Origin of the sequence: Paraburkholderia sp. J11-2 (genome assembly GCF_905220185.1) — a bacterium.
Classification (GTDB): domain Bacteria; phylum Pseudomonadota; class Gammaproteobacteria; order Burkholderiales; family Burkholderiaceae; genus Paraburkholderia.
This window is the reverse complement of record NZ_CAJMYY010000012.1, coordinates 1-115,343: the sequence shown is the minus strand read 5'-3', so window position 1 is coordinate 115,343 and position 115,343 is coordinate 1. Positions and strand designations below refer to the sequence as shown.

Genomic DNA, 115,343 nt, shown 5'->3' with positions numbered 1-115,343 from the left:
GCCGACGCGCTGATGGCCCCCACGCGCATCTACGTGAAGCCGCTGCTCAAGCTGATGGAAACCATCACCGTGAAGGGCATGGCGCACATCACGGGCGGCGGCCTCGTCGAGAACATTCCGCGCGTGCTGCGCGAAGGCCTCACGGCTGAGCTGGATCACGCGGCATGGCCGCTGCCGCCGCTCTTCACGTGGCTGCAACAGCACGGCGGCGTGGCCGATGCAGAAATGCACCGCGTATTCAACTGCGGTATCGGCATGGCCGTGATCGTGGCGGCGGATCAAGCCGATGCGGCGCTCGCGCTCCTGGCCGCTGCGGGCGAGCAAGTGTGGAAGATCGGCGTGGTGCGCGAAAGCAAGGAAGGCGAAGCGCAGACCGTGGTGATCTAAGCTTCACGCGTTGCCGCGCAAAAAAATGTCCGCCATCGATGGCGGGCATTTTTCGTTTGGGCGTAGCGATATGCGTTACAGCACCGTGCGCACGTGCCAAAGCTCGGGGAACAGCACGACGTCGAGCATCTTGCGCAGATACGGCGCGCCGTTCGTGCCGCCCGTGCCTTGCTTGAAGCCGATGATGCGCTCGACCGTCGTCACGTGGCGAAAGCGCCATTGACGGAACGCGTCTTCGAGATCGACGAGTTCTTCGGCCATCTCGTACAAATCCCAGTACTCCGAAGGATTGCGATACACCTCGAGCCACGCCGCCTCGACCGTGGGGTCGTGTTCGGTCGGCCGCGACCAGTCACGGTTCAGGCGCTCGGGTGCGATGGCAAAGCCGCGCCGCGCGAGCAGGCGAATCACTTCGTCGTAGAACGAGGGCGCTTCGAGCGTCGCTTTGACCTGCTCGAAAATCTCGCCCCGATGCTCGTGCGGCTTGAGCATCTGCGCGTTCTTGTTGCCGAGCAGGAATTCGATCTGCCGGTACTGGTACGACTGGAAGCCCGACGACGCGCCCAGGTACGGCCGCATGGCCGTGTACTCGGAGGGCGTGAGCGTCGAGAGGACGTTCCACGCCTGCACGAGCTGCTCCATGATGCGCGAGACGCGCGCAAGCTGCTTGAACGCGGGCGGCAGCGCGTCGCGATGCACGTTGGCGAGTGCCGCGCGCAGCTCGTAGAGCGCGAGCTTCATCCACAGCTCGCTCGTTTGATGCTGCACGATGAACAGCATCTCGTTGTGGTCGGGCGAAAGCGGGTGCTGCGCATTGAGCACGGCGTCGAGCGCGAGGTAGTCGCCGTAGCTCATCGACTTCGAGAAGTCGAGTTGCGCGTCGTGCCAGCCTTCGCCTTGCGCCGCTTGTTCGGGCGCTTGCGCCGTCGGCGCGACGGCGCCGTGTCCGAACGGGCATCCGCCGCGTGCGGCGGCTGTGGTTGCACCCGCGGTTTCACCGGCGTCGGGCATGCCTGGGACTTGCATGTGATCGTTCATCTGCCGCTCCTCAGGTCACCGCGCCGCGCTCGGCGAATTCGGGCTTGCGCCAGGCTTCGGTGGCGAGCACATCGCGCAGCGTTTCCACGGCGTCCCACACATCGACGTAACGCAGATACAGCGGCGTGAAGCCGAAGCGCAGCACGCGCGGCTCGCGATAATCGCCGATCACGCCGCGCGCGATCAACGCCTGCATCACCTCATAGCCGTGCGGATGCTCGAAGCTCACGTGCGAGCCGCGCTGCGCATGAGCGCGCGGCGTGACGAGCGTGAGGCCGTATTCCTTGCAGCGCGTCTCGACCAGTTCGATGAAGCGGTCGGTGAGCGCGAGCGACTTGCGGCGGATGGCCTGCATGTCGGTTTGCAGGAACACGTCGAGACCGCATTCGACGAGCGCCATCGAAATGATCGGCTGCGTGCCGCAGAGGTAGCGGGCAATGCCGTCGTCGGGGCGGTACACGGGGTTCATCTCGAACGGCGACTTATGCCCCCACCAGCCCGAAAGCGGCTGCGAGAACGCGCTCTGGTGGCGCTTGGGCACCCACACGAAGCCGGGCGAGCCGGGGCCGCCGTTCAGGTACTTGTACGTGCAGCCCACGGCGTAGTCGGCGTTCGCGCCGTTCAGGTCGACGGGCACGGCGCCCGCCGAATGCGCGAGATCCCACAGTGCGAGCGCGCCTTGTGCGTGAATATGCTCGGTGAGCGCGCGCATGTCGTGCATCTCGCCCGTGCGGTAGTTCACGTGCGTGATCATCGCGACCGCCACGTCTTCGCGGATGGCGGCGCGCAGCTCGGAAGGATCGTCGACGAGGCGCAGTTCATAGCCGCGGTCAAGCTGCTCGATGAGCCCTTGCGCGATGTACAGGTCGCTCGGAAAGTTCGAGCGCTCCGACACGATCACACGGCGCTTCGGGTCGCGCGCGTTCTGCACGCGCAGCGCGGCGGAAAGCGCCTTGAAGAGATTGATCGAGATGGTGTCGGTGACGACGACTTCGTCATCGGCCGCGCCGATCAGCTTCGCGAGCTTGTTGCCGAGGCGCTTGGGCATGGCGAACCAGCCCGCCGTGTTCCAGCTGCGGATGAGGCCTTCGCCCCATTCGCCGCCGATCACGGCCTGCGCGCGCGCGGCCGAGGCCGAGGGCGGCACGCCGAGCGAGTTGCCGTCGAGATAGATGGTGCCGGCCGCGAGCGTGAATTGCTCGCGCAGGGCGGCGAGCGGATCGGCGCGATCGGCTGCCAGGGCTTCGTTGCGGTCGTTCATGTCTGCGTTTCGTGATGTGGCGGGTTTAGCGGGGATTGGGTCGGCGGCGGCTCAAGGCAACGCGCGCAGCACGGCGCGCACGGGGCTTGCGTCGAGCGTCGCAAACTTCAGCGGCAGTGCGATCAGTTCGTAGTCGCCGGGCGTGACGTCGTCGAGCACGATGCCTTCGAGGATCGCCATGCCATGCGCGCGGATGCGGTGATGCGCGTCCATCGTCTTCGATTCCTGCGGGTCGAGCGAAGGCGTGTCGATGCCGATGAGACGCACGCCGTGCGCGGCCAGCAGATCGATCGTTTCCGGCGCGACGGCGCAAAACTTGCTGTCCCAGTGGTCCTGCGGCGCGCGCGCATAGGTGCGCAGCAGCACGCGCGGCGGGATGCCGGGCAGCGCGGCTTCCACGTGTTCGGGCAGCACGAGGGGCGCTGCGCCCACGCAATGAATCACGCGGCACGCGCCGATATACGTGTCGAGCGGCACTTCGCCGATCGGCGCGCCTTTGGCGTCGTAGTGCAGCGGGGCGTCGGTGTGCGCGCCGGTGTGCGGCGACAGCGTCACGCGCGCGACGTTGACCGGCGAGCCCGCCTCCATGCGCCAGACGCGCTCGACGCTCACAGGCGTGTCGCCGGGCCAGACGGGCGTTTCGGGGTGAATCGGCGGGGAAATGTCTTTGATCTGCGTCATGTCGGTGACGATGTCTCTCCTGATGCTTCGAATGATAGGCAACCCTGCGCGAAATGTGCTTGCGAAAAAAACGCCGCAAACTCCCGTTGTTGGCACATAATTTGTCTTAAGACGGGAATGGAGACCAAATATGAACGCAATCTCGCTTGATGCTACCGATTGCCGTATTCTCGCCGTGCTGCAGAACGAGGGGCGGATCAGCAATCTCGACCTTGCGGAGCGCATTTCGCTCTCGCCATCGGCATGCCTGCGCCGTTTGCGGCTGCTCGAGGAGCAGGGCGTGGTGGAGCGTTACCGCGCGAGTCTGAACCGGGAGATTCTCGGCTTCGAGATGGAGGCTTTCGTGCAGGTGTCGATGCGCAACGACCAGGAGAGCTGGCACGAGCGTTTCGTCACGGCGCTGCGCGACTGGCCGGAGGTGGTGGGGGCGTATGTGGTGACGGGCGAGACGCACTACCTGCTGCGCGTGCTCGCGCACAACCTCAAGCACTACTCGGACTTCGTGCTCAACAAGCTGTACAAGGCGCCGGGGGTGATGGACATACGCTCGAACATCGTGCTCACGACGCTCAAGGTGGAAGTGGGCGTGCCGGTGGACCTGATCGCGCAGCGCGAGCCCAAGAGCGCGCCGGCGTAACTGGCAGGGTGCCAATAAGGCGCACTCGGCGCCTTATCGGATATTTCAGAGCGACTGGAGCCGGTGGAACGCGCCGCCGTGGAACACGAGCGGCGAAGCGTCGGTGCCGTCTTCGCGCACGCCGCAGCGTTCCACTTCTCCGACGAAAATCACGTGGTCGCCTTCGTCGTAGCGGCTGCGGTTGTGGCACTCGAACCACGCGATCGCGCCGTCCAGCACGGGCATGCCGGTGTCGCTGGCCGCGTGCGAGACACCCTCGAAGCGGTCGCCCTTCACGGTCGCAAAACGCTTGCACAGGTCGAGCTGCGACGCGGCGAGCACATTGATCACATAATGGCTGTTCGAGCGGAACACGGGCATGGAAGCCGAGCGCGTGGCGAGACTCCACAGCACGAGCGGCGGATTGAGCGAGACCGAGTTGAACGAGCTGGCCGTAATGCCGATGAGCGTGCCGTCGGGCGCGCGCGTCGTGATTACGGTCACGCCGGTGGCGAACTGGCCAAGCGCGCGGCGAAATGCGCCGTCGTCGAAGTTGGGCGGGCTGGCGCGGCGGGTCATCGGGGCAGGCCTTCACGGGCCGCGCGCGCGGCGGCGGGAGCAGAAATCGGGATCAACGTCATGTGGAAATTCGGCGAATTGTCACAATTTTAGCGGAAGCGGCGGATGGCGGGTCGCGCGGGGCACCGCGCGGTGGTGTCCGAGGTGAGGCCCGTAACCGCGTCCGCAATCACGATCAAAGGAGCGAACAGCATGAGTCAGACAGTCGAAACGGCCACCCTGGGCGGCGGATGCTTCTGGTGCCTGGAGGCGGTGTATCTGCGCGTGGAGGGCGTCAATGCCGTGGAGTCGGGCTACGCGGGCGGCCACGCGGCGAACCCGAGCTACGAACAGGTCTGCGACGGCGAGACCGGTCACGCCGAGGTCGTGAAGGTGGACTTCGATCCCGCGAAGATCAGCTATCGTGAGATTCTCGACATCTTTTTCGCGATTCACGATCCCACGCAGCTGAACCGCCAAGGCAACGACGTGGGCACGCAATACCGCTCGGTGATCTTCACGCACTCCGAGGCGCAGCGCGAAACGGCCGAGCAGGCGATTCGCGAACTGGCCGCCGAGGGCGTGTACGACGGCAAGATCGTGACCCAGGTGCTGCCGCTCGACGGCAACTATTTCCCCGCCGAGGCGTACCACCAGAACTACTTCGCGCAACACCCGAACCAGGGCTATTGCTCGTTCGTGGTCGCGCCGAAGGTCGCGAAATTCCGCCAGAAGTTCGCACACCGGCTCAAGCCGGAATAAGCGCGAGCTGGCGCGCGAGGTTTCGATACCGAGGTTTCGATGCCGCGCGCGTCAGTCTTCGTTTTGTTCTTCTTCCTGCGCGCCGGGCGATGCGTCGTCCGGCGTCGCGTCGTGCGCGGCTTCCGGCGCCATTTCCCCGCGTAAGCGTTCCATTTCTTCCGCAATCGCCCGCGCGAGCTTCGCGCACGTGAGCGGTGCCGATCCTTCCGCCTTGTTGTTCGTCGTGATCAGCACGGGCTGGCCCGCCATTGCGTAGCGTGCGGCGAGTTCCGCGAGCGTAACGCGCGTGTGCGGGTCTTCGTCCACCAGCTTGTCGAACGGCTCGTAGCGCGCCTTCGCCTGTTCGTACTTGAAGCCGCTGTGCAGGCTCCAGCGCACGATCAGCGGGCCGGCCGGCGCTTCACCGTCCATCAGCGCGAGCGCGGCGGCCTGGCGCAGCGGGTCCGGCATGCGGGCGTGCAGGCCCACGCAGTAGCGCACGCCCGCGGCGCGCAGCGTGCGCACGAAGCGCGGCGTGAGCAGGATCGCGTCGCGAATCTCGACGGCGTAGCAGGGACCGTCGCCGGCTGCGCAGGGCTCGGGTGGTTTGGGCAGGGGCGGCAGCGCGGCGAGGAAGGCGGTCAGCCGTTCGACGAACGCCGCCGGGTCGGCCAGCAGCTGATCGGGCAGCGGCGGGAACTGGAACACGAGCGCGCCTGCCTTGTTGCCAAGCCCTGCGAGGCACGGCTCGACGAATTCGCGCGCAGCCATCTCCGCATTGAGAAAGCACGGGTTCGCCGAGACGGGCTCGCCACGTTCGCCGCGCACACTGGCGTCGGTGACGAGCGCCGGCGCCTTGACGATGAAGCGGAAGTGGTCCGGCACCTGCTGTGCGTAGCGCAGGTAATCGGTGACGGTGAGCGGCGCGTAAAACGAGCGGTCGATGCTGACCGAGCGCAGCAGCGGATGCGCGCCGTATGCCGAGAGGCCGTCGCGGGCGAGCTTGGACTGGCTGTAGTCCTCGCCGTAGACAATGCCGCGCCAGCCGGGAAACGACCACGACGAGGTGCCGAGCCGCACGCTCGCAGGCAGCGCGGCGGCGACGTCGAGCGTGTCTTGCGTGGCCACGGCGGGCAGCACGCCGCGGCCGCGGCGCTTGGGGGCGTCGCTGCTGGGCGCAGGCTTCTTCGGTGATTTAGGGCGCGGCTCGCCTTCATCGCGCGCTTCGACTGCGGCGTCGTCGTCGCCCGTGGCGCGGGCGGGGCGCTGGCTCGCGGATTTCGCGGCGGGCTTTGGCGCAGGCACCGGCGCCGAAAAGCCGAACAAGTCGGGTTGCGGCTCGGCGCGGGCTTCGGCTTTCGGCGTGTTGTGGCGTGCGACCGGGCGCGCAGCCGGGCGTGCGGCGTCGAGTCCGGGTTCGTTGGCCGACCCAATCTTCATGTCGCCAAACAGGTCGTGGCCGTCGTCGCGATCGTTCATGCAGTGGCGTCTTGATGGCGGTCGTGGGGCGAAGCCGCCTGAGTCGGGCGCAACTGCGGGGACAGTCGATGCGCCGGCGGCGCGGCGAACCGCGCCGCCGCCCGCGTCAGAGCGGCTTCTCGTACATATACCGGCGCGACCACGGCAGCGTTGTCGCGCTGCGGCCGGCCTTGCGGCAGACGATCTGGAAGATCGACACGTCGTCGTGCTCGAACGCGTACGCGCAACCCGCCAGATAAACGCGCCAGATGCGGAACTTCTCGTCGTCGACGAGCTGTTTCGCTTCCTCGGCGCGCGCCTCGAAATTCTCCGCCCACAAATCGAGCGTGTGCGCATAGTGACGGCGCAAGCTCTCCACGTCAACCGCTTCGAGGCCGCCGCGCTGCGCCGCTTCGAGCGCGAGGCCGATGTGCGGCAGCTCGCCGTCGGGGAACACGTAGCGGTCGATGAACTCGCCGCCGCCGAGCGCCGTTTCGCCCGAGTCGGCGTCCGACGAAGTAATGCCGTGATTCATGGCGACGCCGTCGTCAGCGAGCAGGTCGTGGACCTTGCGGAAATAGCCCGGCAGATTCTTGCGCCCGACGTGCTCGAACATCCCCACGCTCGTGATGCGGTCGAACTGGCCCTGCACATCGCGATAGTCCTGCAGCCGGATCTCGATGCGCTTTTCCAGACCCGCGGCCTTCACGCGCGCGGTGGCGAGATCGAACTGGTTCTGCGAGAGCGTCACGCCCACGCAGCGCGCGCCGAACTTCTGCGCCGCGCGCAGCACGAGCGCGCCCCATCCGCAGCCGATATCTAGCAGCGTCTGGCCTTCCTGCACCTGGATCTTGGTGAGGATGTGGTCGATTTTCTTGAGCTGGGCGGTCGCGAGGTCTTCATCGCCGTTCTCGAAGTAGGCGCACGAATAGACCATGTTCTCGTCGAGCCAGAGCTTGTAGAACTCGTTCGAGACGTCGTAGTGGTACTGGATCGCCTGTTTGTCCGTGGACTTCGAATGCGTGAAATAGCGGCGCACGCGCGCGAGCTTGCCGGCGCTCGTGACGGTGTTGCGTGCGAGCGAGTAGCTGATGTTGATGATGTCGGCGAGCTTGCCTTCGATGTCGATCTTGCCCTTCACGTAGGCCTCGCCGAGATTGTCGAGGCTCGGCGTGAGCAGGAGCGGCAGAGCAGAAGCGCTATTGACCTTGAGCGTGACCCGAGGCGCGGTGAAGTGGCCGAAGTCGTATTGCTGCCCGCTCCAGAGCACGAGGCGGGCGGGCAGGTTGGCCTTGCTGCGCACTTCTTCTGCCCACTGTGCGAGTTTTTTCTCCCAGAACATGCGTTTCTCTCCCTGTCAGATGAACGATTGAAGCCCAATGACAAAAGCGAATTGCGATGCTTGATGTATGTCGGCAGCGAGGAACTGAATGACGCGAAGCTAAAGCGGTGAGACGAAAACAAGGTGGGCGCGGCGCGAGTGCAGCACGCCGCGCAAATGAGATCAGGGGGCGAGGCGCTCGATCGTCCACGGAGCACTCGCGCGCTCACGCGTGTAGCGGATACGGTCGTGCAGCCGCGACGGCCGGCCCTGCCAGAACTCGATCGCTTCCGGCACGAGCCGGTAGCCGCCCCAATGCGGCGGGCGCGGCGGCGCGTCGCCGTACTGCGCGACGATTTCGCGCTCGCGTGCTTCGAGCGTCTCGCGGTTCGCGATCACCGTGCTCTGCTCCGAGGCCCACGCGCCAATGCGCGAGCCGAGCGGGCGCGAGTTGAAGTAGGCGTCGCTTTCCTCGGCGCTCGTGAGTTCGACCGTGCCCTCGATGCGCACCTGGCGCTCCAGCTCGATCCAGTGAAAGAGCAGCGCCGCATGCGGATTCGCGCTCAGTTCGCGGCCCTTGCGGCTCTCGTAGTTCGTGAAGAACACGAAGCCGCGCTCGTCCACGCCCTTGATGAGCAGGATGCGGGCGGCCGGGCGGCCTTGCGCGTCGACAGTGGCGACCGTCATGGCGTTGGGCTCGGGCAGCTTCGCGTCGAGCGCCTGGGCGAACCAGGTCTGGAACTGGCGGATCGGATCGGGCTCGACGTCGGCGGCGTCGAGCGAGCCGAGCGAGTAAGTCTTGCGGAGATCGGCGAGGGATGTCATTTTTTATGCAAACGCTTCAAAGCGGAGGAGTCTATCGAACAGGTGGGCAAGCAAGGGGCACTCGGCCTCGTTTGGCGCGATCAGGCAAAATACGGGTCTTGCAAGGACCGCGACAGCAGCGTGTGACCGGTCCGAGGTCCGCTTACGTTTGCCTACCGTCATGTCCAGTACCCCGATTTCCCCTGCCGCCGGCTCCGTCGATCTTACCGCGAGCCCTGCCGACGATGTTGCCGACCGCGCCCGCCGATTCGGCGGAATCGCGCGGCTTTATGGCGCACCCGCGCTCGACGCGTTTGAGCGCGCCCACGTTGCCGTGATCGGCATTGGCGGCGTGGGCTCATGGGCCGCCGAAGCGCTCGCGCGCAGCGCGATCGGCAAGCTCACGCTGATCGACCTCGACAACGTGGCCGAGAGCAACACCAACCGCCAGATCCACGCGCTCGACGGCAACTACGGCAAGCCGAAGGTCGAGGCCATGGCCGAGCGCATCAAGCTCATCGACCCGGCCTGCGACGTGCGTCTCGTCGAGGATTTCGTCGAGCCGTCGAACTTCGCCGAGCTGCTGGGCGGCGGCTTCGACTACGTGATCGACGCCATCGACAGCGTGCGCACCAAGACCGCACTGATCGCCTGGTGCGTCGAACACCGCGTGCCGCTCATCACGGTGGGCGGCGCGGGCGGGCAGCTCGACCCCACGCGGATTCGCATCGACGATCTCGCGCTCACGATCCAGGACCCGCTGCTGTCCAAGGTGCGCGGCCAGTTGCGCAAGCAGCACGGCTTTCCGCGCGGTCCGAAGGCGAAGTTCAAGGTGAGCGCCGTGTATTCGGACGAACCGCTCATCTATCCCGAAGCCGCCGTGTGCGATATCGACGCCGAGGCCGAGCACGTGACCACGTCGCCGGGGCATCACGGTCCCGTGGGGCTGAACTGCGCGGGCTTCGGTTCGAGCGTGTGCGTGACGGCGAGCTTTGGCTTTGCAGCGGCTTCGTACGTGCTGCGAACGTTGGCGCATCAGGCCAACGGGCGTTGAATCCGGGCCGCCCGAATGCAAGAAAGCGTGCCTCGTGAGGCACGCTTTTTTTGTAGCCCTGGAAAGCGAACGAGCCGCGAGTGGGCCGCCTTATTCGACGGCTTCCGCCTCGTGCAGGCGCGGCAGCAGACGATCGAACTCGCGGCGTACGAGACCATAGCACTCGCAGGCGCGCGCTTCGAGGCGCTCACGGTCCAGCACGCGGATCTTGCCGCGGCTGTGATGGATCAGGCCTTCGTCGTGCAGCTTGCCGGCCGCTTCGGTGATGCCTTCGCGGCGCACGCCGAGCATGTCGGCGATCAGTTGTTGCGTGACGCTCAGATCGTACGAGTCGACGCGATCCACTTCGATCAGCAGCCACCGGCACAGCTGCTTGCTGAGCGAGTGATGACGGTTGCACGCGGCCGTCTGCGCCACTTGCGTGAGGAGTGCATGCATGTAAAGCAGCGTGACGCGGCGCAGGAGGTCTGAGCGCGCGAACTGCTGCTTGAGCGCCTGTGCGCTAATACGGTAAGCGAAGCCAGAGCTTTGCACCTGCACGCGGTTCGGCATGGTTTCGCCTCCCGTCAGCACCGGCACACCGGTCATGCCTTCGCGGCCCACGGCTGCAATTTCGACGGAGCTGCCATCCTCCATTGTCGAGAGCATCGAGATGACTGCCGTCGTCGGAAAGTACACGTGATGAATACGCTGGCCACAATCGCAGAGCAGTTGTTCAGTGCGCAGCTGAACAAGTTCGAGGTGGGGCGCGAGCGCCTGCCACTCGTGCGACGGAAGTGCGCCCAGCAGATGATTGCCGTGCAGATCAGATTGAAGAGTCAACATGATTGGTCCTCGCGTGAAGCGGCGTGCCGCCCCCTGTTTTTTCTGACTCCGGTCTCCGAACTTGTTGTTATCGCCGTTACCCGTACGGCTATACGTTCGTTGCGCCGGCCCCATGAGCCCCATAGCGCTTTCCGATCTCGATTGTCGGCATCTACGCCTCGGTGGCGAACTCTACTTAGCAGGGGTTGTGCCAGCAGCGGCAAAAGTGAGAACGCTTGCGGGTTCGCGCGGTGCGAGCAATTTCCAAGACGACCAATTGCCGCATTATTGTTTCAGTTCTGTACAGCATCCGTGCGGCGCCACTTGCCAATCAACAGAAGTTTGTTGTCGCTAACTCATTGATTTATTTTGATATTGTCGTTCTGTATGCGGCTGGACGGAAATGAGTCCTCCTTGAAACATCGTTGAGCCAAGGCCTGGAGGGCGTTGTGCACCGGCCTCTGAAGCGAAGCGGTTTTGATTCAACTCTGTTGGTGCTGCACTGACACTCTCGCAAAAACGTTCGGATGTGAAACATCACGTCGCGCAGCCATCTTTGTGCTTCGTGCGCTGCCGCACATAACGACGGCTGCGCCTGCGTCTCGCCGAAAAATTTCGTGAAGGCCCCGGCGATCAATGTGGCTGCGCGTACAGATTCGCGCGGCGTGTCTTGTTCAAATGTCACCCGTACGCGAATACATACGAGACCAGGCGCATTGCTACGGGGGAGTGATCCAGATGAACAATGACGTGACATCTGCGGGCCTGATGGCCGCCGCCAACGAAGGCGAAGCCGAGCTAGTCGTTCAGCCCGTGGTGCTGGCGGGCGGTTCCGGCACGCGGCTATGGCCGCTTTCGCGCGAATACTGTCCCAAGCAGCTGATCGATCTGCTCGATGGCGAGTCGCTGCTAGAGGCGACCGTGCGGCGCCTCGACGGCGTGTTTCTGCGCAGCGCCGTCTCACTGCCTGAATCGCACACTGCGGTTCGCAAGGCTGCGCCGTTCGTCGTGAGCAGCGAGGACCTGCGCCATCTGACCGCTGATCGTCTCGGACGCAGTGGCATGGCAGCACGCTTCGTGCTGGAGCCGCTCGCACGCAACACGGCGCCCGCACTGACGGCGGTGGCCCTTGCCGCGAGCCGCGACGGCGATCCCGTGCTCGTTGCAATGCCCGCAGACCATCTGATCGCCGATGGCGCCGCGTTCGCTGCCGCGCTCGAAGAAGCCGTGACGCATGCGGCGCGTGGCGCCATCGTCACGCTCGGCGTGCCGCCGCAACGTGCCGAAACGGGCTATGGCTACATCGGCGCGGGATTGCCGCTTGGCAGCAGCGGGGCGCGCAGCATCGAGCATTTTGTCGAGAAGCCCGATGCGCAGCGCGCGGCGAGCTATGTGGCCTCGGGCAACTATCTATGGAACAGTGGGATTTTCGTTGTGCGCGCATCGGTCTGGCTCGCGGCGATCGCGCATAGCCGGCCGCTCATTGCGGCGCAGTGCTCGGCGGCATTTGAAAGCGCCGCCGTCGACGCCGACGGCACCGTCCACTTGAACCGCGACGCGCTCGCCGCCTGTCCATCCGATTCGATCGATTACGCGGTGATGGAGTCGGTCGGCGTGAATGCGCGGCTCGCGGGCGTGGTCGTGCCGCTTCGCTCCGGCTGGTCGGACGTCGGGGCGTGGGATGCCCTGTGGCAGGTCTCGGAGAAGGATGAGAATGGTAACGTCGCGCGCGGGCGCGTGCTATTCGAGGATGCGACGGATACCTTCGTGCATTCGGACGGCCGGCTCGTTGCCTGCGTGGGCGTGAGAGGCATGGTGGTGGTCGAAACGGCGGACGCCGTGCTCGTTGTCGCGAAAGAGCGCGTTCAGGACGTCAAGTCGGTGGTCGCGAAGCTCAAGGCGCAGCATAGCGAGGTGGCGCGCCAGCACCGGCGCGTGGAGCGCCCGTGGGGCTGGTACGACTCGGTCGATCAGGGCGAGCGCTTCCAGGTCAAGCGCATTGTCGTGAAGCCGGGTGGTCGGCTCTCGCTGCAGATGCATCACCACCGCGCCGAGCACTGGACCGTGGTGCGCGGTACGGCCCGCGTCACACGCGGCGACGAGGTGCTCCTGCTCTCAGAGAACGAATCGACCTATATTCCGCTCGGCATGACCCACCGGCTCGAGAACCCCGGCAAGACGGCGCTCGAGATCATCGAGGTGCAGTCGGGCTGCTATCTCGGAGAGGACGACATCGTGCGCTTCGATGACCAGTACGGTCGTGTTCAGGCATAGCTGACTGAACGTCGTGCGAGGACGCATGGGGCGTCCTCGCCCTGCGCGAGATCAGTTCAGCGTTGCGCTCAACTTGCGCCGCCACTCGCTTACGAGCTGCGGCTGATGCGCCGCGAGATCGAACACGGAAAGCATGGTCTTGCGGCCCGCGTCGTCGCGGAACGCGCGGTCGCGCTTCACGATCTCCAGCAGATGCTCGAGCGCGCCCGCATACTTGCGCCGGGCAATCAGCGCATTCGCCAGATCGAAGCGCGCTTCGAGGTCGGCGGGGTCGGCGGCGACCTGGGCTTCGAGCGCGTCGGTGGGCGGCAGGTCGGCGGCGGCGTCGAGCGCGTCGAGGCGCGTCTTGAGCGCGTTGAAGCGCGCGTCGATACCCTGCGTGGTCTTGGGCGAAAGCAGCTCGACTTCCTTTTGCGCTTCGTCGGCGCGGTTGTCGGCGAGCAGCATCTCGATCAGGTCCATGCGCACTTCGTCGTTGCCCGGATCGAACGCGAGCGCGGCCTGCAGCGCTTCATAGGCTTCGTCGCGGCGGCCTTCGGCCAGTGCTTCCTGCGCGGCGCGGCGCGCGGCGTCGGCGCCGTCGGGGATCAGGCCGTCGAGGAACTGGCGCAGCTGGCCTTCGGGCAGCACGCCAACGAACTGATCCACCGCCTGGCGGTCGGCGAATGCCACGACGTGCGGAATGCTGCGCACGCCGAAATGCGCGGCAAGCTCCTGGTTTTCGTCGACGTTCACCTTCACGAGCTTCCATTTGCCCGCGTAGTCGGCCTCGAGCTTTTCGAGCATCGGGCCGAGGCTCTTGCAAGGGCCGCACCAGGGCGCCCAGAAGTCGACCAGCACCGGCGCGAGCGCCGACGCTTCGATCACGTCTTTTTCGAAAGTGGCGAGAGTGGTGTCCATTGCATCCTCGTTGAGAAATCCGTTATGCCGCTAGTTGGGGACGAAACGTGCAGGTTTCAATCGTCCTCTGTACGCGGCGAGCCGTATTGAGCCTTAGCGGAGCCTCAGCGCGGCTTCTTTTCCGGCAGCGGAATCCATTCCGTTTCGCCGGGAACATGCCCCATTTCCTGGCGCGTCCATGCTTCTTTCGCGGCTTCGATCTTCTCGCGCGAGCTTGCGACGAAGTTCCATTCGATAAAGCGCTCGCCTTCGAGCTTTTCCCCGCCGAGCAGCATCACGCGGGCGCCATTCGTGCTCGAGAGCGTGACGGTTTCGCCCGGCACCAGCACGGCCATGCTGTGCTGTTCGAGCGGCGTGCCGTCGATCGCGAGATCGCCTTCCACGAGATAGACGCCGCGCTCTTCGTGCTCCGCGTCGAGCGCGATTGCGCTGGCCGGCGCGAAATCTGCGGCGACGTAGAGCGTGCCGGAGAAAGTCTCGACCGGCGCGGTCGCGCCGAACGCCGTGCCGGCGATCACGCGCATCGTCACGCCGTTGCGCTCGATTTCGGGCAGCGTGGCGGCGGCGTGATGGAAGAACGACGGCTCGGTGTCTTCGTGATCGAGCGGCAGCGCCACCCAGGTCTGGATGCCGTGCATGGTGAGGCCGGTGGCGCGGTCCTCGTCGGGCGTGCGCTCGGAGTGGACGATGCCGCGCCCGGCCGTCATCCAGTTCACGTCGCCGGGCACGATCTTCTGGCTCGAACCGATGCTGTCGCGATGCATGAGCGCGCCGTCGAACAGGTAGGTGACCGTGGCGAGCCCGATATGCGGATGCGGGCGCACATCGACGCCCGAGCCCGGAGCGAGCGTGGCGGGGCCCATGTGGTCGAAGAAGATGAACGGGCCGACGAGGCGTGCGGCGAGCGCGGGCAGCACGCGCCGCACATAGAGATTGCCGATGTCGCGTTGATGAGGCTTGAGAACCGCTTTGATCGATGAGGACATGATGCTTCCTGGATGAGTCGTACGGTGCCCGTGTTGGGCCAGCTAGTGGGCGAAATCGGCGCGCGGGACAGGCCGCGCGCGAGGCTGGCGCTCATTCTAACGCCGGTGTTCCCGGCGTGCGGCTAACGCATGGGCGTGGCGCTGGCGGCACGGCGCGAGGGGGCGCGAGGGGGTAAGATCGCCGCTTCGAAGAAAAGGTATGACGCAAAACAGGAGAAAGGGGATGTCGCCGAAGGACTTGTTGCTCGCGCTGGTGGTGGTGCTCGCGTGGGGCGTGAATTTCGTCGTGATCAAGGTGGGGCTGCACGGCGTGCCGCCGCTCCTGCTCGGCGCGCTGCGCTTCATGCTGGCGGCTTTTCCCGCCGTGCTGTTCGTGAAGCGCCCGCAAATGCCGCTGCGCTGGCTGCTGGCCTACGGCGCGACCATCTCGCTCGGTCAGTTCGCGTTTCTTTTCACCGCCATGTACGTGGGCATGCCCGCGGGCCTCGCTTCGGTCGTGCTGCAGGCGCAGGCGTTCTTCACGCTCGGCTTTGCGGCGGTGTTTCTGCATGAGCGCTTTCACGCGCAGAACGTGGTCGGCTTGTTGATCGCCGCGGGTGGCCTGGCGCTGATCGGCGTGCAGTCGATGGCGGGCGGGGCGCAAGGCATGACGATCGCCGGTTTCGTGCTCACGCTGTGCGCGGCCTGCATGTGGGCGCTCGGCAATATCGTCACGAAGAAGGTGGGCAAGGTGGATCTCGTCGGCCTCGTGGTGTGGGCGAGCCTCGTGCCGCCGCTGCCGTTTCTCGCGCTCTCGTACTGGATGGAAGGTCCGCAGCGCATCGTGGCCGCGCTCTCGGGCATCGGCATGACTTCGGTGGGCGCGATCGTCTATCTCGCGTTTGTCGCGACGCTCATCGGCTATAGCCTCTGGAGCCGCTTGCTCTCGAAGTATCCCGCAAGCCAGGTGGCGCCGTTTTCGCTGCTCGTGCCGATCGTCGGGCTCGCCTCGGCGTCGCTGCTGCTCGGCGAGCAGTTGAGCGCGGCTGAGATCGGCGGCGCCGTACTCGTGATGGGGGGGCTCGCTGTGAACGTGTTCGGAGGCTGGGTCAAGCAGCGCATCGGGGCCGCGCGCTCGTAGTCTTCCCGCTGCAAATGAAAGCGCCGCGCGAGCCCGAAGGCGTGCGCGGCGCTTGCCTGGATGCACAGGAGGCCCGGCTTGCGGGCCTGAGCCTCAGGTCATACGGCTTTTCGCAAGGGGCGGATTGGCCGCGAAATAGCGCTTGATGCCCTTGAGAATCGCGTTCGCCATCTTGTCGCGATAGGCGTCGTCGTTGAGCCTCGACTCTTCTTCGGGATTGCTGATGAAGGCCGTCTCCACGAGGATCGACGGAATGTCGGGCGCCTTGAGCACCGCGAAGCCCGCCTGCTCGACCGAGCCCTTGTGCAGCTTGTTGATCTCGCCGACCTCGTCGAGCACGAAGCCGCCGTAACGCAGCGAGTCGCGGATCTGCGCCGTGGTCGACATGTCGAAGAGCGCGCGGTTCACGGCGGCGTCGGCTGTTTGCACGCTGATGCCGCCGATCTGGTCCGACGAGTTCTCCTTGTTCGCCATCCAGCGCGCCGCGGCGCTCGTCGCGCCGTGCTCCGAGAGCGCGAACACCGATGAGCCGCGCGCCGCGGGCGTCGTGAACGCGTCGGCATGAATCGAGACGAAAAGGTCCGCGCCCACGCGGCGCGCCTTCTGCACGCGCACGTTCAGCGGCACGAAGAAGTCGGCGTCGCGCGTCATCATCGCGCGCATGTTGGGCTGGGCGTCGATCTTCGCGCGCAGCTTCTTCGCGATGTCGAGCGCCACGTGCTTTTCGTAGGTGCCCGCGCTGCCAATCGCGCCGGGGTCTTCGCCGCCGTGGCCCGGATCGATCGCGACGGTCAACAGGCGCGTGGTGCCGCCCTTGGTCGACTTCGGCGCGGTGAAGCCGTAGTTGTCGTCGGCGCTGGCGCTGTCGTCGTTGTTGTTGCGCTGGGCGACGACGGGCGGCTTCGGCACGGCAGGCTTACCCGCACGCGGTACAACGGTGGCAGGCGGGACCGGCGGCGCGGGACGCGGCGCGCCCGGCGAGGCGCCCGAGTCGCTCTGCGCGTAGCGCTCGAAAAACGCGTCGCTGTTGTCGTGCGCGGGCGGTGCGCTGATTCCCGCATTGGGACCCGCGAGCGTGGAGGGCGGCGCGTTGTCCTTCATCGCCTGGTGCGCGTCGAGCTGTTGCTGCTTGCGCTCGGTCTGGGCCAGCAGGTCCATCAGCGGGTCGGGCGCGACCGCCGGATAGAGGTCGAACACGAGCCGGTACTTGTACGAGCCCACCGGCTGCAGCGCGAACACCTGCGGCTTGACCGACCCCTTGAGGTCGAACACCATGCGCACGACGTGCGGCTGGTACTGGCCCACGCGCACGGCCTGGATCTGCGGATCGTTCGGCGTGATCTTGGAGACGAGGTTCTTGAGCGCGTCGTCGAGATCGAGCCCGGTGAGGTCGACGACGAGACGATCGGGGCCTTGCAGCAATTGCTGTGTGTTCTGCAGCGGCTGGTCGGATTCGATCGTGACGCGCGTGTAGTCGCGCGCGGGCCACACACGCACGCCAACGACCGAAGTCGCCCACGCAAGACGCGGCACGGCTAGGCCGAGCACGAGCGTGGAGGCGCCCGCCTTCAGAATCTGCCGGCGACGCCAGTTGTGCGTGGCGGTGGCGGCCGATTCGATCGAGCGGAACGGTTTGATTAACATCTTTCTAGACATGCCTTTCCTGATGCGCTGTATGCGTACGCGGTGAGCACGCGGCCTTCGCCGCTTGCATCGGGCTCGAGCGAAAACACGAGATCGGGTACGCCAAGCAGGCCGCCCGCGCGTTGCGGCCATTCGACGAGACACACCGCACCTTGCGCGAAATATTCGCGAAAGCCCGAGTCGGCCCATTCGGCCGGATCGCTGAAACGGTACAGATCGAAGTGATAGAGCTGGAGTTCCCCATTCGGCGTGGCGACCGCGTACGGTTCGACGAGCGTGTAGGTGGGGCTGCGCACACGGCCCGTGTGGCCGAGCGCGCGCAACGTGGCGCGCACGAGCGAGGTCTTGCCCGCGCCGAGGTCGCCGTGCAGCTGCACGTGCAGGCCATGAAAGGGCGGTGCGTTGGGATCTTGCGCGCCGTTTTGTGCGGCGCTTTGTGCAGTATTTGCGCGCAACGAATCGAGCGCATGCGCAAAGCGTGCGCCGAAGGCGTCGGTGGCGTCGGCATCGGCGAGATCGAAACGGCGCTCGAGGAGAACGTCGGCGGAGGGATCAAGCGAAAACGGCGCGTGGTCGTGACCGGGCGTGTCGGGCATTCTCGTAAAATGACGTAATGAACCCCACGCATTCCCCTTCCAACTCCGCGCAGGATGCGCGCGCGTCTTCGGAGGCGCTCGACCCAACGTCCGCTCAGGCGTGTGCTCAGGCACAGGCGGCGCGAGATTTGTCTGCGCCGGCCGGCGAGCCGGCCACGCTGCTCGATGAGGCGGCGCTCGCCGCGCTCGCGGCGCGCATCCGGACGTGGGGGCGCGAGCTGGGGTTCGGTGCGATCGGTATCAGTGACACCGACCTTTCCCATGCCGAGGCGGGCCTCGCCGCGTGGCTCGAAGCAGGCTGCCACGGCGAGATGGATTATATGGCCAAACATGGGATGAAACGCGCGCGGCCAGCCGACCTTGTGGCCGGCACGCGACGCGTGATCACCGCACGCATGGCCTATTTGCCCCTCGATACGCTCGCGCCGAATGCGGCGGGAAAGACGCGCGAAAGTGCTTCGCAAGGCAGCTCGCATCGCAGCGAGGACGCTGGCGCCCAAGTTGGCACGAACGTTGCCCACGAGAGCATTCACGCCGACTGGCGACTGCGCGAGCACGCGCGGCTCGCCGACCCGCATGCCGCCGTCGTGTCGATCTACGCACGCGGGCGCGACTATCACAAGGTGTTGCGCGCGCGGCTGCAGCAGCTTGCCGAACGCATCGAGGCCGAGATCGGCCCGTTCGGTTTTCGCGTGTTTACCGACTCCGCGCCCGTGCTCGAAGTCGAACTCGCGCAGAAGGCCGGTGTGGGCTGGCGCGGCAAGCACACGCTGCTCCTGCAGCGCGACGCGGGCTCGCTCTTCTTTCTCGGCGAGATCTACGTGGACGTGCCGCTGCCCACCGACGCCGACGACCCGGCCAGCGCCGCACCCGAAACGCCGGGCGCGCATTGCGGCAGTTGCACGCGCTGCATCGACGCGTGCCCCACGGGTGCGATCACCGGGCCGTATCGCGTGGATGCGCGCCGTTGCATCTCCTATCTGACGATCGAATTGAAGGGCAGTATTCCCCTGGAACTGCGCGAGCTGATCGGCAATCGTGTGTATGGCTGCGACGACTGCCAGCTCGTGTGCCCGTGGAACAAGTTCGCGCAGGCGGCGCCCGTCGCCGATTTCGACGTGCGTCATGGGCTCGATCGCGCGAGTCTCGTCGACCTGTTCGCATGGAGCGCGGCGCAGTTCGACGAGCGCATGCAGGGCAGTGCGATACGGCGCATCGGTTATGAAAGCTGGTCGCGCAATCTCGCGGTGGCGATGGGCAATGCGCTGCGCGCGCCGCAGCATGAAGGCGCGGATAGCGAGCGCGACGCCGCGCGCGCCGCGATCGTGAAGGCGCTGCGCGAGCGCGAGCATGACGAGTCGGCAATCGTGCGCGAGCATGTGCTTTGGGCGCTGGAGGCAGCGTGATGGGAGCGGAAAAGGCAGAGGCTGACATGGACATGACACTGAACGACGGCGCACTGGAAATCGCGCGCCCATCGCGGCACCATGGCGTGCAACGTTCGCGCACGGCTTTGCATGGGATCGGCGCAAGCGCTGAAGCGCTAACTCCGAATCGACAGGAGACGACGATGTTCAACGCAGTGATCGACGCGCCATTCGGCAAGGTCGGCATCCGAACCGTCGGGCCGGCGCTGCGCGAGATCGTCTATCTGCCGGGTCACACGGCGAGCGTCGAGCCCGATTGCGAACTCGCCGCGCGCGCGGCCGAACAGATCGCGCAGTATTTCGAAAACGCCGACGCCGGCTTCGACCTGCCGCTCGCCCCGCTTGGCACCGAATTCCAGCGGCGTGTGTGGGATGGCATCTGCGCAATCGAGGCGGGTGAAGTCCTCACCTACGGCGAACTCGCGAAGCGTATTGGCGGCCTCAGCCCGCGCGCCGTGGGCCAGGCGTGCGGCGACAATCCGTTTCCGCTCGTGATTCCGTGTCATCGCGTGGTGTCGGCGAGCGGCCTCGGCGGTTTCGCGCATCACGGCGGCGAAGGGTTCTTTCGCGACGTGAAGCGCTGGCTGCTCGCTCACGAATGCACGTCGAACCGATTTCAACTGCGCTGACACGATGACGATGACGACGAATCCGCCGCCGCTTGCCGTAAGCGATGCCGCCGACGAAGCGGAACACGCGCTCGACCCCGCCGCGGCCGAAGCGCTTGCCACGAGCCTCACCGCCATCGACACGTTTTGCGACGCCATGTGGCTCGAACACGGCCTCTCGCGCAACACGCTCGACGCCTACCGGCGCGATTTGCGCCTCTTTGCGCAGTGGCTCGCGCGCGAGCGCTCCAACGCGCTCGACACGACCCACGAAGACGATTTGCTCGCCTATAGCGCGCGCCGCAAGGACGACAAATCGACTTCGGCGAACCGGCGCCTTTCGGTGTTTCGCCGCTACTACGGCTGGGCGCTGCGCGAGCAGCGCGTGCACTCGGACCCGACCGTGCGCATCCGCTCGGCGAAGCAGGCGCCGCGTTTTCCGTCCACGCTGAGCGAGGCGCAGGTCGAGGCGCTGCTCGGCGCCCCCGACGTCGAGACGCCGCTTGGCCTGCGCGATCGCACGATGCTCGAGCTGATGTACGCGAGCGGCCTGCGCGTGACCGAACTCGTCACGCTCAAGACCGTCGAGGTGGGCATGAACGAAGGCGTGGTGCGCGTGCTCGGCAAGGGCTCCAAGGAGCGGCTCATTCCGTTCGGCGAAGAGGCGCACGCGTGGATCGAGCGCTACCTGCGCGAGGCGCGGCCGGCGTTGCTCGGCGCGCGCACGACCGACGCGCTCTTCGTGACCGCGCGCGCCGAAGGCATGACGCGCCAGCAGTTCTGGCACATCATCAAGCGCCACGCGGCAGCGGCGGGCGTGCATGCGCCGCTCTCGCCGCACACGATGCGCCACGCGTTCGCCACGCACCTGCTCAATCACGGCGCGGACTTGCGGGTCGTGCAGCTTCTGCTCGGCCACAGCGACATTTCCACGACGCAGATCTATACGCACGTCGCGCGCGAACGGTTGCGCCTGTTGCACGCGAAGCATCATCCGCGCGGGTGATCCTCGCAAACCTGGCGGTGCGGCCCTTGCGAGTCCACCGATTACAATGCGCCGATGAGCAAAACGAAACATGTATCCGAAACGCCCGCCACGCAGATGCTGCGCCGCGCGGGCGTCGCGTTCGGCGAGCATCCCTACGAGTATGTCGAGCACGGCGGCACGGAAGAGTCCGCGCGCCAGCTCGGCGTGGACGAGCATCGCGTCGTCAAGACGCTCGTGATGGAGGACGAGCACGCGAAGCCGCTCATCGTCCTCATGCACGGCGACCGCAAGGTGTCGACCAAGAATCTCGCGCGGCAGATTGGCGCGAAGCGTATCGAGCCGTGCAAGCCCGAAGTCGCGAACCGTCATTCGGGCTATCTGGTGGGCGGCACCTCGCCCTTCGGCACGAAGAAAGCCATGCCCGTGTATGTCGAATCGACCATACTCGAACTCGACGAGATCTGGCTCAACGGCGGCCGGCGCGGTTATCTCGTGAGCCTCGCTCCCACGGTGCTCACGACGCTCCTGAACGCGAAGCCGGTGCAGTGTGCAAGCGTCGACTAACGCGCGGCGTTCGCTCACCGTCCTCCCGCCTGTTCCCGTTGCTTCCCTGATTTACCCTGGTTTGTGCGCGGTTGTGCCGTCGGCGCGGGCAGGGCGTGCCCGCGCTTCGGTAGAATGAGCGCCGTCGCGCGTTGCCGGGCGGTGACGATCATCACTTCGGCCCGGCGCGCATCGTTCCACTTCCTCCGGGTTTCGTGCATGTACAACCTGTTCGTCGCCGTTCTTGCCTATCTGATCGGCTCGGTTTCGTTTGCCGTGATCGTGAGCGCCTTCATGGGCCTCGACGATCCCCGCTCCTACGGCTCCGGCAATCCCGGCGCGACCAACGTGCTGCGCAGCGGCAACAAGAAGGCCGCGATCCTCACGCTGATCGGCGACGCGTTCAAGGGCTGGCTGGCCGTCTGGCTCGTCGTGCGCTTCGGCCCGGGCTACGGTCTCGGCGACACAGCCGTCGCGCTCGCCGCGATCGCCGTGTTCCTCGGCCACCTGTACCCGGTGTTCTTCCGCTTCAAGGGCGGCAAGGGCGTCGCCACCGCGGCCGGCGTGTTGCTCGCCGTGAATCCGATCCTCGGCTTAGCCACGCTCGCCACCTGGCTCATCGTCGCGTTCTTCACGCGCTATTCGTCGCTCGCGGCGTTGGCTGCCGCCGTGTTCGCGCCGCTTTACTACGTGTTCATGTTCGGCCCGCGCATTGTCGCGCTCGCCATCCTCGGCATGAGCGTGCTGCTGTTCTGGCGGCATCGCGCGAACATCTCCAAGCTCATCGCGGGCACGGAGAGCCGGATCGGCGAGAAGAAGGCTGCCGGCGCCGGCAAGTAGTCGGCTACTATCTATTTGTCTGATAATTTCGCTTATCCTCCGCCAACTTCTGACAAATAGGCGATTCAAGGCGCATCTTCCACCGTTGCGCCCTCAAGAATGCCGTGTGGTTTGCCGTAATCCCCGATAGGTCCAGATCAGGTATGACGGCTTTCCTCTTTCTTCCCCATACGGCATTCCCTCCCGATGTTTTCCACTATCCGCGCGCGCATCGTCGCGCTATGCGTTGTTATCGTCGTGACCGCGCTTGCCGCGAATACGGCGCTCAACTATTTCGTCGCTAACTCGCACAACCGGGATTCGATCGACAGCACGCTCACGGCGCTCGAGGAGAGCCACGCGCAAGGCGTTGCCGACTGGGTCGCGACGCACGTGCGGATGATCGACTCGCTGCAGGACGCCGTGCTCGCGCCGGACCCCGTGCCGGCGCTCAAGCAGATCGCGGCGGCGGGCGGCTTCACCAATGTCTACGTCGGTTATGCCGACCGCACGGCGAAATTTTCCGACGCGACCGGCATCCCGCCCGACTATGACCCGACCGGGCGCCCCTGGTACAAGCAGGCCGTCGCGGCGGGCAAGGCCGTGGTCACGCCGCCTTACGTGGATGTGGGCACGGGCAAGCTCGTGGTGGCGTTCGCCGAGCCCGTGATCCGCGACGGCGCGGTGAAGGGCGTGATTTCCGGCGACGTGGCAATGGACAGCGTGATCGACAACGTCCGCTCGATTCACCCCACGCCGGCGAGCTTCGGCATGCTGGTCGACGCGAGCGGCGCGATCGTTGCGCACCCCGACCCGAAGCTCACGCTCAAGCCCGTCTCGGAACTCGCGCCTGATCTGGCAGGCGATCGCCTGAACGCGTTGTTCACGGCCACCGCGCCGTTGAAGGTGGACGTGAACGGCGACATCAAGCTGATGCGTGCGCAAACGATTCCGGGCACCGACTGGCGCGTGATCGTCGCCTTCGACCACGCCGATGCGACGGCGGCCATGCGCTCGCTTCTCACGGCCTCGCTCATCGCGCTCGTCGTCGTTGCGCTGGCCGCTGCGGCGATCGTGGCGGCGGCGACAGCCGTGTCGTTCCAGCGCCTCTCGCGCGTGCGCGACGCGATGGACGCGATCAGCGCTGGCGAAGGCGATCTCACGAAGCGCCTGCCCGCCGTGGGCGACGACGAAGTGGCGCAGATCGCGCGTTCGTTCAACGCGTTCATGGACAAGCTGCGCGACGTGATGCGCCACATCCGCGACGCGAGCGAATCGGTGCGCACGGCGAGCGACGAGATCGCGGCGGGCAACGTCGACCTTTCGGGCCGCACCGAGTCGGCGGCGGCGAGCCTCGAAGAGACGGCGGCGTCGATGGAGGAAATCACGGCGACGGTCGCGCAGTCGGCGAACGCGGCGCAACAGGCCGACGTGACGGCGGCCACCGCTTCGCAGGCAGCTTCGCGCGGCGGCTCGGTGATCGGCGACGTGGTGCACACGATGGGCGACATCGAGAAGGCGTCCGTGAAGATCGCTGACATCATCGGCGTGATCGACGGCATTGCGTTTCAGACCAACATTCTCGCGCTGAATGCGGCGGTCGAAGCGGCGCGGGCGGGTGAGGAGGGCCGCGGTTTCGCCGTGGTGGCGGGCGAGGTGCGCAGCCTCGCGCAGCGCAGCGCGCAGGCGGCGCGCGAGATCAAGGGGCTGATCGAATCGACCGTAACCAGCGTGACTTCGGGCTCGCAGCTCGTGCGCCGCGCCGGCTCGACGATGGATGAGATCGTGGCGAATGTCTCGAACGTGACGACGATCATCTCCGAAGTCACCAACGCTACCGGCGAGCAGACGCGCGGCATCCAGGAAGTGAACCGCGCGGTGAGCCAGCTCGACGAGATGGTTCAGCAGAACGCGGCGCTCGTCGAACAGTCGACGGCTGCCGCGGCCGCGCTGCGCAGCCAGGCGGCCAGTCTCGCGGATGCGGTCGGCCAGTTCCGGCTCGACTGAGGCGCGCGAGCGCAATGGGGTGAGAGAACGGCGCTGCGGCGCCGTTTTCGCATGTTCAGCCCGCCAGTCGCCTGTCTTCGGCCGTTCAGAAACGGCCTATCCCTAACGGATGACTTTTCCCCAAACGCCACGTTGATAAGCTGGGTTCACGCAAACGCCAAAGTTTGTCGTGAGACAAAGGCCGTGCGCGTGCGCTTCAAATCGAGGTTTTGGAAACCCAACGTTAGGTTATTATCCGACCCATGCCCACTGTTCATCGCGTAGCGGGATATCGCGTGGCGATCTTTTCGCATGACCATCGGCCCGCCCATGTTCATGTCGCCAGTCCGCAAGGATCGTGTGTGTTCAAGCTGAATTGCCCTGAAGGTCCGCTCGAATTGCGCGAGCTTTACGAACTCGCGGAGCAGCAGGTTGCGCGCCTCACACGCGCGCTCGAGCCGGAAATCAACATGTTGTGCATGGCGTGGTGGAGGATCCATGGTTTCCATTAGCAAGAAGCAGATTGCCGCGGCGCGCGAGGCTGGCGCGCAGAGTCCGGTTGCCGTATCCGCGCGCTATAGCCGTGTGCGCGCCCGGCTCGAAATCGAGTTCGCCAACGATGTGGCCATTGGCGTGCCCGTTGCGCTGATCCAGGAGTTGCAAAGCCTCGAGCGTGCGCCAACGGCCGCGCAACTTGCCGAGGTCGAGATTTGGGGCGGCGGTCAGTCGCTTTACTTTCCGCGGCTCGATCTTTTGCTGTGGGCGCCCGGCCTGCTGCAAGGCGTGTTTGGCACGCAGGAATGGATGCGCGAACTCGCGCGCGCAATGGGTTCGTCCACGTCGCCGGCCAAGGCCGCCGCAGCGCGCGCGAACGGGCGCAAGGGTGGCCGCCCGCGCAAGCAGCCAGGCGATCAGGCGAACGATGAACCGGACGATGAAACGGCTGATCCGGTAGAGGCTCAGGCAAGCGCTACGGCGACGTGACGCGCCTTCATCGCTGCGGTGCCGTTTTCTTACCTTGACATGCAACCACGGGGTTGCATAATCAATGCATGAACGACGACGCCGTATTCCGCGCGCTGGCGGACGCGAGCCGCCGTCAACTGCTCGATCGCCTCCACGCGAAAAACGGGCAGACGCTGACCGATTTATGCCAGGGGCTGACCATGTCGCGCCAGGCGGTCACGAAGCATCTCGCGGTGCTGGAGGAGGCGAATCTCGTCGCGACGCAGCGCCATGGACGCGAGAAGCGGCATTTCATCAATCCGGTGCCCATCGGCGAGATTGCGGCGCGGTGGATCGGCAAGTTCGAGCGCGAGCGTGTAGGCGCGCTCGTCGGCCTCAAACGCTCACTCGAAGGAGACAGTCATGAGTAGCGAAAAGCACGCGCAAGCTGGCGCCGCTGGCGACTCGACGTTCGTCTACGTCACGTTCATCCGCACCACGCCGCAAGCGTTGTGGGCGGCGCTCACGAGCCGCGAGTTCACCGAGCGCTACTGGTTCGGCATGCATCACGAATGCGACTGGCAAACGGGCTCGCCGTGGTCGTTGCGCTTTGCCGACGGCCGTATCGCCGACTCGGGCACGGTGGTCGAGGCCGATCCGCCGCGCCGGCTCGTGCTGCGCTGGCGCAACATGTTCCTCTCCGAACTGCATGCCGAGGGCGATTCGCACTGCACGATCGACATCGAGCCCGTCGAGCACGCGGTCAAGCTCACGATTACGCACAGCATGGCGCGGCCAGGATCGATCTTCATCGAGAAGGTGTCGGGTGGCTGGCCGCGCATTCTCTCGAATCTCAAGACGCTGCTGGAAACCGGCGAGGTGCTCATGCCGCTCGTGGTGACGGCGGACTGAGCGCGGGAAAAGACGGAGGGGCGAAACGAAAACGGGGCGGCCGAAGCCGCCCCGCAATGCAATGGACTTGCCGCTTTAATGCGCTCTAATCCGCCTTAATCGCGGAAGTTGTTGAAGTCGAGCGGCGTGTCGGTCACGTCCTTGCGCAGCATGGCGATCACGCTTTGCAGGTCGTCGCGCTTGGCGCCCGTCACGCGCACGGCGTCACCCTGAATGCTGGCCTGGACCTTGATCTTGCTGTCCTTCACGAGCCTCACGATCTTCTTCGCGAGGTCGCCCGACACACCCTTCTTCACGGTGATGACCTGCTTGACCTTGTCGCCGCCGATCTTCTCGATCTTGCCGTAGTCGAGGAAGCGGACGTCCACATTGCGCTTGGCCATTTTTGAGACCAGCACGTCCTTCACCTGGCCGAGCTTGAAGTCGTCGTCGGCGAACGCGGTCAGCTCGCGCTCTTTTTGCTCGACGCGCGAATCCGAGCCCTTGAAGTCGAAGCGCGTGGAGATCTCCTTGTTGGATTGCTCCACGGCGTTCTTTACTTCGATCATGTTGGCTTCGCTGACGACGTCAAACGATGGCATTGCTTTCTCCAAAAAGTACGAGGTGCGCAAACGGCTAGGCAAACGCGATGCAAACTACGCGCCCGCGACCCGCAGCCGCATTTTCAGGCAGCGGTTCGCGCACTCGCTATAATCACGGACCGACGCCATTCTACCGGCGCCATTGCGTTTGCCCAAGGCGGCTTGCCGCCGCCAGTTGGCGAGATCCGCGGTCATGCGCGGTGCAAGGGTGTCCGCCGGCGGCCTTTCCGGCCTTTTTCCGTCTGCTGTCCGTAATCCGCTCTCCCCCATGCCTGTCGTCCAAACGCCCGTCGCTACGTCTCCAGTGTGGTTCGCCGCCGGCTTTGCGCTGCGCGCGCACAACACGTTCGGCTTTGACGTGCGCGCGCGCTACGCGTGCCGGATCGAAAGCGAGGCCGATCTCGCCGCCGCCGTGCGCGATCCGCGCGCCCAGGGTTTGCGCACGCTCGTGCTGGGCGGCGGCAGCAACGTCGTGCTCACGCGCGACTTCGACGGCCTCGTGCTGCTCATGGCGCTGGCCGGCAAGCGCGTAGCCCACGAAGACAGCCACGCCTGGTATGTGGAAGCGGCCGCGGGCGAGAACTGGCACGATTTTGTGTCGTGGACGCTCGAGGCGGGCATGCCGGGCCTCGAGAACCTGGCACTGATTCCAGGCACCGTGGGCGCGGCGCCCATCCAGAACATCGGCGCTTACGGGCTCGAGATGGCCGAGCGCTGCGTCTCGGTGCGGGCCATCGAGATGGCGACGGGACAAGCCGTGGAGTTCGATGCGGCTGCCTGCCGTTTCGGCTATCGCGACAGCTTTTTCAAGCGAGAAGGGCGCGAGCGCTTCGTCATTACCTCGGTCACGTTTCGCTTGCCGAAGATGTGGCAGCCCAACGCGGGCTATGCCGATCTCGCGCGCGAACTGGCACAGCACCACGCCGGCGAGACGCCGCATGCGCGCGCCGTGTTCGACGCCGTGGTCGCGGTGCGGCGCGCGAAGCTGCCTGACCCGCTCGAACTCGGCAATGCAGGTAGTTTCTTCAAGAACCCGGTGATCGAAGCGCAGCAGTTCGATATGCTCGTCGTGCGCGAACCGCAGATCGTTTCGTATCAGCAGGCCGACGGGCGCGTGAAGCTCGCGGCGGGCTGGATGATCGACCGGTGTGGCTGGAAGGGCCGTGCGCTGCGCTCCGCGGCCGTGCACGAGCGCCAGGCGCTCGTCCTCGTCAATCGGGGCGGCGCGACCGGCGCGGACATTCTCGAACTCGCAGAGGCGATCCAGCGCGACGTGCTCGCGCGCTTCGGCGTGGAGCTGGAGCAGGAACCCATCAGCCTGTAAGGCCTCAGGCGCCGCTTCGCCGCGCCTGCCTCCCCCTCAAACGACCTTGTCCTGGGCCGCGAACACCGGCCCCTGCACGAAGCGCACGTCGTACTGCTGCAGCTGCTCGAACTGCGCCGCATCGGTCACGCGGTTGAAAATGAGCGGGATGCGCAGCCTCGCCGCATAGCTCACGAGCGGCTTGACCATCGAATCGCGCAGCGCGGACGATGCATCCATCTTCACGAAATCGGGCCGCGGCACGTCCGACACAGAAAGAATCTGCCCCGCATTGGGCAGATTGCCCGCCACCTTGAACCCGTACCGCTGATAGCTCTTCGTGAGATAGCCGAGGAACGTGCGGTGCGCCACCGCCGCCGCCGGCAGTTCGATCACGATACGCCCGGGATTGAGCCCGAACGACACCAGCACGTTCGAGAAGTGCCGCCCATGGTCGTACTTCACGCTCTTCAGGAGCCGCTCGTGCACGCGCAGAAAGAGCAGCCCGTGCTGCTGGCCACCAAGGAAATTGATGGCGTGCAGCGCGCGCACCATGCGGTCGACCGCGACGAGGTCGGGATCGTCGAGCGTGTCGCTGAATGCGTCGCAGGGCGCGAGCAGGCCGTTCTGCTCGCGCAGCGTGACCGCCTGATAGCCAAGTTCGTCGCCAAAGCGCGAGGCCATTGCGAGATCTGCGGTCAGCGACTGCGCCCCGCTGTGCACGCTGATGTCGTAAATCGGCTCATAGGCGCTCAATAGCTCCACGCCGCGCCGCCGCGCCACGGCCTCTTTGGCGTGTGCGCCTGTGCCCATCGCCAGGTGCTCGCCGAGAAACGGATGGTCGGCGGCGCGGGCAACGAGCTCGGGAATAGTGGGAGCGATCATGGTGATGTAGCGGGCAGCGGGTGAAAAGCGCGAGCCCGGCACGGGGTCGCATGACCCGATGTTAGCAGCCCGCAGCCGCGCCGGATGGACTGTTTGGTCATAACGTTATCGGCCGTTCATCCACGTTCTGCAGGCCACGAACGACTTCCAGGGGTTAACGCTTAATTTCACTAAACGTAATTCGTTTTACCATCCGTAAATCGCGTGACCTGATGTCACGGCCCGAGAACGTGGAGAGACAGCAATGAACGCACCCCTGCGGCACCCAACCGAAGTCCAGCACGGTTACATGAGCGGCTTTGCCAACGAGTTCGCGACCGAGGCGCTGGCGGGCGCGCTGCCCGAAGGCCAGAACTCGCCGCAGCGCTGTGCTTATGGTCTGTATGCCGAGCAGCTTTCGGGCACCGCGTTCACCGCGCCACGCTCGCACAACCGCCGCACGTGGTTCTACCGGATCCGTCCGGGCGCCGTGCACCAGCCGTTTGCGCCGGTCACCGCGCGCCTGAACGTGAACGGTGCACCGCGCCTTGTCGCCGATTTCGGCGAGGTGCCGCCCACGCCGCCCAACCAGCTGCGCTGGGACGCGCTGCCCATGCCCACGGAGCCCACCGATTTCATCGACGGCTGGGTGACGATGTCGGGCAACGGCTCGGCGGCCTCGATGAGCGGCTGCGCCATCCACCTGTACGCGGCGAACCGGCCGATGGTGGACCGCTTTTTCTACAACACGGACGGCGAGCTGCTGATCGTCCCGCAGCAAGGGCGCCTTGCGATTCGCACGGAAATGGGCCGCCTCGACGTCGAGCCGTTCGAGATTGTCGTGATTCCGCGCGGCGTGCGCTTCACGGTGGATTTGCCCGACAGCGAAGCGCGCGGCTATATCTGCGAGAACTTCGGCGCGCTCCTGCGTCTGCCGGATCTCGGCGTGATCGGCTCGAATGGGCTCGCGAATCCGCGCGACTTCCTCACGCCCGTCGCCGCGTATGAAGACCGCGAAGGCGAGTTCGAACTCGTCACGAAACTCAACGGCCAGCTCTGGCGTGCCGACATTGGCCATTCGCCGCTCGACGTGGTGGCATGGCACGGCAACTACGCGCCCTACAAGTACGACCTGCGCCGCTTCAACACCATCGGTTCGATCAGCTACGACCATCCCGACCCGTCGATCTTCCTCGTGCTGCACGCACCCACGGACACGCCGGGCGTCGACTCGATCGACTTCGTGATCTTCCCGCCGCGCTGGCTCGCGGCCGAGAACACGTTCCGTCCGCCCTGGTATCACCGCAACGTGGCGAGCGAGTTCATGGGCCTCGTGCACGGCGTGTACGACGCCAAGGCTGAAGGGTTCGTTCCGGGCGGCGCGAGCCTGCACAACTGCATGTCGGGCCACGGCCCGGATGCCGAGACCTTCGAAAAAGCCTCGAACGCCGATACGACCAAGCCGCACAAGGTCGGCGACACGATGGCCTTCATGTTCGAAACCCGCACGCTGATTCGCCCGACGCGCTATGCGCTCGAAACGAGCCAGCTGCAGGCGCATTACTACGAGTGCTGGCAAGGCCTCACGAAACACTTCAATCCGGAGCAGCAATGAACAGCACCCTGACCGACGACCTCAAGGCGACGCTCGACGCGAAGCGCAAGAGCTGGGTCGAGAGCGCGAACGACGCGCAGTGCGATTTCCCGATTCAGAACCTGCCATTCGGCGTGTTCAGCACGACGGGCAATGGAGAGGCGCGCGTGGGCGTGGCGATCGGCGACCTCGTGGCCGACCTTGCGGTGCTGCACGAAACCGGGCTGCTGCGCTTGCCCGCGAGCGCGCCGCAGGACGTGTTCGCCCGTCCCGCGCTGAACGACTTCATCGCGCTTGGCCGCGACGTGTGGCGCAGCGTGCGCGTGCAGCTTTCGTCGCTGCTCGCGCTTGACACGGCCACGCTGCGCGACGACGCCGCGTTGCGTGAGCGCGCCTTCGTGAAGCTCGCCGACGCGAAGCTGCATCTGCCCGTGCAGATTCCCGGCTACACCGACTTCTATTCGTCGAAGGAACACGCGACGAACGTCGGCTCGATGTTTCGCGATCCGAAGAATGCGCTGTTGCCGAACTGGTCGGAGATGCCGATCGGCTATAACGGCCGCGCGTCGTCGGTCGTGGTGAGCGGCACGCCGGTGCGCCGCCCGAACGGCCAGTTGAAGCTGCCCGATCAGGAGCGTCCGGTGTTCGGCGCGTGCCGCAAGCTCGATATCGAGCTGGAAACGGGCTTCATCGTTGGGCGCGGCAATGCGCTCGGCGAGCCGATCGCCTGTGAAGATGCCGAGGACCACATCTTCGGCATGGCGCTGCTCAACGACTGGAGCGCGCGCGACATCCAGCAATGGGAATACGTGCCGCTCGGACCGTTCAACGCGAAGACCTTCGCTTCGACGATTTCGCCGTGGGTCGTCACGCTTGATGCGCTTGAGCCGTTTCGCGTCGCGCAGCCGGTGCAGGAGCCGCAACCGCTCGAATACCTGCGTCACGCAGGCGACCATGCGTTCGATATTTCGCTCGAAGTGCTGATGCGTCCCGAGGGCGCTCAGGAGGCCACGACCATCGCGCGCACGAATTTCCGGCACATGTATTGGTCGATGGCGCAGCAGCTCGCGCATCACACCGTGGCCGGCTGCAACACGCGTGTGGGCGACCTGATGGGTTCCGGCACGATCTCGGGCCCCACGCCCGACTCGTTCGGCAGCCTGCTCGAACTCACGTGGAACGCGAAGAACCCGCTCGAACTGAAAAGCGGCGGCACGCGCGGCTTCATCGAAGACGGCGACGAACTCACGCTCGCGGGCTGGTGCCAGGGCGACGGCTATCGCGTGGGCTTTGGCGCCTGCGTTGGCAAGATCCTGCCGGCGTTGAAGTAACGGCGCATTCGTCTGAAAATCTGACAAGCAAAACGGCCGGTGCGCTCCGAAAGCGCATCGGCCGTTTTTTTTGCTTGTGCTCGCGCTATGCCCGCGCTTGCGCGAGCCCCCGCGAGCGTTCCCAACGCAGCGCGCCGAGAAACACCAGCGCGCCCGCGAACAACACCCACAGCATCGCGTCGCGGCCCGCATGCTCCATCAGCGCGCCGGTGATGATCGGGCCGCCGAAGCTCGCCGCGCTCCACGCGGCACTCACGAGCGCACTCGCGGAAACGAGCGCGACGCCCTCGAAGCGCTCGCCGCACGCAACGATAGCCAGCGTGTAAATGGAGCCGGCCGCCGCGCCCAGCACGAAGAGGAGCGGCCAGCGCAGCCAGGGCGTGTCGACCACGAACGGCAGGAGCGGCAGCAGCGCCGCGACGATCAGGCCCATGAGCGCATGCACGCGCTCGCGGCCTAGCCGGTCGGCGAGCCAACCGATCGGGAACTGCATGATCGTGTCGCCGAGCAGCACGACCGAGGCGAACAGCACCGCCATTTCGCTGTTGATGCCGTGGCCCATCGCGAAGAGCGGCAACAGCGATAGCGCGAGCGTGTCGAACAGCGCGAAAAAGCCCGTGGCGATGATGAGCGCGGGCATTTTCGGCATCACGTGGCGCCAGCTGCCGTGCGGCTCGTGCATGTCGGTTTGCTGCGGATTCGAGCGGATCGCCGCGAGCATCGGCAGCGCGATGAGAAAGAGCGCGCCGCAGATCGCGAAGCGCCACGCCGTGTACGCCGCGATCTGGCTCACGAGCACGGGGCCCGACATCTGGAACAGTGTGAACGTAGTCGCGTAGATGCCCACCACGCGGCCGCGGTTCGAGTCGTCGGCGAGTTCGTTGACCCAGGCCTCGCCGATCGTGAAGAGCAGCATGAGCGCCGCGCCGCACAGCATGCGCAGCACGGCCCAGAGCCACAGGTTGGCGCTTGTCTGCATGAGCGCAGTCGCAACGGCCACGGTCAGCACCGAGCCGACGATCACCTGGCGTGAGCCGAAGCGCGTGGAGATCCATGCCGTGACCGGCACGACGGCGAGGCCGCCCAGCGCCTGGGCGGCCGTGAGCAGGCCGACGATGGCGGTGCCGTAGCCGGCGTCGGTGAGGGCGAGGGCGGTGAGCGGGAGGGTCGCGCCGGAGCCTAAGCCAACCACGGCTACGCTCAGGATCAGCGCGAGAAAGTCGCGGGTGAGGACGGTTTTCATCGGGCGAGATTGGGGCCTGCTCGCGCTAATAACCGGCTTGCGAACGTGCCTTTGCGGCCGCAGTGCAAGGAGTTAGGAGCGCCGTTTGGCTGAGCCAAACAAGCGACGCGCGACGCCGCAATGCGGCCGGAAAGGCGCGTTCCCCAAAAAAGAAAATGTGCATTCTACGGGCTGGGCGCCAGAAGGGCCTGTTATTGGCGCGCGAGCAGGCCCCATTACGGGCGCTCGTACCAGGCGGCGCAGTCGTGCCTCACGTTGAGCATGCGCGCCTCAACGGAACGCAACGCGACGCACGTTCGTGCACGCCCGCATCGCAAAAAAACCTCACGCGCAGGAAGTCGGCCCCGAAACGGCCACGCGGCGGCGCGTGCGCCGTTCGATCTGGGCCGAAACCAGCGTCAGCGCGAGTGCTGCGAACGCGGTGACCACGCCCACCCACGGCAGCGCCGTGAGCGGCGCGCCCGCGCTGATCGCCACACCCCCAATCCAGGCGCCGCCCGCATTGCCGAGATTGAACGCGCCCTGGTTGAGCGTGGAGGCGAGGTTGGGCGCGGCGCTCGCGCGGTTGACGATCAGCATCTGCAGCGGCGGCACGATCGCGAACGCGAGAATGCCCCACACGAAAATCGTCGCCATGGCCGCGACCGGGTCGTGCATCGTCAGCGAGAACACGGCGAGCACCACGGCGATCATGGCGAGGAACGTGAGCAGCGAGCGCATGAGCTTCCAGTCGGCGAGCTTGCCGCCCAGCGTGCTGCCTACCGTGAGCCCGAGGCCGAACAGCAGCAGCACGAACGTGACTTCATGCGGCGAGAAACCCGTCACGTCTTCGAGAATCGGCGTGATGTAGGTGAACACCGCAAAGAGGCTGGCCGAGGCCAGCACGCTCATGCCGAGCACCATGAGCACCTGCGGGTTCTTCAGCACGCCGAACTCATGCACGAGGCTCGCCTTCTGCATTTCGATCTTCGCGGGCAGGCACACCTGCAGTGCCGCCGCCGCGACAATGCCGATGGCCGTCACGGCCCAGAACGTCGTGCGCCAGCCTGCGATCTGGCCGAGCGCCGTGCCGAGCGGCACGCCCAGCACATTGGCGAGCGTCAGGCCCGTGAACATCAGCGCGATGGCCTGGGCGCGGCGGTTCGGCGCGACGAGTCCTGCCGCGACCACCGAGCCGATACCGAAGAACGCACCATGGCAGAACGCGGTGACGATGCGCGCGGCCATCAGGATCGAGTAGTTCGGGGCGAGCGCACACAACAGGTTGCCGACGATGAAGATGCCGATCAGCCGCATGAGCGCCTGCTTGCGCGGCACGTTGGCGATGGCAATGGCGACGATGGGCGCGCCGATCGTCACGCCGAGCGCGTAGGCCGAGACGAGCATGCCCGCCGCCGGGATCGAGACGCTCAGGTCGCGCGCGACGTCGGGCAGCAGGCCCATGATCACAAATTCGGTGGTACCGATACCAAAGGCGGCAACGGCAAGGGCGAGCAGAGGCAGGGGCATGGCGTGGGGTCGGCGCGGTTCGGCAACGGGCTGAGCACGAAGCCGTTTTATTTAAGTCAACACGGAATTGTACTGAAACCTGACACAACGCATACGGCACGCTTTTCGACACTGTTGGGAAAACAACAGGTGCGCGCGCCGGACCTCGTTCACCGTTCCTTCATATTTCTTGACGATTTCTACAGGTTACGTGCATGGCGCAACGCGCTCCCGGGCCGCACGATACCTAACACGAACCCACGAGCGAAACCGTTCCCCATCCGGCCCGCCTGCCGGTGAGCGCGTCCTCGCCTCGTCCGTCCCGCGCATGACGGAACCGAACATGCGCAACCTTGCTGGAGCGATGACATGAACACGATGAACACAGTACGCATCGCAGTGACCGCAGCGGCCGCCTTCTTCGCAGCGAGTGCGTTGGCGCAGTCGCAGAGCGACGACCAGACCCAACAGGCCGCGACGCCGCCGGCGGCACAGGACGTGGGCGGCTCGCCGATGTCGACAGGCGCCTCGGGCGCGCCGATGGCGCTCACGCACGCGCAGGTCTATCAGGATCTCATACGCTCCGAGAAGTCGGGCCAGCAGAAGGCGCTGAGCGAAGGGCTCTATCACGGGAACTGAAGGGACTACGCAGACCAGGGTAGCAGGACGGCGACGCGACGCGCTCTCGCGCCTTGCGCCAACCGCTCAGCGTGTCGGGCCGCCGCCAATATGTTTTTCGATGAGCCGCATGCGCCCCGTTGGACGCCAGGGCGCGAACCACGGATTCGTGCGCAACTCGCATAGCCGCGAACTGCGCTCGGCCAGCGCCGTTTCGAGCCAGCGGAACATTTCGTCGGGCTGCGCGAGGCGCGCATAGGCCTCGGCGATGAGAAGCGGCGAGGTGTAGCGGGCCCGTCGCCGCGCGAGCAGATCTTCCAGATACCAGCGCAGCACCGCGTCGTAGCCGCCCGCTTCCCAGCGGGCGCGAATGATGCCAGCGCGCGCTTGCTGGTTGCAGCGCTCGAGTGCTTCCACGGTCGCGTCCACGGCCTGCGCATACAGCTTCTTCACTTCGAACGCGGTTGCGAGCAGCTGATACACGAGCGGCGGATGGTCCATGTGGCCCGGCGCGAGATATTCGCTCACGACTTCCGCATGCCTGCCCGACATCACCATGCCGAACGCGCGCGAGCCCTGGAACGCCAGCGGATCGATGCGTTCGGCGCGCTCCATCGCTACGTCGCCCTCGGCGCGGCGGCCCGCCGCCACGAGCATGCGCGCATAGAGCCTGTGCGCCTCCGGGTAACTCGGATTGCGCCGCAGCGCGTCCTTGAAGCCGGCCTCGGCGAGATCCCAGTCCCAGTCGTAGAAGTAGCGCACGGCCGCGAGTGCGTGATGTGCCTCGGGCAGATCCGGATCGAGTTCGAGCGCGCTCTCGGCAAGCGAGCGCGCGACCGGCCAGCCATCGTCGGGGGCGACGAAGCCGTGCACCACCGTCGATCCGTAGTAGTTCGAAAGGCCCGTATAGCCGAGCGCGTAGCTCGGGTCGTGCTCGAGCGCGGACTCGAAGTACGTTCGGCTGCGCACGAAGTCTTCGCCGTCGATGCCGTGATGCGCGCAAAAGCCCGCTTCGAAATGCACGCGGCGATACCAGAAGAAACGCCCGCGCACATACGCGTCGTGTGCGGCGGGATCGACGGGCAGGCGACGCTCGAGGCGCGTGCGCTGCTGCTCGGAAAGCGTGGACGCGAGATTCTCGGCGAGCGCCGCGACCGCTTCCTTGAGGATGTCGAGCGCGCCTTGCGTGGCGCTCTCGTGCGCGCGGCTCCAGATCTGTGCTTCGTCGGAACAGCGGATAAGACGCGTGAGGATGCGCGTTTGCTGCCCCGCGCGCGTGAGCGAGCCTTCGAGCACGTAGTCGAGCTTCAGTTCGCGCGCGATCTCGCCAATGCTCTTTTGCGTCGCGCGGTAACGCGCTGCCGTGGTGCGTGCGATCGTGAGCAGGCGCTCCGGGTTGAGCGCGCCGAGCGTGACCGAGATTTCGTCGGCGAGCTGGAAGCACAGGCTCTCCTGGCTCGCGTCGCCCGTGTGGTTGTCGAACGGCAGCACCAGCATGCGTACGGCGGGTGGCGCGTACTCGCTCTCGCGCGGCGTGTGCGCGTCGTGCGCGGGGGGCGAGGCATCGTGAAGCTCGGAGCGCTCGGGCAGGATGCCGTCGAAGCGGTAGCCCTTGCCCTTCACCGTAATGAGGTGGCGCGGGCTGGCCGGGTCGTCGGTGAGCGCGATGCGGATCTTGCGGATCGCCGTATTCAGCCCGTTGTCCGTGTCGCGAAAGGGACTGCCGGCCCACAGCCGGTCCACGATGTCCGCGCGCGAGAGCAACTCGCCGCGCCGGGAGGCCAGCAGGATCAGCAGATCCATCGGCAACCGCTCCAGCCGGACCTCCGCACCTGCCCGGCGTAGCTGGTACCGCTCGACGTCGAGTTCGAAGTCCGCAAAGCGGATGATTCGATCCGTCGGCATGAGATCTCTCCCGTGATGCGGGATCAGGGAAGGGGGCGCCGGGGCGGTTCGTCTGAAGATTGCCGTTAGACGCAGACGTGCTCAGCGTCATGAGACATGGCGACAGGGGCGGGGGCAGCGGCGCGGATCAATTTCAATGTAGCGGGTCGCGCGCGCGCCTTCAAGCGTCAAGCGCAGCGTGTGCTGGTCACTGACGCGTGAATCGTCCGCCTGGAAGGACGCGTGCGTGTTTTCAATCAGCGGTCTACGGATCGAGTGGTTCGCCATGACGGCCCTCGCCAGCCGCGAAGCGAGCGGCGAGTGCGAGCCCTTCGTCGAGCACCGCGCGATAGCCGTGTGCACCTTCGCGGCGCAACGCTTCGGCAATATCGGGCAGCATGCTGTGTTCGAGCGCGGAGCGGCGGTCCGCAAGCAACGCGGCCTGCGGAAGCGCTGCCAGTTGCGCGGCGAGTTGCGCGGCGGCCTCGCGCGCGCGGCCTTTTGCGACTACGCGATTGGCGAGTCCGAACGCGAGGGCTTCCTGCGCATCGATGGCGCGCCCCGTGAGGATCAGATCGAGTGCGCGCGAAAGGCCGATCAGGCGCGGCAGACGCACCGTGCCGCCGTCGATGAGCGGCACGCCCACGCGGCGGCAGAACACCCCAAGCACGGCATCATCTTCGACCACGCGCAGGTCGCACAGCAGCGCGAGTTCGAGCCCGCCGGCAACGGCGTAGCCTGAAACCGCGGCGATCACGGGCTTGGTGAGCCACATGCGCGTGGGGCCGAGAGGGCCATTGCCACTGCCGTCCGCATGGATTTCATTGCGGCGTTCGGGGTCGGCGAGCGCGGTGAGGTCGGCGCCCGCGCAGAACGTGCCGCCCGCGCCATACAGCACGCCCGCGAGCCATGCGGGATTTTCCTCGAAGCGGGTAAACGCGGCGGCGAGTGCATTCGCTACAGGTCTGTCGATGGCGTTGCGCTGCGCGGGCCGATCGAGCACGAGAATTGCTACACGCTCTTGCGCTTCGATGCGCACGTGTTCGCCGAAGGTTTCGATGGTCATGTGCCGCTCCTCGATGCGCCCCGCATTCGTCATAAAAATTTCACGGTCCATCCGTAGCTTAGGCCGGTTTTAATTGCCCGAACCACGTTCTCCCGCGCACGCATGCAATCGACGTCCATGTCCAGCATCACCTCCGTTCCGGATTCTCCGTATCCTGCTTGTGGACCCTTCTGGACCGTCCCGTTGCCCAACCACGACGCGTATGACCATGTGCGCTTCAAGCGCGTCTTCACGACCGACGGCACGCGCCATGTCGTCGTGATCGTCGACTTGCACAAGCTGCTTCTCTGCGCCGACCGCGACGACACCGACTACGTGCTCAAGCCCGTCGACGACTGGCACAGCGGCAAGGTGCGCGGCATTCGCGAGTTTCTCGATCCCGACAACGAGCGCGTGCCGCAGATGCCGTACGTAACGATCAGCAAACGCCGCGTAGCAGGGCTGGCGGGTTGGTTCGGACTCGCGCACGAGGGCGTGGTGGCGTTTCGCAACGGCCAGCATCGTGCGCGCTACCTCGCGTGGGCGGGGGCGTCGTGGCTACCGGTGGAAGTGCACGAGCGCGAAGCGGCATTGCTGCACGAACTGTGCGGCGCGGGCGACCCGGGCCTGCTGGTTCCGGTCGACGGCAATGCGCCCAGGCCCTGAGGCGCCGCTCTTCGCGTAAGGTTGTTCTCGAACACATGTTCCCAAACCACGGGCGCGCGCATGGCGCGTGCCCGTTGTGTGTTCACGCTACGCTCAGCGGCCGGGCAGGCGCGCCAGGAGAATTCGCCGGCGATGACGTTGCCGTCGTCGCGGGCGATGCGTTGTGCGCGTGTTCGAAATGCTCGACCGTGTAGTCGACGAAGCGGCGCGTCTTCGCGGGCAGATACTGGCGGCTCGGATAGACGATGGACATGCGCGCGTCCGGGTCGTCGATATCGTAGTCGGGCAACAGGCGCCGCAAGGTGCCCGCGGTGAAGTCGTCGGCAACGAGCGGCGCGGGCACGATCGCCACGCCCATGCCGGCTAGCGCCGCGAGGCGCACCATCAGCATGTTGTTGACGGCGTAGCCCGGCTGCAGCGTGACCTGCTGGGCCTGCTCGCCAGGCTTCGCGAACTGCCACGTCGCGCTGCGCTCCTCGGGCGGCAGCGCGACCGCCGCACACTGGGCGAGCTGCTCGGGCGTATGCGGCTCGCCGTGCTCGGCAAGCCATGCCGGAGCCGCGCAGGGCACGAACGTCGTGGTGCCGAGCGCGCGCGCCACGCATTCGCCGTTACGTGCGGGCGTGGCGCCGACAATGCCCACGTCGAAGCCATCTTCCACGAGATCCACGGGCCGCTCGGCGAGCGTGAGGCGCACGTTCACGCGTGGATACAGACGCCGGTAACCGTCGATGAGCGGTGTGAGCGTGGCGAGCGAGAGCGCGCCCGCGGCCACCACGCGCAGCGTGCCGCTCGGCTCGCTTTCCGTATGCGCCAGCGAGCGCTCCAGATGATCGAGTTCCTCGAGCACGCAACGACAGCCCTCGAGATAACGCAGCCCTGCCTCGGTAAGCGCGAGATTGCGCGTGGTGCGGTTGATGAGTCGTGTGTTCAGGTGCGCCTCGAGCATCGCGACGGAGCGCGTGACGAGCGCGTTGGAGACGTCGAGCTGCTGCGCGGCGCGACGAAAGCTCTCGGTTTCCGCAACCCTGACGAAGACGCGCATGGCGTGTATCTGGTTCATGTGTAGCCTCGTATGCTCGATGCATGGACCGGTTGAGGGGCACTGCGACTGCTGGCGAAGTTGGGGAACGAAGCGATGTGCTGCGTTGTTCTGAACGATATGCCTCGAATGGACGAGGGCGGCAATCTAACAAAAATAATATTGACAGTCGCTGAGAATTACAATATCTATCTCAACACACGGCAGCATTTCGAAGCTGTAAAAGATTCAGTACTCAAATGGCATGTATTGAATGAGGAATGCGTTGCACGTTTTTGTCACTATCAACGATTTGTGCATTGCGGATAACGTGTTTGCGCCGTTCGCGCAGGCAGCGGCTATCCATTAGATCTGTCAGATTTACGACGGACTCGCCTTGCCTGCGGTAAATTGCGAGCCATTGCGCTCTGTGAATACATCGTAATTCACAACCTGGAAATTAGCGCGCATTGATTCTTTTGCTGTGTGAAAGAATTGTTGCACATGGGGAAAAATAGCGACCTGCATTGGCATTGCATGTTATTTAATGTGCATTGCCGCTCAATTTCGAGCATGCTTTCGGGCTAACTAAAACGTAAATCGGCAGACCAGACATGATCGTCGAATTGCTGAAATCGCAACCCGAGATTGCCCTGTTCGTGAGCCTCGCGCTCGGTTATCTGATTGGTTCCATCCGCTTCGGGCCGATCTCCCTCGGGGGCGTGTGCGGCACGCTGATCGTCGCGCTCGTGCTGGGGCAAACCGGCGCGCGCATTGCGCCGGACCTCAAGAACATCGCCTTTGCACTTTTCATCTTCGCGCTCGGCTTCACGGGCGGTCCGCAGTTTTTCGCGAACGTCGGGCGCGGCTGGCGCTACGGTCTCCTATCGATCATCGAGATCGTCTCTGTCATGGCGCTCATCATGATCGCCGTCGTGGTGATGAAGCTCGATGCGGGTACCGCGGCGGGCCTGCTCGCGGGCGCTGCGACCGAATCGGCCGTGATCGGCACGGCTTCCGAAGCGATCACGAGGCTCGGCTTGACCGACGCCCAGGCGAGCACGCTGCAGGCGCATATCGTGACCGCGTACAGCGTGAGCTACCTCTTTGGCCTTATCACCATCGTGCTGTTCACGAGCCAGATCGCGCCGCTCATCTTGCGCATCAATCTGCGCGAAGAGGCTGCGCGACTGTATCGCAAGCTCGGCGGCGACGGCGTGCTCGACGACGGGCAACGCTTAGCGCTGCCGCCGCTCGTTGGGCGCGCGTTCAAGGTGGGTTCCGCCGCCGGCACGGAGGTCGCCGCCTTCGAGGCGCGCTTTGGCAACAACATCACGATCGAGCACGTGCTGCGCGAAGGAAGTCAGCTCGACGCCACTGCGCAGACCGTGCTGCAACCGGGCGACGTCGTGCTCGTCGCCGGGCGCCGCGAAGCGGTGATCGAGGCCGCTGGCAGCCTCGGCGAAGAGTTGCCGGGCGAGGGCTTGTTCAAGCTGCTCGCGAAGCGGGTGGACGTGATGGTCACGCGCCGCGACGTCAACGGCCTCACGCTTGCGCAGATGCGCGAGCGCGCCGCCCCGGAAGCGGGGCGCGGCATCTATGTGAGCGCGATTACGCGGCAAGACACCACGGTGCCGGCATTGCCCGGCACGGTCGTGCATCGCGGCGACGTGCTCACGCTGCTCGGTACGCCCAACGACGTGGCGCGCGGCGCGAAGCGGCTTGGCTACGTGATCCAGCAGACCCAGAAAACCGACTTTGTCTATCTCGGCCTCGGCGTCCTGGTCGGCATGATGATCGGGCGTTTCGGCGTGAACGTGGGCGGCGTCTCGCTCGTGCTCGGCACGGGCGGCGGCTGCCTGCTCTCGGGCCTCTTCTTCGGCTGGCTGCGTTCGCACTTTCCCGTGGTCGGCTCATTGCCCTCGGCTGCCGCGCAGGTGCTCAAGGACTTCGGCCTTGCCACCTTCATCGCGGCTGTGGGCCTCTCCGCCGGTCCCGACGCGATCAAGCTCGTGCGTGAGTACGGTCTTGCGCTGCCGCTCGCGGGCATTCTGATGGTGCTGATTCCGGGGCTTCTCTCACTCTGGATCGGGCGCATGTTCCTCAAGCTCGAAGCGCCGATGCTGCTCGGCGCGATTGCAGGCCAGCAGTGCAGCACACCGGCGATCAGTGCGCTCGTCGGCGTAGCCGGTAACTCGACTCCCGTGATCGGCTACACGATCACTTATGCGCTGTCGAACATCCTCTTGCCGCTCATGGGCCCCGTGGTGGTGGGGCTCGCGGCGAAGTTTGGCTGACAAGTTTGGCTGGCGTTTTTTGCTGGATCTGGCCGGCGCTGATGCACGCCTCACGGCCATCTCCGGCAGCAACGGGTGGTTCTTTCCCAAAGCGAGGACACGATGGAATGGCTACATGACATCTTTCACAAATCGCCGGAAATCGCGCTATTTCTTTCCCTGGCCGTCGGCTACTGGATCGGCCAGATCAACTTCGGCAAGTTCCAGTTAGGCGGCGTGGGCGGGTCGCTGATCGCTGCGGTCGTGATCAGCCAGGTTGGCGTGACGGTCGACAACGGCGTGAAGGCGGTGATGTTCGCCGTGTTCATCTACGCGGTGGGCTACGACTCCGGGCCGGGCTTCTTCAACTCGCTCAACCGCAAGACGCTGCGCGAGATCGCCATGTCCGTGTTCATGGCGCTGGCGGGGCTCGTCACGGTGCTCGTGTGCGCGAAGCTCTTTCACCTCAACAAGGGCCTCGCCGCCGGTCTCGCCGCGGGCGGCATGACGCAGTCGGCCATCATCGGCACGGCCGGTGACGCCATTGCACGCCTCGGTCTGCCGGCCGACCAGGTCAAAGCCATGCAGGCCGATGTCGCCGTCGGCTATGCCGTGACCTATGTGTTTGGCTCGCTGGGCGCGATCATCGTCTGCGTGAACATCCTGCCAAAGTTCATGGGCCGCAGTCTCAAGGACGCCTCCATGGACGCCGAGCGCGAGATGTCGGGCGGCGAAGCCGTGGCGGGGCCGGGCCAGATCACGGCGCTGCCCGAGCTCTTCGGTCGCGTGTTCCGCGTCGAGGCGGGTGCGGGCAAGACCGTCAAGCAAATCGAGTTGGCCGAACACGATTTCGTCGCGATCGAAAAGATCCGCCGCGCGGGCAAGGTGATCGACGCCACCCCCGACTTCGTGCTGAGCCGCGACGACCTCGTGCTCGTCGTGGGCCGCCGCGAGCAGATGGTCGAAGTGGGGGCGCTGATCGGGCCGGAAGTGCCGGACTCGGGCGGCATGAGCCTCGTGATGCAGACGCGTCAGATCGTGTTCACGGCGAAGGGCATGAATCACACGACGATTGCCGAAGTGCGCAAGAACGTGGACCGCGATATGCGCCACGGCGTGTACATCGAGAAGATCGAGCGCGTGGGCCAGCCCGTGCCGCTCCTGCCGGAAACGAAGCTGGAGCACGGCGACGTCGTGACCGTGTACGGCACCGCCACGGATACCAAACGCGCGGTGCAGGCCGCCGGCTACGAGCTTGCCTATAGCAACAAGACGGACTTCATCTACATGGGCGTGGGCCTCGTGCTCGGCTTGCTGATCGGTCTCGTCGTCGTGAATGTGGCGGGCATTCCGCTCACGCTCGGCTCGGGCGGCGGCTGTCTGCTCGCGGGTCTCCTGTTCGGCTGGATGCGCGGCAAGCACCCGATGTACGGCGTGATGCCGCCTGCCGCTTCGCAACTGCTCAAGGACTTCGGTCTTGCGGCGTTCGTGGCGGTGGTGGGGCTGAACTCGGGCCTGCAGGCGGTCGTGACGATCAAGCAAAGCGGCATCACGATCTTCCTCCTGGGCGTGGTCGTGACGCTCGTGCCGCTCTTCCTCACGATGCTGTTTGGCCGCTACGTGCTCAAGTACAACAACGCGGCGATTCTCGCGGGTGCACTGTCCGGCGCCCGTAGTGCGAACCCCGCCTTCGGCGGCATTCTCGACAAGGCGGAAAGCGCGGTGCCCACCGTGCCGTTCGCCATTACCTATGCGATCGCGAACGTGCTGCTCACGCTGCTCGGGCCGCTCGTGGTCGGTCTTGCGTGACATGAACTCAACGCGTGCCGCGCATGGACGCGCGGCGCGCGCAACGTCTTCCAATGGAGAACACCATGGCAACGAAAGCGAAGAGTAACGGCGCGAAGGAAAAGTCGGCCCTCGAGGCACTGAGCCCGTTCGAGCTGAAGGACGAACTGATCAAGGCGGCCGGCGGCGGTGCGACCGAACGCCCGGCCAACTTCTCGATGCTCAACGCCGGCCGCGGCAACCCCAACTTTCTCGCCACCATTCCCCGCCACGGCTTCTGGCAGCTAGGTCTCTTCGCGATGCGCGAGTCGGAGCGCTCATTCTCGTACATGCCCGAAGGGGTAGGCGGCTTCCCGCAGCGCGCGGGCATTGTCGAACGCTTCGATCAGTTCCTGCGCGAAAACAAAGGCCAGCCCGGCATCGATTTCATCGGCGGGGCGGTTTCGTACGTGCGCGACCAGCTGGGCCTCTCGGCGGGCGACTTCCTCTACGAGATGTGCGAAGGCATTCTGGCCTGCAACTATCCCGTGCCGGATCGCATGCTCAAGCTCTCGGAAATCATCGTCGGCCAGTATCTGCGCCGCGAGATGATCGGCAAGCATCCGTTCGTCGGCGAGTTCGACGTGTTCGCCGTGGAAGGCGGCACGGCGGCCATGACGTACATCTTCAACACGATGCGCGAGAACTTTCTGATCAAGAAGGGAGACACCATTGCGCTCGGCATGCCGATCTTCACGCCCTACATCGAGATTCCCGAGCTCAACGACTATGAGCTCGATGTCGTGCATCTGAACGCCACCGTCGAGAACAACTGGCAGTACTCGAAGAAGGAACTCGACAAGCTGCGCGACCCGAAGGTGAAGGCGTTCTTCCTCGTGAACCCGAGCAACCCGCCTTCGGTGAAGCTCGACGACGAAAGCCTCGAATACATTGCCGAGATCGTGAAGGAGCGCCCGGACCTCATCTTCCTCACCGACGACGTGTACGGCACCTTCGCCGACAACTTCGTCTCGCTCTTCGCACTCGCGCCGAAGAACACGATTCTCGTGTACTCCTACTCGAAGTACTTCGGGGCGACGGGCTGGCGTCTGGGCGCTATCGCAACGCATCGCGACAACGTCCTCGATCATTTGCTCGCGAAGCTGCCGAAGGAGGAGAAGAAGATACTGCACAAGCGCTACGAGTCGATCACGACGGAGCCGGACAAGCTCAAGTTCATCGACCGTCTGGTGGCCGACAGCCGCACCGTCGCGCTCAATCACACGGCGGGCCTCTCCACGCCGCAACAGGTGCAGATGGTGCTGTTCTCGCTGTTCTCGTTGATGGACACCCCTGACGCGTACAAGAACGCGCTCAAGCGCCTGATTCGCAGCCGCAAGCGCGCGCTGTTCGAGGCAATGGGCACGACCTACGACGAGGACGATCCGAACCAGGTCGACTACTACACGATTCTCGACATGGAGTACCTGGGCGAGAAGCGCTTCGGACGGGATTTCGTCGACTGGCTGCTCAAGCAGGTGAAGCCCAACGAACTGCTGTTCCAGCTGGCGGCCGAGGCGCGCGTCGTGCTGCTGCCGGGCAAGGGTTTTGGCACGGCGCATCCGTCGGGCCGCGTGTCGCTCGCGAACCTGAACGAGTCGGACTACCGCAAGATCGGCCGTGCGGTGGCCAAGCTCACCGAGGAATACGTGAAGCGCTATAACGAGGCGACCGGCAAGAAGCTCGATACGGCTGCGGTGAAGAAGTGATGGCAGGCGGCGTAGAGCCGCCTGCGGTGATGTCGTCTGAAGTCCGGGCCGCATCCGGCGCAGTTTGCCGGGTGCGGTTTTTTTATTCGGCTTGTCGCCCGGCAGGCGCGCTGGCGCCGCTCGCGTTTTGCGCGCCCGGCGCGGCGTGCGAGCGCACGCTCTTGCGATGAAGCGAAACCGAAAGCGCCACGGCCGCCGCCGCCGCGATGGCGGCGAACAGAAACACCGACCCATACCCGAACAGGTTCGCCACATAGCCGGCGAGCGGGCCGGTAATGCCCAGCGAGAGGTCGAGGAACACCGAGTACGCCGAGAGCGCCGCACCGCGGCTTGCGGGCGGTACGAGCCCGACCGCCTCGACGCCGAGCGCCGGGAACACGAGCGCGAAGCCGAAGCCGGTGAGCGCGGCGCCCGCGAGCGCGACTTGCGGCGTGGGCGCGAGCCACAGCAGCAAGAGGCCTGCGCACTCGCACGAGAACGAGACGATGGCCACGCGGAAGCCGCCGAAACGCTTGATCGTGTTTGCAAACAACAGGCGCGCGCCGATGAACATCAGACCGAACACCGTGAGCGTAAAGGCGGCGTTGGGCCAGTGGCGCGCGGCGTAGAACAGCGTGATGAAGGTCGCGATGGAGCCAAAACCCGCCGAGCCGAGCGCGAGGCCGATGCCATGCGGCAGCACGCGCGTGAATACGCTGCGGTACGACATGCGCTCGCCGTGCACGATCGGCACCGGCGCGATCGGGCGCGCGAGCCAGAAACCGAGCGCGGCCATCGCGATGACCGAAACGCCGAGCATCCAGTAACCGATGGCGTGCGCCATCACCACGCCGAGCGGCGCACCGATCGCGAGCGCGCCGTAAGTGGCGATGCCGTTCCACGAGATCACCTTCGCGTTGTGAGCGGTGCCGACGCGGCCGATGCCCCAGAGGATCGCGCCGGTGCCGCACAGGCTTTCGCCGCAGCCGAGCAACAGGCGGCTCACTACCAGCAGCGCGAGCGAGAGGCCGGGCCAGTGATCGACGAGCGTGCCAAGGAGGAGCAGCACGCCGCTCGCGCCGCAGATCGTCAGGCCGATCGTCACGGTTCTCTTGGGGCCGAGCGTGTCCGCCGAGCGGCCCGCGAGCGCGCGCGAGCAGAGCGTGGCGATGTACTGCACGCTGATCGCCGCGCCTGCCACCACGGTGCTGAAACCGAGGTCGTTATGCACGTAGCCTGGCAGCACCGCGAGCGGAATGCCGATCGTCAGATAGCAGAGGAAGGTGAAAAAGACGACCGGAATGATCTGCAGGGTCGTCGATGCGGCGTTGCGCCTGGGCGCCAAATCAGCAGACATGGGGAAAACGCGGATGGAAAACGGCGGGAAAGGCGTGATTGTCCCATGGAACCGGTTTTTATGCAGAAATTGAAAAGCTGTTCCGGCCGGCGGAACACGGGTTTTCTGCGGCGATGACAGCGGTTTGCGTCCGATAGCCCCGCCGCGGAGATCCAGCGATATTGCGCGACGTTGCCCGCAATTCGCGCAAGCGCGGTGGCTTTGTCCGACCGTTCGTGCGGAGATATCGGTGTTTGAACGGGTTAATGCTCAGTCGAATATGTCCGATATTCACGAATAGACAACGAAATCGCGCAATCAAGACACGTCAACATAAGCACAGCCATCCCGCAGCACACCGATTTATCGATTCAACGATATATCCCCCATGCTCCTCTAGCTATGGGTTGCCAATATTGGCAGTGATAGTTTTCGAACCGTCCACTCGAGCGGCACACGCCTTTTGCGAGCCGCAGCCAACGACGAGCCAGAAACCATGAGCCAGCCGATCCGCTTTTACCACCGCAACGCGATTCGCGAAGTCAGCGACGCGGGCGTCACCCGCACCGTTCTCCAGTACCTGCGCGAAGACGCGCGCTGCACCGGCACCAAGGAAGGTTGCGCCGAAGGCGACTGCGGCGCCTGCACGGTCGTGGTGGGCGAGCGCAACGAGGCGGGCGGCGTGAGCTTCAAGGCCGTCAACGCCTGCATCCAGTTCCTGCCCACGCTCGACGGAAAGGCGCTCTTCACCGTCGAAGACCTGCGCCAGCCCGACGGCTCGCTGCATCCCGTGCAGCAGGCCATGGTCGATTGCCACGGTTCGCAGTGCGGCTTCTGCACGCCCGGCTTCGTGATGTCGATGTGGGCGCTCTATGAAAAGCACGGCCACGAGCACGCGGACCCCGCCGGCCTCGGCGCGTGCGCGGGCAAGGGCGCCTGCAGCGTGCCTTCGCGCGACGAGATCGCCAACGCGCTCACGGGCAACCTGTGCCGCTGCACGGGCTACCGGCCGATCCTCGACGCCGCCGAGCAGATGTTCCAGGCCGGCGCGCCGAAGCAGCCTGTCGACGTGAAGGCGCTCGCGCAAACGCTCGCCACGCTCGAGCGCAAGGACACTTTCCACTACGAGAGCCGTGGCCAGCACTACGACGCGCCGCGCACCGTCGAGGCGCTCGCCGCCATCAAGGCCGAGCGTCCCAACACGCGCATCCTCGCGGGCAGCACCGACATCGGCCTGTGGGTCACGAAGCAGATGCGCGAGCTTGGCGACATCGTCTACGTGGGCCAGGTCGACGCGATGCGCCGCATCGACGTGAGTGACGCGTGGATCGAGATCGGCGCGGGCGTGACTGTGGAGCGCGCGTATGCCGAACTCGCGAAGCCGTACCCGGAACTCGAAGAGATGTGGCAGCGCTTCGCCTCGCTGCCGATCCGCAACGCGGGCACGATAGGCGGCAACGTCGCGAACGGTTCGCCCATCGGCGACTCGATGCCGGGGCTCATCGCGCTCGGCGCGCGTGTGGTGCTGCGCGGCGGCGATGTCGAGCGCGAGATGGCGCTCGAAGATCTTTACCTCGCCTATCAAAAGAAGGACATGGCCGAGCACGAGTTCGTGCTTGCGCTCAAGGTGCCCACGCGCACCGGTGCGCGTGCGAACCTGCGTTTTCGCACCTATAAGGTCTCGAAGCGCTTCGACTCGGACATCTCGGCCGTGTGCGCCGCCTTCGCGTATATCGCCGATGGCGACGTGATTCGCGAGCCGCGCATCGCCTTTGGCGGCATGGCTGCCACGCCGAAGCGCGCGACCCACGCGGAAGGCGTGCTCGCCGACGCGCAATGGCACGAAGCCACGGCCCAGGCCGCGATGATCGCGCTTGGCAACGACTACGCGCCGCTTTCCGACATGCGCGCGACGAGCGACTACCGCCTCGAAGCCGCGAAGAACACGCTGTACCGCTTCTGGCTCGAAACGCGCCCGCATAACCCGCTTGCGCCGCAAGCGATCAACGTGCGCAACGTCGCAGCAGAAACGGCTTGAGACATTCAGGAATCGGAAAAGAGATACGGAGAACGACACAATGAACCAGCAAGCCGAACCGTTCCTGGACGAACTCAAGGCACGCGAGCCCTTCGCGCAAGTGCATGTCTCGCGCCCGCATGAATCCGCGCATCTGCATGTGAGCGGCCGCGCTACCTATACCGACGACATTCCGGTCGTGGCCGGCACGCTGCACGCCGCGCTCGGCCTCTCGCAGAAGCCGCACGCGCGCATCGTTTCGATGAACCTCGCGAAAGTGCGCGCGACGCCCGGCGTCGTGGCGGTGCTCACGGCCGAGGACATTCCCGGCGTGAACGACTGCGGCCCGATCATCCACGACGATCCGGTGCTCGCCGACGGCGTCGTGCAGTACGTGGGCCAGCCCATGTTCATCGTCGTGGCGACTTCTCACGACACGGCGCGCCTTGCCGCGCGCCGCGCCGAGGTGCAGTACGAAGAGCTGCCCGCCGTGCTCACGGCGCAGCAGGCGCGCGCCGCGCAGCAGTCGGTGCTGCCGCCGATGAAGCTTGCGCGCGGCGAGGCGTCCACGCGTGCCGCGCGCGCCGCGCACCGCCATGAAGGCGAGATGCTGCTGGGCGGCCAGGAGCAGTTCTACCTCGAAGGCCAGATCGCCTACGCGGTGCCGAAGGACGACGACGGCATGCACGTGTGGTGCTCGACCCAGCACCCGAGCGAGATGCAGCACCTCGTTGCGCACGTGCTGGGCGTGGCCTCCCACAACGTGCTCGTGGAATGCCGTCGCATGGGCGGCGGCTTCGGCGGCAAGGAATCGCAGTCGGGCCTCTTCGCGTGCTGCGCGGCGCTCGCCGCATGGAAGCTGCTGTGCCCCGTGAAGCTGCGCCCGGACCGCGACGACGACATGATGGTCACGGGCAAGCGCCACGATTTCCACTACACGTATGAAGTGGGCTACGACGACCAGGGCGCGATCGAAGGCGTGTCGGTCGACATGACCTCGCGCTGCGGCTTTTCCGCAGACCTGTCCGGCCCGGTGATGACGCGCGCGGTCTGCCACTTCGACAACGCCTACTGGCTGCCCGACGTGTCGATCGCCGGTTTCTGCGGCAAGACCAACACGCAGTCGAACACGGCGTTTCGCGGCTTCGGCGGCCCGCAGGGCGCATTCGCGATCGAGTACATCATGGACGACGTGGCGCGCTCGCTCGGCCTCGATTCGCTCGACGTGCGCCGCCGCAATCTCTACGGCAAGACGCAGAACAACGAAACGCCTTACGGCCAGGTCATCGAGGACAACGTCATTCACGAGTTGATCGACGAACTCGTGGAAACGAGCGGCTATCGCGCGCGCCGCGCCGCGATTCGCGAATTCAACGCGAACAACGAAGTGCTCAAGAAGGGCATCGCGCTCACGCCGGTCAAGTTCGGCATTGCGTTCAACGTCACGCACTTCAACCAGGCGGGCGCGCTCGTTCATATCTACACCGACGGCTCGGTGCTCGTGAACCACGGCGGCACCGAAATGGGCCAGGGCCTGAACACGAAGGTCGCGCAGGTCGTGGCGCAGGAGCTTGGCATCGAGTTCGGCCGCGTGCGCGTGACCGCCACGGATACGAGCAAGGTGGCGAACACGTCCGCCACGGCCGCATCGACTGGCACGGACCTGAACGGCAAGGCGGCACAGGACGCCGCGCGCCAGTTGCGCGAGCGCCTCGCCGCGCTGGCCGCGACGACGTACGGCAAGGGCGAGGTCAACGCCGCCGACGTGCGCTTTGCCAACGAATCCGTGATCGTGGGCGAGACGATCGTGCCGTTCGAAACGCTGGTTTCGAAGGCCTATCTCGCGCGCGTCCAGCTCTGGTCCGATGGTTTCTACACCACGCCCAAGCTGTACTGGGACCAGGCTACGCTGCGCGGCCGGCCGTTCTACTACTACTCGTATGGCGCGGCGGTATCGGAAGTCGTGATCGACACGCTCACGGGCGAAATGCGCGTGCTGCGCGCCGATGCGCTGCACGACGTGGGCGCGTCGCTGAACCCGGCGCTCGATGTGGGGCAGGTGGAAGGCGGCTTCATCCAGGGCATGGGCTGGCTCACCACGGAAGAACTGTGGTGGAAGCCGGACGGCAAGCTTATGACGCACGCGCCATCCACCTACAAGATCCCGACCGTGAACGACACGCCTCCCGAATTCAACGTGCGGCTCTTCAAGAACCGCAACGCGGAGGACAGCATCCACCGCTCGAAGGCTGTGGGCGAGCCGCCGCTGTTGCTGCCGTTCTCGGTGTTCTTCGCGATTCGCGACGCCGTGGCGAGCGTGGCCGACTACCGCTTCAATCCGCCGATGAATGCGCCGGCCACCGCCGAGGAAATCTTGAAGGGCGTGCGCGCGGTGCGGGCGATGGCGCGCGAGGGGTCCGCAAAATGAGTCGCCATCCTGAGCATTGCGTGCGCGTCGATGAAACCGGACGCGTGATCATTGGCCGCCGCAGTACGCCGGTGCCGCATTACGGGCCGATGCACATCGTGCTGTTCGGCGCAGGCCATGTGGGGCACGCGCTCATCACGTTGCTCGGCATGCTGCCGTGCGTCGTGCAATGGGTCGACGAGCGCGACGAGCTGTTCCCCGACGAAGTGCCCGCCAACGTGCAGATCGAAGCGACGGACACGCCGGCGGCGATCGTCGACGAAGCGCCGGCGGGCGCGTACTTCCTCGTGATGACGCACAATCACGCGCTCGACTTCGAGCTGTCCGAGCGCATCATGCGGCGGCGCGATTTCGCGTGGTTCGGCCTGATCGGCTCGAAAACGAAGCGCGTGAAGTTCGAGCGGCGGCTCATGGAGCGCGGCGTGGAAGAAGAGCGTATGGAGGAGATCACCTGCCCGATCGGCGTGACGGGCATCGTCGACAAGGCGCCTTCGTCGATTGCGGTGGCAGTCGCCGCGCAGCTCATGCAGATGCGGGTGGCGCAGCGCCCGGCTGTGGTGAGAGCGGCCGCGCTCGTCTGATCCGACGCATCGTGCAAGTAAAACGGGCGCCTCGACGATGAGGCGCCCGTTTGCATTTCAAAGCGCCTCGCTAGCCACGCTCGCAGCCCTCTTCGCGCTCGCGCGCTTCGTGCCGCGCTCGGCGGTGAGCGTTCCCGATACCTCGTCGATCAAGCCGCGCAGCCATCCCACGTCGCTCGGCCTGTCTGGCTGCGGATGCCACATCTGATAGCAGTGAATGCGCGGAAACGCGATCGGCGTGTCGACCACGGCAAGGGGCATGAGCTTCGCGTAATGCTGTGCGAAGCGCCGTGTCGTCGTGAAGATCAGATCCGATTGCAGCAAAACCTGCGGCACGAGCCCGAAGTAGGGCAGCGTCGCGACGATGCGCCGCTCGGCCTTCGCCTTCGCGAATCCCAGATCGATCGCACTGGCATGCGCGCCCGTATAGGGCGTGGGCGCGAGATGGGGCGCCGCGAGATACGCCTCGCGCGTGAGTTCGCGGCGCGCGAGCGGATGATCCGCACGCATCATGCAGACGACCTTGTCGGAGAACAGGTCGCTGCGCGCGAAACGCGGCTCGGGCTTCGGCCAGTTGCCGATCACGATGTCGAGTTCGCCCGCGTCCAGCGCGCCGTGATGGTCGAGCGTGGGCGAGAGCGAGAGGATCTCCAGCCGCGCCGCCGGCGCCGTCTCGCGAAAGCGGGCGATCAGCGTCGGCATGAAGAAGTCGTTGAGGTAATCGGGGGCGGCGAGGCGAAATGTGCGCTTCGAGCGCTCCGGGTCGAAGTCGCCGTGCGGCGTGGCGACGAATTCCACGTCGCGCAGCACGCGCTGCGCGTGCTGCAACAGCGACTCGCCGTACTCGGTCGGCACCATGCCGGCCTTGCCGCGCACGAGGATGGGATCGCCCAGGATCTCGCGCAGACGGCGCAGCGCCGTGCTGATGGCGGGCTGGGTCTGATTCAGGCGCAGCGCGGCCTGCGTGACGCTGCGCTCGACCAGCAGCGTGCGCAGGACTCGCACCAGCCAGATATCGAGGGTGAGGGCGTTATCGTCGTCCATGGGGCGTGGCGGGCAAGGGCGCGTGCGCCAGAGAAACCTGCGCGCGCACGCGTTCAGCCATAACCATAAGCCGCCTCGCGCGCCGCCGCCATAGGGTGCGCGGCATGACGGAGATCAGAAGGATGCTTCGGAGGCGTTGCCGTTCACTCGGCCACGGTCTTTGCGAGTCCCGAAGGCAGCGTGGTGATGCGCTTGACCTCGCGCGAGTCGAGCCAGTTCGGGCTGCGCGCGCAGTAGAGCACCATCGGCAAGGCGTCTTCGCCCCAGAAGAGCTGCTTGTTCATCCAGAACGTCGGCACGCCGAACACGCCCATGGCGATGGCGTCATTGGTGTTGCGGCGCAACTGCGCGCGCACGGATTCTTCCTCGATCAGCGACTCGCCGTGCGCAATGCCCACGCGCTCGCAAAGCTGTTCGAAGCCCTCGTCGCTCGACGGGTCCCGCCCCTCGCGCCAGATGAAACGAAAAATCTCGCGCACGCACGCGAGATCGCCGCCCGCGGCGATGGCGAGCAGCATCGGCCTGACCGAGTCGAACGGGTGAGCGGGCGGCATCTTGAACGGAATGCCGAGTTGCTCGGCGCGAAAGAGCGCGTGCCGGTAGGTGAAGATGCGCTTGGCCGGGACCGCGGAGCCGAACGGCTGGCCCCAGTGGCGATATAGCTCGGACAGCAGCACGGGCGTCGGCACGAAGTCGAAGCCGGGCCACTTCTCGTGCTGTTCCAGCAACAGGTACGAAAACGGCGACACGAAGTCGTAGAACCAGGCCGGCTGGCTGGCGTCGATGCCGTCGATCATGCTGTTCCTCCGCTCTTGGGCGATTTCCGGGCCATTGATTGCATGGCCGATTGTTCGGTTCAAAATGCGTGCAGCGGCGCTAATGCGTGCGCTCGCCTGTTTCGTTGCCGCCGCTTTCGTCTGCATGGCTCGCCTCTGTACCCGCTGTGCCTGCTTCTTTGCTGGCGCCTTCCGGCGTCTCTGCCTCTTCGGCGCTTTGCGCTGTCTGCTCCTCTTGCGCAACAACGCTTGCGTCCAGCGCTTCGCGCGTGCCGGAGAGCCGCGCGCGCACGAAGCCGATATGTTCGCGCAGCACGTAGAACTGCTCGGCATACGCGAGCGGCATTTTCATGCCGTTGACCGACTCCTCGATCTTGTCGAGCTGGCGGATCAGCGCGCTGCGCTCGGTGGGCGAGTTGTCGGCCATCGCGGCGCGCTCGAGTGCGATGAGCGAGCCATACCAGCGGTAGATCCGCGATTTTACCCGCCAGGCGTAGAGCGAAGGGACGATCCGCAGGCCCGGAATCAGCACGACGATGATCGGCACGAGCAGCACCACGAGCCGGTCGGCGAGGCTCGCCACCCAGAAGGGCAGCACGCGGTAGAGGAAGCTCTTGCCCGACTTGTAGTAGCGCGCGGCGTCGCCGCTGATCGGGAAATCCTGGGCGCGCGGCGCGGGGAACTCGCCTGCGTGCTGCAGGAGCGAGGAGCGGCCGTGCACCTCCTTGGCCGCTTCGATCAGCAGGTCTGAGAGTGCCGGGTGGAGCGAGTCGCGCGCGACCAGTACGGCCGTGGGCGCGATGATCTGCAGCGGCGTGGCGGGCAGATTTTTGCCGAGATCGAACGCGCCCATCGGAATCGTGATGGCCGTGAGATACGGGTAGCGGCGCGCGAAGGCGTCGGCCTGCACGAAGTCGAAAAAGCGCACACCCGGCGTGCGCATGAGGTGGCCCATGACGGCCGGCTGCGCGGAATCGCCTGCGAGAAACGCGACGTCGATCTTGCCCGCCACAAGGTCGCGCGCGGCGTCGTCGCCCGAGAGCGGCAGCAGTTTCGTCGCGCCGCCGGGCTGGATGCCGTTCGCCTTGAGCAGCGTGAGCGCGAGTTCGCGCGTGCCGCTGCCCTCGGCGCCAATGGCGATGCGCTGGCCTTCGAACTGCGAAAGCCGGGTGGCGACTGGGCCGTGATAGAACACCACGAGCGGCACATAAGCCACGCTGCCGAGCGAGACGAGGCCGTCCGGCACCTTGCTCGCGATGCCGTCCTGCACGAACGCCACGTCGACGTTCGACTTCGGATCGGCGAGACGCTGCAGGTTCTGCACCGAGCCTTCCGATTCGAGCACGTTCAGCGTGATCTTGTTGCGCGCGAGGATGTCCTTGTACTTTTGCGCGGCGTTCCAGTAGGTGCTGCCCTTGGGCCCGGCGCTCATGGTGAGCGTGTTGGGCGGCGCGGGCTGGATGAGGCGCACCGCGAGCCAGATGGCTGCCGCGCTCACGAGCAGGATGGGGCCGAACGTGACTGCCAGGTCGCGCCACGAGATCGCCACGAAGCGCGCGACGAGACGGGGAGGAGGTTTGCGGCCGGTACGGGACTTCATCGGGGTGGAGCGGGCCTCGGGTGGTTCGGGAGCGTGCGGGTCGGGTCCGCGTTGGGTCCGGCGCTCGCGCCGGGGTGGGCTCAGGCACGCGCGCCGCGCGGGCTCTGTGGAGCCGATGGTACATGAGAATCGGCGTTGCGGCGGCATGCGGCGTGCCTCGCCGAACACCTTGAGCGCATGCCGCAGGCGCCTGCGCTAAACTCTTTGCGCTTGCGGCACAGCCAGGCTAAATTGTGATTCGCCTGCCGCGCCTGGCATGGCGCGCCCGGGACCGGAAGTCTGGCCGAAGCATCTGGCTCGCGCGGGCATCGACGCATCATCCATGCATAACAAACAGGAAACGGGCGCAGACCTGTCCGGGCGGGCGTAATAACCAAAGTCATTCGACGTCCTTTCATCCTTGCCTCTCGCATCGCGTCCAGACCCTGGCCGTGCACGCGCGCATTGCGTGCTGTACGCGGTCATCGGTAGTGGTAACCAAGCCGTCAGACCGTGGCTGACGAGCGGCCTTCGGGCCGTCCGCCGGCAAGGGAGGCGGTCCTATTCCAGGCAACACACCGCAACAACGCGCAACAACGCGAAGACACAAGGAGAAAACATGAAATCGGTCGCTATTCTGAAGACGCTGGGCGCGGCACTGTGCCTGTCGGTGGCATGCAGCGCGTCCTATGCGCAAGACAACTCGGCGAACGCACCCGCGGCTACGACCTCGGCCGCTCCGGCGACGTCGGCCAAGAAGGCCGACCGCAAGCTGGGCTACACGGTGCGCAAGGCGCTCTCGAAGACCCAGGGCGTCGACGTTTCGAACATCAGCGTGCGCTCGCACGGCGGCGCGGTCACCCTGGAAGGCACGGTGCCGGATCAGGGCCAGATCGACAAGGCTGGCGAGGTCGCGCAAGGCGTGGCAGGCGTGAAGTCGGTGTCGAACAAGCTGACGGTCATGCAGCAATAAACGCTGTCACGCGCCCTGGAAACAGGGTGCTCGCGGCACGTAGCAGGAAAAAGTCCGAAGAAAAAGCCCGGCCTCTGCAGGCCGGGCTTTTTTTATGCGCGTGTGTCTGGCATGCAATTTCGTCATGCTGCACTGCAGCCGCCAAAGTGTAGTTTGACACACAGTTTTCCCGCGGTTGGGGGTATACCGTGGATATCGCGCGTCTTCCCCGAGGTCGAGCGCGGCCTCATCGCTGGAAAGCAGGAAATCGCCATGACCATTCATACCTACACCGACTTGCCGCTCGTCGACCGGGCGGCCTTCGAACTCGCCTGTGCGCGGCACGGCTTTGCGCCCATGCAGTTCGATATTCGCGGCGAAGCCGATCCCAACGATCCGGACCACGGCGACATGCTGATCGTGCGGCGCGGCGCCTGGGCGCAGGCTTACCGCCTCGACGCGCGCGGCCAGTGGCTGCGCCAGTTCGAGGTCGATCTCAATGGCAGGTTCTTCCGCCAGGCGCCTCACGCCTGAGCGCGCCCGTGCCGCGCGGGATGTGTATGACGTGCGCGGCGCTCAGGAGAGCACGAGCCGCACGCCCACGAGCGTGAGCGTCGCGGCGAGCAGCACGCGCAGCAGCTTTTCAGGCGCTTTCGAAGAAAGCAGGCTGCCGATCGCGATGCCGGGCAACGAGCCGCACAAGAGCGAAAGCAGCATGTGCCAGTCGATCGAGCCGAGCAGCCAGTGGCCCGCGCCCGCGAGGAGCGTGAGCGGCACGGCGTGCGCGACATCGGAGCCGACGATGCGCACCGTGGGCAGCGCCGGGTAGAGCAGCAGCAGCACCGTCACGCCGATGGCGCCCGCGCCCACCGAGGTCAGCGAGACGAGCACGCCGAGGACCGCGCCCGTGAAGATCGTGAAAAACAGCGTGCGCGCTTCGCCGGGCTCGTGGCGGTGGCGCGAAGCGAATGCAGCGAGCTGCGGGCGGAAAATGAGCGCCACGGCCGTGATAAGGAGCGCCACGCCCAGCACGGCCTGGATCAGATGCCCTGCGCGCGGCGTGTCCATGCCATAGCGGTGCAGCAGAATCAGCGTGATCGTTGCGGCAGGCACGCTGCCGGTTGCGAGCCGCAGCGTCACACGCCAGTCCACCGAACCCTTGAGCCCGTGCACGAGCGTGCCCGTCGACTTGGTCGCCGCCGCGTACAGCAGGTCGGTGCCCACTGCCGTGGCGGGGTGCACGTGGAACACGAGGACGAGGAGCGGCGTCATGAGCGAGCCGCCACCCACGCCGGTCAGGCCGACCAGAAATCCGACGAACAGGCCGGACAGCGAATACAGCAGATCGATATGGGGGAAGGACATCGCGCGCGAGGAAGCCGGTTCAGGGGGCGGCGCCGCCTGCCGCGTTGAGAACAGCGCGCGCCGTAAGCGGCGCGTCAGGCTGGACAACGGCCAAGGCTGGCGGCGAAAATCCGCTATTGTCGCAAAACCGGCGGCTTGGCGCAGGGTTAAGCGAAATTGGGCGCGCACCGCCTGGCTTTCAATTGCCTTCGCACGGGCCCTGACCTCTTGCAAGCACGCGCCGAACAGCGCCGCGTAGGACTGGCGTCTCCATAACCAGAATCGAACATGAATCCCGGCATCCTCTACGCGTTCGCTGCATTCGTTCTCTGGGGGCTCTTCCCCATCTACTTCAAGACGCTGCACCAGATCCCCGCGCTCGAAATGCTCGCGCACCGCATGGCGTGGTCGCTGCTGTTCGTGATCGCCGTGCTCGTCGTGCGCCACCACTGGCGCTGGCTCGGGCCCACGCTGCGCGACCGCCGCCTGCTCGCGCGCTTCGTCGCGAGCGCCGTGCTGCTTTCGGCCAACTGGGGCATCTATATCTGGGCCGTCAATGCCGGGCACATCGTCGAGGCGAGCCTCGGCTACTTCATCAATCCGCTCATCAACGTGCTGTTCGGCTATGCGTTCCTGCGCGAGCGCCTGCGCGCGCTGCAATGGGCCGCCGTGGCGCTGGCCACCGCGGGCGTCGTATGGCTCACCTGGCAGAACGGCGCGCCGCCCTGGATCAGTCTCGCGCTCGCCGTGACCTTCGGCGGCTATGGCCTCCTGCGCAAGACCGCGAAGCTCGGCGCGCTCGAAGGCCTCGCGCTCGAAACGGTCTTGCTCTTTCCCGTTGCGATCGTTTATCTGACGATCGTGGCCCTCGCCGGCGAGAGCCACTTCACGCATGCCTCGCGCGGGCTGCAACTGCTGCTCGCGGCCTCCGGCCCGATCACGGCGATCCCGCTGCTCCTCTTCGGCGCGGCCGCGCGGCGCATTCCGCTGTCGATGCTCGGTCTTATCCAGTACGTCACGCCCACGCTGCAGTTGCTCACTGGCGTGCTCATCTACGGGGAGCCGTTCGGCGCGGTGCGCGCCGTGGGGTACGGCGCGATCTGGGTCGCGCTCGGCGTGTATTCGCTCGAAGGCGTGCGCAGCCTTGTGGCTGCACGTGGGCGCCGGGCGGCGTGAGTGGCGTGAAGGGTCTGGGCCGCGATGCGCTGTCGGGCATTGGCTGACACGCTGACGGCGCGGTAGGATGCCAGCACGATGCGCTGCACGGCCGCGACCAACAGCGCCTTAACCCGCAGTCAATCCTCCGTGGAGCGCCCCGCGCATGAGTATCGAAGCCGTTCGCCGGTTCGAGGAAGAATTCGCACCGCGTATTGCGGCGAAGCTGGCGAAACAATTCGGACCTTCGGTGCACGTCGACGTCGTGCCCAACGCCGGGCACGGCCATCCCACGCGCGTGCGCCTTCGCGGTCTCGCGAACGAGCACCGGCATCCGTACGGGTATCCGTTGAATGTCTCGCTGACCTGGGACACCGAGGAGATCGAGCGCCTCATGGAGCCCGGCGGCGAAGCGCGCTTCGAGCACTACCTCGAAGCGACCGGGCGCAAGCTGGCGTCATGGGAGTCGGCTCGCCCTGTCGATTTCGCATCGCGCACGCAGGGCGAGCCGGAAGTGCTGCTTGGCGGGCTCGATTTCGAGGGCTGATTCAGCAGCCCTCTGTGCCCATCGTTCTCGTCAACCGCGCGCCGCCCGCGTGAGCCATTCGCGGCCTTTGAGCATGCCCCACCAGTAGAAGCTCGGCAGCACGCTCGCCTTGAGCAGCCACATGAGGCGGCGCGGCCGCGTGGGGTCGAGCGGGAAGGTGGGCAAGAGGCGCCCGCCATAACCGAACTCGGCCAGCACGACCTTGCCCTTTTCCACGGTGAGCGGGCACGAGCCGTAGCCATCGTAGCGGCAGGCGAGCGGCGCGCCTGCGCGCGCGGCGAGCAGATTCTCGGCCACGATCACGGCCTGCTTGCGTGCGGCCGCGCCGGTCTTGGCGTTCGGTGCGGAGCACACGTCGCCGAGCGAGAACACGTTCGGATAGCGCGGATGCTGGAGCGTGGCGTGATCCACTTCGCACCAGCCGGCCTCGTCCGCGAGCTGGCTGTCGCGGATAAAGTCGGGCGCGACCTGTGGCGGCACGGCGTGCAGCATGTCGAAGCGCTTCTCCACACGCGTGACGTTGCCGTTCGCATCCTTCACTTCGAACGTGGCGAGACGCGCCGGGCCGTCCACGGCGACAAGGTTCGACGAGAACGCGAGATTCGCGTTGTAGCGCTTCACGTACTCCATGAGCGGCGGCACGAAGGTCGCCACGCCGAACAGCACGGCGCCCGCGAGATTGAATTCGACGTTGACCTTGCCAAGCACGCCCTGGCGGCGCCAGTGGTCGCAGGCGAGATACATGGCTTTTTGCGGCGCGCCTGCGCACTTGATCGGCATGCCGGGCTGGCTGAAGAGGGCGGTGCCGCCCTTCATCTGCTGCACGAGCTCCCAGGTGTACGGCGCGAGGTCGTAGCGATAGTTCGAGGTCACGCCGTTCTTGCCGAGCGTTTCCGTGAGGCCCGCAATGCGCTCCCACGCGAGCCGCAGCCCCGGCGCCACGATGAGCTGGCGGTAGGCCACGCGCACGCCGCTGTCGAGCTGCACGACGTTTGCCTCCGGCTCGACGCGCGTGGCGGCCGTGCGGAACCACTTCACGCCAGCGGGCATGACGCTCGCCATGGGGCGGCGCGTTTTCGTCACGTCGTAGGCGCCGCCGCCGACCAGCGTCCAGGCGGGCTGATAGTCGTGATGATCGCTTGGCTCGACGATGGCGATCTTCAGGTTCGGCTCACGGCGCAGCAGGCTCGAGGTGACGGCGATGCCCGCCGTGCCGCCGCCGATCACGACCACATCCCAGGTTTCGCCCTCCCACGCGCAGGCCGCCGTCGCAGCGCGCGCGGCAGTCGCGGCTTGCGTGGCCGCTGGCACCGGCGCGCCTTGCTGCGCGAGCTGATAGAGGTTGGTGGCGCGGTTGCCGCTGCGGCAGTACGCGAGCACGGGGCCGGGCAGGTCGACGAGCAACTGGGCGAACTGTGCGGCGGCGTCGGCGGTGATCTGGCCGGGCTTCACCGGCAGATAGGCGAACTGCAGGCCGAGTTGTGCCGCCGCCGTGCGCAGCGCCTGCGACGTGGGCTGCGCCTCGCCGCCTTCGCCATCGGGCCGGTTGCAGATGATCGAGCGATAGCCCGCCGCGTGGATGGCGGCGAGGTCGTCGGGTGTGATCTGGTCGGCGCTTGCGAAGCGCGCGTCGTGTTGCGTGATTTGCATGTAATTTTTGGTCCCGAGGCTGGCGCAGATTAGTGTGGTTTGGTGCTGCTCAATGTGGTTTCCTGCGAACGGCGGCGCTGCTCCAGCACCGCGTAGATCGCCATGCCGGCGAGCATGGCGGCGACGAAGAGCCAGGCGCGCGGCTGGCCGCCGCCCGCGGCGACGAGCGCGGGGCCGGGGCAGAAGCCCGCGAGCCCCCAGCCCGCGCCGAACAGCAAGGCGCCGCCGACCAGCCGGCCATCGATACGCCGCGACGTGGGCAACTGAATCGGCGCGCCGGCGAGGCTGGTTGTTCGCGTGCGCGCGAGCCAGAAGGCGGGTGCGGCGACCGCGATGGCGCCCGCCATCACGAAGGCAAGCGATGGGTCCCAGTTGCCGGTGAGGTCGAGAAAGCCGAGCACTTTGGCCGGATTGGCCATGCCCGAGACGAGCAAGCCGATACCGAACAGCAGACCGCACGCGAGTGCGCTAAGTTTTCGCATGTCAGCCTCCGACCAGGTGACGCACGGCGAACACGGTGGCGAAGCCCGCCGCCATGAACGCGCCTGTTGCGACGAACGAGCGCCGCGAGCCGCGCGCGATTCCGCACACGCCGTGGCCGCTCGTGCAGCCCGACCCGTAACGCGTGCCGACGCCGACCAGCAGGCCCGCCACGACGAGCGTGAGCGCGGACGCGTCGATCTGTATGGCCGGCAGCGCCGCGCGCAACTGCCACAGCAAAGGTGCGGCGACGAGGCCGACGACGAATGCGGCATTCACCCCGCGCTCGGCTCCCGAGCCTGGCAACAAGCCGCCCAGCAAGCCGCTGATACCCGCAATGCGGCCGTTCACGAGCACGAAGAGCGCGGCGGCCGCGCCGATCATCAGGCCGCCCGCGAAAGAGGCGTAAGGCGTGAAGTGGGCGAGGTCGAGGCTCATGACGCTTGTCCCGGCGCTTGCACCTTCAGCCGCCCGCAGTAGAGGCTCGACAGCGTCTGCATGACCTGGATGACCTCGGGGCTCGCAAGGCGGTAGTAGATGTATTTGCCTTCGCGGCGCGTGTCGACGAGGCCTTCGTCGCGCAGCTTGCCCAGATGCTGCGAAAGGCTCGGCTGATGCACGCCAACCAGTTCCTCGAGCTCGCCGACGTTGCGCTCGCCCTCGGTGAGCTGGCAAAGCAGCAGGAGACGGTCTTCGTGCGCGAGCGCCTTGAGCAGCGCACAGCACTTTTCGGCGGACTCGCGCAGGGCCGCGAGCGCTTCGGGAGCGAGTGGTGAGTTCATTTGTCGCCTCGATGGACGAAGTTAAACGGCGATCCGTCGCATTATACTTTGTCTAAAAACATTATATAAATTTATAATATGTGTTTCAATAGAGGGTCACTTTTGTGGAGCCCGCGATGTTCAACCCAGCCCAGCTGCCAACACCCGAACCCAACGTCGAGCCGTTCTTCGACCCCGTCACGGCCACGGTCACCTACGTCGTGCACGCGGGGCGCGGTACGGCTTGCGCGATCATCGACCCGGTGCTCGACTACGATCCCAAATCGGGCCGTACCGCCACGGAATCGGCCGAGCGCGTGATCGCGTTCGTGCGCGAATACGGGCTTCGTGTCGAGTGGCTGCTGGAAACGCACGCGCACGCCGATCATCTTTCGGCGGCGCCGTATCTGAAGGCGCAGTTGGGCGGGCGCATTGCGATTGGCGAGCATATTCGCGCCGTACAGGGCGTGTTTCGCGCGGTGTTCAATCTGGGCGAGACGCTGAGCCCGGACGGCAGCCAGTTCGACGTGCTGTTCCAGGACGGCGAGACGTTCCAGGTTGGCGCGTTGGAGGCCCGCGCGCTGCACGTGCCCGGCCACACGCCCGCGGACCTCGCTTACCAGATCGGCAACGCCGTGTTCGTGGGCGACACGCTTTTCATGCCCGACGTGGGCTCGGCGCGTTGCGACTTCCCGGGCGGCGACGCGCACACGCTCTTCCGCTCGGCGCGCAAGCTGCTCGATCTGCCGGGCGACACGCGCCTTTTCATGTGCCACGACTATCCGCCCGCTTCGCGCGGACCCTGCTTCGAGACCACGGTGAGCGCGCAGCGCAGCGGCAACATCCACCTGAACGAGAGCGTGAGCGAAGCGGCGTTCGTGGAGATGCGCACCGCGCGCGACCGCACGCTCGCCATGCCGAACCTGATCCTGCCGTCGATCCAGGTGAACATCCGCGCCGGCCGCATGCCGGAGCCCGAAGCCAATGGCGTGCGTTATCTGAAGATTCCGGTCGACGCGCTGTGAATCGTTGCTCTACGCGTTGCGCGATGTGCTTCTGGGAGCGGGGAAACCGTTTTTGAACGCACGCTGCCCGCGCTCTTCGCTGTTCAGTTCGCGTCCTCGTTGACTGGCAGGTCGTCGGTCGGCTCCTGGAGGGCAGCCTTGCCTGCACGGTCCGCGCCGGTGAACCGGGACCTGCGCAGCCGTATGGCCGGCACAGCGTGCAACAGACGGCGCGCGCGCCTGTGCAGTGGCCAGTCGACGAACTGATAGAGCGCGGCGCCCATGGCTGTAGCCACGATCATGGTGAGCGCCACGCCGAGCGGCGCAGTCGCGTCAAAGCCATCGATCGCGTCCGGCAGCAGTTTGCGCGCCGCTTCAACACAGTATGGATGGCTCAAATAGATGGCGTAACTCGCGTTGCCGATGAATATCGCCGCGCGAGTCACCCAGCCCGAACCCGTCGCCGATTCGAGGCTCAGTGTGCTGGCGATCAGCACGAAAGCGGGCAGGCCGTAATACAGCAGCGGTGCGTTAGACAGGTCGTGCCAGTTGATCCAGGCCATCCACGCATAGGCTGCTACGGCCATGCATCCGGCAAGCGGCAGCTTGATCCGGACTCCGAATTTCCAGAGTTGGTAGGCCAAAATACCGAGCGGGAACTCGAATATCCGCTGATTCGTATAGAACGCGGCAAATACCCCGTGCGAGTGCGATGCCTTCGCCGCGCAAAAGATCGCAAGGAGCAACGCTGACGTGAGCAGCAGGCGGTGACGACGCATCACGATCAGCGAGACGGCGGTGACCGCGTAAAACAGCATTTCGTAGTTCAGCGTCCAGCCGACGAACAACATCGGGAATATCTGGCCACTTTCCTTGCGATAGGGAATGAAAAACAGCGATTTCAGCAGATTCCCGAGGTCGGCGGTCGTCGAATTCAACAGCTCAGGAGCGATGAGTGCTCCGACGAATACGCCAAACGTCAGCACCCAGTACAGCGGCACGATGCGGGCAATGCGGTCCGCGAGAAAGCGCTGTGCGGTCAATTCGGGGTTGTCCAGCACGAGGGCGATGACGAAACCGCTTATGACGAAGAAAATGTCGACGCCAAATTCACCGAACGTGTGTCCAGTCGGCGACATGATGTGAAAGAAGATGACCGTTGTGGCTGCAACGGCGCGCAGCACGGTGAGCGACTTTAACTTTTGCATGTTGGGTGCGCGGTCTGCGCGTTCGCCAATGGCGGCCGGGACGGATGTGCTGCGTTTGATCGCGGCTATTCTGACATTGCTGAAAGTTATGCGAATGCGTAGTTTTGTGGGCGAGCGTACAGAAGTCAGCAATTAGTTAAAGAATTACCTTGTCCGAAATTCGAAAGTCTCTGTCCGCACAACCGGCCGGCAACACATTACATTGGCCTCCAGTTCGATACCGCGTTTGCATATGCAGTAGCGCGAAAGCCGATTCCACGGAGTGAAGCCATGAAAGCCATCCAGTTCAAGACCTTCGGCAAGCCAGAGGTGCTCGAATACGTCGATCTGCCCACGCCCGTGCCCGGCGCCGATAGCGCGCTCGTGCAGGTGCGCGCCGCCTCGGTCAACCCGAGCGACGTGAAGAACGTCTCCGGTCATTTCGAGCACACGGTGCCGCCGCGCGTGCCGGGGCGCGACTTCAGCGGCGTGGTGGTGGCGGGCCCGGCGCACTGGCTCGGCGCCGAGGTCTGGGGCACGGGCGGCGACATCGGCTTCACGCGCGACGGCACGCACGCCGAGTTCATCGAGGTGCCCGTGGCCGCGCTCGCGCGCAAGCCCGCGGCGCTTTCGCATGCGCAGGCCGCGTCCATTGGCGTGAATTTCGTCGTGGCGTGGCTTGGCACCGTCGATTACGCGCATCTCGCCGAGGGCGAAACGATTGCCGTGATCGGCGTATCGGGCGGCGTGGGCGGCGCGGTCACGCAGATCGCAAAGGCGCGCGGCGCGCGCGTGATTGGCGTGGGCCGCGAGGCGCCGCTTGCCGGTTCGCCGGCCGCGCGCCTCATCGACGCCTTCGTGCCCATGAACGAGCACACCGCCGAACGCGTGCGCGAGCTGACGGGCGGCGCGGGCGCCGACGTGGTCTACGACGCCGTGGGCGGCGTGGCGTTCGAACTGGCGCTCTCGCTCGCGAAGCGGCGTGGCCGCGTGGTCGAGATCAGCGCAACCGGCAAGCGGCGCGTGGAGTTCGACCTGATCGACTTCTATCACAACGAAACGCAGCTGCTCGGCGCCGATAGCGCGAAGCTCGGCGTCGCAGAATCCGCGCCGCTCATGCGTGCGATTGCCGAAGCGTTCGATGCGGGCCGGTTCGAGCCGCCGGTCGTGGCCGCGCACTTCCCGCTCGCACGCTCGCGCGAGGCCTACGAGGCGGTCGCGGCGGGCACGCCCGGGCGCGTCGTGATCGACATGGCGTGAGCGCCGGACGACGAACGGGAGAGGGCGATGAAGGGGTATCTGGTGTCGTTCGCGGTCGGCGCGCTCGCGGGGCTGCTCTACAACGTGCTGCAGGTGAAGTCGCCGGCGCCGCCGACCATTGCGCTCGTCGGGCTGCTCGGCATGCTGGCGGGCGAGAACGTCATCGGCCTCGTGCGCGCGTGCGTCGCGCACCTTGCGGGGTGAGCGGGCTGCGCGGGGCAATCGTTGCCCCGCGCGCGGGATAGCGGCCCGCGCGCATGTTACTGGGCAGCTAGCTCACGCCTCGGCCCGCACGAGCCGCTCAGGCAGGCGTGCGCGCAGCGCACGCGCATCGAGCGCCGCGAGATCCTTGTCGAGTTCGAGCGTGACGAGGCTGCGCGTTTGCGCGTCGATCGCCTTGCGCAGCACGCCGAGGAACGCCGGAGGCGCCGCGAGCACGAGCGTGCCGTAGCGCGCGTCGTTGCGGCCCTTCGTGAGCGTCGTCGCGATCTCCGCGGCGAACACGGTGGCTTCGTGGTCGTGCTGGCTGGTGTCAGGGTCGGTCGCGCTGCGGCCGAAACCGACGCGGTCGGTGGTGCGCCCCGGTTTGTCGGTCACGAGGTTCTCATCGAGCATGCGGCCCTGCAAATGCAGCAGCGTCTCGACTTCGTCGATGGCGCCCAGCGGGCTTTCTGCGGCGAAAATGCGCGCGGTCACACGGTTGGCGACGACAATCCAGATCGTTTTCGACATGTTCGACTCCCTGCCATGGCGTCCGGCGCATGAGGCAGCCGGGCGGTTGAGAGGACTCGCGCCACGCGGCGTGAATATCAAGGGTAGCGCGCTTCGGGCCGCACGGCGCGGGAAATGCCGCCGCGCCCGACTATGTGCCTCGTGCGCCGCCGGCATGCGCGTGGCGCGAAGCGTCGGGCCGGCGAGCCGCATGCCCCCGCAGGCCGTTTTTCTTTCCGGAATTCGAGAGGACGATTCTCGTTACTGCCGGATTCTCTTTTTTGGCGGAAGAAACTACTCTTTGGCCGCCGCGGCCGACTCCGCGGCGCGCAGCCTATTCCACAGCGCTTCGGGGCGGCGGACGTGAAGTCGGCGTGAGACGAGCGAGGCGCGCATTCGCGAACTGGAAGAGGCAGCGGCGCAACGCGAGGCGCGTATGCGCAAACTGGAGACGGAAATCGCGCGCTTGCGCAAAGGTGCCGCGGCGTGAGCGCTCGCTCGCACCGCGACTCATCCACAAGCGGCTTATTTGGCTTTTTCCGCCGAGTTGGTGATGGCTTGTCCGCCCTTCGAGATGTCCTCGCCCGCGCCAGCGATGGTGTTGCAGGCGGCGAGGGTGACGGCGAACAGTGCAAGCGCAAACGCGAGATAACGGCTCATATCGGCTCTCCCTGAATCGAAATGGACGTCGAAAAGAAGCGGCGGCGGGCATGAGGCATGCGCGCCGCCGTTCCTTTCGATTCTACGCGCGAAGCGGGGCCATATGCGCCGAGCTTGCGCAGCTAGCCGTTTTCAGCGCCTGCGCGTCCTGCGCACGACGAGCCATTTCGGCGAGCGAAAGCGCACGATGCTCACGTAGAGCCACACGTAAGTGAGCGCGAACAGCACGACGAAGCAGAACAGGTGCAGCGTGTGGCGCCAGAACAGCGTGGCCGGAATCACGGCAATCAGGCAGAGCAGCCACAGGTACGGCGAAGTGAGCGAATTGCGCCGCGTGAGTTCGCGTGCGTTGCGCGCGCCCACGACCCAGCGCATGAGGCGCTTGTAGACGAGCATGTGCAGGTGCACGCCGTCGGGAATGCCGGGCGACATGCCGCGCACGAACTTCTTGCGGTAGATCGAAAAGCAGGTCTCGAAGATCGGATACATGAAGAGCAGCACCGGATACCAGGCCGACACGTCGCGGTTGCGCATGACGAGCAGGATCGACAGTTCGGCGAGCATGAAGCCGATGAAATACGCGCCGCCGTCGCCGAGGAAGATCAGGCCCGCCGGGAAATTCCACATGAAGAAGCCCAGCACCGCGCCCATCATGATGAACGACGCCGAGAGCACCACCGGGTCGTGCACCTGGAACGCCACGTAGGCGAGCGAGGCGAACATCATGAACGCGACCATCGAGGCGAGGCCGTTGAAGCCGTCGATGATGTTGATCGCGTTGGCGAGCGCCGCGACCGCGAGCACGGTGATGACGAAGGAAATCGCCGCGTAGGAAAGCAGGAAGTCGAGCGGCGGCACGCTGATGCGCGTGACCGCGATGCCGAGAAACCAGAACGCGAGCGCGGCGGCGGCCATCGTGCACAGGAGGCGCGCAAGCGGCGAAACGCGCTTGGTAAGGTCTTCGATCAGCCCCGAAGCGAACGCGGGCAGCCCGCACGCGACGATGCCGAGTATGCCGCCCGAAACGGCCGGATACGCGCCGTGCAACTGCGCAGCCGCCACGATGAGCCCGGCGAGGATGCCTGTTCCGCCAATGCGCGGGACGGGCCGCACGTGAAATTTCTGCACGCCCGCAAGGTCGGAGTCGACGGAGAACCTTTCATGCAGATGCGCGTAGCGCACGATCAGCAGCGTGACCAGCAGTGAAACGAGAAAGCCGAGGGCGAAACTGAGCATGAAAGGAAACCGCGACCGGAAGGAGGAATGCGCGATTATACAAAGGCGGGCACGCCGCACACGCCGAACCTCCTGAGGGCGTCGGCGCGCGTGGGCTCCGGTCAGGACAAGTCATTGACTGGCCGCGCGCTCAGGTTCCCGGTGTGTCCGCGGGAGTGATTTCGAGCAGGATGACGTGATCCGGCACGTTCACGGAGAGCTGGCGCAAGTCGCGATGGCTTTCAAGCGGCTGCGCCGAAGTGAGCGGATCGTACAGGTCGACACGCTTTGCTTTTCCGCCAAAGTCGACATCGACGCGCGCGGGGGGGCTCGCGAGCGGCGCTCCCGTCGCCCGGTTCCAGATGAGCGTTTCATTCCAGAGCACCAGTACGAAGCGCCCGTCCTTCTTCTGCAGCAGCAGGCTGTTTGCCGATGGCGGCATCTCCGAAAGCGTATATGCGAGCGTGCTGCGCGCCGCAGCGCTTGTGCGTCGCGTCGTGTTGGCGTTCAGGATCGCGGTGAGATTGCGAATCGCGTAGGCCACGGGTTTGGGGCTGTTGTCGTTGCGGAAGAGCCCGTAATGCATTTCGTCGTTCTTGCGCTCCGGATCGGGCTTTTCGTCGAGCAGTTCATACACGTAGAGCCGTTTCACGCCCGCTGCCGCAGCGTCCATATAGCCGTTGAGCACGCCCTTGGCCTGTGTCGCCTCGTCGACGCCGAGCATGTACCAGCCCGCCTGTGGCAGAGAGAAGTAGCCGAACTCGGTGACGACGAGCGGTAACTGAAATCTCTGGCCGAGGTGAATGGCTGCAAGCATCCACTTGTCGCCGTTTGCATTCCAGAGCGGTTGTTCGCCGTTTTGCGGGTAGACGTGCTGATTCGCGTAGTCGGCAGAATTCGTGCGCGTCTCGACTGACTTGGGGTCGAAGCCGGTCGCGTCATATACCGGCACACCTGCAAGCTCCGGCGTGCCGTGCACGCGTGCGTAAAGATCGCGCTGTACCGCGAGCCCGGCTGCGGCGCCGGTAAGTCCCTGGTAAGTGATCGAAAAATTGTTGAGCTCGTTGGGGCCTTCGATGGCCGCGACGCTGCCGGGTACCTCGGTGTTCAACTTCGCGGCCAGCGCGATTTTTTTCTCAAAGTCCGCGCCCATCAGAAAGTTGAATTTCACGCCGCGCTGCGCGAGATACACGTAGCTCGAGAACGGGATGGACGAGCCGGGCGCGTAATCGCGAACGTGGTGGATGCCGAGCCATGCCATATCGTCGGCGACGTTGTGCACGTTGACGTACGCGCCGTCGGTGTAACTGACGTGGGTCACGACCGCGAGCGTCTGGAGGAAGTCGTCGGCGGGCATTGCCTGTGCCGCGCCACTCGCGTGCGCCGCCGTTGCGCAGGCGAGCGCGCAAAAGCCGGTCGCGAGGCTTCCGGCGACACGCGTGCCAGGCCGCCCACGCGGTTTCGCCAGGCTTACGTGTCGCAAACGCTGGGAGGCGGTTCGTCTGGCGAGCAGGCCAGCGATGAGTGCTACGGGATGCTTCACGGCGTATTCCTCGCGTGGGGCGGCCGCCGCCGGATGCGCGCGCCTTGCCTCGTGGCGGCGTCTCGATGGTTCTGTCCCGGTTGGAGCGGATTTCAGGGCCCATTTTGATGCGCAGTTGCCGCCTTCGTGTGTGCGACGGCGAACGGATGGGCATTCCGCGAAAGCTTAAATTCCTGCTACAACCGATGCCTTACAAAAAAATAAGGAATCCTTCATATCAATCGGCCCCCTTTCGGGCACATCTGAAAACGGGCTGCAATGGCAGGACAGGAAGTCCTGATTCCACGCACCGTCACTCCCCCGCGAAGCGCATCGCCGTTGCGTTATGTGCGCGAACGCACACAACGCTATGCGCGCATGCGCCCAGTCACACGGCTTGTGCATGACGCCGCCGACGATCACAGACAGTTGGTGGGATTGCGCACGGTCTGCCTGTTGCTCACACCGTAATGTGTTGTCGTGGCCGTCGGGCGAGCAGCGTATGCATGAATCGCTCGGGGCACGGGGTCCGTGTGTCCGCTCCTGGCGGACGAACGCATCGGCCACAAACGTCTGACGAACACGACACGCACTGGGGCAGGGACATGTCAGAGTTAACGCAACGGTCAGAGCTTACGCAACGTACGGTCGATATCGTGCTGCAACGTACGGTCGATGTCGTGCTGATCGTGCTGGGCGCGATATGCGCCGTACACCTGAATCTGAATTCCGGGCAGGTGGCCGCGGTGCATCACCCCGATCCCACGCTGGTGGCGTTTTGCGCGGCGCTTGCCCTCTCTGTCTTTCCCGCCTGCGGAACCTATGGCACACGTGGCAGCCGGTCGCCGATCAGCGTCGCGGGCCGTACGGCGTTCGCCTGGCTCGCGGTGCAGCTCTGCGGACTCGTGCTGCTTTATGCGATTCATCACGATCACTTGCTGGCGCTGCCGTGGTTCATGTACTGGACATTGACAACGGGTATTTCGCTGCTGCTCTCGCACACGCTGTTCTTTTCGGAATTGAGCGTGTTGCGCGTGACGCGTGCCTGGTGGCGCCGGGAGACGCTCGAGGTCGGTGCGCGCGACGCGGTTCGCAACGCCGTTGTCGGGCATGCCTTGAAGCGCCTCTTCGACGTTGTGGCGGCAGTTGGCGCGATTGTCGTGCTCTCGCCGCTGCTCGTCATGCTCGCGCTGCTGGTCAAGCGCGATGGCGGACCGGCGTTGTACGGCCATACGCGCGTAGGACGCCATGGCAAGAAGTTCCGCTGTCTCAAGTTCCGCTCGATGGTGATGAATTCCGAGCAGGTGCTCAAGGAACTCCTCGAGCGCGATCCCGAAGCCCGCGCCGAATGGGAGCGTGAATTCAAGCTGAAGAACGACGTGCGCGTGACGCGGATCGGCCACTTTCTGCGCCGCTCGAGCCTCGATGAACTGCCGCAGCTCTGGAACGTCCTGCGCGGCCAGATGAGCTTTGTCGGGCCGCGCCCGATCATCGATCAGGAACTCGAGCGCTATGGCGAGGCGAGAAAGTACTACCTGATGGTCACGCCGGGTATTACGGGCCTGTGGCAGGTGAGCGGGCGCAATGATATCGACTACGCGACGCGCGTTTTGCTCGACGTTTCCTATGTGGAGAACTGGACCTTCCGGAAGGACATCGGGATTCTGTTCAAGACGTTTTTCGTGGTGATCCGCGGCACCGGCGCGTATTGAGCTGAAGACGGGCCGCAGGCGGGAACGGAAAGCGGGCTGCGAAGGTGTTAGCGGCAGACGCGCTTGGCATATCAGGTATCCGGGTCACACGGCATGACCCGGAACGCGTGTAACGGATTGGGGGTGTTGCGATGGGACTCAACGCGATGAACTGGATCGGGACTGAGCACGCGCGTGTCGTGCGGGAATTCGGACTGGCGGGTGCGCTGCGCCGCGGGGCTGCGTGTGCCGTTTGCCTCGTGCTCACGGCGCTCAGCGGCTGTGCCCTTGCGCCGGGCATGACCTACACCGCCGGAGGGGGCGCCGCCGGGACGAATCCGGGCGCCGGTGCGGCATCTGGCACGGCTGTGCCCGAGAGTGTGGCGACCAAGGGAATCGCGGGGGCGCCATCCGGCACGCTCGTCGAGATTACGAGGGACCTGGTGGACAAGGAAGCTGCGGCGCGCCCCAAGGGCATTCCCGAGGACGTGGAGAAGATGTTCGCCAAGGCCACGCCGTATGAAATCGGCCCCGGCGATATTCTCACCATCGTGGTGTGGGATCACCCCGAGCTCAACCTGCCCGGCGGCGCCGGTGCCGGCGACGCTCCTTCGGGCGCTAGTTCGGTTGCGTCCGGCTACACAGTCGATAACAACGGATTTATTCAGTATGCGTACATTGGTCCGCTGAAAGTCCTGGGTCTTTCGGAGATGGGCGTTCGCGACGTCCTCGCGCAGAAGCTCGCGAAATACGTGCGTCAGCCGCAGATCACCGTGCGCATCGAGACCTATCGCAGCAAGCGCGTGTATCTGGACGGCGAGGTCAAGACGCCGGGCGTGCAAGTGCTCAACGACAGACCGATGACGTTGCCCGAGGCGATCAATCGCGCGGGTGGCTTCACCGCCAATGCCGACCGCTCGCATGTGTCTGTGACACGTGGCGACACGACCGTGGATATCGATATGCCGGCGATGATCCGCAAGGGGTTCAATCCCGACCGGATCGTTCTGCGCGACGGCGACCTTGTGCGGATCTTTGCGCAGACAGACAGCAAGGTGTTCGTCGTCGGCGAGGTCGAGCGTCCTGGCGGCGTGATGTTCAATAACGGACGTATGTCGCTCAATGAGGCGCTTGGCAACGCGGGAGGGATCAACCAGTCGTCGGGCGATGCCTCGCAGGTGTATGTCGTGCGTGGACGCGATACCAGCCAGCCGGTCGTGTTCCATCTCGACGCGAGCAGCGCTTCTGCCATGGCCACAGCCGACTCGTTCGAGCTCAAGCCCAACGATGTCGTGTTCGTCGATACGTCTGCTCTCGTGAAGTGGAGTCGTGTCATCAGCCTGATATTGCCGACAACCCAGGCCGCGGCGACCAGCCGTGCGATTGGATATTGATGTCCATATGAAAAACACAAACCACACGAACCGCGTCAGCCGACCTGTTCGAAATCGGGGGAACACGATGAATAACCGCGACTTCCTGCTTGAAGGGCCAGCGGAGACGATCATGCCGATCGCCCCCGACGGCGGACACATGGGCAATCTGCTGGATACGCTATATGCGGGCCGCAAGACGATCCTGATCGTCACGATCATCTTTACGCTTATCGGCACCCTCTATGCGGTACTGGCGTCGCCCGTCTATCAATCGGACATGCTCATCCAGGTGGAGGAGAGCCCGAACGCGGCGAAATCGGCGCTGGCGGATCTGTCCTCTCAGTTCGCGGTCAAGACCCAGGCGTCGGCGGAAATGGAGGTATTGCGTTCGCGGATGGTCGTGTCGTCCGCCGTCGATGCGACGAAGCTTTATATCAAGGCGACGCCGCGCTACTTCCCCGTGGTGGGCCGCTGGGCTGCGCGGCATCTGAGCCTCGACGGCTGGTCGGGTTGGGGCGGATATGCATGGGGTGCTGAGGCGATCGAGGTGACGCAATTCGACGTGCCGGCGCGCCTGCAAGGCAGACCGTTCGTCTTGACCTACCGGGGCAACGGCGCCTACACGCTCGAAGGCGCCGGCCTCACGCTCGAAGGGCATGTGGGACAAGCGCTGCACGCGCCGACCGTGGGCGGCGCGATCGACCTCCTCGTGGGCCGGATAGACGGCCAACCGGGCACGATCTTCAACGTGATGCGCGTGTCCGAACTGAGCGCGATCCAGTCGCTGCAGACGGCGGTCGCCATTACGGAAAAGGGCAAGGAGTCCGATGTCATTGGCGTCGCGCTGGATGGCGAAGACCCGGTTCTGACCAGCACCATTCTCAATGCAATCGGCAACGAGTACATCCGGCAGAACGCCCAGCGCACGCAGGAAGAAGCGGAAAAGCAGATTGCCTTCCTCGACCGGCAACTGCCTCTGCTCAAGGCACAGCTCGAGAAGGCCGAGAACGAGTTCAACACGTTCCGCTCCGAGCACGGCGCGGTCAATCTGGATGCCGAAGCTTCGGCGCTGTTGCAGAGTTCGGCACTGGCGCAGCAGCGTATCGCCGACCTGCAGCAGCAACGCGCGCAGGCGATGGCCCGTTTCACCGACGACAATCCGGCTCTCGTCGCCATCAACGGGCAACTGTCCGAAGCGGAGAAGTCGCTGGAGCGCCTCGCTGGACAGACCCGCGCGCTGCCGCCGGTTGAGCAGCAGCTCGTGCGCCTGCAGCGCGAAGTCACCGTCGATACGAATATCTACACGAATCTTTTGAACAGCCGCGAGCAGTTGCGTCTGATCAAAGCCGGGCGCGTGTCGAATGTGCGCATGATCGACGCGGCGGTGCCGCCTGAAGGACCGATCCGGCCGAAGCGCGCCATCATCGTGGTCGCGGCCGTGTTTACCGGATTGTTTGCCGGTGCGGCACTCGTGCTGCTGCGTCAGCGGCTCAACCGCGGTGTCACCGTCGTGGACGAGATCGAAGCGGGCACCGGACTGGCAGTCTTCGCGGCCGTACCGCGCAGCCGCATTCAGCATTCGCTCACGCGTCGCTTGCCGCACGGCGCGCCGGATACGAACACGGTGCTCGCCCACAAGGCCGTGTTCGATCCGGCGGTCGAGAGCCTGCGCAGCTTCCGCAGCGCGCTCGAACATTCGCTGGAGGAGGCAGAAAATCGTGTCGTGCTGCTGGCAGGGCCGACACCGATGGTCGGCAAGTCGTTCGTCTCGGTCAACCTGGCGGCCGTATTCGGTGCGTCGGGCAAGCGTGTGCTCCTCGTCGACGCGGATCTGCGGCGCGGCACGTTGAACCAGCATATGGCGGTGCCGGGCATGCCGGGCGTCACCAACATTTTCGAGCCCTGCCAAAGCTATGACCACGTGGTGAATCGCGACGTGATGCCAGGCGTCGACTTCGTCGCGACCGGGGGCTATGTGACCAATGCCAGCGAACTGCTGCGCAAAGACGCGTTCAGGAACTTCGTGGCATGGGCCAACTCGACGTATGACCTCGTGCTGATCGACGCACCGCCGATTTTGCCGGTGGCCGACGCCGGGATCATCGGGAGGCTGGCTGGCACCGTGTTCGTGATCGCGCGCCAGGGTGCGACGAGCGTCGCTGATCTGCGCGAGTCCGTGCGTCGCTTTGAACAGGTTGGCGTGCCGATTCGCGGCGTGATCTTCAATGACATGACTTCGCGTCCGGGGCGCTATGGCAACGAATATGCCGCGTACGGCTATTCGAGCTACGGCTTTGCCAAGGATACGGGCGCGGCAAGGGCGGAATAGCCGCGTACTGCCGGCAATTGCCAGCCAGGCGGCGCCTCAAAAATGGGCTGGAGCGGATTCGACCTGCTTCAGCCCGCGCCTTCGGCGCGAACCCATCACGCTCTCCTGTCACCCGTCGTTCGCACTAGCGGCGACTTTCCGTGGCAATTCGCAAACGACTCTTCGAAAACGCCTCGAGACGCGTGAGTTGGCGCGACATGAGCGACGGCGAACATTCGCCGGTGCCAAGACCGGCGACACTTCAAGACATATGAACTGCATGGCGCAGCCCGTCGGATTCCGGCTGTGCGCGATGCCTTCCACCTTGGGATGAAACACGTGCTTGCCCCCAATCTGACGATTAACGGCCGCTTCCTTGGACGCCGCGCGACGGGTGTCGATCGCTTTGCGTTCGAGACGATCCGTGCACTCGACCAACTGATCGAGTCGGGCGATCCACGCGTCGCCGGGGTGCGGACCGAAATCATCGTGCCCGAAGCACTGGCCGCCATGCCGAATCCGTTTCGGCACGTCGCGCTGCGAGCGAGCGGAAAAGGCGGCGGCCTGCGTTGGGAGCAACTGGCGCTACCTCAAGCTGCACGCGGCCGATTGCTGCTCAATCTCTGCAACTCCGGGCCGCTGTTGTATCGCCGTCAAATTACGGTGCTGCACGACGCGGCGCCTGCGCGCGTGCCGGACAGCTATAGCCGGTCATTTGTCGCCTGGTATCGCTTGATGGCGCCGCGCCTTGGCCGCATTTCGCGCCGCGTGATCACCGTGTCCGAATTTTCGCGGCGCGAGCTGTGTGACGCGTACCGCATTCCTGCGGAGAAGATCGGCGTCGTGTCGGAGAGCGGCGAGCACATGTTGCGTGTGCAACAGGATGGCGGCAAGGCGGCAAATTCGTTCGACGAGCGTCCATTCGTGCTTGCGGTGGGCAGCCTCAATCGTCACAAGAATTTTCAGCTTGTCGCCGATGCGGCGCGACTGATCCGCGACGCGCAGTTCGACATCGTCGTGGTGGGCGGCGGCGATGCACGAGTCTACGGAACGGGGCAAGACGCGTTGCCCGCGTTCGTGAAACATCTCGGGTACGTGAGTGACGGCGAACTCGCGGCGCTCTACCGGCGCGCAGCGTGCTTCGTTTATCCGTCTCGCTATGAGGGCTTCGGACTGCCGCCAGTCGAGGCGCTGGCGCTTGGCTGCCCGGTCATCGCTTCGCGGTTGCCGGCTGTCCAGGAGGCGTGCAGCGACGCCGTGCTCTACACCTCGCCGGACAATCCTGCGGAGCTCGCGAGCTTGCTTGAGCGAATCACGAGCGATGCCGCGTTGCGTGACAGTCTACGTGAGCGAGGCCGCGCCCGGACTGCGGAACTCACCTGGCAAGCAACTGCCACCAGGTTGATCGAGGAGATCTCGCCGTGGCTAACGTAACGCTCGCATCGAATCTCGCTAACGATACACGCAGGTTCGGCCGTGTCGCGGTCGTGCATGAGTGGCTCGTCACCTACGCGGGATCGGAAAAAGTCGTGGAGCAGATTCTCCAGTTGTTTCCACAGGCGGATCTCTACAGCGTCGTCGACTTCTTCCCGGAGTCGCTGCGTGGCGTGCTGGGCGGCAGACACGCGACGACCTCGTTTATTCAGCATTTGCCGCGGGCGCGCAAATCGTTTCGCAGCTACCTTCCGCTCATGCCGCTCGCCATCGAGCAGTTCGATCTCTCGTCATACGATCTCGTAATTTCTTCGAGCCATGCGGTGGCGAAGGGCATCTTGACGGGGCCGAACCAGGTGCACGTCAGTTATGTCCATTCGCCGATTCGCTACGCGTGGGATCTGCAGCATCAATATCTGTGCGAGGCGGGGCTGCAGCGCGGCATGAAAAGCTGGGTCGTGCGCGCATTGCTTCACTACATGCGCATCTGGGACCAGCGCACGGCGCATGGCGTGGATGCCTTCGTCGCCAATTCCGCGTTTGTGGGGCGGCGCATTCGCAAGGCCTACGGCAGCGAAGCCGCCGTGGTCTATCCGCCAGTCGATGTGGAACGGTTCGAATTGGCTGACCGCCATGAAGACTTCTATTTGATCGCCTCGCGCATGGTGCCGTACAAGCGCATCCCGCTCATCGTCGAGGCATTTGCCACGATGCCGTCGCGGCGTCTCGTGGTGATCGGCGACGGCGCCGACTTTGCCCGCGTCAAGGCGTGCGCGACGTCCAATGTGACCTTGCTCGGCTATCAGCCCGACACGGTTCTGGTGGACTACATGCAACGCGCACGCGCTTTCGTCGTCGCCGCGGAAGAGGACTTTGGCATTTCGGTTGTCGAGGCGCAGGCGTGCGGCACGCCGGTCATCGCTTTGGGGCGTGGAGGATCGCGCGAAATCGTGGTGGATTCGCCGGACCCCGAACGCGGCACCGGGATTTTCTTCAGCGAACAGAGTGTGGAATCGATCGTTGATGCGTTGGAGCGTTTCGAACGGCTGCCACCGATCAAAGCGGAAGTCTGCCGTCGCAATGCGATGCGCTTTACGCAAGAGCGATTCAAGCAGGAGTTTTTAAGCGTCGTGGAGCGTGCGATGGATGCCGACAAAGGGTTTGCCGATGTGCCGCCTGTGGTGCGGCGCTGGCACTCAGCCTGAGTTGGCGCGATAACGAGATCGTTCACGCACGAATGCTGGGTGAACGGATGGGGGCATCGGCAAGTGGAACTGACGATATTCGGAGTCATCGTGTTCGTCGCCGGACTGGCGGCGCTCTATGTGTCGTATCGCGGCGCGATTTACGGCATGGCGGTGTTTTCCCTGTTTGGATGCACGCTCGCGCTCTCATTGGGCGGCATCGGCATTCTGCCCGCGCAAGTCTTTCTCGCATTCTTCGCCATCAGGGCGTTCAATCTCGCGGGCGGGAAGGGCCTTGCCGACGCGGTCACGCTGGACAAGCCCGGCTTCTGGCTGCTTTGTACCTGCCTGTGGGGTGTGACGGGTGCCATTCTGCTGCCGCGATTGCTGAGCGGTGCGACGCTCGTGTTCCCCGTCGACCGCAGCAGCCAGTTCATCATCTTGCAGCCGCTTGGCCCTGTGTCAGGCAATCTGTCTCAGTCGATCTATTGCATCGCGGACGTCATCGTCTATTGCTCCATGTTTGCGTTCCTGCAATATCGCGGTGTGTACCGGACGCTCGCAAACGCCATCTTTTTGCTTGCCTCGCTTGACGTGCTTGCCGGCGTCATCGACATCGTCGCGCACGCGGCGGGCCTCGACATCCTCTCGACCATCAAGACGGCGCAGTTCGCCGATTTGACCGGCCAGGAAATGGCCGGGATGGTTCGCATCAGCGGCACGTTCAGTGAAACCTCGGGTTTCGCGGCTTTTACGCTGCCGATCTTTGTCTTTTGCCTGAATCTCTGGCTCGTCGGCTATCGTTCGAAATTGTCCGGTCCGCTGGCTATTTCAACGGGATGCCTGCTGCTGCTGTCGACTTCGGGAACGGCGTATGTCGGGTTGGGGGTGTATCAGTTCGTACTGCTCTTCAGCCGGCCTGGTGTTATCTCGCGTTTTGCTCCCGTACGCAAGCAACGGCTGTGCGTTATCTCGGCTTGCGCGGGCCTGTTGGGTGTGCTCTATGTGATCGTCTTTCTGCCAGGCGTGGTGAAAGTGCTCGGGGATTTCGTCGACGCCGCGATTTTGAGCAAGGCGGATAGTGATTCCGGCGTCGAGCGGATGGGATGGAATTCCCAAGGGATCACCAACTTCTTCGAGACGTATGGAATAGGCGTTGGGCTGGGAAGCATTCGCGCGTCGAGTTTCCTGGTGGTGCTGGTGGCAAGCCTTGGTGTCGTAGGGATAGTGTGTTACGGGACGTTCCTCGGCAAGACGCTGCTCGCGCCCGTGCCTGCCCATTATCCGTTCACGGAGCGCGCCATCTCTTATTCGGCGCGGCACGCCATGATCGCCACGCTGATCGTCGCCTCGGCCTCGCTTAGCGTTTTCGAACTCGGTTCTTGTTTCTATATATTCGCGGCCGCAGCGGGCGCACTCTCGCCGCGTGTGCTGCGACGTGTGCCCGCGCGTGGTGGGTGGGTTGCCAGGGGGGCTCATGAATAAGGTGCAGGCGTCGCTATCCAAGCTTGAATTACTGGCCGTTTATTTTTCGTACGCAATTCGTTACCTCTACCCGCTCATCCTGATTCCTTATTACGGAAGAGTGCTCGGTTCCAGTGGTTACGGTGTGGTATTGGCCGGGCTGTCACTTTCCAGTGCTCTCTGGCTGGTCGTCAACTTCGGGTTTTCTACCATCGGGGGACGGGATATCGTCCATACCGAAATCGCGAGCGAACGCGATACGATTTTTCGGGATCAATTTACGGCCCGGCTGCTATTGAGCATTCCCGGTGCGATCGTAGGAGGCATTGCGGTCAGCAGGTCGGAAATTATTGCCAATGTGCCTTTTGCAGGCCTTTTCGTCGTCGCGGGAGGGTTGCTGTCCGCCTTCAACATCGGCTGGTATTTCACCAGCACGGGACGTCCGCGCACGAACGTCCTGATCGAAGTACTGGGACTTCTGCTTTCGCTCGCGCTGATCTTCACCTTCATTCGCAAGCCGACTGACGTCGACCTGGCGTTTCCGGTGATTTTCACCTCCAGCATGATCCAGACGCTGGTGGCATATTGGCTGGTTCGAAAGGAATACACCGGCTTCACTGCACCCGTGCGTGCGGCAGTGGGTCTGATCAAGCGCTCGGCTACGATCTTCATATACAGCGGAACGGCAGTCCTGGTGCTGGATGCATCCACCTATATATTGTCGCTACTGGCCGCGGCCCAGGAAGTGAGTGCCTTTGGTCTCTCCGAGCGTCTGGTGGGAGCCGCGCTGAGCATCATGGCGCCCGCCGCGCAGATCCTGGCGCCGAAGGTCATGTATCTGGTGACCCGCAACCCGGCCCGAGCGAATCTGCTTGCCCGCCGGACATTTGCTGTCTTCTTTGTGGGAGCGGTAGCCGGTGTGATCCTCACGAGATTGCTCTCTGAATGGCTCATACCGCTGATATTTGGACCGGAGCTGCGTCATGCCGTACCGGTTCTGAATATTATGGTGTTCATTCTGCCGCTTACCGTTTGCACGCGGGTATTGGGCATTTATTTTCTGATTCCCCGCAAACTCGAGAAGCTGCTTGCCTGGAGCGGTGTGATCAGCGCAGTGGTGAACCTGGTGGCGGCCATTCCCCTTGCCAGCCACTGGGGGGCCGCGGGCATGGTGTACGCGCGGATACTGGCGGAAGGATCATTGCTGGTGATGTTGATTTTCGGGATCTGGAAGGCGGGGTTGTTCCGCGAGATTCTCGGGATCAACGAAGGCGTCTCTTTACCGGCGAGATTTGGAAGATGGCTCGAATAGCGACATACGCGAATCGTTTTGCACATGCGTTGTGGTGTACGCGTGAAGACAGCCCATACGTCTTGCGCATTCCTGCGGGCAATGGTCGATGAGGTCAATGATGGAATCGAGCTTCAGTTCGCGAGTCACGATGGCCGAGCCAATGAGTCGGCCTTCATTTGGCAAGGATCCGAAAATCTGCCTGATCTTTGCAACGCGTGGTCGCGCAGACATTCTCAAGGACGTCGTTGCCTTCGCCAACGTGCAAACGGTGAAGCCTGATCTCATTATCGTGTCCTGCGTCTGCGATGAGGATGTTGGCGACCTGGCCGTCCAACCTGGAATGATCGTGCTGAAGGGGCGCCCTGGGCTCACGACGCAACGCAATCACGCGTTGGATCATGTGCCGAACGATGTCGACGTCGTGATTTTTCTGGACGACGACTTTCTGATGCACAGCGAATGGATTGCGCAAGCGCTCAAGGCTCTGGATAGCGATCCGTCCATTGCGTGTGTCACCGGCACCGTCATCGCGGACGGCATTCATGGGCCAGGCTATTCCTTCGATGAAGGGCGCGCACTCGTTGCCGGGATCGGCGAAGTGCCGGAAAAGATGATCGTCGCGCCGACCGGTGGCCCTTATGGGTGCAACATGGCGTTCCGCGCCAGCAGCATCGCTGGCCTGCGCTTCGATGAGCGCCTCGTTCTTTATGGCTGGCAGGAGGATCGTGATTTCGGAGGCCAGATCTGGAACCGGGGCGATCTCGTCGTGCGTATCAATACTGCGCTCGGCGTGCACCTGGGAGTCAAGCGCGGCAGGGTGTCCGGATGCAAGCTCGGCTATTCGCAGGTGATCAACCCGCTGTATCTGGTGAAAAAGAAGACGATGCCTTTGCGCCCGGCGGTCGATCATGTCATGCGCAATATCGCGAGCAATATTGTTCGAAGCTTCGCACCGGAGCCATGGATCGACCGGCGAGGGCGTCTGGTTGGCAATTTGATCGGGTTGTGGGACTTCCTTCGAGGAAGGCTGACGCCCGAGCGACCCGAGAGCTTTTAGAGAAAGTGGCAGTCGCTAGCGATGAACAAAGACTCCCATTTGGCGGTGCCAGATTGCCTGCGCGGCCTCGCAGCCATATCTGTCCTGCTCTTTCACCTCAATCACTGGCTTGGGATCCCATGGTTGGCCCCCAACGCGGGCATTGCTGTCGACTTCTTCTTTGGCCTGTCGGGTTATGTCCTGTGCGTGGCGTACCGTGGCCGCTTCGAAAGAGGGATGAGCGGAGCGCTTTTCGCGCGTGTCAGACTCATACGGCTGATGCCGATGATCGTCATCGGAACTCTGTTGAGTGCATCGTATCTGGCGGCGAGATATGTTCTCCTTCACGATTCCGACATTTCGCCAGGCTGGCTCGCGGCCGCCACGCTTCTCGGTCTATCATGCATTCCGACCTTCGGTGCTCCGCATGCGATTGGAGGGCCACAGGTTTTTCCGCTCAATGGCCCCGAATACACGCTTTTTCTCGAGCTGGTCGTCAATCTCTTCTGGATGCTCACACGCCGATTTGACGGCATGAAGTTCGCACTCGTCATGGCGATCGCGGGCTATACGCTTACCTCTGTGTTTGGCATGGGAGGCGATACACCGCAGACTTTCCTTTCCGGTTTTCCACGCGTATTCGGCGCTTACTATCTGGGCGTCCTGCTTTATCACGGCAATGTGAAATTCGGGCTGCTCTCGTTGAAGATCTGGAAATCGCTATTTCTTCCAGCGTGCGTGATGACCATGGTCATTATGGGGTGGAATGGCCAGATCCCCTTCTTCGTACAGTGGCTGTGGGCTGCCGCCGTGATGCCGTTGCTGATCCTCGGCGGGTCTTCGATTGCGCTCACCGGGCCCGTGCGGGCAGTCGCGCTCGTTCTTGGCGAACTGTCGTACCCGGTGTACGCGTTGCATTACCCCACGTTTGTCTGGCTCAACGGCACCTATCAGCAGTTGATGCACAGAAAGGATCCTATTCTGGAGGCTGTCGTGTTCTTGCCAGCGATCCTGCTGGCGAGTTATCTCATCATGCGGTTCATCGATACGCCGATACGCGCCTGGCTCGTTTCCCGATTTGGCCGATCGACGCCTAAACCGGTTCTCGACACCACGGCGGCCGACACACCCGTTTGAGCCGGCGCGCGGCGCTCGCCCGCGGGCACGCTGGATATGCGCGCGTTTGCGTGCGGTATCCAGCAGTGCCGCGCTGGCTGTGTCGATAGCATACGCGTCGGAGAAAACAACATTGCCCCGCGTTAGGGGGAAGGCGCGTTTGCGCGAAACTGCCCGGAAACGCCGCGGCTATCGCCGTGGCCGTTCGAGCGGTCATCCGATCGGTTGCCTGGACACGGTGTGAGAAGAATTGACGCTTGAACGTGGGGGTGGATTATGAAAACGATCGCGTCGAAGACGATAGCTTTCAACGGCAAGTTCTTCGGGGCAGGGCCGACGGGCGTGCATAAGGTCGCCGAGCAACTCGTTGCCGCGATCGACGCGTTGATTGCCGGGCAAACTGGCAGCGGCGTCGATTGCGCACTCGTAGTCAGAGACCGCGTCGAGATCCCGCCCTACCGTAACATTTCGTGCGTTCGCGAGAGTCGCTGGGTCCGCAAGATTCACCGGATCGCGTGGGAGCAATGCTATCTCCCGCTGGCTCGCAGAAGGGACTTCATACTCAATTTATGCAACCTCGGGCCACTGATTCACCGGGATTCGGCGACGATGATACACGACGCCCAGGTGTATTCGGCCCCCGAATCCTATTCGCTTCCTTTTCGGCTTTGGTACAAATCGCTCTACTTTTTCATCGGTAAGCGGCACAAGATCATTTTTACCGTATCCGAGTTTTCTAAGGGCGAGCTCGTCCGCTATGGCGTTGCCGACGCCGACAAGATCGTCGTTGTGCATAACGGCTGCGACCATGTCCTGCAGGTTCAGCCCGACGCGCGGCAGCTTGCTGTGTTGGGCCTGAAGCCGCGGCGCTATGTGCTCGCACTCGCGAACACGCAGAAGCACAAGAACATCGGCATTCTGCTGAAGGCCTTCGCAGGCGCACAGCTGAGCGACGTCGAACTCGTGCTGTTCGGCGGGGCGACGCAGGCCGACTTCGAATATCTCGGGCATACCGTGCCTCCAAACGTGCGATTTACCGGACGCATTAGCGATGCCGAGCTCGTTGGGCTGATGAGCCATGCCGGCGCACTGGCCTTTCCCTCGCTGACGGAAGGGTTTGGTTTGCCGCCGCTGGAGGCGATGGCGCTAGGTTGTCCGGTCGTCGCTGCGCCGTTTGGTGCGCTTCCGGAAGTTTGCGGCAAGGCGGTGCTGTATGCCGATCCGTTGGACCCGGACGCATGGCGGCTGAATATTCTGGCCATACTCAACGATGAAAACGTGCGGCAATCCCTGATATCCGCTGGACTCCGGCAGGCAGGCGGCTTCACCTGGAGACAGGCGGCGCGCAGCGTGTTCGAGACCGTGAAGGCCGCGAGCGGCTGAACATCTTAAAAGAGAGCTTTCGGGGGCACGCAATGTCTATTGATGTCGACTTCTCATTGGCGCTCAATGATCGAACCGGCAAGCTATTTTTGGGGAAGGACATCATTTCGACGCTCGGAGCCAGGGTGACGAGGGTGCACTACGGACGATTTCACGAATTTCCCCACAGCGACCTGATGCGCCGGGTCGTCGGCCGGTTGACTCACAAGGAAACCATTGCGCGGGTACGCCACTCCCGGCTGGTTTCATTGTTGCCGGCCATCCGCGATCCACGCCCAACGCTGCATCTCGATCCACTGAGTGTCGTGCGCCATCGTCTGGAAGCACGCGACATTGTGCTCTGCCACGATGTGGGTCCGATCACGCATCCGCAGTACTTCGCGCCGGGTGTGAAAGACCTGTATCTCCTCGCCTATGAGCAGATCCAGCGAATGAAGCCGCACATGGTATTTGTCAGCAAGACTTCCCAGCGGGAATTTCACCGGCTGTACGGTGATGACTTCGCCTCGTCGAACGTCATTTACATTCCCACTCGCCTGGGGGTCAAGGAAGGAGAGGTGCGTCCAGTGGAAGGCGTTTCGCGCCGTTTCCTGCTGACGGTGGGGAGTATCGGAGATCGCAAGAACCAGGCGCGTTGTATTGAGGCGTTCTCGGCAAGCGGTCTCGTGGAGAAAGGCTGGCAATATGTCATTGTCGGCGGGCGCGAGTCTGGCGCCGACGTCGCTATTGAACTCGCCAGGCAATCTCCCGGTGTGGTGATGCCGGGATACACGAGAGATGACGAGCTTCGTTGGCTTTACCGCAACGCATCCGGTTTCGTGCTGATGAGTCTGCTGGAAGGATTCGGAATGCCGGTGATCGAGGCGATAGAGCACGATTTGCCATGCCTCGTTTCCCGCGCGAGCATCTTGACGGAAGTCGGTGGCGACGCGATGTTGTGCGCCGATCCGCTTGCTCGTGAATCGATCGCGTATGGGATGTACTCGCTAGCCGAAATGCCGGAAGAGGAGCGCCTCCGGCGAATTGCCCAGGCGCGCGCGCATCTGCGGATGTTTGCGCGCGAACCGATACTCGCCAGTTGGAGAGATCTGGTCGAGAAGGTCGGGTAATCCGCTCGATCGTGCTGGACCGAACGCCGCGGGCTCAATGACCGCTGGCGATCTCGCACATTAAAAAAAGCAAGGCCCGCCACGGCGGGCCGGGCGGGCCAGGGCAATGCCGGAAGCGCGGTCGCGACCGTCCCGGTCTTTCGTCCAAGCCGGAGCTTCACGCGCCGCAGGCCGAGTATCGTCGAGGCCTGGGGCGGGCGAATCACTCCTGGTAAGAACGTAATACTAGTCGCCACCCCCTTTAAAAGTCGACATCGCAGCTCGCCGGGTGGCATTCACCGCCGAAAACGCTGCGGCCTTGGCGCGATCGCGCACGGCGCTTCGTCCCGGCGGAGTGGGGTTGAGTCCGAGTTTTCGAAGGTAATAGTTGGCCCGATAGACGTCGGCGCGCAAAGTGTTCAGAAACTGGAAATTTACGCTCAAGGTCACCGAGATATTGTCGCCGTTCTTCAGCCAGTGCGGGCAATTGACCGGAACGTGCACGCCGTTTCCGGGAGCCAGTCTGTACGTCTTCGCCCGGTCCTGCAACTCGGGTCGATAGTTCGGCGCGTTGTGGTCGACGGTCCAGAATCGCTCGAGTTCCGCCTCCGGCAGAACCTGCCGGTCTTCCCGATCGAAGACGTACAAATCCTTTTGCCCGTGGATTTGAAGGATGAAATTGCATTCGCGGTCGATGTGATACGCCGTCACCCGCTTCGGTGACGTCACGAAAATAATGAGGTCTTCCCGCTTGATCATGGATTCGATGTCGCCGCCCACCATACCCTTGATTTCCGCCATCGCATGCCTGTACAGCTCGGCGTAGGCAGGATCTTGTTGCGGGCCTCTGAAGATGAACCAGGCGTTGGAATCTTCCAGCTGCTCTAATGCATTCAGCGGCGAGAACGCGCGATCCGTATCTTTCCATTTTTGACCAGGCGAGACGTCACCCATGTCGTAGTAGAGGTCAGCTGGACGCGTTTTCAGGGTCCGCTCCGCCAATTCCATCAATTGAGGAAGTTGCAAGAGCGGATGGGATGCCAGATGGTGGGAGACGTCGAAGCTCTTCCGCTCGAAATTTTCCCGAAACACCGCAGCATCCGCGTCGATCCACTTCTCAGGCAATGTCGCTTCGAGAACCGGGGGAACGGTAGTGGTCTCCATGTGATCGCTCCTTTCAATCTAATGAGGGTTGGGATAAGCAATATCCCTTGGTATTTGGGCACCCAATTGCGTTGGACCGCGCGAAACACGTACAACTCGTTATCTAAAGTCAGTTGCGGCCTGGGGTCTATTTGGCCGCATCGGCGAACCTGTAAAGCCACGCGGGCGTTCCCTTCAGGGCTACCCAGCCAGGGCCGGGTTCTATGTTCGGCATCGCTAGCGACACGACCGCTCGCGCGCCGGTTTGATGGAACGCCTGCATGACCTCATCACGCTGTTGCGCCGTGAGCTGCGTCCAGAATGTCTCACTGAAATTCGGCCAGAGGACTTCGTCTTTGCGGTCAAGGCGGTTGCGGTCCTGGGGCTCGACACGGTACGGGAGACCGCCAAACTCGGCGACGATGCGCAAGCGCGACACGTAGGCCCAGCTGACCCTGACAGTGGGATAGCTATCCCGGATCACAGCGATCGGGTCGCCCGGCTGCAACCCTTGGGCAGTCAGCGCGTCGGCAATCCGCCATTTCGGGTCGTCGTGAAAGTCCGCTTGACGGGCCGCCGCCACGAACGAAGGCCCATCTGTTATTGCGAGTTCTCCGATCAGACCGGCGCTGTAGATGATGGCGAGGGCTGTGGTGAGCAGGCGGCGAGATTGCAGCGTGACATCGAGCAATGGCGCCCACGTGAGAAGCGCAATGACCATGACGAACGCACTGAGGTAGCGATCTTCGACATGAACAATGAAATAGGTGGCAAAGCCGCCGACGGTCGGCAACAGCAATGGCCACGTTCGAATGATTGCCTTGACGAGCGATGCACGCCATGAACGTCTGGCAACGATAAACAAGAGAGCCGCGGCGAGCGAAAGCACCGTTGGATGTTGCTTGATTATCTGCTGCAAGCTCCACAGCGACCGGCCCATTGCGATCAATTGCATTTTCAGGCTGAAGAACGACTTGAAGCCCTTGTACCAATATGCGACGTCGTTATAGGGGGGGTAAGTCGTGTGGAAAGGGGTGCCAAAGCCGAAAGCAGGCAGGCCCGCCACAAGCTGACTGGTCGGATGGATTGGCCGGCCGAACTGCGCCGGGCCGCCCTGCCAATTGGTCAGGTGAGGCAGCTCGTTCACGTGCCAGGGGACATTCAAGGCACCGGAAGCGCCAAGCGTAAATTCCCCATAAGACCAGGAAATCCCCGCGATATAGACGGCAAAGAAAACACCGAAGGTTCCCACAACCGCACCTAACGATTTCCACAAGCCGCCCCTCATGCAGCAGTAGATGAAAAGCGTCAGCAGGAACAGGCAGGCGAATGGAGTGAAGACGCCTTTTACCCAAACGCCGAGACCAAGGACGAGACCAAGCAAAGTCGCAGTGAGCAGGTCCCGACGGCGGATCAGGGAGAGGAGCAGTCCCGAAGCGAGGATAAAGCCCGTGGTCACGAGCAAGTCGGGGCACGCGGCCGAAACGGAGTCCAGCGCCAGACACGCGCCGAGAAAAACGCAAACCCCGATCCAGATCGTAAATGGGTGCTTGCCCAGCGCAATCGAATCAGGCCAAAACAGCGCGAGAGCGCTCCGGATCAGTCCGCGCCAAGCGGCATAAGCAACCAGATAGATGACCCAGTTGATTGCCGTTATGGCATACCACTCACCCTCCGGAGTGGGGGCAGCCAGCGCCCGGGCACCGGCAACCAATGCGGGATATCCGGGATTCCAGAAGGGATTGAAAATCTCGCGCCAATCGAGGTGCGTGACGGCCCAGCTCACATTGAGATAGGAGATCCAGTCGCCATAGTATTGCGTCCGCCCGTAGAGTCCTTCGACGATACCGAGTACGCCGACAACGATCCAGGACAGGATCAGATGCACATTCCCCCGTGACCACTTTATTGTCATGTAGCACCTCCACGCTCGCAGCCAGAAGATCAATCGATAAAGGGTTAGTCGCCCAGTGGTCCAATCAGCGAAACGAGCTGCTAACGCCCAATATCAGTCGAAGTATGAGCACGGGCCGATGATTGCCATGTCGGCCGCGAACGCCGCCAAGATCCGGAACTTTCCCGCGCAGTGTGGCGAACCTCCCGGAATCTGTAGCGTGTGTCTGCACGCCTCGTTCATCGCTCGATGTCGTCCCGGCCGTCGTGTGACAGCAGGGCGTCTCGCTTACGTCCGTGTAGGCAAGTCACGCGACGAATGTAGCCGGTGGATTCGAACCGCTCTGTGCGTTGGGCAACGCGGCTTTCGATCGCGCGAGGCGAATGGGCGTGCGTTGCTCGTTGCGCAACGTTCAGGACGACGATGTGTCGCCTGCCGTCGGGACCTTGGCAGGCGCAGTGGGGGCCGTTGCGGAGAAGCGCCCCTTCTCATTGAACGTCCACGCGGAGTTGAGCAGGTAGGTCAAGCCGAGAACGAGGGCAGTCGTAACCAGCTGGGCAATCAGATAGTTCATACCAAGACTGGTGACGAAGAACTTCATGCACAAGCCGTTCGTGAGCACGCCAAGCAAGGCGATAATGGCGAACTTCGGCGCGGTCGACAGTGGATTGCTTTTGCTTCGGAACGTAATCTGGCGGTTCAGACTGTAGTTGACGATTGCGCCGAAGCTCGCCCCGACCATCGAACTGAGGGCCGGAGAAAAGCCGGAGCGAACCATCGCAACCAGGATCGCATACTGCGTGACAGTGCCGATCGCACCGACGCCCGCATAGACCACAAACCTTCGTGCCGCGCGCAGATCAGGCATCGTTGGGGCCTGCGGATTGATAGCGTCTGCGAATCAGGTAGACCGGCCGGCTCTTCGATTCGTGGTAGATGCGGCCGATGTATTCGCCGAGCACGCCTATGCCGATCAATTGAACCCCGCCGAGCAGAAGGACGGCGGAGATCAGCGAAGCGTAGCCGGGTACGGCGACCCCTTGAATCAGGGTGCGCACAATGAGGAACGACGCATACAGGATAGCGCCGAGCGCCACGAAGCTGCCGACATAGGTCCATACGCGAAGCGGCAGCGTGCTGAAACTCGTGAAGCCTTCCAGGGCGAAGTTCCACAGTTTCCACCCGGAAAACTTCGACCTGCCGGCCAGACGCGGTTCGCGCACGTATTCGACGACCGCAGTCCGGTATCCGACCCAGGCGAACAAGCCTTTCATGAAGCGGCGCGTTTCCGGAAGCTGCTTGAGGGCGTCCACGACCTCACGCGTAATCAAGCGGAAATCACCGACGTTTTCCGGAATCTTCGTGTCGCACATCGCATTGTGTATGCGGTAGAAGATGGCTGCGGTCTGGCGCTTCAGAAAGGAGTCCGTGAGCCGGCTGACGCGTTTGGCGACGACGACGTCATGGCCTTCCCGCCATTTCTCGACCAATAACGGAATGACTTTCGGCGGGTCTTGCAGGTCGGCGTCGAAAGGGATCACGATCGAGCCGCGAGCTTCGTCGAGCCCCGCGGACAGTGCTGCCTCCTTGCCGAAATTGCGCGACAGATCGATGACGCGGATGCGGCTGTCGTCATTGGACCTGGCGATCAGCATGCGCAGCGTGTCGTCGCGGCTGCCGTCGTTGACGCAGACGATCTCGAACTGTGTTCCGTCGATCGCTTCGAGTACGGGAATCACCGCGCTGAAAAACGCCCCGATCATCTCCTCCTCGTTGTAGAACGGCACGACGAGCGACAGAAGGCACGGTTCGTCGACCACGGGCGTTTGCGCGAGCGCCGGATTGGACTGGGCGGTCGTATCGCGCGAAGCGGCCGGCGAGGTTGGCGCTTCCCTCAGAAGCGTCTCCGGAACCAGAAAGTGAGGTCGGCCGACATAGTCCATGGTTACCTCGCGGAGATGCCGCGGTTGTCCGGCTGGTGTAACGGTTTCATCGCAAACGTTGTTCGCGGCTTGCCCCGGCGGTCTGTCCGTTCAGGACTTGCTACAAAGCAGAGCGCCCGAACAGCGCGCACTTAAAGTCTAGAGCGATGCGTGCCCGGCGTTCGTGCGCTCGGGCACACTGATCGCCGTAGCGGTTCAGCGTTTGACGAGGCGCAGAACCGCATCCAGCGGGGACTTTAATCGGGTCACCGGCCAGTGAACGACTTCGGAAAAGGTCTTGGGGTCACGGTGTTCCAGCGTCGAGATGACCTTCCTTTTCAGCTTGTCGCGCAACGGCGAAACGCCGGGCGGCAGCGGCTTCAGACCCATCTTGCGCAGAACGTAGTTGGCCTGATAGACCCTGGCGCGTTGCTCCAGCGACTTCATGCAGTAGTTGATGCTGATGCTCACCGAAACATTGTTGTCGTTCTTGACCCAGTGCGGCGCCAGTGACGGGTGATGCACTACCTCCCCCGGGTTGAGCCGGAAGATCGTTCCGCGACTCTGCAACTGACAGCGATAGCGCGCCGCTTCGAAGTTGCCGGCGTAGTAACGTTCGACTTCCTGGTCGGGCACCAGCTCGCGATCGGTTGCGGGGAACAGACAGACGTCCTTCGAACCCTGCAACTGGAAGAGGAAGTTGGTTTCGTGATCGATATGGAAGGGCGTCGAGATATTGGGCGAGGAGACTAACAGTGTCATCGTCACCAGGGTCATGTCGCTGCGCAGCGGGAAACCGGACAAATCCTCGAGCTCGGATGTGATTGCATCCAGAACCTGAGCATAGTCGGCATCGAACAGGTGTGCCTGGGTGAGCTTGATCCATGAGTCGTTTTCGTGAACACGGGCAAACGCCTCGGCCAGCTGCTTGCTATGCGGCATGGCGCTGAACTTGGCATCCAGCGCGCTATTCTTGAAGTTGATCGCGCGAGCGTTGCCGTTCTTTTCGAGCATCAGTTGGGCGAGTTCGGCGACCCTCGGGATCTCGAACAATCCACTCTCATGCAATACGTGATTGAACTTGAATGGATGAAGATTGAAATTGCTTTTGAATTCGGTGCTGGAAGCGTGCAGGATTTTGTCGTCTGAGGTCAGTCGGCGTGATGCATCGGCCAACACCGTACCATCGCTAGTCACAGACATGGCACACCTTCGTAGGTAGGAGGGACACTGCCTGCAGGCTACTATTGCGCCTCTTCACCCGATGTGCGTTGACGAACATCCAAACCCGTTTTGACGTTTACCCGGAACTGGGCGGTTTCCCTGGCTGGTTCATGGCGGGACGCCGACGCTGTGTCAGCGGCTTTGAAGCTGGGTCGCAGAAAATCAACGACCTCGGCATCCGTAATCGGCTTGATGTGCAATCTGAAAGCGTTGTTCAGCGAGACGACGAGGTACTGTGTCCAAAGCGCATTCCAGACTACGCCGGCGTGGCTGTCTGCAAGGAAGACGTTGTGCGGATCGTCGCCGGAGGTATTGGTGATGGCCCAGCCAGGCGACAGGCGAACCGTCTTGTAGTTTGGCCGACCTTGGGCGTCGCGCTGACCCCACATGCTTCTGAACCACGCGTTGTCTTCGAGAACGTAGACATGGCGATCCGCCGCAGCGAGCGCGCGCAAGCCATTGTTGAAGTGCTCGACGCCGGCGTCGATATTGGCTATCTCTCTGGCGGATTGCCAGCTGTCGAACTCGCCCGGCCAATCCGCGCCGCTGGCCGCGGTTGAGAGCACGACATAGGTATCCGGATGATTTTTGCGGATCAGCGAGACGGCTTCGCCAATCGACTTGATGCAGGCGTCCATCACGGCTGCGGGGTGCGGTGCAGCGGGATCGCGCGACATCTCGTCGAATAGCTCGTGGCTGCTGAGATCGTTGTCGCCGATGCGAATGAACACGATGCCGCCTCGCCAGGCTTGGGGTTCTGTGTCCATCAAATCGACGAGACGGATGGCCTGGCGCTGCGATTTGCCCATCAGCTGGTCGCAAGTCGCGCCGCTAATCGCGAAGTTATAGCGGTAGTCCACCTTGGGGGGCGTGCGAGAGAGGGAACCGAGGGCTTCCCCGACAATGGCGCGGTACTTGCCTGTGCCCCAGGCGCCCCATTCCCCGAGATCGATCTGGTCACCGCGCAGCTGACCCAGGACCTCGGTCCACTGCCAGGTGGTCGCGCTCCACTTGCCGCCTCGCGTGCCCGGACCACCCGGCGTCAGCGTGTCATGGTACGACTCGCTGTTGGAGTCTCCGAGCACTGCGAGTCGTATCCTGCCGGATGGGGCTTCCGCCGCGACAGCGACAGCAACGGGGGCGCGGCGAAAGAGGCCGGGAAGGGCGAGCCTGGCAAAAAGACCGGCCACGGTCAGCGCGCCGAAGCAGGCGACCAGCAAGAACTTGCGCGAACGGGACATAGGCCAATTACCTTGATGTGACGCATCGAGATCATGGTCCCTCAAGCGCGCTTTCCTGTTTGCCTCGCACGGTTGCGGCCAGACGTTCAAGCAGTTGCTTGCCCATGACAGCAGCGCCGGCCGCGCGGAACATCTGGTTGTGCATGCCGGGAACCTCGGTGACGACCAGCTTGCCGGTGACCACTTCACCCCAACCCATGTCCTGCGCGAACAGGCGGCCCTTGAGCACCTGACCGCTGCGGAAGATCTGGACATTGCCGTCATAGGCCTTCGGGCGATAGCGCACCTGCTGTTCGCGCAGATAGCCGATATTGCGGCCGTACCAGAGGTTGTCGTCGATCATGTTGTTCGCGTTGTCGTTCTTCAAGAGTCCGAACTTCACGGCGAGCTGGGTGAGACGAAGCAGGCGAACAGTGCGAAACTGCTGGAGGAACGCAATCATGGACATCTCGCCGCGCCTTGCGAGGCGATAGTCGCGCGGGATGTCGTCCATGCGCACCTGGAACTTGCGCAACAGGCGATCGTACCAGGGCATCGTCTCCCGGTAACCCGGGCACCAGGAATCGGTGAGCACGACGAGTTCCACCGTTTCGCCCTCGCGGCGCAGCTGGTGGGCCGCTTCCAGCGCCATCGCGCCCAGCACGCAGTAGCCCATGAGGATATAGGGGCCATGCGGCTGGATCAGCCGGATGAGCCGCACGGCGTCCGCGGCGAGATCCTCGAAGGCGCGCAACGGGAAGTTGGGCTGAGGCGTCTTCGGCACCATGGGTACGTCGACAATGGTTCGCTCGTCACCGACCTGTTTGGCCAGCTCATAGAGAACCGCGATGTTGTTGAGTACGATGATGGGCGTTTGCGAACCATCCTCGTTGAATCGCACGATGTTGTGCGCTTTCGCCTCCAGCTCGGCGCGGCTGAGAAAACCGCTCACGCCCACACCGCCCGCAACTTGCGCTGTCTCGCTCCCGGCCGCAGGCGCGAGCGGGCGTTGCGGCATGACTTCTGCCGTTTCCAGTACCTCGCGCCAATTGGCGAGATGCCGGTCGATCGTCTCGATGTCGTAAAGGTCCGTGTCGCCTTCGCAGGAGATGCGCCAGCCCTCCGGGCGCCGCACCATGAAGAAGTTGAGGTCGTAGAGCGCGCCCGCGTTGAAAGAGGGTGAAGTCGTCGCGGCGTAATCCTGGCGGCGCACCTCGTCGCCCATGCCAACGAAGCTTTGCTGCAGAGCGAAGTTGACGGAGCATAGCGGCGGCCGATTCATTTCGGACACTTCGCCCGCCATTTCCATCATCTCTTCGAACGGCAGGTGAAGATGCTCGATGGCGTCGCTGAGCTTGCCGCCGCACTGCGCGGTCACGTCGGCAAGGGTGCTGCCATCGGTCACGTCGAGGCGCAGGATCACCGTGTTGATGAGCGGCCCGACGACGCCCTCGAGTTCCTGCTGATCGCGCACCGACATCTGCGTGCCCATGGCGACTTTGGCCTGGCCGGTCGCCTTTTGCAGTGACATCGCGAGGGCTGCGGCCGCCACGCTGAAGAGGGTGACGCCTTGCGCCTTGGCGGCCGCGATCAGGTGTTCGCTCAGCGTGTCCGGCAACAGAATGGAGCGAATGACGCCCTGGAAGCGCCGTTCCGATGGCCGGGGGCGATCGCCCGCCACATCGAAACGGCTGAAGCCCTTAAGCTCCTCGCGCCAATGCACGCGAGCGCGATCGATCGCCGCGCTGGCCAGGAACTCGCCCTTCCACAGCGCGTAGTCGCCGTGGTGAAGGTCGACGTCGGGGTGGTCGGGATCGTGGCCCGCGCGCAACGCCGCGAGCCCTTCCACGAGTTCGCGCACGAGGATCGCGAACGACCAGCCGTCCATCACGAGCGAATGGAAGGTCAGCTGCAATTCGCCTTGCGTGCCCGACCTCGGCAACCACACGGCGCGGAAAAACGAGGCGGACGACAACTCGAAAGGCGTGCGGGCCTGCGCTTCACCCACACGCTGCGCCTCGGCGAGCGCCGCCTTTTCGTCCAGACCGCCCAGATCCACGACTTCCAGCCGGAAGGGGGCGCGGCTCCAGACCTGCTGGCGCAGCCCCGCGCCGGTCATCAGAAAGCCGGTGCGCAATATCTCGTGCCGCGCGACCAGTTCGGCTAGCACCTGTTCGATGCTCGCGGCCGTGAGCGGTCCCGACAATTGCAGCCGGAAAGCGATATTGAGCGCGGAGGCCTTCGGCGACGCCTTCTGCTCGTGCCAGTAGCGTACCTGGCAGGCGGTCGCCGGGAACAGGGCATGGCCCGCCTCGGCCTCCTGCACAGGCGCGATATTCAAGGCTATCCCGTTCATCGCTCAGGCTCCTTCAGCAATCCTGCGCTTGAAGTTGAGGATCGACGGCCTCGCCACGGCGGGCGCCTCGACCGGCTCGTCCGTCTGCGTGCCGTCAAGGCTGGCTGCCAACTGCTCGATCGTGACGTTCTTCATGAGCTGGCGAGCATCGACGCCCAGCCCGCGCTCGTTCATCCGCGCGACGATGCGGAACAACTGGAGGCTGTCTGCGCCAAGGCTGAAGAACTTCTGGTCGATGCCGACATGCTGCAGGCCAAGCACATCGCCCCAGATCGCGGCGATCGTGGTCTGCGTCGGCGTCAGCGTCACGGGTTCGGCCACGGCGGCGGTGATCTGCGCCGGTTCGCTCGCCTCGGGTTCGGTGGCCGCGGATTCGACCGGCATCGGCGCTTGCGGCACGACCTTGAGCGCAGCGTGCGGCTGACGCACCGGCGTGGCCACCATGTCCGGCGTCGGCACCGGCAGGGCCTTGCGGTCGAGCTTGCCGTTGCTGGTCTGGGGCAGGGCGTCGAGTGTCATCCACAGCGTCGGCACCATGTAGGACGGCAGCTGACCGGCGACATAGGCCGCGACCGCGCCCTGGTCGGGTTTGTCGGAGCCCGCACCGACGAGGTAGCCCACGAGGCGCGCACTGTCACTCACCGTGTGCAGGGCGACGGCGGCTGCGGCAACGCCGGGCGCCTTGCGCAAGGTGGACTCGATTTCCTCGATCTCGATGCGGAAGCCGCGCAGCTTGATCTGCTGGTCGCGGCGGCCCAGATGCTGGAGCGAGCCATCGGCGAGCCGCTTCGCAAGATCGCCGGTACGGTAGAGCCGGCGCGGCGCAGCGCCTTCGATGGCAACCGGTTTGAACGCGGCATCGGTCAGGTCAGGGCGGTTGAAATAGCCCTTTGCCAGGCCTTCGCCGCCAATCCACAGGTCGCCGCTCACGCCTTCGGGCGCCAGATGCAGGTCGTCGGTCAGCACGTGCAGGTCGGTATTGGCGAGCGGCGCGCCGATCACCACGGGTGCGTTCGCAACGACACGCGAGGCCGAAGACCAGATCGTCGTTTCGGTCGGGCCGTAGAGGTTCCAGACCTCAGCGCCGGTCGCGAGCAGCTCGTCGGCGAGGTCGCGCGGCAACGGCTCGCCGCCGCACAGGATCTTGAAGCCCTTCGGCGCCTTGAAGCCTGCCTCGAGCAGCATGCGCCACAGCGAAGGCGTCGCCTGGAGAACGGTGGCGGCTTCTTCCCTCAGGCGGGTCACCAGCTCAAAGCCGGTGCGCACTTCTGCGTGCCCGGCGATGAAGGTGCGGCCGCCGGAGATGAGCGGCAAGAACAGTTCGAGACCCGAGATATCGAAGGAGAACGTCGTCACCGCGACGATGCTGTCCCTGACCGAGAAGCCCGGCGCATTCGCCATCGACAACAGGAAGTTGCTCAGCGCGCGGTGGCCGATCTCCACGCCCTTGGGCTGACCCGTCGAGCCCGACGTGAAGATCACGTAGGCCGAATCCGCGTCCGTGACGACGGGCAGCGCGATCGTCTCGTCATCGTCCTGCGCGAGGAGCGCGTCGACGTCCAGCACGCGATGCGCACCCGGTTCCAGCAACGTGAGGCTGGCTTCATCGCTGAGGATGGCGGCGATGTCGGCGCCATCGAGAATCTGGCGCAGACGTGCAGGCGGCATCGTCATGTCGAGCGGCACATAGGCGCAGCCGGCGCGCCATACGCCGATCATCGCGGCGACGGTCGTCGCAGTGCGCTCCATCGCGATGGCGACGCGCCCGCCCGAGGCGATTCCCGCGGCCATCAGCCGGCGGGCGATCTGGCTCGCGCGCGCATCGAGTTCGCCATACGTCAGGCTCGTCGACTCGTCCGACACGGCCGTCGTATCCGGGGCTTGCCAGGCCTGCGCGGCGATCAGCGCCGGGGTCGTCTGCGAGAGATCGTAGTCACGCTGCGACGCGTTCAGTTCGTCACGCAGATGGTGGATTTCGGCATCGCTGAGCAGCGGCAGCGCGGCGACCGGCGTTTCGGCATCGCGTGCGATCGCGCTCAGCAAGGTTTCGTAGTAGCCGAGCCAGCGCTGGATCGTCGTTTCGTCATAGACGTCGGTGTTGAAGTCGCAATCGAGACGCAGACCTTGTGCCGATTCGATCACGTTCAGGAACAGATCGAAGTTGCTGTACGCCTTGGCGTTCGGCGTGAAGTGCGTGGTCACGCCGGCCATGTCGAGTTCGCCGTCGACCTTTTCCAGATTGAACTGCAGATCGGTCAGCGGCAGCCGGTTCAGATCGCGCTTGATGCCGAGATCGCGCACGAGCGCACCGTACGTGTAGTTCTGCCGGTCGCCAGCATCGTAGAGGTGATCGCGCACCGCCTTCATGTGTGCGGCGAAAGGCTTTTCGCGGTCGAACTTCACGCGCAGCGGCAGGAAGTTGACGCAGTGGCCGACCAGCAGCGCTTCGCCGGCTTGCGACTGGCCGGCCATCGGTGCGGCGATGACCACGTCATCATTGCCGGACAGACGGCCGAACAGCACCTGGGCCGCGCCGAACAGCGTGGCGAACAGCGAGCAGCCCTGCTTCGAGGAAGCGGTCTTGACCTGCTTGAGAAGGTCGGCTCCCAGATGGCGGGTCGTCGAGGCGCCATTGAAGCTCTTGCGTTCGGGGCGCGGGCGATCGCCGGGCAAGTCGGGCTGCGGCGCCGGCTCGCGATGGACGTTCATCCAGAAGTCGCGCGTTTCCTTGTCCACGCCGATCGCGTCCTGCTCCTTGGCGAAGGCGAGGAAGCTTTGCACTTCGTCCAGTTCCGGCTGCGTGCCCCAGACTTCCGCCGCATAGAGGGCGGCCAGGTCGCGCAGGATGATGTTGATCGACCAGCCGTCGCAAACGATGTGATGTGCCGTGAACACGAACGCCCACTTCTGCGCTTCCAGGCGAACCAGCGCGGCGCGCGCGAGCGGTGCGCGGGTGAGGTCGAAGACCTCGCGGGCTTCCGCGTCGATGATGGCCTTGAGCTCGCCCGCCGGATCGGCGTGGCCGGAAAGGTCGATCGGGACCAGCGCAACGGTCGTCGCCGCGTCTGCGAACATCGTGTCGCCGACGCGCGAGAAGTGGACGCGCAACGCATCGTGGCGGGCCACGGTCGCGGCGAAGGCGCGTTCGAACGCGGCCTCGTTCAGCTTGCCGTTGAGTTCGAGCGTGAACGACTCATTGAACGCGAGCGAGGCTTCGTGGCCTTGCTGAGCCGACATCCAGATTTCCTTCTGGGGCTCGGTGAGCGCAGACTGCGTGAGCGGCGGTTCGGCCGGCGTATGCGCCGCGGCGTCCAGCGCGCCGCCGAGAATGCCGACGCGCTGGAGCGCGTCGATGCTCGCGATGAAGGCGTCGCCGATCTTGCGGATGTCCTCGTCCGAATGGCTCGTCGTCAGGAAGCAAGGGAAGCCTTCCATGATATGCACGCCGAGGTAGCGCATGTACGGATAGAAGAGGCTGCCGAGGCGATCTTCGCCCGCGAGATTCACATAGAACCAGCTCGAGAAGGACTCCGCCCGCGCGGCGATGCCGACTTTCTCCAGATGCGCGTTGACGCGCTGCACGAGTCCTTCCATGCGTGCACCGAGCCCTTCCTGCAGCGCCGGGCCAGCCTCCTTGAGGTGCAGGAGGACGGCCTTCATGGCGGCGAGCACCACGGGGTGGCGCACGAACGTGCCCGCGAAGAACGTAGGCGGAACTTCGGGTACCGAAGCATCGCCGAATTGCCACTGACCGCCGTCGAGCGCATCCATGTACTGCGTGGTGCCCGCCAGCACGCCGATGGGCAGGCCGCCGCCGACCACCTTGCCATAGGTCGCCATGTCGCCCTGGATGCCCCACAGGCCCTGCATGCCGGCCGGATGCACGCGAAAGCCCGTCACGACCTCGTCGAAGATGAGGGCCGAGTCATTGGCCGCCGTGACGTCGCGCAACTGCTGCACGAACTCCTTCGGACGCAAGTTGGGATGGCGCGACTGCACAGGCTCGATCAGCACCGCTGCGATATCGTCGATATTGGCCTTGATCCATTCGAGGCTTTCGGGACGGGCGTAGGGCAGCACGACCATGTTGCCCACGGAGGTCTGCGGAATTCCCGGGGCGAGCGGGAACGCGCGCGGCACGCCCGCTTCGCTGCCGGGCTTCACCAGCACTTCGTCGAACTGGCCGTGATAGTCGCCGTCGAAGCAGACGACCTTGTCCTTGCCGGTCACCGTGCGCGCGAGGCGCATCGCCGCCATCACGGCTTCCGAGCCGGTATTGCAGAACGTGACGCGCTCATGGCCCGTCATGTCGGAGAACATCTGGGCGACTTCGCCTGCAAGCGGCGACTGCGGTCCAATCGCAAAGCCTTCCTCCAGTTGCGCGTTGACCGCGGCGACCACGAAATCGGGCGTGTGGCCGAATGCGGTCTGGCCGTAGCCGTTGACCACGTCGATATATTCATTGCCGTCTACGTCCCAGATCTTCGAGCCCTTCGAGCGCTGGGCGACGATCGGATAGACAAGCTCCTTCCATTCCTCGCGGAAGCCGCTGGCGGTGCGCGGGTCGGCAAGCACCGCCCGGTAGGACTGCGTACGCGCCTTGGAGGTGGCCGTTTTGGCCGAGTAGCGCGCCGCGAGATCGGTGATGAACGCCTTCTGGGCGTCGGTCATCTGGGCCGAGTGCGAGGCGCCCGGCTTGTAGGCGGTAAAGCGCGACGGGCGATTTTCCTCGAACTTGATTTCGGGACCGGCGGCGGCGCGCGCGGGCGCTGCGGCTGCCACGGCCGGGGCGGAGACGGTGGGCGCTGCGGCCGGCGCGGAGATCTGCACCGCTACGGGTTGCTGGACGGCCAGCGGCGCGCCTTGCAGCACTTCGAGCTGGCGCGCCATCACGGACTGCATGGCGGCGAGCTGGTCGCGGATCACCGACTGGAGGTCGCCCGTGGCCGGCGCAACAAGCGCTTGCACTGCGACGGGCGCGCTGACCTGCACTGCCGCAACGGCGGCAGGCGCGGCGGCCGCTTGAGCGGCGACAGCGACCGGCGCAGGCGCGGGAGCGGCCTCGGCAGGCACTTCCGGGTCAGGCGGCATCGCGCCATCGAGGAACTGCGCGAGGGCGGGCAGCGTCGGATAGTCGCTCATGATCTGCCGGAAGCTGATCGTGACGTCGTAGCGGCGGCGCAGTTGCCGGGAGACCTGCCCCATGAACAGCGAGTCGTAACCGAGATCCCAGAAGGTCACGTCCGGGTTGGACGTATCCGGTGCTTCGCCGGACATCTCGGCAAGCAGTGACGCGAGTTCGGCAATGAGACGCGGTTTGCGGTCGATTTGGACGGTCTGGGTCATGGCGGTCTGAGGAATATCGTTTAGGGCTTCGGACGAGGCTTGCGCGGCAATCGCCGGGGCAACGGTCGTTGGCTGACGTGAAGAGGCGGTTGCCGGGGCGTCAATCCAGTGCCGTTCCGGCTCGAAGGGATAAGTCGGTAGCGAAACGCGGCGGCCTGTTTCAGCCCGCAGCGCCTTCCAGCTCGGCTTGACGCCGTTCAGCCACAGGCGCCCGGTCGCCTCGGCGAGCACGGCAAGCTCGCGCTCGCGTGTCGCGAAGTCGGGCAGCGAGGCAATCGCGCCCTGATGCCGGTCCTTGGGCAAGCCCTGCAGGACGAAGGTCGAGAGCGTGCGGCCGGGACCGATTTCAAGCAGAAGAGGCTTGCCCTCTGCCGTGACCGTGGCGAGCGCGTCGCTAAAGCGCACGACATTGCGGCAGTGGCTCGCCCAGTACTGTCCCGACACCGGCTGATCCATCGACGCCCATTGCCCGGTGACGGAAGACACGTACGGGATCTTGGGCCTCGCGAAAGCTAGGCTGTTCGCTACCTTGGCCAGATCGTCGACGACGCCGGACATCATGCGCGAGTGGAACGCGTGCGACGTGTGCAAACGTCGATGCTCGATATCGCGTGCCTTGAGCGTGGTCTCGAATGCCTCGATGGCCGCGAAGGGGCCGGCCACGACGCTGAGCGTCGGCGCATTGAGCGCGGCGAGATCGACGTCGCCGGGCAACATGGGGCTGAGTTCCGCCTCCGCCAGGCGCACGACCAGCATCGCGCCCGGTTCGGCCGACTGCATGAGCGCGCCGCGCTGTGCGATGAGGCACAGCGCATCCTCGAACGCGATCGCCTCGGCCACGCAAGCGGCGACCAGTTCGCCCACGCTATGGCCGATCATGGCCGCCGGCTTGATGCCGCGCGACATCCACAACTGCGCCAGCGCATATTCGACGAGGAAAAGCGCGGGCTGCGCATAGATCGTCGAGCGGATGGGGTGCGGGGTGTCGTCGCCCTCCGGCGCCTCGCTCAGCAGCAGCGTGCGGATGTCCAGCCCGAGATGCGGCGCCAGCGCCTCGGCGCCCTTGTCGATCCACTCGCGATAGACCGGCTCGGCGCGATAGAGCGCGGCTCCCATGCCCGGATACTGCGCGCCCTGGCCGGGAAACATGAAGACGACCGCAGGCGCGGCCTGGGGCGCCTGTGCTTCGATTGCGCCTTTCTGGAGCTTGGCCTGGGCCTGTTCCACGCTCTCGGCGACGACGACGGCGCGGTGCGCGAAATCGCGGCGTCCCGTTTGCAGCGTCGCGGCCACGTCGGCCAGTGCGATTTCCGGATGGCTCGCGAGATGCGTGGCGAGATTCGCCTTCGCGCGTTCGAGCGCCGCCGTGCTGCGGGCCGATAGCGGCAGGATCTGGAGTCCTTCGCTTTGCTCGCCCGAGGCGTCGCGGCAAGGCGCCTCCTCGAGCACCACATGGACGTTCGTCCCGCCGACGCCGAGGGAACTCACACCGGCGCGGCGCGGCGCGGCGCCGTCAGTCCAGGGACGTGCCGCCACGTTGAAGTAGAACGGGCTGTTAGTGAGGTCGATGCCGGGATTGGGCGAGCGGAAATGCGTGAGCGGCGGCAACGTGCGGTTGCGCAGCGCGAGCGACGCGGCGATGAAACCCGTCACGCCCGCGGCCGCGTCGAGGTGCCCGACATTGGCCTTCGCCGAGCCGAGCGCGCAGAACTGGCCGCCTTCTGCGCCACCGAGCCGGAAGGCCTGCACGAGGCCCGCGAATTCAATCGGATCGCCGAGCGGCGTTGCCGTGCCATGGGCCTCGACATAGCCGATCGAGGCCGGATCGATGCCAGCCTCAGCGTGCGCGATGGCGACGGCGCGTGCCTGGGCGTCGACGCTCGGCGCGGTGAAGCCGACCTTGTCGGAACCGTCGTTGTTGATGCCCACGCCGCGGATCACGGCGTAGATCGAATCGTCGTCGGCGATGGCGTCTTCGAGCCGTTTGAGCAAGACGACGCCCGCACCGCTGCCGAACACCGTGCCCTTTGCGTCGGCATCGAACGGGCGGCACACGCCGTCGGGCGCGCCCATGCCGCCTTCTTCATAGAAATAGCCGCGCTTTTGCGGGAACGTGATCGAGACGCCACCGGCCAGCGCCATGTCGCAGCGACCGGCGCGAAGGTTCTCGACGGCGAGGCTGATCGCGGTGAGCGAAGTGGAGCATGCCGTCTGCACGGAGACGGCCGGTCCCGTGAGCCCGAGCTTGTACGCGGTGCGGGTGGCGACGAAATCACCGGCCCCAACGAGCTTTTGATACTCGCCGATCTGGAACTGGCTCGTGAATTCGTCGATGACCCCGCGATCGGACAGGATGTGCTTGAGGAAGTAGGTGTTCATCGACGTGCCGGCGAACACGCCGACCGCGCCGGCGATCGTCGCCGGGTCGTAGCCGGCATCTTCGAACGCTTCCCACGCAATCTGGAGGAAGAGCCGCTGCTGCGGGTCGGTCAGCGCCGACTCGCGCGCCAGCATGCCAAAGAAGCCCGCATCGAAGTGGTCGACATCCGTGAGTATCGGACGTGCCTTGACGTAGCTCTTATCGCGGCGCAAGCCGTCGTCGAAGCTGTCTTCGAGTTCCGCCACGTCGAAATGCGTGATGCAGTCGCGTCCCGCGAGAATGTTGGCCCAAAGTTCGGAGACATTGCGTGCGCCCGGAAACCGTCCGGACATGCCGACGACGGCGATGGCGCCGCTTTGCGCGCCGCGGCGTTGACGGATTGGCGCTGTGTTCTCGAGCGGGAGCGTCGAGCGCAGATGCGAAGCCAGTGCCTCGACATTGGGATGGCGGAAGAGGTCCACCAGCGCGACCTTGGCCGCCACGTCTCGCGCGATGATGGCGTGCGCGCGCATCATATCGAGCGAACGCAAGCCGAGATCAAAGAAGTTCGAGCGCCGATCGACGGGCTTGCCGAGGAGGCCTTCGAATACGGACGCGAGCTTGTCGGCAACGTCGTCGTCCACCGGAGAGGGCTGCGCCGATGATTCGGATTGCGTATCGATAGTCGCAAGCAGCGCTTTGCGGTTGATCTTGCCGTTGGGCGTCAGCGGGAAATCCGGCAGCACGCGCAGCTCCGCCGGCATCATGTAATCGGGCAGGGCGGACTTGAGATACGCGCGGATTGCGTTCAGAAGACCTGCGGCGTCGGCGGCGTCGGCCTTCACGAAGCCCGCGATGGCCTTGCCGTTGCGTCCTTCGAATGCCGCCACGGCCGCGTCTGCGACGCCGGGCGCCACGCGCAACGCATGTTCGATTTCGTCGAGTTCGATGCGTTTGCCTGCAATCTTGATCTGCCGGTCGTTGCGGCCGAGAAATTCGATGGCCCCGTCCGGGCGGCGGCGCACGAGGTCGCCGGTGCGGTAGAGTCTGGCGCCAGGGGCGAAAACGTCGTCGACGAACTTCTCGGCCGTCAGTTCGGGGCGGTTGAGATAGCCGAGCGCGACACCGTCACCGCCCGCGACCAGCTCGCCGACTTCTCCATCGGCAACCGGCGCGAGCTTGTCGTCCACGATGTAGGCGCTCGTGCCCGCGATGGCGTAGCCGATGGGAATGGCCTCGCCATGCGCGAGCGACTCGCCGTCGCGCGCAATGCGGTAGCAGCAGGTAAAGGTCGTGTTCTCGGTCGGGCCGTACCCGTTGATGATCTGCAGACCCGGGTGGGCCTCCATGACCTTGCGTACATGGACGGGGGACAGCACGTCCCCGCCCGTCAGCGCCTCCTTGAGCGGAAGAAAGGCTTCCAGCCGATAGTCGGCGAGCGCATTGAAGAGGCCAGCCGTGAACCAGGCGCTGGTAGCGCCGAGTCGCGCTATCTCGGACGCGATCGTGTCGAGAGAGGGCTGGACCTCGTTGATGATGGCGGCGCAGCCGCCGTTCAGGAGCGGTCCCCAGATCTCGAGCGTGCTCGCATCGAAGGCGAGCGGCGCGAGGTTGAGGAAGCGCGTGTCCGGCGAAAGCTCGGTGAACGTCTGGCCCTGCACGAGGCGCAGAATCGCGCGGTGCGGCACGATCACGCCCTTGGGCTTGCCGGTCGAGCCGGAGGTGTACATCACGTAGGCAGCGTCGTCACGATTGCAGGCATGGAGCGCAGCGGGCTGCGCGGCCTCCGCAGCCGCCACGACATGCTCGAGATCGGCCGTGACGCCGTTCAGCTCGCCAACGCTGGCGAGCGCTGCCGCCTCGGCGATGATGAGCTTGGGCGAGCAATCGGAAACGATGAAGTCGAGCTGCGCCTTGGGGTAGGCGCGGTCCAGCGGCACGTAGACGGCGCCCAGACGCAGGATCGCCAGCATCAAAGCCAGCGTGTCGCGGCTGCGCGAAACCATGATCGCGCAGCGATCGCCCGGCTCCAGTCCCATTTCGTGCAGGACGGTGGCGAGCCGCGCCGAACGTTCGCCAAGGGCGGCATACTGTTCCTCGCCCGTGGCGTCAATCACAGCAAGATGATTGCCGAACCCGGCACATATGGCATCGAAGCGCGCTGCCACGCCAGGCACATGATCGGTCCCGCCCGGCAAAACGCCTGAAAGTCCATCTCTGTGTGACATTTGCTACTCCCCCACAATTTTGACGAAGGTCCGGTGCTGAGCAGGCTTGGCGAAGGATTCGCGGCGCTTGCGCAGAACGGCGTCCGGTCACGGGAAGCGCAAGCGGCAGGTGGCTTTGCGCACCTGGCTTGTGTCCCAACTTTGAAATTTGCTGTAGGAGGAAGTTAATCTTCCGCGGGATACCTATCCGTTCGCCGTCGCACACACGATGTGCTGCAGCAACACATTGCAGCGGGGTGGCACGGGTGCGTCGGCGCGCAGGCTTGCGCCCCGCCTGCCGCCGTGCGGGTGGGTTTGGCGACGATCGCGGCATTGGCCGAGTGCGTGTTGCATCGAGGCGAGGACTGGCAATTCGTGTGCGGCGTTGTGCGTGGCAACAACTCGATCGAACCGCTGGGCGGGACGAGAGGAGTTCGTCCGAGCCCTTGTCGGGTCAGTTCATTTGGATGACCGACCAGCCAGTTTGGCGCGCCGCTACCGCTCCCGCGCAGGCCGGACCGGGTGACAGCGCGCGAACGCGCCAATGCGAAGCTTCGTCCGCCGCACCCCCGACGAAGCGGGGCATGGTGTCGCCATGATCGGAAAGATCGAACTCAAAATGCTCGGGCGGCAGGATGAAGCCTGTGCCGAGCGCTTTCAGGCCGGCCTCCTTGCGCGCCCAGGTTTCAAAGAAGACCGTTTGCTGTTCTGATGGCGGGAGCGCGTCGAATTGTTCACGCTCCCGTGAGGAGAACACCTGGAGCGGCATGCTTTCCTCGATCGGGCGTATCTGTTCTACGTCAATACCTACCTCGAAACCGCCCGAAACGGCGAGCGCCGCCGTATTCTCGCTGTGGCTCAGGTTGAAGCAGATCCTCCATCCAACGGGTTGGTTCGTGCAAAATGGTTTGCCTTCCGAACCATATTCGAGTGCGACCGCCTGTGGGGGGAGCGCGAGATAGCGGCCGAGGATCTGTCTGAGTTTTCCCCTGCCGGTCACGTAGCGGCGGCGATGCAGCTCGAAGCGAAAGTTGCCGGCGCGCTCGTGCTCTTGCATGGATAGCATTTCCCGGTGCCGGTCAAATTCGCCACCGCAGGCATCGAGGTCCCATTGCCAGACATGGACTTCCTGCATGGTTGGCGGCGTGAGTGGCGGCGTGGACATGGATAGCCTGATTCGAATTGCAGTGGGAAATGTCGACTCGATGAGGTGCGACATAGGGCGACGCGCTATCCGTTTGAGTTACGCATTGCGAACCATGCACGCCGGTTGCATTGCCGCCTGGCCGAGGAGCGGCTGACGCACGAGTGAATGTACACATACAACTCTCGTGGATTTGTTGGGCAACCCACGGAACGATACCAGGGACACGTCCTACGATCTGTCAGAGCGTGATGCAATTACGCTGCACGGCGTGCGTGCGTGTTTTGCGCTAGCGCCAGTACATAGCGGCAACGAAGGCGTATTGCGACGTGCCAGGTATCGCAGCGTGCTGTTTCAGGACACGCTCAAGCGTATGGCAACGTTCGCCGACAAGCCGTCGCGGCAATTGTCGAAATATGGCGCCGGCATAAGACCTGTGAGGCTCTCCGAACGTAGCTGGGCTGCAGGGTCCTTTGCGACTCGATGCGGTGCCGGACGGATCATCTATGGCTTTGGCTTCCAGAACGCCCGCGGGTTGCGTTCGCTATTGATTTGATTCAGCGCTATGGCCTTCGAGAAGACTGGTCTGAAAACCATTGGGAGAAGGTTTTTCAACTGTATTCGAATGCAATTAGAAAGTATGTTTAATGTTTGTGTAAGGTTAATCGCGGATCGGAAAGGGATGGATAAGTGCTCGGTAAGGAACGGTAAGAATATGTGTGATTGACGCGCTATCAGATCAAGACAGATAGTTTTACTCTTTGCACGAGGAAGTTGTCGAAATTCAGAATCGAGGTGCGGGATGCGGTGTGATTTTGACAATGTCTACAACGTAAGTGTGATCATTCCACACTACAACAGCATTGATTTGCTGTGGGTAGCAATAGAATCGATATCCAGTCAAACCGTTGCCCCGCAGGAAATTATCGTCGTAGACGACGCGTCCGGTCTGCAGTTCGACTTGCCGAGTCGTTGCGGAAACAACATTGTCTTGAGACTGATTCGCGAAAGCGAGAACCATGGCGCGGCGTGGTGTCGAAACCGGGGCATTGAAGAGGCCACCGGCGATCTGATCGCTTTTCTGGACGCTGACGACCGTTGGCTTCCGGACAAGCTCGAGCGCTGCGTGGCGGCTTTTGGCCCCAAGCCCGCCGGGAACGAGGCGAAGGTGCTGTTCAGCAACGTCGTGCTAACGGACGCAGGCCGGCGCATCCTGGGCAACCGCTCTCCCTACGATGGCCGGCCGATGCTCGACTTCATCCTGCTGGAGGGGGGCTATATCCAGACGTCATCGATCATGATGTGGCGTCATCAGTACCCGCTGATCAGTTTCGACGGGGCATTGCGCCGTCATCAGGATTGGGATTTTGCCATTCGAGCGGAAATGGCCGGATGTGCATTCGTTTATTTGCACGATGCGCTGGTCGAGTATTCCTTGAGCGAGAGTCCCGCAAGAATATCGAAGGCGGTCAGTTGCGAACCCAGTCTCGTGTTCTTTGAGAAATACGAAAAGCTGATGTCAAAGGGACATATCTCGTCATTTATATTTAATGTATTGATTTACAAGAAAATGAGTATCACCTTGAGACTTGCCATTGTCGAGCGAGTTTTGTTGAGAGAGATAGAGATTCCCAGCAAGGATTGGGCGTCGCTGTTTGCGAGGCTGGTTATTGGGTGGGGAGGTGTAAACTTAATCAAGCAGTTGATGCGGATAATCCAGACTGAGGATTATTCGACCTGAGTTGCATCTGCCCTGAAAAATAAAAGTCATAGCCGGCGCCACGGCAATCTTGTACATCCAGTTTCATCCCCGCCAGTCAGCGCCTCTGAAATTCGAGGCTCTCGGTAACCACTCGTTCTTCCCCTTTTTCCGTCTCTGCGATCGGCCCCCGCTGGGTCGAGGACGTTTATAAACGTCCCGCATGCCGCTGCGAGGATCCCGCAGCGCCGCACCCGGTTCGGGTTGTGTCTGTCGGCGCACAGATGGTGCATCGGCGCTCTGCTTTAATCTCAAAGCCGATACCGGCTGCGTGTGGAGTACGTTTCGACTTCGAGGTCCTAAATGCGTCAATTTGTCCGCGATTTGTTCTACTCGTCCGTCGCCGATAAACAGGTCAATTTACCGCTGCCGCCGACGTCGCTTGCGATCCATTCGCGCAAGCTCAATATCTTGCTGCTGGGCACGTGTTCTGTGGAGATGCTCGTCAAGCGAAGCGCGAACTCCGGGCACAACATCCGGCACATATTGATGGGCTCGAGACGCCACGCCCCTGTCCCGGATGCCGCGCCAAGCGACGATGTCGTCGTCGTGAATCTCACGCTCCGTCACATTCTCGGCGAAGTGACACAAACGCCTGAACCGGTGGTGGACATGGTTTTTGCGCGTCTGCGTTCAGACGACGAAGCTCGCGTCTTTCTGGAGAGGACAGGGGAATATATCGCCCAAAAGGTGGCGCAGGTCGCCGCGCAGATCACGTCGGCTCCGATAATCTTCATGTCGTTTTTCGAGCCGAGCTTCAATTACGACGGCGATCTCATCGATCCATTCGGTATGACGTCGCCTGGAAATCTGGTGCGCGAGATCAACCGGCTTTTGTCCGACGCTCTGCGGAAGACAAATAACTGCTATTTTCTCGACGCCAATGAAATATTGAATTTCATCGGCCGCCGGCACCTGCAGGACGATGTCCTGTTGAGCAGTTCACATGCCTCGTTCATCAACGATTGGGACTTCAAGCTGGACGCGAATCGACTGATTGCGCCCAAAGCAATTGGAAATATCCTCACCTATGAGGTCGCGTCTCGCGAATTTACCCTCGCGTTTCTGTCGCGGATTGAGGCAATCGTCAAGGTCATCGAGCAGCAAGACCCAGTGAAGCTCATTATCGTCGATCTCGATGACACCATGTGGCGCGGCGTGGCAGCGGAAGGCGAGAACGTGAGCCTGGAGCAACGCATCGAAGGCTGGCCGATCGGTCTGGCTGAAGCCTTGCTGTTCTTCAAAAAGCGCGGCGGATTGCTGGCGATTTGCAGCAAGAATGAGGAAGCGCCCACCGTTGAACGGTTCAACGCCATCTGGCGCGGCGCCATTACCATGGACGACTTCGCGTGCGTGCGTATCAACTGGAGGCCCAAGTCGCAGAACATCCTTGAGATCATTAAGGAGGTCAATCTGCTTCCGGGCAACTGTGTCTTTATCGACGACAACGACCGTGAGTTGTCGGAGGTGAAGGCGGCGATCCCCGCCATTCGTTGCCTTGGCGGCAATCATTACGACTGGCGGCGAATCATTCTGCGATCGGCCGAAACGCAGGTCCCTATCGTCACCGAAGAGTCATCGCGTCGTACCGAACTCGTGCGCGCAATCTCGCAGCGCGAGGCCAGCGCCGACGCCAATGATGGTGTTTCGCGCGAAGAGTGGTTGGCTTCGTTGCAGCTTCGCCAGTCATTCTTTCTGATCAAGACGCCGCAATCCAGATACTTTGATCGGGCATTCGAACTCATCAACAAGACGAATCAGTTCAACACGACCGGGAAAAGATGGGAGCGCTCGGAGTTTGAGGCGTTCATAAACCACGGCGGGTATTGTGTGGTCTCCTCTCTGCGCGACAAATTGATTGACAACGGCATCATCTCCGTTTGCCTGATCAAAGGCGAGAAGATCGTCCAGGTCGTGCTGTCGTGCCGCGTGTTTGGGCTAGGTGCGGAACTGGTCGTGGGGGCGATTGCGACGCGGTTGGCGCTGAAGGCGGGCGCTGAAGTTTGCGCCGAGTTGGTCGATACCGGAAGGAATGCGACCTGCCATGACTATTTCCGACGGCTTGGATTCTCCCAAACGGCGGCGGGTTTGTACTCGCGTACCGCGAACGAACTTCCGTCCTACATCGAGATCGAGAACCTGGGTGCTGCCGACTTCCCCCCTGTGCGGATTTAGCGCAGCGCTTGTTAGGGAAGTCTGTTAAACAACGCAAGGTCGTGTCCGACCGTCTCGGTCAGCATCCACGGGTCGCCTGCCATCGTCAATGGACCTCTCCAGGCGGCCAAACATCATGCGCATTTTGGCGCAGTTCCTTCCACGCGTCGTCTATCCACACGCGGCTCGCGCGCCCCACTTAACGCAATCTCGCAAATACAAACGCAGTCGTCTGTATTTCGTCCGCCTACGGCTGTCATGCGCGCCCTTTGAATGCGACTGAGACTCAATGAGCGTTCGGCAACACTTCAAGACAACTCACCCGACCTCTGCGCGGTAAGGCTCGGTAAGATTCGGCTGCTAACACAGCGCTGGTTCTGCTAAGAGGTCGAATAAATGATAAGCCCTACTAGTCCCTTCCCGGTGTTTGCCGCGGTGCTCCTTGCACTCGCCACTGCCAGGGTTTTGATCTGGCGATTCGGTGCCCCCAACGCCGCAGGACGCTTTGCGACGATTGACGGATTGAGAGGGTACCTGGCGTTTTTTGTTTTTCTGCACCATTCCTGCATTTGGTACTTTTACATCAGAACCTCTCAGTTTGACTCCCCCCCGTCAAATTTCATGGCAAATATCGGGCGAGCAAGCGTGTCCCTGTTTTTCATGATTACCGGTTTTTTGTTCTCGACAAAAATAATCAATGACAAGGAAAGAGGCGTTGACTGGGTCAAGCTTTACGTCTCACGAGTTCTGCGGCTGACACCGTTGTATCTGTTCGCCATGCTGCTCCTTTTCGTCTTCGTCGCATTCATGTCACGTTTCACGCTAGCGCAATCTCCTTTGACGCTGGCGGCCAATGCGTTGAGATGGGTAGGATTTTCCAGTTTTGGTGAGCCGGATTTAAACGGCGTACAGGACACGAAGCTCATTTTATCGGGTGTGCCGTGGACGCTCGCCTATGAATGGGGATTCTATCTTTGCCTTCCGTTGCTGGCAGTCGTGATCGGAGCTATTCCGTCGTTTTCAGTATTGATCATCGGATTTGCCGGGGTACTGGATCTGGTTCATTTTCATGCAGAGTCAAGATTCATGACGCCGTTTCTTGGGGGGATCATTGCGGCACTTTTCTGTCGTCAAGCCTGGTTCCGCAACCTTTCACAAAAGAGATTTGTCTCGTTGATTGCAATCGCTGCGATCATCGCCGCGATCACCTTGTTTCCAACGACGTATGCCCGAATCCCGTTAGCGCTTCTTTCGCTGAGTTTCGCCGTGATTGCGGGCGGCGCGACCTTGTTCGGCACACTAACCAGTCAGCTATCCCGTATGCTAGGAGAACTCGCTTACAGCATCTATCTCCTGCACGGATTCATACTGTTTGCGCTCTTCAATGTTGTCATAGGAAAGCTGGACGCGAGAGCGTTCACCCCTCTGGAGCACTGGCTTACGATCCTGCTGGCCACTCCCGTCTTAATTCTTGTCTGCTATACGACGTCTCGATTGATCGAGAAGCCTGCCATGCAACACACCGAAGGCGTTAGCAAGTGGGTACGCCAGGCAATATTAACAAAGCGCGGCGCTTTGGAAGAGTCGCTTTAAATGGCTTGGTGCTGCTTCTACTTTCACGAAAATTAGCAGCAGCCCATCGTGTTCGAATTCACGGGGACATCGGCCTGCGGTTGGATCTGGGCATTGATTCGGGCGCGGCGTAGTTCGTGCCGGTGCGAAGTTACCTCTCTCGAGCGATGCTGGCAGGTGCTTTCGACCATGAGGCACGCAAGGGCCAATGGCAGGCCAGTGCCGCAACCAGAAGAACATAGGTTGCGAGGAAGTAGTAGGTCAAAGAATGCACTCGAATATCGAATAATCCTTCGAGACATAGAGGCAGGATGGTCGCAAAAGGGAAAAGCTTTAAAAAAGGCCCGACCCAGCCATCACCTCGCGACGAGAGGATCATGGACAAATAGAGGCAGACTGAAAAAACGCTGAAGTCATACGACATCAACCGCGGGTTGAGCAGAATGAGGATGGCGAGGAAATAAAACAACTCGCTCGCGGATCTGATCTGTATAGAGCGTTGCCCATGCCTGTACCGAAGAGTTGCCGAAATCAGTACAACGAGAAGCATCAGGAAAAGATGGAGAATGAAGCCGAATTTTCCCATCCCAAATCTGGAAAACACGCCAAAAATCGTCAACCCGGCGTCCCCATGTTGGACGATCTGATTGTAGATTGCGCCCTGGAATCCCGCCCACAGTTGCGGGTAAAGGGCAGGCTGCGCTATGTAGATCCCGGCAACCGACAGCATCACCCCGGCGAACGCGGCCAAACTGCGGAGGGGCAGAAAAAGATAGAGCAAAGCATAGGCAAGGAAGTAGGGCTTTATGGCAGAAAACAAAATGATTGCGATCGCGTGTGCCGTCAACGTGTAGCCCGATCGTCTCGTGTATAGAAAGTACGATAGAGAAACGAGAAGGAGGTGCGCGAAGACGCTAATGTTGCCCGTCTGGATCGAAGCAAAACCGGATCCGCCAATCAGGAAGCCAAGAACCAGGCAAGGAGCCAGACGATGATAGGGGATAAATGACTTGAGACTAAGGCTCACGCAAACGATGCTTGCGGCGGCGGCTAGAACCAGGAAAGCAAATGCCGCGCGGAAATCGAATACGGAAAATACCTTGAGAAAGATGGGCGGGTAGACAAACGGAAAGTCGCCCGATGCGCACAGGTAGGGGTCCGGTCCCTGCGAGTAGCAGCTCAAGCCTTTCTGATAGACATGGTAGTCCCAGAAAAACGAGCCGCTTGTTCCGCTGAACGCGAGAACCAATAAGAAACAAGTGGCGGCAGATAAGCTCCAAAGGGGCCATGCCTTGTCGTCTGTAACGCTCGCTATGTCTACCTTCAAGTACGCCCCCATCTCCGTTAATGACCTGCAAATCTTGCGGCGGGCCAATCGCTGAACGTGAGCCCCATTTGCGAATTTCCGAATCAGTCGCCGTGCAACTCGCGCAGATTTTGATCGGGAAGACGATCGTGCATTCGTTGGGGAAACGCGTGGAATCCACTACGTCGCAGCCCATAGAGCGAAAACGCGAGCAGTGCCCTTAGGCTTTTCGGATGGCCGCACATGCACTCTGCCGGATTCAGTGGTCAACCGTAGAGCACGGTTGTGCCTAGGTCTGTACGCCAGCGCACGCCGCAAGACCGTACGAAACACCGCTCGACGTGCGGGTGTCTTGAACTGTACCAGGGCGGAAACGAATGGGTCGTTCGCTAGCACGCGAACGGGGCGCGGTCCCGGCGGCACATGCGCGGTCCGCGATCCTGTGCGCGATCGAAGCGATGGACGGCCTGCAGGTTCTATGCTTCAGCAAGCTAACTCAAGCAAACGTATAGCGTTTATCCAACTGGTATTTCGTGAAATATCCGATCACCAGACCGAGTGCGCCGCCGGCAAGCCGTCCGGCTTCGCCATGAAAGAGCGCGTTCGCGGCGAATTCCACGGACCAGAAAAGGAGCGTGGTGCCGAGCCCCATGGCAACGTACATCGAGAATGTGCGCACGCCGTGTGCAACACTCTGGTGTTCGTAGCGGAATATCCAGGCTTTATCGAGCAGATATTTGACGATAAGGCCAACACCTGTGCCTACGCACACCGAAAGTGGCACCGAAAACGGGCCTTGGTACAGGTGAAAGGCGAGGCTTTGACTGCCGAGATTGGCGCCGATAGACATGGCGGCGAATGTCGCGTACCAGAACACGAGCCGCGTGCGGCTGAGTGACATGCTAGCAGCGGTGCTGCTCATAGCGTACTCCTCTTGAACGCCGCACCGGGCAGCGCGCGGATGACAAGCGTGTACTCGGCCCGGGAACCGCGCGCCTCACCACGCACGACGCCGCCTTTCCAGTCCATTGCGATGAAAGCGGTCACGAGGGCCTCAGAATGCGGGCATCGAGAGGCTTATGACGCGTGGTCGCCGGATAAAGGAATGACAGTTGACGCATGTTAGGCAAACTCCGCGGGGACCACCGTTCGCCGGAGCACAAAGCTCACCTTCTTGCGTACCCGCTCGCCCTTGCTGGCGGCGCCCTGAATAGCAGGGGCCACATTCGATCGGGATATGTACCTCAGGAAAGCGATGCGTGGCGACGTAAGCCGCGAGGCAAGCGAAATGCGCGGCGATTTCGTGGTTAGTGCGCCGTTATTTCTATCGCATCCGTGAGCGGAGCTGCGTTGAGTGGCGGAACAAGCCTGCCATTTGTCGGGACGCAGACGATCGCGACTATGCGTGCGGCGAGGCTGGCAAGCACTTTAGCCGGCAGTTGGCCGATATGGATGCGCTTATGCCGGGCGTATAGTTCGTTCATCGGCTAAGCGCTTAGGTCGTCGCGCGGTTCCGCGTAAGCGTTCCGCCTCATGTCGATTCCGTGTCATTACTTGCAAAGCAGCAGCATGCGCTCCTGGTCCGAGCATGGCCGCGCATTGACTTGTTGCGTGGTGGCGGCACGCGGCGGCGCGGCCGCCTGCACCGCGGCACGATGCGCGAAACACGACTTCAGTCGCCGCTCGACAGGCTGATAGTATTGCCAGCCTTTGCCGAGGCCCGGTAGTTCAAGCTTCACCTGCTTCCACTTCGGATGGCCGTGTTCCTGCAGGTTGTCGAAGTTTGCGCAGAGCGAATCGGCGAAGCGCTTCAGGTTGCCGACCGTATCGCGCAGGTTGTAGTCGTAGGTGACGAGAAAGGCCTTGACTGTCCAGGTCGGCACGTCCTCCTTCAGCCAGTTCGGGTAGCTCGACACGTGAATGGTCGCCGGATAGTAGGTTTGCTTCGCGCGCGCCGTTTCCGGCGCGTTTGGATCGACGCGCAGGAAGCGGATCTGCTGCAGCAGTTCGGGATTCATGTCGGTAAAGAGTTTGGCGGGTTGACCGGCGACGATGATCGCCACATCGATCTTCTTGACGATGAGCGCGGCAAGCGCGTCTTCGTTGCTCAGGTGCTTCGCGTTCTGATCGGGAATGGGCTGGCCGAACATGAGGCGGTAGAGCGTCGTTGCCGACTGCGCGGTGCCGCTGCCGATCAGGCCCACGCTCATCACCTTGTCCTTGATCTCGTTGATGTTCTTCATCGGCGAGTCGC

93 protein-coding genes (1 of these 93 running past the window's edge) are annotated in these 115,343 nt (G+C 63.9%); 48 read left to right on the top strand and 45 right to left on the bottom strand.

All coding sequences use genetic code 11. The features are described from left to right. Positions 1–387, top strand: the end of a protein-coding gene (gene purM, locus U5A57_RS18390; protein ID WP_321913101.1) for a phosphoribosylformylglycinamidine cyclo-ligase. 675 nt of this gene lie to the left of the window's left edge; the window shows 387 of its 1,062 coding nt (coding positions 676–1,062); its start codon lies beyond the left edge, outside the window; the stop codon is at positions 385–387. A gap of 75 nt (positions 388–462) precedes the next feature. Here the strand turns inward: purM and kynA are convergent, their stop codons facing one another. From kynA to kynB, 3 genes are read right to left on the bottom strand one after another with little or no spacing between them, the layout of a single operon-like run. Next, positions 463–1,425 carry a tryptophan 2,3-dioxygenase gene (kynA, locus tag U5A57_RS18385; RefSeq protein ID WP_321913100.1) on the bottom strand — a complete coding sequence of 321 codons (963 nt, stop codon included), beginning with the start codon at positions 1,423–1,425 and terminating at the stop codon, positions 463–465. A 10-nt stretch (positions 1,426–1,435) separates the two neighbouring features. Continuing rightward, positions 1,436–2,686, bottom strand: coding sequence for a kynureninase (kynU, locus tag U5A57_RS18380; protein WP_321913099.1), 1,251 nt, complete (start codon positions 2,684–2,686; stop codon positions 1,436–1,438). Positions 2,687–2,737: 51 nt separating this feature from the next. Continuing rightward, the gene (gene kynB / locus U5A57_RS18375) at positions 2,738–3,367 is read right to left on the bottom strand and encodes an arylformamidase (RefSeq protein WP_321913098.1); all 630 of its coding nucleotides are present in this window, start codon (positions 3,365–3,367) and stop codon (positions 2,738–2,740) included. A gap of 130 nt (positions 3,368–3,497) precedes the next feature. On the opposite strand from kynB, the gene U5A57_RS18370 reads away from it, so the two are divergent. After that, positions 3,498–4,004, top strand: a complete 507-nt coding sequence (locus U5A57_RS18370) for an Lrp/AsnC family transcriptional regulator (protein ID WP_028202039.1) — start codon at positions 3,498–3,500, stop codon at positions 4,002–4,004. 45 nt (positions 4,005–4,049) lie between these two features. Here the strand turns inward: U5A57_RS18370 and U5A57_RS18365 are convergent, their stop codons facing one another. Then, complete coding sequence (locus U5A57_RS18365) at positions 4,050–4,562, bottom strand: flavin reductase family protein (protein WP_321913097.1); 513 nt, start codon at positions 4,560–4,562, stop codon at positions 4,050–4,052. A 192-nt stretch (positions 4,563–4,754) separates the two neighbouring features. On the opposite strand from U5A57_RS18365, the gene msrA reads away from it, so the two are divergent. Continuing rightward, a complete protein-coding gene (msrA, locus tag U5A57_RS18360) occupies positions 4,755–5,303 on the top strand; it encodes a peptide-methionine (S)-S-oxide reductase MsrA (RefSeq protein WP_321913096.1) in 549 nt (182 codons plus the stop codon). A gap of 51 nt (positions 5,304–5,354) precedes the next feature. Here the strand turns inward: msrA and U5A57_RS18355 are convergent, their stop codons facing one another. From U5A57_RS18355 to pdxH, 3 genes are all read right to left on the bottom strand, one after another. Beyond that, positions 5,355–6,761, bottom strand: a complete 1,407-nt coding sequence (locus U5A57_RS18355; RefSeq protein ID WP_321913095.1) for a DUF72 domain-containing protein — start codon at positions 6,759–6,761, stop codon at positions 5,355–5,357. Between the two features lie 106 nt (positions 6,762–6,867). Next, positions 6,868–8,082 (bottom strand): cyclopropane-fatty-acyl-phospholipid synthase family protein, encoded by a 1,215-nt coding sequence (locus tag U5A57_RS18350; RefSeq protein ID WP_321913094.1) that lies wholly within the window; start codon positions 8,080–8,082, stop codon positions 6,868–6,870. A gap of 162 nt (positions 8,083–8,244) precedes the next feature. Then, positions 8,245–8,886 (bottom strand): pyridoxamine 5'-phosphate oxidase, encoded by a 642-nt coding sequence (gene pdxH, locus U5A57_RS18345; RefSeq protein WP_321913093.1) that lies wholly within the window; start codon positions 8,884–8,886, stop codon positions 8,245–8,247. A 160-nt stretch (positions 8,887–9,046) separates the two neighbouring features. Between pdxH and tcdA the strand changes: the two genes are divergently transcribed. After that, positions 9,047–9,919 carry a tRNA cyclic N6-threonylcarbamoyladenosine(37) synthase TcdA gene (tcdA, locus tag U5A57_RS18340; RefSeq protein ID WP_321913092.1) on the top strand — a complete coding sequence of 291 codons (873 nt, stop codon included), beginning with the start codon at positions 9,047–9,049 and terminating at the stop codon, positions 9,917–9,919. Between the two features lie 90 nt (positions 9,920–10,009). On the opposite strand, the gene U5A57_RS18335 is transcribed toward tcdA, so the two are convergent. Further along, a complete protein-coding gene (locus U5A57_RS18335; protein WP_321913091.1) occupies positions 10,010–10,744 on the bottom strand; it encodes a Crp/Fnr family transcriptional regulator in 735 nt (244 codons plus the stop codon). Positions 10,745–11,461: 717 nt separating this feature from the next. On the opposite strand from U5A57_RS18335, the gene U5A57_RS18330 reads away from it, so the two are divergent. Then, positions 11,462–12,997, top strand: a complete 1,536-nt coding sequence (locus tag U5A57_RS18330) for a mannose-1-phosphate guanylyltransferase/mannose-6-phosphate isomerase (RefSeq protein WP_415765725.1) — start codon at positions 11,462–11,464, stop codon at positions 12,995–12,997. Positions 12,998–13,048: 51 nt separating this feature from the next. Here the strand turns inward: U5A57_RS18330 and trxA are convergent, their stop codons facing one another. Both trxA and U5A57_RS18320 read right to left on the bottom strand, forming a co-directional pair. Next, positions 13,049–13,897 (bottom strand): thioredoxin, encoded by an 849-nt coding sequence (trxA, locus tag U5A57_RS18325; RefSeq protein WP_321913090.1) that lies wholly within the window; start codon positions 13,895–13,897, stop codon positions 13,049–13,051. Between the two features lie 104 nt (positions 13,898–14,001). Beyond that, on the bottom strand, positions 14,002–14,883 hold the full coding sequence (locus tag U5A57_RS18320; protein WP_321913089.1) for a pirin family protein: 882 nt from the start codon (positions 14,881–14,883) through the stop codon (positions 14,002–14,004). 223 nt (positions 14,884–15,106) lie between these two features. Here U5A57_RS18320 and U5A57_RS18315 point away from each other — a divergent pair, with 223 nt between their 5' ends. After that, positions 15,107–16,003: an EamA family transporter gene (locus U5A57_RS18315; protein ID WP_321913088.1), complete on the top strand. Its 897-nt coding sequence runs from the start codon at positions 15,107–15,109 to the stop codon at positions 16,001–16,003. 93 nt (positions 16,004–16,096) lie between these two features. On the opposite strand, the gene U5A57_RS18310 is transcribed toward U5A57_RS18315, so the two are convergent. Together U5A57_RS18310 and tsaE are read right to left on the bottom strand one after the other, a co-directional pair. Beyond that, positions 16,097–17,659 (bottom strand): N-acetylmuramoyl-L-alanine amidase, encoded by a 1,563-nt coding sequence (locus tag U5A57_RS18310; RefSeq protein ID WP_321913087.1) that lies wholly within the window; start codon positions 17,657–17,659, stop codon positions 16,097–16,099. Continuing rightward, the gene (gene tsaE, locus U5A57_RS18305; RefSeq protein ID WP_321913086.1) at positions 17,641–18,243 is read right to left on the bottom strand and encodes a tRNA (adenosine(37)-N6)-threonylcarbamoyltransferase complex ATPase subunit type 1 TsaE; all 603 of its coding nucleotides are present in this window, start codon (positions 18,241–18,243) and stop codon (positions 17,641–17,643) included. The genes U5A57_RS18310 and tsaE overlap by 19 nt, the downstream gene beginning before the upstream one ends. Positions 18,244–18,371: 128 nt before the next feature. Between tsaE and queG the strand changes: the two genes are divergently transcribed. The 10 genes from queG (at position 18,372) to U5A57_RS18255 (ending at position 26,471) form a co-directional block, all read left to right on the top strand. Beyond that, entirely contained in the window at positions 18,372–19,649 is a 1,278-nt protein-coding gene (gene queG / locus U5A57_RS18300) for a tRNA epoxyqueuosine(34) reductase QueG (protein WP_321913085.1), read from the top strand. Between the two features lie 164 nt (positions 19,650–19,813). Continuing rightward, complete coding sequence (locus tag U5A57_RS18295) at positions 19,814–20,299, top strand: methylated-DNA--[protein]-cysteine S-methyltransferase (RefSeq protein WP_321913084.1); 486 nt, start codon at positions 19,814–19,816, stop codon at positions 20,297–20,299. Between the two features lie 10 nt (positions 20,300–20,309). Continuing rightward, positions 20,310–21,284, top strand: a complete 975-nt coding sequence (gene xerD / locus U5A57_RS18290) for a site-specific tyrosine recombinase XerD (protein ID WP_321913083.1) — start codon at positions 20,310–20,312, stop codon at positions 21,282–21,284. 54 nt (positions 21,285–21,338) lie between these two features. Further along, positions 21,339–21,830, top strand: coding sequence for a Cys-tRNA(Pro) deacylase (gene ybaK / locus U5A57_RS18285; RefSeq protein WP_321913082.1), 492 nt, complete (start codon positions 21,339–21,341; stop codon positions 21,828–21,830). A gap of 198 nt (positions 21,831–22,028) precedes the next feature. Next, on the top strand, positions 22,029–22,649 hold the full coding sequence (gene plsY, locus U5A57_RS18280) for a glycerol-3-phosphate 1-O-acyltransferase PlsY (protein ID WP_321913195.1): 621 nt from the start codon (positions 22,029–22,031) through the stop codon (positions 22,647–22,649). 186 nt (positions 22,650–22,835) lie between these two features. After that, entirely contained in the window at positions 22,836–24,635 is a 1,800-nt protein-coding gene (locus U5A57_RS18275) for a methyl-accepting chemotaxis protein (protein WP_321913081.1), read from the top strand. Between the two features lie 242 nt (positions 24,636–24,877). Then, a complete protein-coding gene (locus U5A57_RS18270) occupies positions 24,878–25,126 on the top strand; it encodes a DUF4160 domain-containing protein (RefSeq protein WP_321913080.1) in 249 nt (82 codons plus the stop codon). Beyond that, complete coding sequence (locus U5A57_RS18265; protein ID WP_321913079.1) at positions 25,113–25,598, top strand: DUF2442 domain-containing protein; 486 nt, start codon at positions 25,113–25,115, stop codon at positions 25,596–25,598. Before U5A57_RS18270 ends, U5A57_RS18265 begins: the two co-directional genes overlap by 14 nt. A 68-nt stretch (positions 25,599–25,666) precedes the next feature. After that, a complete protein-coding gene (locus tag U5A57_RS18260; protein ID WP_321913078.1) occupies positions 25,667–25,990 on the top strand; it encodes a metalloregulator ArsR/SmtB family transcription factor in 324 nt (107 codons plus the stop codon). Continuing rightward, positions 25,983–26,471, top strand: coding sequence for an SRPBCC family protein (locus U5A57_RS18255; RefSeq protein ID WP_321913077.1), 489 nt, complete (start codon positions 25,983–25,985; stop codon positions 26,469–26,471). The genes U5A57_RS18260 and U5A57_RS18255 overlap by 8 nt, the downstream gene beginning before the upstream one ends. 95 nt (positions 26,472–26,566) lie before the next feature. Here U5A57_RS18255 and U5A57_RS18250 read toward each other — a convergent pair whose 3' ends face one another. Then, the gene (locus tag U5A57_RS18250; protein ID WP_028209548.1) at positions 26,567–27,052 is read right to left on the bottom strand and encodes a YajQ family cyclic di-GMP-binding protein; all 486 of its coding nucleotides are present in this window, start codon (positions 27,050–27,052) and stop codon (positions 26,567–26,569) included. A gap of 268 nt (positions 27,053–27,320) precedes the next feature. Here U5A57_RS18250 and murB point away from each other — a divergent pair, with 268 nt between their 5' ends. Continuing rightward, positions 27,321–28,376, top strand: a complete 1,056-nt coding sequence (gene murB, locus U5A57_RS18245; RefSeq protein ID WP_321913076.1) for a UDP-N-acetylmuramate dehydrogenase — start codon at positions 27,321–27,323, stop codon at positions 28,374–28,376. Between the two features lie 36 nt (positions 28,377–28,412). Here the strand turns inward: murB and U5A57_RS18240 are convergent, their stop codons facing one another. Beyond that, a complete protein-coding gene (locus tag U5A57_RS18240; protein ID WP_321913075.1) occupies positions 28,413–29,240 on the bottom strand; it encodes an EAL domain-containing protein in 828 nt (275 codons plus the stop codon). Between the two features lie 244 nt (positions 29,241–29,484). Here U5A57_RS18240 and hmgA point away from each other — a divergent pair, with 244 nt between their 5' ends. Further along, complete coding sequence (gene hmgA, locus U5A57_RS18235) at positions 29,485–30,834, top strand: homogentisate 1,2-dioxygenase (RefSeq protein ID WP_321913074.1); 1,350 nt, start codon at positions 29,485–29,487, stop codon at positions 30,832–30,834. Next, positions 30,831–32,144 (top strand): fumarylacetoacetase, encoded by a 1,314-nt coding sequence (gene fahA / locus U5A57_RS18230; RefSeq protein WP_321913073.1) that lies wholly within the window; start codon positions 30,831–30,833, stop codon positions 32,142–32,144. The genes hmgA and fahA overlap by 4 nt, the downstream gene beginning before the upstream one ends. Before the next feature lie 85 nt (positions 32,145–32,229). Here fahA and U5A57_RS18225 read toward each other — a convergent pair whose 3' ends face one another. After that, positions 32,230–33,387 (bottom strand): MFS transporter, encoded by a 1,158-nt coding sequence (locus U5A57_RS18225; RefSeq protein WP_321913072.1) that lies wholly within the window; start codon positions 33,385–33,387, stop codon positions 32,230–32,232. 324 nt (positions 33,388–33,711) lie between these two features. Continuing rightward, positions 33,712–34,896, bottom strand: coding sequence for an MFS transporter (locus U5A57_RS18220; protein ID WP_321913071.1), 1,185 nt, complete (start codon positions 34,894–34,896; stop codon positions 33,712–33,714). A 348-nt stretch (positions 34,897–35,244) separates the two neighbouring features. On the opposite strand from U5A57_RS18220, the gene U5A57_RS18215 reads away from it, so the two are divergent. Then, positions 35,245–35,514 carry a hypothetical protein gene (locus tag U5A57_RS18215; RefSeq protein ID WP_321913070.1) on the top strand — a complete coding sequence of 90 codons (270 nt, stop codon included), beginning with the start codon at positions 35,245–35,247 and terminating at the stop codon, positions 35,512–35,514. A gap of 66 nt (positions 35,515–35,580) precedes the next feature. On the opposite strand, the gene U5A57_RS18210 is transcribed toward U5A57_RS18215, so the two are convergent. Together U5A57_RS18210 and U5A57_RS18205 are read right to left on the bottom strand one after the other, a co-directional pair. Then, positions 35,581–37,398, bottom strand: a complete 1,818-nt coding sequence (locus tag U5A57_RS18210; RefSeq protein WP_321913069.1) for a winged helix-turn-helix domain-containing protein — start codon at positions 37,396–37,398, stop codon at positions 35,581–35,583. A 244-nt stretch (positions 37,399–37,642) separates the two neighbouring features. Next, on the bottom strand, positions 37,643–38,443 hold the full coding sequence (locus U5A57_RS18205; protein ID WP_321913068.1) for a crotonase/enoyl-CoA hydratase family protein: 801 nt from the start codon (positions 38,441–38,443) through the stop codon (positions 37,643–37,645). Between the two features lie 117 nt (positions 38,444–38,560). Here U5A57_RS18205 and U5A57_RS18200 point away from each other — a divergent pair, with 117 nt between their 5' ends. Then, a complete protein-coding gene (locus tag U5A57_RS18200; RefSeq protein ID WP_321913067.1) occupies positions 38,561–39,088 on the top strand; it encodes a plasmid fertility inhibition factor family protein in 528 nt (175 codons plus the stop codon). A gap of 82 nt (positions 39,089–39,170) precedes the next feature. Here the strand turns inward: U5A57_RS18200 and U5A57_RS18195 are convergent, their stop codons facing one another. Further along, a complete protein-coding gene (locus U5A57_RS18195) occupies positions 39,171–40,151 on the bottom strand; it encodes a LysR family transcriptional regulator (protein ID WP_321913066.1) in 981 nt (326 codons plus the stop codon). Positions 40,152–40,723: 572 nt separating this feature from the next. On the opposite strand from U5A57_RS18195, the gene aspT (U5A57_RS18190) reads away from it, so the two are divergent. The 3 genes from aspT (U5A57_RS18190) (at position 40,724) to U5A57_RS18180 (ending at position 45,921) form a co-directional block, all read left to right on the top strand. After that, positions 40,724–42,406: an aspartate-alanine antiporter gene (aspT, locus tag U5A57_RS18190; protein ID WP_321913065.1), complete on the top strand. Its 1,683-nt coding sequence runs from the start codon at positions 40,724–40,726 to the stop codon at positions 42,404–42,406. A 102-nt stretch (positions 42,407–42,508) separates the two neighbouring features. Further along, positions 42,509–44,194, top strand: coding sequence for an aspartate-alanine antiporter (gene aspT / locus U5A57_RS18185; protein ID WP_321913064.1), 1,686 nt, complete (start codon positions 42,509–42,511; stop codon positions 44,192–44,194). 65 nt (positions 44,195–44,259) lie between these two features. Next, positions 44,260–45,921 (top strand): bifunctional aspartate transaminase/aspartate 4-decarboxylase, encoded by a 1,662-nt coding sequence (locus U5A57_RS18180; protein ID WP_321913063.1) that lies wholly within the window; start codon positions 44,260–44,262, stop codon positions 45,919–45,921. Positions 45,922–46,003: 82 nt separating this feature from the next. On the opposite strand, the gene U5A57_RS18175 is transcribed toward U5A57_RS18180, so the two are convergent. After that, positions 46,004–47,257 carry an MFS transporter gene (locus tag U5A57_RS18175; RefSeq protein WP_321913062.1) on the bottom strand — a complete coding sequence of 418 codons (1,254 nt, stop codon included), beginning with the start codon at positions 47,255–47,257 and terminating at the stop codon, positions 46,004–46,006. Between the two features lie 475 nt (positions 47,258–47,732). On the opposite strand from U5A57_RS18175, the gene xdhA reads away from it, so the two are divergent. From xdhA to xdhC, 3 genes are read left to right on the top strand one after another with little or no spacing between them, the layout of a single operon-like run. Next, a complete protein-coding gene (gene xdhA, locus U5A57_RS18170; RefSeq protein ID WP_321913061.1) occupies positions 47,733–49,274 on the top strand; it encodes a xanthine dehydrogenase small subunit in 1,542 nt (513 codons plus the stop codon). Positions 49,275–49,314: 40 nt separating this feature from the next. Continuing rightward, complete coding sequence (xdhB, locus tag U5A57_RS18165; RefSeq protein ID WP_321913060.1) at positions 49,315–51,681, top strand: xanthine dehydrogenase molybdopterin binding subunit; 2,367 nt, start codon at positions 49,315–49,317, stop codon at positions 51,679–51,681. Beyond that, a complete protein-coding gene (gene xdhC / locus U5A57_RS18160) occupies positions 51,678–52,262 on the top strand; it encodes a xanthine dehydrogenase accessory protein XdhC (protein WP_321913059.1) in 585 nt (194 codons plus the stop codon). The genes xdhB and xdhC overlap by 4 nt, the downstream gene beginning before the upstream one ends. 57 nt (positions 52,263–52,319) lie before the next feature. On the opposite strand, the gene U5A57_RS18155 is transcribed toward xdhC, so the two are convergent. The 3 genes from U5A57_RS18155 to U5A57_RS18145 form a co-directional block, all read right to left on the bottom strand. Further along, the gene (locus tag U5A57_RS18155) at positions 52,320–53,306 is read right to left on the bottom strand and encodes a LysR family transcriptional regulator (protein ID WP_321913058.1); all 987 of its coding nucleotides are present in this window, start codon (positions 53,304–53,306) and stop codon (positions 52,320–52,322) included. Positions 53,307–53,449: 143 nt separating this feature from the next. Next, positions 53,450–54,103, bottom strand: a complete 654-nt coding sequence (locus U5A57_RS18150; RefSeq protein WP_321913057.1) for a 2-hydroxychromene-2-carboxylate isomerase — start codon at positions 54,101–54,103, stop codon at positions 53,450–53,452. Positions 54,104–54,182: 79 nt separating this feature from the next. Beyond that, complete coding sequence (locus U5A57_RS18145) at positions 54,183–55,682, bottom strand: TAXI family TRAP transporter solute-binding subunit (RefSeq protein WP_321913056.1); 1,500 nt, start codon at positions 55,680–55,682, stop codon at positions 54,183–54,185. A gap of 598 nt (positions 55,683–56,280) precedes the next feature. Here U5A57_RS18145 and U5A57_RS18140 point away from each other — a divergent pair. Next, positions 56,281–56,634: a BON domain-containing protein gene (locus U5A57_RS18140; protein ID WP_321913055.1), complete on the top strand. Its 354-nt coding sequence runs from the start codon at positions 56,281–56,283 to the stop codon at positions 56,632–56,634. A 252-nt stretch (positions 56,635–56,886) separates the two neighbouring features. Then, complete coding sequence (locus U5A57_RS18135; RefSeq protein ID WP_321913054.1) at positions 56,887–57,147, top strand: hypothetical protein; 261 nt, start codon at positions 56,887–56,889, stop codon at positions 57,145–57,147. A gap of 42 nt (positions 57,148–57,189) precedes the next feature. Here the strand turns inward: U5A57_RS18135 and U5A57_RS18130 are convergent, their stop codons facing one another. Then, entirely contained in the window at positions 57,190–57,978 is a 789-nt protein-coding gene (locus U5A57_RS18130) for a sulfite exporter TauE/SafE family protein (protein WP_321913053.1), read from the bottom strand. A gap of 267 nt (positions 57,979–58,245) precedes the next feature. Here U5A57_RS18130 and rarD point away from each other — a divergent pair, with 267 nt between their 5' ends. Then, the gene (gene rarD / locus U5A57_RS18125) at positions 58,246–59,133 is read left to right on the top strand and encodes an EamA family transporter RarD (protein WP_321913052.1); all 888 of its coding nucleotides are present in this window, start codon (positions 58,246–58,248) and stop codon (positions 59,131–59,133) included. 145 nt (positions 59,134–59,278) lie between these two features. Beyond that, the gene (locus U5A57_RS18120) at positions 59,279–59,659 is read left to right on the top strand and encodes a DUF5594 family protein (RefSeq protein WP_321913051.1); all 381 of its coding nucleotides are present in this window, start codon (positions 59,279–59,281) and stop codon (positions 59,657–59,659) included. 30 nt (positions 59,660–59,689) lie between these two features. Here the strand turns inward: U5A57_RS18120 and U5A57_RS18115 are convergent, their stop codons facing one another. The 4 genes from U5A57_RS18115 to U5A57_RS18100 are packed head-to-tail and all read right to left on the bottom strand — an operon-like array spanning position 59,690 to position 62,571. Next, the gene (locus tag U5A57_RS18115; RefSeq protein ID WP_321913050.1) at positions 59,690–61,309 is read right to left on the bottom strand and encodes a TIGR01244 family sulfur transferase; all 1,620 of its coding nucleotides are present in this window, start codon (positions 61,307–61,309) and stop codon (positions 59,690–59,692) included. A gap of 29 nt (positions 61,310–61,338) precedes the next feature. Continuing rightward, positions 61,339–61,791: a YeeE/YedE family protein gene (locus U5A57_RS18110; protein WP_321913049.1), complete on the bottom strand. Its 453-nt coding sequence runs from the start codon at positions 61,789–61,791 to the stop codon at positions 61,339–61,341. A 1-nt stretch (position 61,792) separates the two neighbouring features. Next, entirely contained in the window at positions 61,793–62,227 is a 435-nt protein-coding gene (locus tag U5A57_RS18105) for a YeeE/YedE family protein (protein ID WP_321913048.1), read from the bottom strand. After that, positions 62,224–62,571 (bottom strand): metalloregulator ArsR/SmtB family transcription factor, encoded by a 348-nt coding sequence (locus U5A57_RS18100; RefSeq protein WP_321913047.1) that lies wholly within the window; start codon positions 62,569–62,571, stop codon positions 62,224–62,226. Before U5A57_RS18100 ends, U5A57_RS18105 begins: the two co-directional genes overlap by 4 nt. Positions 62,572–62,687: 116 nt before the next feature. Between U5A57_RS18100 and U5A57_RS18095 the strand changes: the two genes are divergently transcribed. Beyond that, positions 62,688–63,575, top strand: a complete 888-nt coding sequence (locus U5A57_RS18095; protein ID WP_321913046.1) for an MBL fold metallo-hydrolase — start codon at positions 62,688–62,690, stop codon at positions 63,573–63,575. An 83-nt stretch (positions 63,576–63,658) separates the two neighbouring features. Here the strand turns inward: U5A57_RS18095 and U5A57_RS18090 are convergent, their stop codons facing one another. Further along, positions 63,659–64,762 (bottom strand): acyltransferase, encoded by a 1,104-nt coding sequence (locus U5A57_RS18090; protein WP_321913045.1) that lies wholly within the window; start codon positions 64,760–64,762, stop codon positions 63,659–63,661. A gap of 270 nt (positions 64,763–65,032) precedes the next feature. Here U5A57_RS18090 and U5A57_RS18085 point away from each other — a divergent pair, with 270 nt between their 5' ends. Next, positions 65,033–66,001 (top strand): zinc-binding alcohol dehydrogenase family protein, encoded by a 969-nt coding sequence (locus U5A57_RS18085; protein ID WP_321913044.1) that lies wholly within the window; start codon positions 65,033–65,035, stop codon positions 65,999–66,001. 27 nt (positions 66,002–66,028) lie between these two features. Further along, positions 66,029–66,205: a DUF1427 family protein gene (locus tag U5A57_RS18080; protein ID WP_321913043.1), complete on the top strand. Its 177-nt coding sequence runs from the start codon at positions 66,029–66,031 to the stop codon at positions 66,203–66,205. Positions 66,206–66,277: 72 nt separating this feature from the next. Here U5A57_RS18080 and U5A57_RS18075 read toward each other — a convergent pair whose 3' ends face one another. From U5A57_RS18075 to U5A57_RS18060, 4 genes are all read right to left on the bottom strand, one after another. Then, positions 66,278–66,733 (bottom strand): host attachment protein, encoded by a 456-nt coding sequence (locus U5A57_RS18075; RefSeq protein WP_321913042.1) that lies wholly within the window; start codon positions 66,731–66,733, stop codon positions 66,278–66,280. A gap of 504 nt (positions 66,734–67,237) precedes the next feature. Next, on the bottom strand, positions 67,238–67,372 hold the full coding sequence (locus U5A57_RS18070; RefSeq protein ID WP_158757106.1) for an entericidin A/B family lipoprotein: 135 nt from the start codon (positions 67,370–67,372) through the stop codon (positions 67,238–67,240). Between the two features lie 132 nt (positions 67,373–67,504). After that, entirely contained in the window at positions 67,505–68,608 is a 1,104-nt protein-coding gene (locus U5A57_RS18065) for a glycosyltransferase (RefSeq protein ID WP_321913041.1), read from the bottom strand. 130 nt (positions 68,609–68,738) lie between these two features. Beyond that, positions 68,739–70,130, bottom strand: a complete 1,392-nt coding sequence (locus tag U5A57_RS18060; RefSeq protein WP_321913040.1) for a calcium-binding protein — start codon at positions 70,128–70,130, stop codon at positions 68,739–68,741. 584 nt (positions 70,131–70,714) lie between these two features. Here U5A57_RS18060 and U5A57_RS18055 point away from each other — a divergent pair. From U5A57_RS18055 to U5A57_RS18005, 11 genes are all read left to right on the top strand, one after another. Further along, positions 70,715–71,821: a sugar transferase gene (locus U5A57_RS18055; protein ID WP_321913039.1), complete on the top strand. Its 1,107-nt coding sequence runs from the start codon at positions 70,715–70,717 to the stop codon at positions 71,819–71,821. A 278-nt stretch (positions 71,822–72,099) separates the two neighbouring features. Next, a complete protein-coding gene (locus tag U5A57_RS18050) occupies positions 72,100–73,194 on the top strand; it encodes a polysaccharide biosynthesis/export family protein (RefSeq protein WP_321913038.1) in 1,095 nt (364 codons plus the stop codon). A gap of 112 nt (positions 73,195–73,306) precedes the next feature. Beyond that, positions 73,307–75,505: a GNVR domain-containing protein gene (locus U5A57_RS18045; protein ID WP_321913037.1), complete on the top strand. Its 2,199-nt coding sequence runs from the start codon at positions 73,307–73,309 to the stop codon at positions 75,503–75,505. 309 nt (positions 75,506–75,814) lie between these two features. Then, on the top strand, positions 75,815–76,918 hold the full coding sequence (locus U5A57_RS18040) for a glycosyltransferase family 1 protein (RefSeq protein ID WP_321913036.1): 1,104 nt from the start codon (positions 75,815–75,817) through the stop codon (positions 76,916–76,918). Further along, the gene (locus tag U5A57_RS18035; RefSeq protein ID WP_321913035.1) at positions 76,906–78,123 is read left to right on the top strand and encodes a glycosyltransferase family 4 protein; all 1,218 of its coding nucleotides are present in this window, start codon (positions 76,906–76,908) and stop codon (positions 78,121–78,123) included. Before U5A57_RS18040 ends, U5A57_RS18035 begins: the two co-directional genes overlap by 13 nt. Positions 78,124–78,312: 189 nt before the next feature. Continuing rightward, positions 78,313–79,587, top strand: coding sequence for a hypothetical protein (locus tag U5A57_RS18030; RefSeq protein ID WP_321913034.1), 1,275 nt, complete (start codon positions 78,313–78,315; stop codon positions 79,585–79,587). Beyond that, complete coding sequence (locus U5A57_RS18025; RefSeq protein WP_321913033.1) at positions 79,580–80,878, top strand: oligosaccharide flippase family protein; 1,299 nt, start codon at positions 79,580–79,582, stop codon at positions 80,876–80,878. The genes U5A57_RS18030 and U5A57_RS18025 overlap by 8 nt, the downstream gene beginning before the upstream one ends. A gap of 130 nt (positions 80,879–81,008) precedes the next feature. Next, entirely contained in the window at positions 81,009–81,917 is a 909-nt protein-coding gene (locus U5A57_RS18020) for a glycosyltransferase family 2 protein (protein WP_321913032.1), read from the top strand. Between the two features lie 21 nt (positions 81,918–81,938). After that, positions 81,939–83,033, top strand: a complete 1,095-nt coding sequence (locus U5A57_RS18015) for an acyltransferase (protein ID WP_321913031.1) — start codon at positions 81,939–81,941, stop codon at positions 83,031–83,033. Positions 83,034–83,288: 255 nt separating this feature from the next. Then, positions 83,289–84,395 (top strand): glycosyltransferase family 1 protein, encoded by a 1,107-nt coding sequence (locus U5A57_RS18010; RefSeq protein WP_321913030.1) that lies wholly within the window; start codon positions 83,289–83,291, stop codon positions 84,393–84,395. 32 nt (positions 84,396–84,427) lie between these two features. Beyond that, positions 84,428–85,504 carry a glycosyltransferase gene (locus U5A57_RS18005; RefSeq protein ID WP_321913029.1) on the top strand — a complete coding sequence of 359 codons (1,077 nt, stop codon included), beginning with the start codon at positions 84,428–84,430 and terminating at the stop codon, positions 85,502–85,504. A 225-nt stretch (positions 85,505–85,729) separates the two neighbouring features. On the opposite strand, the gene U5A57_RS18000 is transcribed toward U5A57_RS18005, so the two are convergent. From U5A57_RS18000 to U5A57_RS17960, 9 genes are all read right to left on the bottom strand, one after another. Continuing rightward, the gene (locus U5A57_RS18000; protein WP_321913028.1) at positions 85,730–86,647 is read right to left on the bottom strand and encodes a transcriptional regulator; all 918 of its coding nucleotides are present in this window, start codon (positions 86,645–86,647) and stop codon (positions 85,730–85,732) included. Between the two features lie 127 nt (positions 86,648–86,774). Beyond that, a complete protein-coding gene (locus U5A57_RS17995; RefSeq protein WP_321913027.1) occupies positions 86,775–88,541 on the bottom strand; it encodes a hypothetical protein in 1,767 nt (588 codons plus the stop codon). A gap of 391 nt (positions 88,542–88,932) precedes the next feature. Beyond that, a complete protein-coding gene (locus U5A57_RS17990; protein WP_321913026.1) occupies positions 88,933–89,388 on the bottom strand; it encodes a GtrA family protein in 456 nt (151 codons plus the stop codon). Then, entirely contained in the window at positions 89,381–90,463 is a 1,083-nt protein-coding gene (locus U5A57_RS17985; protein WP_321913025.1) for a glycosyltransferase family 2 protein, read from the bottom strand. Before U5A57_RS17985 ends, U5A57_RS17990 begins: the two co-directional genes overlap by 8 nt. Before the next feature lie 195 nt (positions 90,464–90,658). Next, a complete protein-coding gene (locus tag U5A57_RS17980) occupies positions 90,659–91,645 on the bottom strand; it encodes a cupin-like domain-containing protein (RefSeq protein WP_321913024.1) in 987 nt (328 codons plus the stop codon). Between the two features lie 41 nt (positions 91,646–91,686). After that, positions 91,687–92,907: an SGNH/GDSL hydrolase family protein gene (locus U5A57_RS17975; RefSeq protein ID WP_321913023.1), complete on the bottom strand. Its 1,221-nt coding sequence runs from the start codon at positions 92,905–92,907 to the stop codon at positions 91,687–91,689. A gap of 31 nt (positions 92,908–92,938) precedes the next feature. Beyond that, entirely contained in the window at positions 92,939–95,242 is a 2,304-nt protein-coding gene (locus U5A57_RS17970; protein ID WP_321913022.1) for a condensation domain-containing protein, read from the bottom strand. A gap of 3 nt (positions 95,243–95,245) precedes the next feature. Beyond that, positions 95,246–105,175, bottom strand: coding sequence for a non-ribosomal peptide synthetase/type I polyketide synthase (locus U5A57_RS17965; protein WP_321913021.1), 9,930 nt, complete (start codon positions 105,173–105,175; stop codon positions 95,246–95,248). A gap of 433 nt (positions 105,176–105,608) precedes the next feature. After that, complete coding sequence (locus U5A57_RS17960) at positions 105,609–106,319, bottom strand: 4'-phosphopantetheinyl transferase family protein (protein ID WP_321913020.1); 711 nt, start codon at positions 106,317–106,319, stop codon at positions 105,609–105,611. Between the two features lie 817 nt (positions 106,320–107,136). On the opposite strand from U5A57_RS17960, the gene U5A57_RS17955 reads away from it, so the two are divergent. The 3 genes from U5A57_RS17955 (at position 107,137) to U5A57_RS17945 (ending at position 111,804) form a co-directional block, all read left to right on the top strand. Continuing rightward, entirely contained in the window at positions 107,137–108,039 is a 903-nt protein-coding gene (locus tag U5A57_RS17955) for a glycosyltransferase family 2 protein (RefSeq protein WP_321913019.1), read from the top strand. Positions 108,040–108,360: 321 nt separating this feature from the next. Next, a complete protein-coding gene (locus U5A57_RS17950) occupies positions 108,361–110,232 on the top strand; it encodes an HAD-IIIC family phosphatase (RefSeq protein WP_321913018.1) in 1,872 nt (623 codons plus the stop codon). Positions 110,233–110,607: 375 nt separating this feature from the next. Next, positions 110,608–111,804, top strand: a complete 1,197-nt coding sequence (locus U5A57_RS17945) for an acyltransferase (protein WP_321913017.1) — start codon at positions 110,608–110,610, stop codon at positions 111,802–111,804. Between the two features lie 130 nt (positions 111,805–111,934). Here U5A57_RS17945 and U5A57_RS17940 read toward each other — a convergent pair whose 3' ends face one another. The 3 genes from U5A57_RS17940 to U5A57_RS17930 form a co-directional block, all read right to left on the bottom strand. After that, on the bottom strand, positions 111,935–113,110 hold the full coding sequence (locus U5A57_RS17940; RefSeq protein ID WP_321913016.1) for a hypothetical protein: 1,176 nt from the start codon (positions 113,108–113,110) through the stop codon (positions 111,935–111,937). 475 nt (positions 113,111–113,585) lie between these two features. Continuing rightward, a complete protein-coding gene (locus U5A57_RS17935) occupies positions 113,586–114,011 on the bottom strand; it encodes a GtrA family protein (protein ID WP_321913015.1) in 426 nt (141 codons plus the stop codon). 628 nt (positions 114,012–114,639) lie between these two features. Next, positions 114,640–115,343, bottom strand: a 704-nt coding sequence (locus U5A57_RS17930) for a TAXI family TRAP transporter solute-binding subunit (RefSeq protein ID WP_321913014.1), incomplete at its 5' end; no start/stop codon positions are given.

What these genes read in the sequence shown, in the direction of transcription:
- kynA (WP_321913100.1), bottom strand. Translation starts at nt 1,425, where the DNA reads ATGAACGATCACATGCAAGTCCCAGGCATGCCCGACGCCGGTGAAACC.
- kynU (WP_321913099.1), bottom strand. Translation starts at nt 2,686, where the DNA reads ATGAACGACCGCAACGAAGCCCTGGCAGCCGATCGCGCCGATCCGCTC.
- kynB (WP_321913098.1), bottom strand. Translation starts at nt 3,367, where the DNA reads ATGACGCAGATCAAAGACATTTCCCCGCCGATTCACCCCGAAACGCCC.
- U5A57_RS18370 (WP_028202039.1), top strand. Translation starts at nt 3,498, where the DNA reads ATGAACGCAATCTCGCTTGATGCTACCGATTGCCGTATTCTCGCCGTG.
- U5A57_RS18365 (WP_321913097.1), bottom strand. Translation starts at nt 4,562, where the DNA reads ATGACCCGCCGCGCCAGCCCGCCCAACTTCGACGACGGCGCATTTCGC.
- msrA (WP_321913096.1), top strand. Translation starts at nt 4,755, where the DNA reads ATGAGTCAGACAGTCGAAACGGCCACCCTGGGCGGCGGATGCTTCTGG.
- U5A57_RS18355 (WP_321913095.1), bottom strand. Translation starts at nt 6,761, where the DNA reads ATGAACGATCGCGACGACGGCCACGACCTGTTTGGCGACATGAAGATT.
- U5A57_RS18350 (WP_321913094.1), bottom strand. Translation starts at nt 8,082, where the DNA reads ATGTTCTGGGAGAAAAAACTCGCACAGTGGGCAGAAGAAGTGCGCAGC.
- pdxH (WP_321913093.1), bottom strand. Translation starts at nt 8,886, where the DNA reads ATGACATCCCTCGCCGATCTCCGCAAGACTTACTCGCTCGGCTCGCTC.
- tcdA (WP_321913092.1), top strand. Translation starts at nt 9,047, where the DNA reads ATGTCCAGTACCCCGATTTCCCCTGCCGCCGGCTCCGTCGATCTTACC.
- U5A57_RS18335 (WP_321913091.1), bottom strand. Translation starts at nt 10,744, where the DNA reads ATGTTGACTCTTCAATCTGATCTGCACGGCAATCATCTGCTGGGCGCA.
- U5A57_RS18330 (WP_415765725.1), top strand. Translation starts at nt 11,462, where the DNA reads ATGAACAATGACGTGACATCTGCGGGCCTGATGGCCGCCGCCAACGAA.
- trxA (WP_321913090.1), bottom strand. Translation starts at nt 13,897, where the DNA reads ATGGACACCACTCTCGCCACTTTCGAAAAAGACGTGATCGAAGCGTCG.
- U5A57_RS18320 (WP_321913089.1), bottom strand. Translation starts at nt 14,883, where the DNA reads ATGTCCTCATCGATCAAAGCGGTTCTCAAGCCTCATCAACGCGACATC.
- U5A57_RS18315 (WP_321913088.1), top strand. Translation starts at nt 15,107, where the DNA reads ATGTCGCCGAAGGACTTGTTGCTCGCGCTGGTGGTGGTGCTCGCGTGG.
- U5A57_RS18310 (WP_321913087.1), bottom strand. Translation starts at nt 17,659, where the DNA reads ATGTCTAGAAAGATGTTAATCAAACCGTTCCGCTCGATCGAATCGGCC.
- tsaE (WP_321913086.1), bottom strand. Translation starts at nt 18,243, where the DNA reads ATGCCCGACACGCCCGGTCACGACCACGCGCCGTTTTCGCTTGATCCC.
- U5A57_RS18295 (WP_321913084.1), top strand. Translation starts at nt 19,814, where the DNA reads ATGTTCAACGCAGTGATCGACGCGCCATTCGGCAAGGTCGGCATCCGA.
- xerD (WP_321913083.1), top strand. Translation starts at nt 20,310, where the DNA reads ATGACGACGAATCCGCCGCCGCTTGCCGTAAGCGATGCCGCCGACGAA.
- ybaK (WP_321913082.1), top strand. Translation starts at nt 21,339, where the DNA reads ATGAGCAAAACGAAACATGTATCCGAAACGCCCGCCACGCAGATGCTG.
- plsY (WP_321913195.1), top strand. Translation starts at nt 22,029, where the DNA reads ATGTACAACCTGTTCGTCGCCGTTCTTGCCTATCTGATCGGCTCGGTT.
- U5A57_RS18275 (WP_321913081.1), top strand. Translation starts at nt 22,836, where the DNA reads ATGTTTTCCACTATCCGCGCGCGCATCGTCGCGCTATGCGTTGTTATC.
- U5A57_RS18270 (WP_321913080.1), top strand. Translation starts at nt 24,878, where the DNA reads ATGCCCACTGTTCATCGCGTAGCGGGATATCGCGTGGCGATCTTTTCG.
- U5A57_RS18265 (WP_321913079.1), top strand. Translation starts at nt 25,113, where the DNA reads ATGGTTTCCATTAGCAAGAAGCAGATTGCCGCGGCGCGCGAGGCTGGC.
- U5A57_RS18260 (WP_321913078.1), top strand. Translation starts at nt 25,667, where the DNA reads ATGAACGACGACGCCGTATTCCGCGCGCTGGCGGACGCGAGCCGCCGT.
- U5A57_RS18255 (WP_321913077.1), top strand. Translation starts at nt 25,983, where the DNA reads ATGAGTAGCGAAAAGCACGCGCAAGCTGGCGCCGCTGGCGACTCGACG.
- U5A57_RS18250 (WP_028209548.1), bottom strand. Translation starts at nt 27,052, where the DNA reads ATGCCATCGTTTGACGTCGTCAGCGAAGCCAACATGATCGAAGTAAAG.
- murB (WP_321913076.1), top strand. Translation starts at nt 27,321, where the DNA reads ATGCCTGTCGTCCAAACGCCCGTCGCTACGTCTCCAGTGTGGTTCGCC.
- U5A57_RS18240 (WP_321913075.1), bottom strand. Translation starts at nt 29,240, where the DNA reads ATGATCGCTCCCACTATTCCCGAGCTCGTTGCCCGCGCCGCCGACCAT.
- hmgA (WP_321913074.1), top strand. Translation starts at nt 29,485, where the DNA reads ATGAACGCACCCCTGCGGCACCCAACCGAAGTCCAGCACGGTTACATG.
- fahA (WP_321913073.1), top strand. Translation starts at nt 30,831, where the DNA reads ATGAACAGCACCCTGACCGACGACCTCAAGGCGACGCTCGACGCGAAG.
- U5A57_RS18225 (WP_321913072.1), bottom strand. Translation starts at nt 33,387, where the DNA reads ATGAAAACCGTCCTCACCCGCGACTTTCTCGCGCTGATCCTGAGCGTA.
- U5A57_RS18220 (WP_321913071.1), bottom strand. Translation starts at nt 34,896, where the DNA reads ATGCCCCTGCCTCTGCTCGCCCTTGCCGTTGCCGCCTTTGGTATCGGT.
- U5A57_RS18215 (WP_321913070.1), top strand. Translation starts at nt 35,245, where the DNA reads ATGAACACGATGAACACAGTACGCATCGCAGTGACCGCAGCGGCCGCC.
- U5A57_RS18210 (WP_321913069.1), bottom strand. Translation starts at nt 37,398, where the DNA reads ATGCCGACGGATCGAATCATCCGCTTTGCGGACTTCGAACTCGACGTC.
- U5A57_RS18205 (WP_321913068.1), bottom strand. Translation starts at nt 38,443, where the DNA reads ATGACCATCGAAACCTTCGGCGAACACGTGCGCATCGAAGCGCAAGAG.
- U5A57_RS18200 (WP_321913067.1), top strand. Translation starts at nt 38,561, where the DNA reads ATGTCCAGCATCACCTCCGTTCCGGATTCTCCGTATCCTGCTTGTGGA.
- U5A57_RS18195 (WP_321913066.1), bottom strand. Translation starts at nt 40,151, where the DNA reads ATGAACCAGATACACGCCATGCGCGTCTTCGTCAGGGTTGCGGAAACC.
- aspT (WP_321913065.1), top strand. Translation starts at nt 40,724, where the DNA reads ATGATCGTCGAATTGCTGAAATCGCAACCCGAGATTGCCCTGTTCGTG.
- aspT (WP_321913064.1), top strand. Translation starts at nt 42,509, where the DNA reads ATGGAATGGCTACATGACATCTTTCACAAATCGCCGGAAATCGCGCTA.
- U5A57_RS18180 (WP_321913063.1), top strand. Translation starts at nt 44,260, where the DNA reads ATGGCAACGAAAGCGAAGAGTAACGGCGCGAAGGAAAAGTCGGCCCTC.
- U5A57_RS18175 (WP_321913062.1), bottom strand. Translation starts at nt 47,257, where the DNA reads ATGTCTGCTGATTTGGCGCCCAGGCGCAACGCCGCATCGACGACCCTG.
- xdhA (WP_321913061.1), top strand. Translation starts at nt 47,733, where the DNA reads ATGAGCCAGCCGATCCGCTTTTACCACCGCAACGCGATTCGCGAAGTC.
- xdhB (WP_321913060.1), top strand. Translation starts at nt 49,315, where the DNA reads ATGAACCAGCAAGCCGAACCGTTCCTGGACGAACTCAAGGCACGCGAG.
- xdhC (WP_321913059.1), top strand. Translation starts at nt 51,678, where the DNA reads ATGAGTCGCCATCCTGAGCATTGCGTGCGCGTCGATGAAACCGGACGC.
- U5A57_RS18155 (WP_321913058.1), bottom strand. Translation starts at nt 53,306, where the DNA reads ATGGACGACGATAACGCCCTCACCCTCGATATCTGGCTGGTGCGAGTC.
- U5A57_RS18150 (WP_321913057.1), bottom strand. Translation starts at nt 54,103, where the DNA reads ATGATCGACGGCATCGACGCCAGCCAGCCGGCCTGGTTCTACGACTTC.
- U5A57_RS18145 (WP_321913056.1), bottom strand. Translation starts at nt 55,682, where the DNA reads ATGAAGTCCCGTACCGGCCGCAAACCTCCTCCCCGTCTCGTCGCGCGC.
- U5A57_RS18140 (WP_321913055.1), top strand. Translation starts at nt 56,281, where the DNA reads ATGAAATCGGTCGCTATTCTGAAGACGCTGGGCGCGGCACTGTGCCTG.
- U5A57_RS18135 (WP_321913054.1), top strand. Translation starts at nt 56,887, where the DNA reads ATGACCATTCATACCTACACCGACTTGCCGCTCGTCGACCGGGCGGCC.
- U5A57_RS18130 (WP_321913053.1), bottom strand. Translation starts at nt 57,978, where the DNA reads ATGTCCTTCCCCCATATCGATCTGCTGTATTCGCTGTCCGGCCTGTTC.
- rarD (WP_321913052.1), top strand. Translation starts at nt 58,246, where the DNA reads ATGAATCCCGGCATCCTCTACGCGTTCGCTGCATTCGTTCTCTGGGGG.
- U5A57_RS18120 (WP_321913051.1), top strand. Translation starts at nt 59,279, where the DNA reads ATGAGTATCGAAGCCGTTCGCCGGTTCGAGGAAGAATTCGCACCGCGT.
- U5A57_RS18115 (WP_321913050.1), bottom strand. Translation starts at nt 61,309, where the DNA reads ATGCAAATCACGCAACACGACGCGCGCTTCGCAAGCGCCGACCAGATC.
- U5A57_RS18110 (WP_321913049.1), bottom strand. Translation starts at nt 61,791, where the DNA reads ATGCGAAAACTTAGCGCACTCGCGTGCGGTCTGCTGTTCGGTATCGGC.
- U5A57_RS18105 (WP_321913048.1), bottom strand. Translation starts at nt 62,227, where the DNA reads ATGAGCCTCGACCTCGCCCACTTCACGCCTTACGCCTCTTTCGCGGGC.
- U5A57_RS18100 (WP_321913047.1), bottom strand. Translation starts at nt 62,571, where the DNA reads ATGAACTCACCACTCGCTCCCGAAGCGCTCGCGGCCCTGCGCGAGTCC.
- U5A57_RS18095 (WP_321913046.1), top strand. Translation starts at nt 62,688, where the DNA reads ATGTTCAACCCAGCCCAGCTGCCAACACCCGAACCCAACGTCGAGCCG.
- U5A57_RS18090 (WP_321913045.1), bottom strand. Translation starts at nt 64,762, where the DNA reads ATGCAAAAGTTAAAGTCGCTCACCGTGCTGCGCGCCGTTGCAGCCACA.
- U5A57_RS18085 (WP_321913044.1), top strand. Translation starts at nt 65,033, where the DNA reads ATGAAAGCCATCCAGTTCAAGACCTTCGGCAAGCCAGAGGTGCTCGAA.
- U5A57_RS18080 (WP_321913043.1), top strand. Translation starts at nt 66,029, where the DNA reads ATGAAGGGGTATCTGGTGTCGTTCGCGGTCGGCGCGCTCGCGGGGCTG.
- U5A57_RS18075 (WP_321913042.1), bottom strand. Translation starts at nt 66,733, where the DNA reads ATGTCGAAAACGATCTGGATTGTCGTCGCCAACCGTGTGACCGCGCGC.
- U5A57_RS18070 (WP_158757106.1), bottom strand. Translation starts at nt 67,372, where the DNA reads ATGAGCCGTTATCTCGCGTTTGCGCTTGCACTGTTCGCCGTCACCCTC.
- U5A57_RS18065 (WP_321913041.1), bottom strand. Translation starts at nt 68,608, where the DNA reads ATGCTCAGTTTCGCCCTCGGCTTTCTCGTTTCACTGCTGGTCACGCTG.
- U5A57_RS18055 (WP_321913039.1), top strand. Translation starts at nt 70,715, where the DNA reads ATGTCAGAGTTAACGCAACGGTCAGAGCTTACGCAACGTACGGTCGAT.
- U5A57_RS18050 (WP_321913038.1), top strand. Translation starts at nt 72,100, where the DNA reads ATGACCTACACCGCCGGAGGGGGCGCCGCCGGGACGAATCCGGGCGCC.
- U5A57_RS18045 (WP_321913037.1), top strand. Translation starts at nt 73,307, where the DNA reads ATGCCGATCGCCCCCGACGGCGGACACATGGGCAATCTGCTGGATACG.
- U5A57_RS18040 (WP_321913036.1), top strand. Translation starts at nt 75,815, where the DNA reads ATGAAACACGTGCTTGCCCCCAATCTGACGATTAACGGCCGCTTCCTT.
- U5A57_RS18025 (WP_321913033.1), top strand. Translation starts at nt 79,580, where the DNA reads ATGAATAAGGTGCAGGCGTCGCTATCCAAGCTTGAATTACTGGCCGTT.
- U5A57_RS18020 (WP_321913032.1), top strand. Translation starts at nt 81,009, where the DNA reads ATGGCCGAGCCAATGAGTCGGCCTTCATTTGGCAAGGATCCGAAAATC.
- U5A57_RS18015 (WP_321913031.1), top strand. Translation starts at nt 81,939, where the DNA reads ATGAACAAAGACTCCCATTTGGCGGTGCCAGATTGCCTGCGCGGCCTC.
- U5A57_RS18010 (WP_321913030.1), top strand. Translation starts at nt 83,289, where the DNA reads ATGAAAACGATCGCGTCGAAGACGATAGCTTTCAACGGCAAGTTCTTC.
- U5A57_RS18005 (WP_321913029.1), top strand. Translation starts at nt 84,428, where the DNA reads ATGTCTATTGATGTCGACTTCTCATTGGCGCTCAATGATCGAACCGGC.
- U5A57_RS18000 (WP_321913028.1), bottom strand. Translation starts at nt 86,647, where the DNA reads ATGGAGACCACTACCGTTCCCCCGGTTCTCGAAGCGACATTGCCTGAG.
- U5A57_RS17995 (WP_321913027.1), bottom strand. Translation starts at nt 88,541, where the DNA reads ATGACAATAAAGTGGTCACGGGGGAATGTGCATCTGATCCTGTCCTGG.
- U5A57_RS17990 (WP_321913026.1), bottom strand. Translation starts at nt 89,388, where the DNA reads ATGCCTGATCTGCGCGCGGCACGAAGGTTTGTGGTCTATGCGGGCGTC.
- U5A57_RS17985 (WP_321913025.1), bottom strand. Translation starts at nt 90,463, where the DNA reads ATGGACTATGTCGGCCGACCTCACTTTCTGGTTCCGGAGACGCTTCTG.
- U5A57_RS17980 (WP_321913024.1), bottom strand. Translation starts at nt 91,645, where the DNA reads ATGTCTGTGACTAGCGATGGTACGGTGTTGGCCGATGCATCACGCCGA.
- U5A57_RS17975 (WP_321913023.1), bottom strand. Translation starts at nt 92,907, where the DNA reads ATGTCCCGTTCGCGCAAGTTCTTGCTGGTCGCCTGCTTCGGCGCGCTG.
- U5A57_RS17970 (WP_321913022.1), bottom strand. Translation starts at nt 95,242, where the DNA reads ATGAACGGGATAGCCTTGAATATCGCGCCTGTGCAGGAGGCCGAGGCG.
- U5A57_RS17965 (WP_321913021.1), bottom strand. Translation starts at nt 105,175, where the DNA reads ATGTCACACAGAGATGGACTTTCAGGCGTTTTGCCGGGCGGGACCGAT.
- U5A57_RS17960 (WP_321913020.1), bottom strand. Translation starts at nt 106,319, where the DNA reads ATGTCCACGCCGCCACTCACGCCGCCAACCATGCAGGAAGTCCATGTC.
- U5A57_RS17950 (WP_321913018.1), top strand. Translation starts at nt 108,361, where the DNA reads ATGCGTCAATTTGTCCGCGATTTGTTCTACTCGTCCGTCGCCGATAAA.
- U5A57_RS17945 (WP_321913017.1), top strand. Translation starts at nt 110,608, where the DNA reads ATGATAAGCCCTACTAGTCCCTTCCCGGTGTTTGCCGCGGTGCTCCTT.
- U5A57_RS17935 (WP_321913015.1), bottom strand. Translation starts at nt 114,011, where the DNA reads ATGAGCAGCACCGCTGCTAGCATGTCACTCAGCCGCACGCGGCTCGTG.